General features: G+C 72.8%; 102 protein-coding genes. 47 read left to right on the top strand and 55 right to left on the bottom strand.

What is annotated here, in order from left to right; translation table 11 throughout:
* Positions 1–497 precede the first annotated feature (497 nt).
* Positions 498–2,093: a methyl-accepting chemotaxis protein gene (locus UXQ13_RS07850; RefSeq protein ID WP_336392124.1), complete on the top strand. Its 1,596-nt coding sequence runs from the start codon at positions 498–500 to the stop codon at positions 2,091–2,093.
* 268 nt (positions 2,094–2,361) lie between these two features.
* On the opposite strand, the gene UXQ13_RS07845 is transcribed toward UXQ13_RS07850, so the two are convergent.
* Positions 2,362–2,526 carry a hypothetical protein gene (locus UXQ13_RS07845; RefSeq protein WP_225234105.1) on the bottom strand — a complete coding sequence of 55 codons (165 nt, stop codon included), beginning with the start codon at positions 2,524–2,526 and terminating at the stop codon, positions 2,362–2,364.
* Between the two features lie 809 nt (positions 2,527–3,335).
* Here UXQ13_RS07845 and UXQ13_RS07840 point away from each other — a divergent pair.
* Positions 3,336–3,668, top strand: coding sequence for a DMT family transporter (locus tag UXQ13_RS07840; protein ID WP_225236058.1), 333 nt, complete (start codon positions 3,336–3,338; stop codon positions 3,666–3,668).
* 628 nt (positions 3,669–4,296) lie between these two features.
* Here UXQ13_RS07840 and UXQ13_RS07835 read toward each other — a convergent pair.
* From UXQ13_RS07835 to UXQ13_RS07825, 3 genes are all read right to left on the bottom strand, one after another.
* A protein-coding gene (locus UXQ13_RS07835) for an IS3 family transposase (protein WP_225236059.1) occupies positions 4,297–5,486 on the bottom strand; the annotation gives its coding sequence in 2 pieces (ribosomal slippage) (positions 4,297–5,199 and positions 5,202–5,486; 1,188 coding nt in all).
* 555 nt (positions 5,487–6,041) lie between these two features.
* Positions 6,042–6,773, bottom strand: a complete 732-nt coding sequence (locus UXQ13_RS07830) for a hypothetical protein (protein ID WP_225234106.1) — start codon at positions 6,771–6,773, stop codon at positions 6,042–6,044.
* A gap of 147 nt (positions 6,774–6,920) precedes the next feature.
* On the bottom strand, positions 6,921–7,493 hold the full coding sequence (locus UXQ13_RS07825; protein ID WP_225234107.1) for a TetR/AcrR family transcriptional regulator: 573 nt from the start codon (positions 7,491–7,493) through the stop codon (positions 6,921–6,923).
* 238 nt (positions 7,494–7,731) lie between these two features.
* Between UXQ13_RS07825 and UXQ13_RS07820 the strand changes: the two genes are divergently transcribed.
* Positions 7,732–8,781 carry a hypothetical protein gene (locus UXQ13_RS07820; protein WP_225234108.1) on the top strand — a complete coding sequence of 350 codons (1,050 nt, stop codon included), beginning with the start codon at positions 7,732–7,734 and terminating at the stop codon, positions 8,779–8,781.
* 31 nt (positions 8,782–8,812) lie between these two features.
* Here UXQ13_RS07820 and UXQ13_RS07815 read toward each other — a convergent pair whose 3' ends face one another.
* The 5 genes from UXQ13_RS07815 to UXQ13_RS07795 form a co-directional block, all read right to left on the bottom strand.
* Positions 8,813–9,418, bottom strand: a complete 606-nt coding sequence (locus UXQ13_RS07815; RefSeq protein WP_225234109.1) for a TetR/AcrR family transcriptional regulator — start codon at positions 9,416–9,418, stop codon at positions 8,813–8,815.
* Between the two features lie 98 nt (positions 9,419–9,516).
* The gene (gene fahA, locus UXQ13_RS07810) at positions 9,517–10,743 is read right to left on the bottom strand and encodes a fumarylacetoacetase (protein ID WP_225234110.1); all 1,227 of its coding nucleotides are present in this window, start codon (positions 10,741–10,743) and stop codon (positions 9,517–9,519) included.
* A complete protein-coding gene (locus UXQ13_RS07805) occupies positions 10,740–11,930 on the bottom strand; it encodes a homogentisate 1,2-dioxygenase (RefSeq protein WP_225234111.1) in 1,191 nt (396 codons plus the stop codon). Before UXQ13_RS07805 ends, fahA begins: the two co-directional genes overlap by 4 nt.
* Complete coding sequence (locus UXQ13_RS07800; RefSeq protein ID WP_336392123.1) at positions 11,930–13,507, bottom strand: FAD-dependent monooxygenase; 1,578 nt, start codon at positions 13,505–13,507, stop codon at positions 11,930–11,932. Before UXQ13_RS07800 ends, UXQ13_RS07805 begins: the two co-directional genes overlap by 1 nt.
* Positions 13,504–14,466 carry an MBL fold metallo-hydrolase gene (locus tag UXQ13_RS07795; RefSeq protein ID WP_225234113.1) on the bottom strand — a complete coding sequence of 321 codons (963 nt, stop codon included), beginning with the start codon at positions 14,464–14,466 and terminating at the stop codon, positions 13,504–13,506. The genes UXQ13_RS07800 and UXQ13_RS07795 overlap by 4 nt, the downstream gene beginning before the upstream one ends.
* 170 nt (positions 14,467–14,636) lie before the next feature.
* On the opposite strand from UXQ13_RS07795, the gene UXQ13_RS07790 reads away from it, so the two are divergent.
* Positions 14,637–16,067 carry an alkaline phosphatase PhoX gene (locus UXQ13_RS07790; RefSeq protein WP_225234114.1) on the top strand — a complete coding sequence of 477 codons (1,431 nt, stop codon included), beginning with the start codon at positions 14,637–14,639 and terminating at the stop codon, positions 16,065–16,067.
* A gap of 43 nt (positions 16,068–16,110) precedes the next feature.
* On the opposite strand, the gene UXQ13_RS07785 is transcribed toward UXQ13_RS07790, so the two are convergent.
* Positions 16,111–18,039 (bottom strand): helicase-related protein, encoded by a 1,929-nt coding sequence (locus tag UXQ13_RS07785; protein ID WP_336392122.1) that lies wholly within the window; start codon positions 18,037–18,039, stop codon positions 16,111–16,113.
* A gap of 316 nt (positions 18,040–18,355) precedes the next feature.
* On the opposite strand from UXQ13_RS07785, the gene UXQ13_RS07780 reads away from it, so the two are divergent.
* Positions 18,356–19,360, top strand: coding sequence for a GGDEF domain-containing protein (locus UXQ13_RS07780; RefSeq protein ID WP_225234116.1), 1,005 nt, complete (start codon positions 18,356–18,358; stop codon positions 19,358–19,360).
* Between the two features lie 41 nt (positions 19,361–19,401).
* Positions 19,402–20,442 (top strand): GGDEF domain-containing protein, encoded by a 1,041-nt coding sequence (locus UXQ13_RS07775; protein ID WP_225234117.1) that lies wholly within the window; start codon positions 19,402–19,404, stop codon positions 20,440–20,442.
* Here the strand turns inward: UXQ13_RS07775 and UXQ13_RS07770 are convergent.
* On the bottom strand, positions 20,411–21,538 hold the full coding sequence (locus UXQ13_RS07770; RefSeq protein WP_225234118.1) for an NAD(P)/FAD-dependent oxidoreductase: 1,128 nt from the start codon (positions 21,536–21,538) through the stop codon (positions 20,411–20,413). The genes UXQ13_RS07775 and UXQ13_RS07770 overlap by 32 nt on opposite strands.
* 59 nt (positions 21,539–21,597) lie before the next feature.
* Between UXQ13_RS07770 and UXQ13_RS07765 the strand changes: the two genes are divergently transcribed.
* On the top strand, positions 21,598–22,098 hold the full coding sequence (locus UXQ13_RS07765; protein ID WP_336392121.1) for a DinB family protein: 501 nt from the start codon (positions 21,598–21,600) through the stop codon (positions 22,096–22,098).
* On the opposite strand, the gene UXQ13_RS07760 is transcribed toward UXQ13_RS07765, so the two are convergent.
* From UXQ13_RS07760 to UXQ13_RS07740, 5 genes are all read right to left on the bottom strand, one after another.
* The gene (locus tag UXQ13_RS07760) at positions 22,089–22,661 is read right to left on the bottom strand and encodes an LOG family protein (RefSeq protein ID WP_225234120.1); all 573 of its coding nucleotides are present in this window, start codon (positions 22,659–22,661) and stop codon (positions 22,089–22,091) included. The genes UXQ13_RS07765 and UXQ13_RS07760 overlap by 10 nt on opposite strands.
* A gap of 105 nt (positions 22,662–22,766) precedes the next feature.
* Positions 22,767–23,234, bottom strand: a complete 468-nt coding sequence (locus UXQ13_RS07755; protein ID WP_225234121.1) for a MaoC family dehydratase — start codon at positions 23,232–23,234, stop codon at positions 22,767–22,769.
* Positions 23,231–24,772: an acyl-CoA synthetase gene (locus UXQ13_RS07750; RefSeq protein WP_225234122.1), complete on the bottom strand. Its 1,542-nt coding sequence runs from the start codon at positions 24,770–24,772 to the stop codon at positions 23,231–23,233. The genes UXQ13_RS07755 and UXQ13_RS07750 overlap by 4 nt, the downstream gene beginning before the upstream one ends.
* The gene (locus UXQ13_RS07745; protein WP_318250073.1) at positions 24,769–25,632 is read right to left on the bottom strand and encodes an amidohydrolase family protein; all 864 of its coding nucleotides are present in this window, start codon (positions 25,630–25,632) and stop codon (positions 24,769–24,771) included. The genes UXQ13_RS07750 and UXQ13_RS07745 overlap by 4 nt, the downstream gene beginning before the upstream one ends.
* Positions 25,633–25,645: 13 nt before the next feature.
* Positions 25,646–26,551 carry an SDR family NAD(P)-dependent oxidoreductase gene (locus UXQ13_RS07740; protein ID WP_225234124.1) on the bottom strand — a complete coding sequence of 302 codons (906 nt, stop codon included), beginning with the start codon at positions 26,549–26,551 and terminating at the stop codon, positions 25,646–25,648.
* Positions 26,552–26,627: 76 nt separating this feature from the next.
* On the opposite strand from UXQ13_RS07740, the gene UXQ13_RS07735 reads away from it, so the two are divergent.
* Complete coding sequence (locus UXQ13_RS07735; protein ID WP_225234125.1) at positions 26,628–27,056, top strand: MarR family winged helix-turn-helix transcriptional regulator; 429 nt, start codon at positions 26,628–26,630, stop codon at positions 27,054–27,056.
* A gap of 16 nt (positions 27,057–27,072) precedes the next feature.
* On the opposite strand, the gene UXQ13_RS07730 is transcribed toward UXQ13_RS07735, so the two are convergent.
* Positions 27,073–27,900: a PaaX family transcriptional regulator gene (locus tag UXQ13_RS07730; RefSeq protein ID WP_225234126.1), complete on the bottom strand. Its 828-nt coding sequence runs from the start codon at positions 27,898–27,900 to the stop codon at positions 27,073–27,075.
* A 136-nt stretch (positions 27,901–28,036) separates the two neighbouring features.
* On the opposite strand from UXQ13_RS07730, the gene UXQ13_RS23740 reads away from it, so the two are divergent.
* The 9 genes from UXQ13_RS23740 (at position 28,037) to UXQ13_RS07680 (ending at position 37,542) form a co-directional block, all read left to right on the top strand.
* On the top strand, positions 28,037–29,599 hold the full coding sequence (locus UXQ13_RS23740) for an ATP-binding cassette domain-containing protein (RefSeq protein WP_225234127.1): 1,563 nt from the start codon (positions 28,037–28,039) through the stop codon (positions 29,597–29,599).
* On the top strand, positions 29,596–30,489 hold the full coding sequence (locus tag UXQ13_RS07715; RefSeq protein WP_225234128.1) for a branched-chain amino acid ABC transporter permease: 894 nt from the start codon (positions 29,596–29,598) through the stop codon (positions 30,487–30,489). Before UXQ13_RS23740 ends, UXQ13_RS07715 begins: the two co-directional genes overlap by 4 nt.
* Entirely contained in the window at positions 30,482–31,594 is a 1,113-nt protein-coding gene (locus UXQ13_RS07710; RefSeq protein WP_336392120.1) for a branched-chain amino acid ABC transporter permease, read from the top strand. Before UXQ13_RS07715 ends, UXQ13_RS07710 begins: the two co-directional genes overlap by 8 nt.
* Positions 31,591–32,850 carry an ABC transporter substrate-binding protein gene (locus tag UXQ13_RS07705; protein ID WP_225234130.1) on the top strand — a complete coding sequence of 420 codons (1,260 nt, stop codon included), beginning with the start codon at positions 31,591–31,593 and terminating at the stop codon, positions 32,848–32,850. Before UXQ13_RS07710 ends, UXQ13_RS07705 begins: the two co-directional genes overlap by 4 nt.
* A 3-nt stretch (positions 32,851–32,853) precedes the next feature.
* Complete coding sequence (locus UXQ13_RS07700; protein WP_336392119.1) at positions 32,854–34,359, top strand: class I adenylate-forming enzyme family protein; 1,506 nt, start codon at positions 32,854–32,856, stop codon at positions 34,357–34,359.
* 103 nt (positions 34,360–34,462) lie between these two features.
* The gene (locus tag UXQ13_RS07695) at positions 34,463–35,536 is read left to right on the top strand and encodes an aromatic ring-hydroxylating dioxygenase subunit alpha (protein ID WP_336392118.1); all 1,074 of its coding nucleotides are present in this window, start codon (positions 34,463–34,465) and stop codon (positions 35,534–35,536) included.
* An 8-nt stretch (positions 35,537–35,544) separates the two neighbouring features.
* Entirely contained in the window at positions 35,545–35,850 is a 306-nt protein-coding gene (locus tag UXQ13_RS07690) for a hypothetical protein (protein WP_336392117.1), read from the top strand.
* Positions 35,847–36,800 (top strand): PDR/VanB family oxidoreductase, encoded by a 954-nt coding sequence (locus tag UXQ13_RS07685; RefSeq protein WP_225234134.1) that lies wholly within the window; start codon positions 35,847–35,849, stop codon positions 36,798–36,800. The genes UXQ13_RS07690 and UXQ13_RS07685 overlap by 4 nt, the downstream gene beginning before the upstream one ends.
* A 10-nt stretch (positions 36,801–36,810) precedes the next feature.
* Positions 36,811–37,542: an IclR family transcriptional regulator gene (locus tag UXQ13_RS07680; protein ID WP_225234135.1), complete on the top strand. Its 732-nt coding sequence runs from the start codon at positions 36,811–36,813 to the stop codon at positions 37,540–37,542.
* On the opposite strand, the gene UXQ13_RS07675 is transcribed toward UXQ13_RS07680, so the two are convergent.
* Complete coding sequence (locus tag UXQ13_RS07675; protein ID WP_225234136.1) at positions 37,520–39,133, bottom strand: tetratricopeptide repeat-containing diguanylate cyclase; 1,614 nt, start codon at positions 39,131–39,133, stop codon at positions 37,520–37,522. The two genes, UXQ13_RS07680 and UXQ13_RS07675, sit on opposite strands and share 23 nt — an antisense overlap.
* A gap of 133 nt (positions 39,134–39,266) precedes the next feature.
* Here UXQ13_RS07675 and UXQ13_RS07670 point away from each other — a divergent pair, with 133 nt between their 5' ends.
* On the top strand, positions 39,267–40,424 hold the full coding sequence (locus UXQ13_RS07670) for a hypothetical protein (RefSeq protein WP_336392116.1): 1,158 nt from the start codon (positions 39,267–39,269) through the stop codon (positions 40,422–40,424).
* On the opposite strand, the gene UXQ13_RS07665 is transcribed toward UXQ13_RS07670, so the two are convergent.
* Entirely contained in the window at positions 40,384–40,683 is a 300-nt protein-coding gene (locus UXQ13_RS07665; protein WP_225234138.1) for a hypothetical protein, read from the bottom strand. The two genes, UXQ13_RS07670 and UXQ13_RS07665, sit on opposite strands and share 41 nt — an antisense overlap.
* 43 nt (positions 40,684–40,726) lie before the next feature.
* Complete coding sequence (locus tag UXQ13_RS07660; RefSeq protein WP_225234139.1) at positions 40,727–41,080, bottom strand: VOC family protein; 354 nt, start codon at positions 41,078–41,080, stop codon at positions 40,727–40,729.
* 80 nt (positions 41,081–41,160) lie between these two features.
* Here UXQ13_RS07660 and UXQ13_RS07655 point away from each other — a divergent pair, with 80 nt between their 5' ends.
* Together UXQ13_RS07655 and UXQ13_RS07650 are read left to right on the top strand one after the other, a co-directional pair.
* Entirely contained in the window at positions 41,161–42,450 is a 1,290-nt protein-coding gene (locus UXQ13_RS07655) for an O-acetylhomoserine aminocarboxypropyltransferase/cysteine synthase family protein (RefSeq protein WP_225234140.1), read from the top strand.
* The gene (locus UXQ13_RS07650; protein ID WP_225234141.1) at positions 42,447–42,920 is read left to right on the top strand and encodes a CoA-binding protein; all 474 of its coding nucleotides are present in this window, start codon (positions 42,447–42,449) and stop codon (positions 42,918–42,920) included. Before UXQ13_RS07655 ends, UXQ13_RS07650 begins: the two co-directional genes overlap by 4 nt.
* 93 nt (positions 42,921–43,013) lie before the next feature.
* On the opposite strand, the gene UXQ13_RS07645 is transcribed toward UXQ13_RS07650, so the two are convergent.
* Complete coding sequence (locus UXQ13_RS07645) at positions 43,014–43,889, bottom strand: hypothetical protein (protein WP_225234142.1); 876 nt, start codon at positions 43,887–43,889, stop codon at positions 43,014–43,016.
* Positions 43,890–44,355: 466 nt separating this feature from the next.
* On the opposite strand from UXQ13_RS07645, the gene UXQ13_RS07640 reads away from it, so the two are divergent.
* Positions 44,356–44,832, top strand: a complete 477-nt coding sequence (locus UXQ13_RS07640; protein WP_225234143.1) for an NUDIX domain-containing protein — start codon at positions 44,356–44,358, stop codon at positions 44,830–44,832.
* On the top strand, positions 44,829–45,485 hold the full coding sequence (locus UXQ13_RS07635; RefSeq protein WP_225234144.1) for a Pr6Pr family membrane protein: 657 nt from the start codon (positions 44,829–44,831) through the stop codon (positions 45,483–45,485). Before UXQ13_RS07640 ends, UXQ13_RS07635 begins: the two co-directional genes overlap by 4 nt.
* On the opposite strand, the gene UXQ13_RS07630 is transcribed toward UXQ13_RS07635, so the two are convergent.
* Positions 45,448–46,239, bottom strand: a complete 792-nt coding sequence (locus tag UXQ13_RS07630) for an endonuclease/exonuclease/phosphatase family protein (protein ID WP_336392115.1) — start codon at positions 46,237–46,239, stop codon at positions 45,448–45,450. The two genes, UXQ13_RS07635 and UXQ13_RS07630, sit on opposite strands and share 38 nt — an antisense overlap.
* A gap of 51 nt (positions 46,240–46,290) precedes the next feature.
* Between UXQ13_RS07630 and UXQ13_RS07625 the strand changes: the two genes are divergently transcribed.
* The 3 genes from UXQ13_RS07625 to UXQ13_RS07615 all read left to right on the top strand — a co-directional run bounded on the left by UXQ13_RS07625 (position 46,291) and on the right by UXQ13_RS07615 (position 49,733).
* On the top strand, positions 46,291–48,117 hold the full coding sequence (locus UXQ13_RS07625) for a thiamine pyrophosphate-requiring protein (RefSeq protein ID WP_225234146.1): 1,827 nt from the start codon (positions 46,291–46,293) through the stop codon (positions 48,115–48,117).
* 11 nt (positions 48,118–48,128) lie between these two features.
* Positions 48,129–49,019: a 1,4-dihydroxy-2-naphthoyl-CoA synthase gene (locus tag UXQ13_RS07620; protein ID WP_225234147.1), complete on the top strand. Its 891-nt coding sequence runs from the start codon at positions 48,129–48,131 to the stop codon at positions 49,017–49,019.
* Between the two features lie 141 nt (positions 49,020–49,160).
* Positions 49,161–49,733, top strand: a complete 573-nt coding sequence (locus UXQ13_RS07615) for a TetR-like C-terminal domain-containing protein (protein ID WP_225234148.1) — start codon at positions 49,161–49,163, stop codon at positions 49,731–49,733.
* On the opposite strand, the gene UXQ13_RS07610 is transcribed toward UXQ13_RS07615, so the two are convergent.
* Both UXQ13_RS07610 and UXQ13_RS07605 read right to left on the bottom strand, forming a co-directional pair.
* Positions 49,646–50,494, bottom strand: coding sequence for a TetR family transcriptional regulator (locus UXQ13_RS07610; protein ID WP_336392114.1), 849 nt, complete (start codon positions 50,492–50,494; stop codon positions 49,646–49,648). The two genes, UXQ13_RS07615 and UXQ13_RS07610, sit on opposite strands and share 88 nt — an antisense overlap.
* Positions 50,495–50,546: 52 nt before the next feature.
* Positions 50,547–50,996: a DUF5946 family protein gene (locus UXQ13_RS07605; protein ID WP_336392113.1), complete on the bottom strand. Its 450-nt coding sequence runs from the start codon at positions 50,994–50,996 to the stop codon at positions 50,547–50,549.
* 83 nt (positions 50,997–51,079) lie between these two features.
* Between UXQ13_RS07605 and UXQ13_RS07600 the strand changes: the two genes are divergently transcribed.
* On the top strand, positions 51,080–51,742 hold the full coding sequence (locus tag UXQ13_RS07600; RefSeq protein WP_225234151.1) for an HAD family hydrolase: 663 nt from the start codon (positions 51,080–51,082) through the stop codon (positions 51,740–51,742).
* Here UXQ13_RS07600 and UXQ13_RS07595 read toward each other — a convergent pair whose 3' ends face one another.
* The 7 genes from UXQ13_RS07595 to UXQ13_RS07565 form a co-directional block, all read right to left on the bottom strand.
* A complete protein-coding gene (locus UXQ13_RS07595) occupies positions 51,743–52,732 on the bottom strand; it encodes a glucosyl-3-phosphoglycerate synthase (protein ID WP_225234152.1) in 990 nt (329 codons plus the stop codon).
* Positions 52,733–52,834: 102 nt separating this feature from the next.
* A complete protein-coding gene (locus UXQ13_RS07590) occupies positions 52,835–53,206 on the bottom strand; it encodes a hypothetical protein (RefSeq protein WP_225234153.1) in 372 nt (123 codons plus the stop codon).
* On the bottom strand, positions 53,203–55,341 hold the full coding sequence (locus UXQ13_RS07585) for a phage holin family protein (protein WP_225234154.1): 2,139 nt from the start codon (positions 55,339–55,341) through the stop codon (positions 53,203–53,205). The genes UXQ13_RS07590 and UXQ13_RS07585 overlap by 4 nt, the downstream gene beginning before the upstream one ends.
* Positions 55,338–55,952, bottom strand: a complete 615-nt coding sequence (locus UXQ13_RS07580) for a DedA family protein (protein ID WP_225234155.1) — start codon at positions 55,950–55,952, stop codon at positions 55,338–55,340. Before UXQ13_RS07580 ends, UXQ13_RS07585 begins: the two co-directional genes overlap by 4 nt.
* Positions 55,949–56,731, bottom strand: coding sequence for an MBL fold metallo-hydrolase (locus UXQ13_RS07575; protein WP_336392112.1), 783 nt, complete (start codon positions 56,729–56,731; stop codon positions 55,949–55,951). The genes UXQ13_RS07580 and UXQ13_RS07575 overlap by 4 nt, the downstream gene beginning before the upstream one ends.
* Positions 56,728–59,289 carry a diguanylate cyclase domain-containing protein gene (locus tag UXQ13_RS07570; RefSeq protein ID WP_336392111.1) on the bottom strand — a complete coding sequence of 854 codons (2,562 nt, stop codon included), beginning with the start codon at positions 59,287–59,289 and terminating at the stop codon, positions 56,728–56,730. Before UXQ13_RS07570 ends, UXQ13_RS07575 begins: the two co-directional genes overlap by 4 nt.
* The gene (locus tag UXQ13_RS07565; RefSeq protein ID WP_225234158.1) at positions 59,286–61,937 is read right to left on the bottom strand and encodes a putative bifunctional diguanylate cyclase/phosphodiesterase; all 2,652 of its coding nucleotides are present in this window, start codon (positions 61,935–61,937) and stop codon (positions 59,286–59,288) included. The genes UXQ13_RS07570 and UXQ13_RS07565 overlap by 4 nt, the downstream gene beginning before the upstream one ends.
* 165 nt (positions 61,938–62,102) lie before the next feature.
* Here UXQ13_RS07565 and UXQ13_RS07560 point away from each other — a divergent pair, with 165 nt between their 5' ends.
* The gene (locus UXQ13_RS07560) at positions 62,103–62,249 is read left to right on the top strand and encodes a hypothetical protein (RefSeq protein ID WP_225234159.1); all 147 of its coding nucleotides are present in this window, start codon (positions 62,103–62,105) and stop codon (positions 62,247–62,249) included.
* A gap of 10 nt (positions 62,250–62,259) precedes the next feature.
* Here UXQ13_RS07560 and UXQ13_RS07555 read toward each other — a convergent pair whose 3' ends face one another.
* Together UXQ13_RS07555 and UXQ13_RS07550 are read right to left on the bottom strand one after the other, a co-directional pair.
* A complete protein-coding gene (locus UXQ13_RS07555; protein ID WP_225236125.1) occupies positions 62,260–62,691 on the bottom strand; it encodes a hypothetical protein in 432 nt (143 codons plus the stop codon).
* Positions 62,692–63,298: 607 nt separating this feature from the next.
* Positions 63,299–64,303, bottom strand: a complete 1,005-nt coding sequence (locus UXQ13_RS07550) for a hypothetical protein (protein ID WP_336392110.1) — start codon at positions 64,301–64,303, stop codon at positions 63,299–63,301.
* A gap of 284 nt (positions 64,304–64,587) precedes the next feature.
* On the opposite strand from UXQ13_RS07550, the gene UXQ13_RS07545 reads away from it, so the two are divergent.
* The 6 genes from UXQ13_RS07545 to UXQ13_RS07525 all read left to right on the top strand — a co-directional run bounded on the left by UXQ13_RS07545 (position 64,588) and on the right by UXQ13_RS07525 (position 70,944).
* Entirely contained in the window at positions 64,588–64,794 is a 207-nt protein-coding gene (locus UXQ13_RS07545) for a hypothetical protein (RefSeq protein ID WP_225234161.1), read from the top strand.
* Positions 64,795–64,846: 52 nt separating this feature from the next.
* Entirely contained in the window at positions 64,847–65,407 is a 561-nt protein-coding gene (locus tag UXQ13_RS23735; RefSeq protein WP_225234162.1) for a molybdopterin-binding domain-containing protein, read from the top strand.
* A 12-nt stretch (positions 65,408–65,419) separates the two neighbouring features.
* Positions 65,420–68,131 carry a formate dehydrogenase gene (fdh, locus tag UXQ13_RS07540; RefSeq protein ID WP_225234163.1) on the top strand — a complete coding sequence of 904 codons (2,712 nt, stop codon included), beginning with the start codon at positions 65,420–65,422 and terminating at the stop codon, positions 68,129–68,131.
* Positions 68,128–69,219: a 4Fe-4S dicluster domain-containing protein gene (locus UXQ13_RS07535; protein WP_225234164.1), complete on the top strand. Its 1,092-nt coding sequence runs from the start codon at positions 68,128–68,130 to the stop codon at positions 69,217–69,219. Before fdh ends, UXQ13_RS07535 begins: the two co-directional genes overlap by 4 nt.
* Positions 69,216–70,499, top strand: a complete 1,284-nt coding sequence (gene nrfD, locus UXQ13_RS07530; protein WP_225234165.1) for an NrfD/PsrC family molybdoenzyme membrane anchor subunit — start codon at positions 69,216–69,218, stop codon at positions 70,497–70,499. The genes UXQ13_RS07535 and nrfD overlap by 4 nt, the downstream gene beginning before the upstream one ends.
* A gap of 100 nt (positions 70,500–70,599) precedes the next feature.
* The gene (locus UXQ13_RS07525) at positions 70,600–70,944 is read left to right on the top strand and encodes a hypothetical protein (RefSeq protein ID WP_225234166.1); all 345 of its coding nucleotides are present in this window, start codon (positions 70,600–70,602) and stop codon (positions 70,942–70,944) included.
* A 27-nt stretch (positions 70,945–70,971) separates the two neighbouring features.
* Here UXQ13_RS07525 and UXQ13_RS07520 read toward each other — a convergent pair whose 3' ends face one another.
* Together UXQ13_RS07520 and UXQ13_RS07515 are read right to left on the bottom strand one after the other, a co-directional pair.
* The gene (locus UXQ13_RS07520; protein ID WP_336392109.1) at positions 70,972–72,786 is read right to left on the bottom strand and encodes a WXG100 family type VII secretion target; all 1,815 of its coding nucleotides are present in this window, start codon (positions 72,784–72,786) and stop codon (positions 70,972–70,974) included.
* Position 72,787: 1 nt separating this feature from the next.
* Positions 72,788–73,603 (bottom strand): hypothetical protein, encoded by an 816-nt coding sequence (locus UXQ13_RS07515; RefSeq protein ID WP_225234168.1) that lies wholly within the window; start codon positions 73,601–73,603, stop codon positions 72,788–72,790.
* Positions 73,604–73,809: 206 nt separating this feature from the next.
* Between UXQ13_RS07515 and UXQ13_RS07510 the strand changes: the two genes are divergently transcribed.
* Positions 73,810–74,214: a YbaB/EbfC family nucleoid-associated protein gene (locus tag UXQ13_RS07510; RefSeq protein ID WP_225234169.1), complete on the top strand. Its 405-nt coding sequence runs from the start codon at positions 73,810–73,812 to the stop codon at positions 74,212–74,214.
* A 96-nt stretch (positions 74,215–74,310) separates the two neighbouring features.
* Entirely contained in the window at positions 74,311–79,308 is a 4,998-nt protein-coding gene (locus UXQ13_RS07505) for a WXG100-like domain-containing protein (RefSeq protein ID WP_472975159.1), read from the top strand.
* Positions 79,309–80,149: 841 nt separating this feature from the next.
* Here UXQ13_RS07505 and UXQ13_RS07500 read toward each other — a convergent pair.
* A complete protein-coding gene (locus UXQ13_RS07500) occupies positions 80,150–80,440 on the bottom strand; it encodes a hypothetical protein (protein WP_225234174.1) in 291 nt (96 codons plus the stop codon).
* A gap of 91 nt (positions 80,441–80,531) precedes the next feature.
* Between UXQ13_RS07500 and UXQ13_RS07495 the strand changes: the two genes are divergently transcribed.
* The 3 genes from UXQ13_RS07495 (at position 80,532) to UXQ13_RS07485 (ending at position 83,685) form a co-directional block, all read left to right on the top strand.
* Positions 80,532–81,608: a glycosyl hydrolase family 28-related protein gene (locus tag UXQ13_RS07495; RefSeq protein ID WP_225234175.1), complete on the top strand. Its 1,077-nt coding sequence runs from the start codon at positions 80,532–80,534 to the stop codon at positions 81,606–81,608.
* Positions 81,609–81,630: 22 nt separating this feature from the next.
* Positions 81,631–82,761 (top strand): glycosyltransferase, encoded by a 1,131-nt coding sequence (locus UXQ13_RS07490; protein WP_225234176.1) that lies wholly within the window; start codon positions 81,631–81,633, stop codon positions 82,759–82,761.
* Between the two features lie 93 nt (positions 82,762–82,854).
* A complete protein-coding gene (locus tag UXQ13_RS07485) occupies positions 82,855–83,685 on the top strand; it encodes a class I SAM-dependent methyltransferase (protein ID WP_225234177.1) in 831 nt (276 codons plus the stop codon).
* Here the strand turns inward: UXQ13_RS07485 and UXQ13_RS07480 are convergent.
* Genes UXQ13_RS07480 through UXQ13_RS07465 form a run of 4 tightly spaced genes read right to left on the bottom strand, consistent with a single transcriptional unit; the run spans position 83,658 to position 88,669 of the window.
* Complete coding sequence (locus tag UXQ13_RS07480) at positions 83,658–84,776, bottom strand: glycosyltransferase family 4 protein (RefSeq protein ID WP_225234178.1); 1,119 nt, start codon at positions 84,774–84,776, stop codon at positions 83,658–83,660. The two genes, UXQ13_RS07485 and UXQ13_RS07480, sit on opposite strands and share 28 nt — an antisense overlap.
* Complete coding sequence (locus UXQ13_RS07475; protein ID WP_225234179.1) at positions 84,773–86,122, bottom strand: oligosaccharide repeat unit polymerase; 1,350 nt, start codon at positions 86,120–86,122, stop codon at positions 84,773–84,775. Before UXQ13_RS07475 ends, UXQ13_RS07480 begins: the two co-directional genes overlap by 4 nt.
* Positions 86,119–87,012 carry a glycosyltransferase family 2 protein gene (locus UXQ13_RS07470; RefSeq protein ID WP_225234180.1) on the bottom strand — a complete coding sequence of 298 codons (894 nt, stop codon included), beginning with the start codon at positions 87,010–87,012 and terminating at the stop codon, positions 86,119–86,121. Before UXQ13_RS07470 ends, UXQ13_RS07475 begins: the two co-directional genes overlap by 4 nt.
* A complete protein-coding gene (locus UXQ13_RS07465) occupies positions 87,005–88,669 on the bottom strand; it encodes a GumC domain-containing protein (protein ID WP_225234181.1) in 1,665 nt (554 codons plus the stop codon). The genes UXQ13_RS07470 and UXQ13_RS07465 overlap by 8 nt, the downstream gene beginning before the upstream one ends.
* A gap of 209 nt (positions 88,670–88,878) precedes the next feature.
* Between UXQ13_RS07465 and UXQ13_RS07460 the strand changes: the two genes are divergently transcribed.
* Together UXQ13_RS07460 and UXQ13_RS07455 are read left to right on the top strand one after the other, a co-directional pair.
* Positions 88,879–90,123: a glycosyl hydrolase family 28-related protein gene (locus tag UXQ13_RS07460; protein WP_225234182.1), complete on the top strand. Its 1,245-nt coding sequence runs from the start codon at positions 88,879–88,881 to the stop codon at positions 90,121–90,123.
* Positions 90,124–90,186: 63 nt separating this feature from the next.
* The gene (locus UXQ13_RS07455) at positions 90,187–92,232 is read left to right on the top strand and encodes a hypothetical protein (RefSeq protein ID WP_225234183.1); all 2,046 of its coding nucleotides are present in this window, start codon (positions 90,187–90,189) and stop codon (positions 92,230–92,232) included.
* 36 nt (positions 92,233–92,268) lie between these two features.
* Here UXQ13_RS07455 and UXQ13_RS07450 read toward each other — a convergent pair whose 3' ends face one another.
* Positions 92,269–93,387 (bottom strand): glycosyltransferase, encoded by a 1,119-nt coding sequence (locus UXQ13_RS07450; protein WP_225234184.1) that lies wholly within the window; start codon positions 93,385–93,387, stop codon positions 92,269–92,271.
* A 188-nt stretch (positions 93,388–93,575) separates the two neighbouring features.
* Between UXQ13_RS07450 and UXQ13_RS07445 the strand changes: the two genes are divergently transcribed.
* Positions 93,576–95,186, top strand: coding sequence for a GMC oxidoreductase (locus tag UXQ13_RS07445; protein ID WP_225234185.1), 1,611 nt, complete (start codon positions 93,576–93,578; stop codon positions 95,184–95,186).
* A gap of 72 nt (positions 95,187–95,258) precedes the next feature.
* Positions 95,259–96,017: a phytanoyl-CoA dioxygenase family protein gene (locus UXQ13_RS07440; RefSeq protein ID WP_225234186.1), complete on the top strand. Its 759-nt coding sequence runs from the start codon at positions 95,259–95,261 to the stop codon at positions 96,015–96,017.
* On the opposite strand, the gene UXQ13_RS07435 is transcribed toward UXQ13_RS07440, so the two are convergent.
* Both UXQ13_RS07435 and UXQ13_RS07430 read right to left on the bottom strand, forming a co-directional pair.
* Entirely contained in the window at positions 96,005–97,039 is a 1,035-nt protein-coding gene (locus UXQ13_RS07435) for a glycosyltransferase (protein WP_225234187.1), read from the bottom strand. The two genes, UXQ13_RS07440 and UXQ13_RS07435, sit on opposite strands and share 13 nt — an antisense overlap.
* On the bottom strand, positions 97,036–98,643 hold the full coding sequence (locus tag UXQ13_RS07430; RefSeq protein ID WP_225234188.1) for a lipopolysaccharide biosynthesis protein: 1,608 nt from the start codon (positions 98,641–98,643) through the stop codon (positions 97,036–97,038). Before UXQ13_RS07430 ends, UXQ13_RS07435 begins: the two co-directional genes overlap by 4 nt.
* Positions 98,644–99,143: 500 nt before the next feature.
* Between UXQ13_RS07430 and UXQ13_RS07425 the strand changes: the two genes are divergently transcribed.
* The gene (locus UXQ13_RS07425) at positions 99,144–100,598 is read left to right on the top strand and encodes a sugar transferase (protein ID WP_225234189.1); all 1,455 of its coding nucleotides are present in this window, start codon (positions 99,144–99,146) and stop codon (positions 100,596–100,598) included.
* A gap of 79 nt (positions 100,599–100,677) precedes the next feature.
* Positions 100,678–100,863: a hypothetical protein gene (locus UXQ13_RS07420; protein ID WP_225234190.1), complete on the top strand. Its 186-nt coding sequence runs from the start codon at positions 100,678–100,680 to the stop codon at positions 100,861–100,863.
* A gap of 5 nt (positions 100,864–100,868) precedes the next feature.
* Here the strand turns inward: UXQ13_RS07420 and UXQ13_RS07415 are convergent, their stop codons facing one another.
* The 4 genes from UXQ13_RS07415 to UXQ13_RS07400 all read right to left on the bottom strand — a co-directional run bounded on the left by UXQ13_RS07415 (position 100,869) and on the right by UXQ13_RS07400 (position 103,913).
* The gene (locus UXQ13_RS07415) at positions 100,869–101,828 is read right to left on the bottom strand and encodes an aldo/keto reductase (RefSeq protein WP_225234191.1); all 960 of its coding nucleotides are present in this window, start codon (positions 101,826–101,828) and stop codon (positions 100,869–100,871) included.
* A gap of 441 nt (positions 101,829–102,269) precedes the next feature.
* Positions 102,270–102,401 (bottom strand): hypothetical protein, encoded by a 132-nt coding sequence (locus UXQ13_RS07410; RefSeq protein WP_263639378.1) that lies wholly within the window; start codon positions 102,399–102,401, stop codon positions 102,270–102,272.
* 126 nt (positions 102,402–102,527) lie between these two features.
* Positions 102,528–102,674 carry a hypothetical protein gene (locus UXQ13_RS07405; protein ID WP_225234192.1) on the bottom strand — a complete coding sequence of 49 codons (147 nt, stop codon included), beginning with the start codon at positions 102,672–102,674 and terminating at the stop codon, positions 102,528–102,530.
* A 273-nt stretch (positions 102,675–102,947) separates the two neighbouring features.
* Positions 102,948–103,913 (bottom strand): hypothetical protein, encoded by a 966-nt coding sequence (locus UXQ13_RS07400; RefSeq protein ID WP_225234193.1) that lies wholly within the window; start codon positions 103,911–103,913, stop codon positions 102,948–102,950.
* Between the two features lie 225 nt (positions 103,914–104,138).
* Between UXQ13_RS07400 and UXQ13_RS07395 the strand changes: the two genes are divergently transcribed.
* The 3 genes from UXQ13_RS07395 to UXQ13_RS07385 all read left to right on the top strand — a co-directional run bounded on the left by UXQ13_RS07395 (position 104,139) and on the right by UXQ13_RS07385 (position 106,020).
* Positions 104,139–104,933, top strand: coding sequence for a GDSL-type esterase/lipase family protein (locus tag UXQ13_RS07395; protein WP_225236060.1), 795 nt, complete (start codon positions 104,139–104,141; stop codon positions 104,931–104,933).
* A gap of 142 nt (positions 104,934–105,075) precedes the next feature.
* Positions 105,076–105,312 (top strand): hypothetical protein, encoded by a 237-nt coding sequence (locus UXQ13_RS07390; RefSeq protein WP_225234194.1) that lies wholly within the window; start codon positions 105,076–105,078, stop codon positions 105,310–105,312.
* A gap of 78 nt (positions 105,313–105,390) precedes the next feature.
* Positions 105,391–106,020, top strand: a complete 630-nt coding sequence (locus UXQ13_RS07385) for an arsenate reductase/protein-tyrosine-phosphatase family protein (protein ID WP_225234195.1) — start codon at positions 105,391–105,393, stop codon at positions 106,018–106,020.
* A gap of 82 nt (positions 106,021–106,102) precedes the next feature.
* On the opposite strand, the gene UXQ13_RS07380 is transcribed toward UXQ13_RS07385, so the two are convergent.
* From UXQ13_RS07380 to UXQ13_RS07345, 8 genes are all read right to left on the bottom strand, one after another.
* Complete coding sequence (locus UXQ13_RS07380) at positions 106,103–107,137, bottom strand: glycosyltransferase (RefSeq protein WP_225234196.1); 1,035 nt, start codon at positions 107,135–107,137, stop codon at positions 106,103–106,105.
* Positions 107,134–108,198 (bottom strand): O-antigen ligase family protein, encoded by a 1,065-nt coding sequence (locus UXQ13_RS07375; RefSeq protein WP_336392107.1) that lies wholly within the window; start codon positions 108,196–108,198, stop codon positions 107,134–107,136. The genes UXQ13_RS07380 and UXQ13_RS07375 overlap by 4 nt, the downstream gene beginning before the upstream one ends.
* 940 nt (positions 108,199–109,138) lie before the next feature.
* Entirely contained in the window at positions 109,139–110,359 is a 1,221-nt protein-coding gene (locus UXQ13_RS07370; protein ID WP_225234198.1) for a lipopolysaccharide biosynthesis protein, read from the bottom strand.
* 4 nt (positions 110,360–110,363) lie between these two features.
* Positions 110,364–111,377: a glycosyltransferase family A protein gene (locus UXQ13_RS07365; protein WP_225234199.1), complete on the bottom strand. Its 1,014-nt coding sequence runs from the start codon at positions 111,375–111,377 to the stop codon at positions 110,364–110,366.
* Positions 111,378–111,443: 66 nt separating this feature from the next.
* Entirely contained in the window at positions 111,444–112,277 is an 834-nt protein-coding gene (locus UXQ13_RS07360; protein ID WP_225236061.1) for a glycosyltransferase family 2 protein, read from the bottom strand.
* Positions 112,278–112,306: 29 nt separating this feature from the next.
* Positions 112,307–113,371: a glycosyltransferase gene (locus UXQ13_RS07355; RefSeq protein ID WP_225234200.1), complete on the bottom strand. Its 1,065-nt coding sequence runs from the start codon at positions 113,369–113,371 to the stop codon at positions 112,307–112,309.
* 62 nt (positions 113,372–113,433) lie between these two features.
* Positions 113,434–113,817, bottom strand: coding sequence for a DapH/DapD/GlmU-related protein (locus tag UXQ13_RS07350; protein ID WP_336392140.1), 384 nt, complete (start codon positions 113,815–113,817; stop codon positions 113,434–113,436).
* A gap of 146 nt (positions 113,818–113,963) precedes the next feature.
* Positions 113,964–114,728, bottom strand: a complete 765-nt coding sequence (locus UXQ13_RS07345; protein ID WP_225234201.1) for a WecB/TagA/CpsF family glycosyltransferase — start codon at positions 114,726–114,728, stop codon at positions 113,964–113,966.
* Positions 114,729–114,792: the final 64 nt, after the last annotated feature.

Raw genomic sequence — 114,792 nt, 5'->3', positions numbered from 1 at the left:
TCCAGTGAACCCGAGAAACGGTCTGTTTCGGTGCATCTCGGCTCAACCATGACTCGCTGGTTGCCGTTAATGGTGGGGTAGGCCAAAAGCGCTGATCGCGAATGGAGTGGCAAGCGTGTCGCCAACCCGAGCGTCGTCGAAGACAACCCGCCGTTCAATCCCACGAAGGGTTCTCTACTGAGTGTGAGGTCCTGGCCAGCGGCACCCGGCCCGCCAGCAAGTATTGGCCGACAGTCGGAACAGTCATGCGACCCCACAGAGCGTCTCAAGGCGCTGTAAGGGATGCACCTTAACCGTCGCCTGCTTCCGGACGCGCTGCACGCCCCAGGTGGCATTCATCGCAGATGGATCTGTGCCGCCGGTGACCGAGCAGAACCTCACATCGCAGCCCTCGCACCGGGTGGCCACACGCGACCCGTCCCGCTCCCCTTCACCCCTACGCGCCCCAAAGGATCTCCGTCATGTCAGACCGCACTGTTTCCCGATCCCGGAGGGTCATGGGTGTGCGCACGCAGGTCCTCGCCGTTGGAGCTCTCGGCATGGCTGCGGCGCTGGCCGTCGGGGCCGCGGCCTTCCAGGGGCTGGCTGCCTCGGAACGCAGCCTGAACGTAGTCAGCGAGCTCCAGGAGGCCCGGCTGATCGCACAGCAGATCCGCACCGCCAACGGTGACATCGGCGCCTGGCAGACCGCCTATGTCTGGGACAGGCGTCGACTGGGCCTGGCCGCAGCCGTTGCGCCGGATAACGTCACACGGGCCGGGTTCTTGGTCGCCGGACAAGACCTCCAGCCGCTGCTGGACAGCATGCCGAGGGCTCTGCTCACCGCCTCCGAGAAGGACACGTTCGACCAGTTGAACCAGTCATGGATGGACTTCTTCGCCATCGATGACCAGATCGTGGACAACTACGCCCTCGACACCCCAGCTGGGCTAGCCGCCGGCGACGCCCTAGTACTGGGACCAACCCAGGACGTCTTCTACGCCGTGGCCGAACAGACCGCAGCACTTAACGACTCGTTGGCGACACGGGTCGAGCAGGCTCAAAATGTCGCCGACTCCCAGCGCTCGCGCAGCTTGGTCCTAGTCACAGGAGTCCTCCTGCTGGCCCTAGCGGCTGTCTTGACCCTGGCCTTGCGTACCGCACGGCGGCTGCTGCGTCAGCTGCAGACGGTCCGTGATGCTGCCGTTGCTCTGGCGGCCGGGGACCTCACGGTGTGCACCGAGGTGACCTCACGCGATGAGGTCGGACAGACTGCGGCCGCCCTCAATGGCGCACTTGGTTCTCTGCGGAAGGTGATGACCGCAGTCGCTGCCTCGGCTGAGGCAGTGGCTGCCTCCAGCGAGGAACTGTCGGCATCCTCGGCCCAGATCTCGGCCTCTGCGGAGGAAACGAGCGTGCAATCCACGGTGGTCACCGGCGCCGCCGACGAGGTGTCCCGCTCGGTGGCGACAGTCGCCGCGGGTGCGGAGCAGATGTCGGCCTCGATCCGGGAGATCGCGCAGAACGCCAACGAGGCCGCCCGCGTCGCCGCCGGCGCGGTGACCGAGGCCGAGGCAACCAACCAGACAATCCAGAAACTGGGGCTGTCCTCCAAGGAGATCGGCGACGTCGTGAAGGTCATCACGAGCATCGCCGAGCAGACCAACCTGTTGGCGCTCAACGCCACCATCGAGGCCGCTCGGGCCGGTGAGGCCGGCAAGGGCTTCGCAGTCGTGGCCAACGAGGTCAAGGAGCTGGCCCAGGAGACCGCCCGCGCCACCGAGGACATCGCCCGCCGGGTGGAGACGATCCAGGCAGACACCGGTGGGGCCGTGGCCGCGATCGGCCGCATCGGCACGGTGATCGGGCAGATCAACGACTACCAGTTGACCATCGCCTCGGCGGTGGAGGAGCAGACCGCCACCACTAACGAGATGTCGCGCAGCGTGGCGGAGGCCGCGGGCGGCACGACGGAGATCGCCGCCAACATCACCGGGGTTTCAACTGCTGCCGGCACCACTACGCAGATCCTCAGTCAAAGCCGAGTCGCCGTCGATGAACTTGCCCGCATGGCCGCCGACCTGCGCACAACTGTCAGCACCTTCACCTACTGACCAGGCAGGAGGCCAAATGCCTCCTGCCTGGTCAGCTGGACGGCTTGACGACCCGAGGCCTTTGGTCAAGCCGCCGACGATCTGCCAGTCCACAACTACACACCGCGCCTCGGTGTATGCAGCTGAGCAATCGGTGCAGATGAGGGGTCCTGCGGCGCTGGTGACTGGCTGTCGGGAAGATGCGGCGGTGTCCCCAGCGGCGTGAGGAGCACGACGCGCACGTCACCGGCGGCCGATGCACCTGGTGTCGAGCCGGAGAACCTGCCCGTCAGCTCGAGCTTTCAGGACGATCACGGGGCGTGTCGTCCTCGCCGTCCTCGCCAGCACCATCGCTCAGGACCTCCGCGGTATTTGCCCCATCATCAGCGGGCCCGCCGCTGCCATGAGAGCGACCATCATCGGCGTCGTCGATCGGAACCAGGCTGTGCGTCATGTCTTCATCTCCATGTCTGCTGTCGTGCGCGTCGAGAGCGCTGATTCGCGCCCCGGTTACTGCTATCTCAGTTCGGCGCTCCTAGCACTCCATGCGACCTCCATCGAGGTCCGCCCAGTGCGATTCACACTTGCTTCGAATGTGACCAGCTCCCCGCATGAATCGGCTCCGGGAAGACACCCTGGTCCACTGACAGTGTGACCGCGTAATTTCTGGCGTACCGGGTTGCGCAGGTGTTGCGACCTGGTCGAGGTACTTCAGCAAGGTGCCGCCATGGACGTCGCCGGCGAAATTTGACATGTCCGGGGTCATGAGAATGGTCATGGACGGTCGATGACGGTCGTCGCCCATCGCACGCTCCTCGCGTCCACGCGGCGGGTTCGGGAACCGACGACCTTCGTCGGCTGCGGAGCTGGCGACGGTGTGCCGCGCAGGGCCGCCTACCTGGCTTGTTAGGCCCTGCGTGGGCAGCGCAACCACAGTAAGGACGAGGCGGTCGGTGGCCTTTGCAGTGGAACGCTAGCGACAGAACGCCGGCCAGGCCTGTGCCGCATCCGACCAATTCAGGCGTGAATTGCCCGGAATCGGGCACGCCGTCGTGCACGGGGGCAGGCAGGCGCGGCTGCGGAGCAGTGCGTCGACGGCAGGACCGACACCCGGGCTGATCGTGACGCCCGAGCTTGCGCCGATGAGACAACCCGGTGCCGTTTTAGGCGGACAACGTCAAAGTCCGGCTTTGCATCACGTCCTACGTTCAACCTGGCCAAAGTGTTGGCTGTGAGGGCAACGGAGAGGGACTGAGGGCGTTGATGGTGACCTACGGTCTTCTCGCGCTGGCCATCACGGTCGAGATCGTGGCCACCTTGTTCCTGAGAGTGACCGAGGGCTTCACGCGCCTGCTGCCCAGCCTATTTGTGGTCGTGGGCTATGCGTTGTCCTTCTTTCTGCTCTCTCACGTGCTGAAACGGGGGCTGGATGTTGCCGTCGTCTACGCCCTGTGGTCGGCAGTGGCGATTGTTGCCATCTCAGTCATCGGAGCCGTCTTCCTGAACGAACGCCTGACGGCCATCCAGATCCTGGGAATGGCGCTCATCGTCATCGGAGTACTCGTGCTGAAGATGGGCGCCAGCACCGCGACCTGACCCGACCCAGCCGGTTTCCTCGGCCCACCAGCAGGCTGTCTCCTGCCCCGGGTGAGGGCAGCTACGGGGTCCGCTTCGTGCTGATGAGGCCCATGCAGAGCTCGCCCCCGACGAGGCAGTTAGCGGGGCCCGTGTCCACGGTGCACTGCACACCGCTACCAACAGCGGCTACAGGGCTCGGGTGGACCGCCCCGCCATGTGACGGCTGCTGAGGATCTTGACGGGCGCGCCTACCTAGACGAGGGGTCGAAGGCGGACACCTTGAACCCGGTGACCAGGTGACGGGTCTGCTGCACCGACTGAACCCCGGGCATGGTTGACCTGGGCGGTCTCGTCGAGGCGGGCAGGTGGAGCCGGCCGGGCGCCCGTCGCCGCTGATGTCGGGTCAGGACCGATCAGCGACGATGCTGTCACGGGTGTCCCGGGCGCTATCGGGCCAGTCGGAGGTTGCCCGAGAGTCCCGCGAGCTCGCTCAGGAACTTGTCACCAGACCTGACCGGACACCTTCGACCAAGCCTGTGAGTGCATAGCGCACCGATGCAAGGGCCAGACCGGAATCGTGGGCGCCGAGTTCGCAGCCGTGGCCTTGGCTATTAGGGACTGCTGCACGGATAGGTGACAGTTCGGGTTAAGCGGCCTGAGCCGCCGGTGTGTGGTCGATCATCTCGCATTCGATGGGTGTGAGGCGGCCGAGGGCGGCTTGCCGCCGTCGGCGGTGGTAGGTGCGCTCGATCCAGGTGACGATCGCGATCCGCAGCTGCTGGCGGGTGGCCCAGCGCTGGCGGTCCAGGACGTTCTTCTGCAGCAGCGCGAAGAAGGACTCCATCGCCGCGTTGTCCCCGGCAGCGCCCACCCGGCCCATCGATCCGACCAGCCCGTGCGCGCCCAGAGCGTGAACGTAGCGCCGAGATCGGAACTGCGACCCGCGGTCGGAGTGGACGATGCAGCCGGCGACGTCGGCACCTGCAGTCGCGCGCCGGGCGACCGCGGACTCCAGCGCCGTGACGGCCAGCCGGGACTGCATCCGGGCGTCCATGGCGTAGCCGACGATGCGGTTGGAGTGCACGTCCTTGATCGCGCAGAGGTAGAGCTTGCCCTCGGCGGTGGGGTGCTCGGTGATGTCGGTCAGCCACAGCCTGTTCGGCTGGTCGGCGGTGAACACGCGCTGGACGCGGTCGTCGTGCACCGGCGGTCCGGGACGGCCGGCCTTGCCGCGGCGGGGCTTGCCGAACGCTGACCACCAGCTCATCGACGAGCACAGCGCCCAGGCCGTGCGCTCGGCCATCGGCTGCCCGGCCGTGGCGGCCTCGGTGGCTAGGTACCGGTAGCCGAACTCGGGGTCATCGCGGTGGGCGTCGTACAGGGCGTTGGCCCGGTAGGCCGACTCGAGCTCAGCGGCGCTGATGGGGTCGGCCAACCACCGGTAGTAGGGCTGGCGGGCGATCTTCAGGACCCGGCACGTCACCGCGACCGGCACCCGCACACGGGCACCGACAGCGGCCAACTCACGGACGAGCGGGTACATCATTTTCCCGGCAAATTCGCCTGTGACAGGTAGGCCGCCGCCCGGCGCAGCACCTCGTTCTCCTGCTCCAGCAGCCGGATCCGCCGGCGCGCATCACGCAGCTCGGTGTTCTCCGCCGTGGTGCTGCCCGGCTTGACGCCGTCCTCGACATCGGCGGCCTTCAGCCAGTTCGTCAGGCAGGACTCGCTGATCCCGAAGTCGGCCGCGATCTGCTTGAGGTGGGTGCCGGGCTCACGGCTGCGGGCGACGTTCACCACGTCGTCCCGGAACTCCTTGGGGTAGGGCTTGGGCACGATCAACATCCTTCCAGCGGCACCTCTCGGCACCACAGATCAGATGTCACCTACTCGTGCAGCAGTCCCTCACCCCCCTGCGGACGCAACGAGCGGTGGTCCGCGTACTGGCCCGTCGTCCCTAGCGGGGAGTGCTATCGCTGTCGCCCCCATTGGGGTGACGTACGCGAGGAGGGTGCTGGGTGACGGCGGTTTGTGTTCCGCGCTGCAGCTTCTCGAGCACCGCGGGTCGCGAGCTTGGCGTGATTGCTCCGAGCTTGGCCAACGGCTCCGAGTCGTGCCCCCGCCGCGAGGATGCGTCACCCCATCCTCAAGGACGTATGTGCTGGTCAAGAGCTGTTCAACCGCACGTGCTTCGTGCCCGCTACGTGCCCGTAGCGACGGCGAATGTGGGTCATGAGCGGTGATGGGCGGTGACTCTCGTGACGCTCTGAGCTGCGGTTATGCGATTTCGTGCAGGTCGCGTCAGAGGCACCAGCATTCTTGAAAACCGCTAGGGGTTAGCGCTCCTCGAGGGTTCGAATCCCTCGCCCTCCGCTCGCCGGTGCCGCCCGTTCACGACGAGGGCGGCCCACCGAGGTCGGGGATGACCAGTTCCCCGCTCAGCACGCGGTTGGCGGTGGTCTCCAGGTCCAGCCCCAGGGTGAAGGCGGCGCCCCGGAGCAGGGACAGGGCGTCGCTGGTGGTCAGCGCGCGCTGCCCGCTGATGTGCCCGACGGCCAGCCACACCCGGTGGCGCTCGACGATCGGCAGGGCACGGAAGGACCGGGGTAGCCCCAGCACGATGTCCTCCTCGCCGGCCAGGTCGTCGGCCAGGACCTCCCCGACCAGCTCGGCGACGGCCGCCACGTCGGCCAGCGTCCCCGCCGTGGGGGTGCCCGGGTCCCGGAGGTACAGGTCGAGGGCGGCGACCCCGGCCAGCGCACCGCCCACGGGCAGGGCGACGACGCACCGGTAGGGGGTGTGGGCCACGAGCTGGACGGCGAACAGCGGCCACCCGCCCTTCAGCTCCTCCAGCGGTGCGACCACCACGCCGCGGATCTGCTGCGCGGTCAGGCACGGACCCTCGCCCGTGGCGTACTGCAGCCGCTCGGCGGCCGCCGCCTGCAGGTCGCTGGCCCCCAGGGGGAGTCGCCGGTCGGGCAGCAGCGTGTAGCTCAGGCTCGCGCCGTCCACCGGCAGCGCAGCCACGCAGGCCGCGGCGACCTGGTCGGGCAGCAGGTCGTCCCGGTCCGGTTCGCCGACCAGTCGGGCCAGGACCTCCGTGAACCTGCTCGCCGCGGTCATCGCGACCGACCGCGCTGCGGGCAGGCGGGTCGTCGGGGGAGCACTGGATCTCCGGGCGGCTAGCGGTGCTGGCCGCAGGGATCACGACGTCGGTGCGCGGGGCGCACGACCGGAACGTACCCGATCGCGCACCCGGTGACCGGTCGCTCAGCTCGTCGTGATGGGGAGCAGGACGAGGTCGACCATCTGCTCGACCTCGGCCGTCGTGGACGCGGGTCGGTTGCTGGTGTACCGCTGCCACCACATCGACTGCACGACGACGACCAGGAGTCGGACCTGCACCCCGGTGAGGACGTCGGCGCGGGCTGCGTGCCGGTCGGTGATCCGGGTGACGGCCGCGGCCAACGGCTGCACCACGCCGCGCTCCAGCACCTCGTCCAGGACGGTGCCCCGGCCCGCGTGGCCGAGCAGTGCCGAGGCCGCGCGCTCGCAGCGGTCCAGCGGGTGGGTCCACGGGTCGAGCAGGGCCACCAGGTCACCCCGGAGCGAGCCGGTGTCGGTCACGTCCGGGACCAGCGTGCAGGTCCGCAGGGCGTCCACCACGAGTTCCTGGGCCGACGGCCACCGGCGGTAGATGGCGGACTTGCCGGCCTGGGCCCGCGCCGCGACGACGTCGGTGGTGATCCTCCCCAGCCCGTCCTGCGCCAGGATCTCGAGCGTGCAGTCCAGCAGGGTGACGGTGAGCGCGCCGTCGAGCGGTCGGCCGGATCTGGCGGCCACGACGCCTCCCTGATCTCGTAGGTGCACCTGGGCGCACCGAGGTGATGGGCACCCGGATGTGCTGACTGAGCATTACCTAACTGGGGAAGGTCCAACCGGTGGGGCCCTGTCTGTGACGTGACTCACCCGGTGACGACGATCGCACCACCCGCTGCCGGGTTCGACTGCAACTGAGACGTGTCGGTGCCGATGAAGCCACCACTTGCGATACATGTCGTACCGGAACTGAGGAGTTGCTGTGACGTCGTCGGCCACCGACTTCCTGGACGAGCTGACCCACGGCATCCACACCGCACCCACCGTGCAGGTGCTGTCCGCCCGGGCGACCACCCCGCAGCCGAGGCCGGTCCCGCCGCCGTCGGCCGGCGCGATGCCCGGCGACCGGGCGGCCCTGACGCTGCTGGGCTCCGTGGTCGGCGTCGACGCCTGGGCGATCACCCGGACCACCGAGGACACCTGGACCTGCCTGGTCCTGCAGACCACCGCCCGCGCCGCCGAGCCCGGGTCGGCGTGGGCGGCCACCCCCGCCGCGCGCTACCCGGTCGGCACGCCCATCGCGCTGGACCGGTCGCTGTGCCACCACCTGCTGACCGGCCCGGCGGCCACGGTCGTCGGTGACCTCGGCCGCGGGAGGGAGCCCGCCCTGCGGCGGATCGCGGACAGCTGGGGGGTGCGCGGCTACCTAGGCATCGCGCTCACCGCCCCGGACGGCGCGCGGCTGGGCTCCCTCGTCGGGCTCAGCGCAGCGCCGCTGCAGGCGCAGGACCGGGACTGGTCCGCGATGCTCGAGGTCCAGGCCACCGCCCTGCAGGCGTCCCTGGCCGGCCAGGTCGCTGCTCTGGCCGGTGTCCGCCGGGAGGCCTACGAGCGCAGCGCGGCGAACCTCGACGCGGTCAGCCGGCTGCCCAACCGCCGCGGGTGGGCCGGGCTGCTCCTCGCCGAGGAGGAGGCGTCGGTGCCGGTCGGCGACCCGGTGGGCCTGGCGCTGGTCGACCTGGGGGTGGTCCGCACGGCACGCTCGCTGCGCCGCGCGGTGGCCGTGGTCCGCGAGGCGGCCGGCGACGTCCAGCTCGCCCGGGTCGGTCCCCGGCAGCTCGGCATCCTGGCCGGCGGTCTGCAGACCTCGCAGGTGACCCGGACGGCCGCCCTGGTCCAGGCCAAGCTCGAGGGCGCCGGGTTCACCACGGCCACCGCCCACAGCATGCGCGCGGGGCTCGAGCCGCTGGCCGCGACCTGGCTGCGGGTGGAGAACGCCCTGGTGGTGGCCCGTCGGGACGGCGCCCGCTGATCAGCACGGCGGGCCGTCGGCGGTCCGCCGGTCAGGTGCTGCGCACGACCGGGAGCAGCGCCCGGTCGACCATCTCCGCGACGACGGTGTCGGTGGTGGCCGCGGGTTCGGACACGTAGCGCTCCCACCACAGGGCGAGCAGGAGCCGGCCGAGCAGCACGCGCCCCGCCGCCGGCACCTCGTGGCCGCGGGCGACGTGCCGGTCGACCGCGGTCGCGACCGCGGCGTCCAGCGGGTGCACCACGGCGGCCTCCAGGCCGGCGCGCAGGGCAGGGCTGTGCCGGGCCCGCCCCAGCACCGTGGCCACGAGCCGCTCGTCGCGGTCCAGCGCGCGCGTCCAGGGCTCGAGCAGGCCGACCAGGTCACCGCGCAGGGACCCGGTGTCCGGGATGGCGGGCACGGGGCGGCAGCGGGTGACGATCTCCGCGAGCAGTGCTGCGGTGTCCGGCCAGCGCCGGTAGATCGCGGCCCGGCTGACCCCGGTGACGGCCGCCAGCGCATCGGCGCTCAGCCGGTCCGGACCCTGCTCGATCACGACGTCCTGGGCTCCGGACAGCACCCGGTCGGTCAGTGCCCCGTCCCGGGGGCGACCGAGCCGCGGGCCGTCGGACCCGGGCGACTCGGTGGAGGGGTTCACGGCACCGTTCCCCGGGCGCGTGCGCACCCCGTCAGGAGGGGGCTGTCCCCCTCTCGACGCCGGGTCCGGGGCGCCCCGGACGAGCCGGTGCCCGCACGCTACCCGGTCACCGGGGGTGCGACCTCGAGAGCGGGGACGACGGTGCCGGTGACCTCCCCGAAGGAGATCCGGGTGCCGCCGGGACCCGGCGCGGTGGCGGTGACGGCGACCTCGTCGCCGTCCTCCAGGAAGGTGCGCGGAGTGCCGTCGGCGAGGGCGAACGGTTCGGCCCCGCCCCAGGACAGCTCCAGGAACGACCCGCGCTGGTCCCGCCCCGGCCCGGAGACGGTGCCGGAGGCGAAGAGGTCGCCGGTCCGGACCGCAGCGCCGTTGACCGTGAGGTGCGCCAGCTGCTGGGCCGGCGTCCAGTACATCTGGTCGAAGGGCGGGGTGGCGACCAGTTCGCCGCCCAGGCGGACCTCCAGGGTGAGGTCCAGGCCCCACCGCAGCCCGGCGTCGTCCAGGTAGGGGAGGACGGCGGTCCCGCGGGCCGGCGGGTCGGTGCGCGCGGCCTCCAGCGCGGCCAGCGGCACCACCCACGGCGACACGGAGGTCAGGAAGGACTTGCCGAGGAAGGGGCCCAGCGGCACGTACTCCCAGGCCTGCAGGTCGCGGGCGGACCAGTCGTTGACCAGGCACACCCCGAAGACGTGGTCGGCGAACGCGCCCACAGGCACCGGGGTGCCCGGGGTGGACGGGACGCCGACGACGAACCCGACCTCGGCCTCGATGTCCAGCCGCGTGCTGGGCCCGAAGGTGGGCAGGTCATCGGCGGGGGCCTTGCGCTGACCCCGCGGGCGGACCACCGGGGTGCCCGACACGGCCAGCGAGCCGGCCCGGCCGTGGTAGCCGATCGGCAGGTGCTCCCAGTTCGGGGTCAGCGGGGCGGAGCCGGGTCGGAAGATGCGGCCGACGTTCTCGGCGTGGTGCCGGGAGCTGTAGAAGTCGACGTAGTCACCGACCTGGACCGGCAGGTGCATCGTGACGTCGGCGCGGGGGACGAGGTGCGGCTGCACGTGGTCCCGGTGGGCGGGGTCGGTGAGCCAGTCGGTGACCTGCGCCCGCAGGGCGGCCCACGCCGGCGGGCCGGCGGCCAGGAAGGCGTTCAGCGTGCCGGTGGTGTGCACCGGGTCCCCGGTCGCCCCGGCCAGGTCCAGTACCCAGCCGCCCACCGCGATGCCGGTCCGCGGGGCCCGGTCGGCGGTGGAGAAGATGCCGTGCGGCAGGTTCTCCAGGCCGAACCCGGTGTCGTCGGCCAGGTCCAGCCAGGAGCCGGAGTGGCTCACGCGCCGGGTCCGCGGCCGGACCACGTCCAGGCGTACTTCCCGTCGTCCGAGGCGCGGCCGCCCTCGCCCAGCCCGAGCGGCCGGAAGGTGTCGACCATGACGGCGAGCTCGTCGAAGTACTCGGCCCCCAGGGAGCCCTCGATGGCGGCGGGCTGCGGGCCGTGGCTGTGCCCGCCGGGGTGCAGGGTGATCGAGCCCTTGCCGATGCCGGACCCCTTGCGGGCCTCGTAGTCGCCGTCGACGTAGAACATGACCTCGTCGCTGTCGACGTTGGAGTGGTAGTAGGGCACCGGGATCGCCAGCGGATGGTAGTCGACCTTGCGCGGCACGAAGTTGCAGATGACGAAGTTGGCGCCCTCGAACACCTGGTGCACCGGCGGGGGCTGGTGCACCCGGCCGGTGATCGGCTCGAAGTCGCTGATGTTGAAGGCGTAGGGGTAGAGGCAGCCGTCCCAGCCGACCACGTCGAAGGGGTGCTCGGGGACGACGTGCACGGTGCCGGCCAGCCCGACCGGGCCGTCGCCGCGGTGCTTGACGTAGACCTCGACGTCGGTGCCCTCGACCAGCAGCGGCTCCGCCGGCCCCCGCAGGTCGCGCTCGCAGTAGGGCGCGTGCTCCAGCAGCTGGCCGTACTTCGAGAGGTACCGCTTGGGCGGTGCGATGTGGCTGTTGGCCTCCACGGCGTAGGTGCGCAGCTCGCCGTCGGGCACCCACCGGTGCGTGGTGGCCCGTGGGATGACGACGTAGTCGCCGGGGCCGACGCTCAGCGCCCCGAACACGGTCTCGACGACCGCGGTGCCGCGCTCGACGTAGACGCACTCGTCGCCGGTGGCGTTGCGGTAGTACGGCGACGTCTGGGAGGACACCGCGTAGGAGATCCGGACGTCGGCGTTGCCCAGCACCAGCCGCCGGCCGAGCACCGGGTCCCGGGCGGCGTCGGTGAACAGGTCGTGCAGCTTCAGGTGCCGGGGGACCAGCGGGGTGTTCGCCACCAGTGACTGGTCGGGCAGCTCCCAGGTCCGGGCGTCGACCAGCGAGCTGGGGACGCCGGAGTGGTAGAGCAGCGAGGAGTCCGAGGAGAAGCCTTCCTCGCCCATCAGCTCCTCGCGGTACAGGGCGCCCTCGGGGGAGCGGTGCTGGGTGTGCCGCTTGGGTGGGACGCTGCCCACCTGCCGGTAGAACGCCATCAGACGAGCTCCATGTTCTGGGTGACGATGCGGCCGAGGGCCGCGGCCAGGTCGGCGGGGTCGGTGAGGACGGCGGCCACGTGCGCGTCCGGGCGCAGCAACCAGATCTCGCCGGGGCGGGCGCCGAGGATCCCGGCCAGCACACCGCTGGGGTCCAGGTCGGCCAGCCGGTGGACCGCCACCGGCGCCCCGCCGTCGTCCGCCCGGCCCGTGGGTGCGGGGGCGTCGTCGGCGAGGAGGACGGTCAGGCCGTCCCGGGCGAGCTGGCGCAACCGAGTGAGGTCGGGGCGACCGGCGACCGTGACCGGGCAGTCGGGCACCAGCACCCCGGGTGCGGCCGGGGGCGCCTCCCCACGCGGCGGGCGACCGGCGAAGGGGCGGCCGGGGTCCGGGGTGGTGAGCGGGGACTCCACGTACCAGAACGGCTCGGCCAGCCGGCCGCTGTCGACCTGCGCCCGGGCGGCCGGGTCGGTCGTCGCCCGCTGGAGGACGTCGACCCGGTGCGCGGCCTCCTCCGCGGTGCCCGGCACCAGGAAGCGCATGGTGGCCGCGGTGACGTCCAGGTTCTCCACGGCCGCGGCGTGCCGCTCGGCGGAGTAGCTGTCCAGCAGGTCGTCCCCGGCCCAGCCCCGCCGGACGAAGGCGATCTTCCAGGCCGCGTTCTCCGCGTCGAGCACCCCGGAGTTCAGGCCGCGGGCGCCGAAGGGGGAGACGAGGTGGGCCGCGTCGCCGGCGACCAGCACCCGGCCGACGCGCATCCGGTCGACCACGCGGGAGTGGAAGCGGTAGACCGACTTCCAGACGACCTCGTAGGGCCGGTCGCCGATGACCTGGCGGATCTTGGCGTCCAGCCCGCCGGAGGCCTCCTCGGTCGCCAGGTCGAAGTCCGGCGGCACCTGCCAGTCGATCCGGAAGGTGGAGTCCGGGCACGGGTGGATGAGCACCTGGCGGCCCGGGTTCCAGACCGGGTCGAAGTAGAACCGGCGCTCGGTCTCCCAGCCGGGCAGCTCCGTGCGGATGTCGCAGATGAGGAACTGGTCGCCGAAGGTCTGGCCGTCGAAGGTCAGGTCCAGGGCCCGGCGCAGCACGTCGGCGCGCGGTCCGCCGCAGACCACGGCGTGGCTGCCGCGGTGCTCGCTGCCGTCCGCGCAGCGCACGGTGACGCCGTCGTCGTCCTGGGCGAGGTCGGTGACCTCGTGGTCCCAGCGGACGTCGACCAGCGGCTGGTCGGCGATCGCGGCGTCCAGCAGCTCCTCGGTCAGGCACTGGCTGACGTTGACGAACGGCGGGAAGGGGGAGCGACCCCGGTCGACGAAGTCGAAGCTGAACACCTCGTGGTCGCGGTGGAACGTGCGCGCGGTGGTCCAGGTGACCCCCTGCCGGGCGACCTCCGCGCCGACGCCGACGGCGTCCCAGACGTCGAGGACGTCGCGCTGCTGGCAGATGGCCTTGGACCCGACGAGGTCGCGCCGGGGCCGGCTGTCCAGCACGACCACCGGGATGCCCCAGCGGGCCAGCAGCAGGGCGGTGGTCTGGCCGACCGGTCCGCAGCCGACGACCAGTACGGGCTCGGTCATGACTGCAGCTGGTCCCACACCTGGCGGTCGCGCTCGGCGGTCCAGATGACCGGTCGCTCGACGCCGGAGAACTCGTCCCACAGCCGGGAGACGTCGAAGGGCAGGCAGTGCTCGAAGATCGGCCAGTGCCCGAAGGTGGGGGCCAGCGCGGCGTGGGTGGCGTCGAAGGCGTCCTTCAGGGTGCCGCCGGCGCGGTGCGCGGTGCCGACCGTGTCGTGCATGGTGGTGAGGAACGAGCGGGTCTGCTCGACGGCGGCGTCCACCTCGTCCCGGCCCCGGGCGATCTTCCCGCGACCGCCGACCAGCTGCTCGGCGCCGAAGGCCTTGACCCGGTCCAGGGTGCCGGCGGCCCAGTCGAAGTGGAAAGCGTCGCCGGTGTAGAGCGCGGCCTGGGACTCGACGAGGTCCCCGGCGAACATGATCTTGTGCTGGGGCAGCCAGGCGACGATGTCGCCCTCGGTGTGGCCGCGGCCGACGTGCTCGAGGACCAGGTCGCCGCGGTCCCCGCCCAGGTCGATGGTGAGCTTGTCCCGGAAGGTCATCGTGGGCCAGGTCAGCCCGGGGATGGACTCGGGCTCCTCGAACAGCCGGGGCATCCGGCCGTACTCGGACTCCCAGTCCTGCTGGCCGCGCTCGGCGATCAGCCCCTTGGTCTGCTCGCTGGAGACGATGACCTCGGCGTCGAACGCGGAGGCGCCCAGCACGCGGACGGCGTGGTAGTGGCTGAGCACCAGGTAGCGGACCGGCTTGTCGGTGTGCTCGCGCAGCTTGGCCAGCCAGCGGCGGGCGGCGACCGGGGTGGCCAGGGCCTCGAAGCAGACCAGGAAGTCCTCGCCCTCGATCGCGCCGAGGTTGGGGTCGCCCTCGGCCGTCAGGGCGTAGACGCCGTCGGCCAGGACCTCGAGGGTCTGCTCCTTGACGCCCAGGTCGGCGGACGAGGCGAACGACTTCGCGGCCACAGGTCACTCCTGATCCATATGCGAGCACGATGCTCGCCTTGGGAGTGACCGTAGAGCTGTGTGAGCCGGGGCACAAGACCCGTCGTCTTCGCCCGGGGTTCCCCTGCCGGTCACCTCCGCCGCGCAGGGTGACCCGGGTCGATGTCCCCCCAGCGTTCGGAGCCCGACCCATGACGACGTCCGACGAAGCCACCCGCTCGGTCTCCCGCCGCGGCTTCATCTCCCGCACCGCGGTGACCGGCCTGGGCATCGCCCTCGTGGGCAGCGTGGACACCCTGTTCGGCGCCGGCAGCGCGGCCGCGGCCCCCGGCGGCGTCCCCGGCCGGCCCGGCACCCCCGGCCCGGGGACCGGGTACGGCCCGCTCGTGGCCGACCCGCGCGGGATCCTCGCGCTGCCCCGCGGCTTCAGCTACACCGTCGTCGCCCAGGCCGGCGTGACGACGATGGAGGGCGGCGTGGTCACGCCCTCGGACCCCGACGGCACCGCGGCCTTCACCCGCCCCGGCGGCCGCGGCGCGGTGCTGGTCAACAACCACGAGATCGGCGGCGACGAGCCCTACCGGGTCCCCGCGGTGCCGGGCCTGACCTACGACCCCGGCGCCGGGGGCGGGACGACGACCATCGAGGTCGACCAGCAGGGCCGCCGGGTCGCCGAGCGGGTCAGCCTGGCCGGGACGCACAACAACTGCGCCGGCGGCCGCACCCCCTGGAACACCTGGGTCTCGTGCGAGGAGACCGAGGCCGTGCCGACCGCGACCAACGGCCTGACCCAGCGGCACGGCTACTGCTTCGAGGTCGACCCCTACGACCAGGCCGCCAACCGCGATCCGCGCCCGATCAAGGCCCTGGGCCGCTTCGCCCACGAGGCGGTGGTCGTCGACCCGGACACCTCCGAGCTCTACCTGACCGAGGACGCCGCCAACCCCAACGGTCTGCTCTACCGCTGGACGCCGCCGGCCGCCGCGCTCCCGCTCGGCAAGGGGTCGCTGCGGCGGCTGGGTCCCACCGACGGCACGCTGGCCGCGCTGCGGGCCACCCGGGACGGCGTGCTCGTGCCGGACCTGAACCAGGCCACCGAGATCGGCACCACCTACGCCACGGAGTGGGTCACGGTGCCCGACCGGGACGCCGCGACCATGTCGACCCGGCTGCAGGCCTACGCCCAGCCGATCACCCGGGCCCGCAAGCTCGAGGGCATGTGGTGGGGCGACGGCGGTGTGTACTTCGTGTCGTCGTTCGACCGCTCCCTGGACGCCCCGCACGACGGCCAGGTGTGGTTCCTCGACCCGCTGGCCGACACGATCCGGCTCACGCTGCGGTTCGCCTACACCCCGGCCGACCAGGACTCCGACGTCGACGGGCCGGACAACATCACCGTCTCGCCCTACGGCGGGCTGATCATCGCCGAGGACGGCGAGGGCAAGCAGCACCTGGTCGGGTCCAACTCCGCCGGGGAGACGTTCTTCTTCGCCCGCAACGACCTCAGCGGGTCCGAGCTGGCCGGGCCGACCTTCTCCCCGGACCGGAAGACGCTGTTCGTCGGGATCCAGGAGGAGGGCTACGTGCTCGCCATCCAGGGCCCGTTCGCCCGCCAGCACTGACCGCACCGACGCGCCCCGGGTGCAGCACCCGGGGCGCGTCGGGTCAGCGTGCCCCGGTGGGGCCGCCGGCCGAGCGGCCGCGACGGCGGTGCTTGGGGCGCGCCGAGTCGCTGCGCGGCGGACCGGCGTCCGAGCCACGGCCGCGGTCGGCCCGGTCGTGCGCCTGCGGGTCCTGCCGGCCGCCCGCGCCGACGTCGGACTTGCGCGGCTTGCGCCCGCCGGCCCCGCGCCCACCGGCGGACGACCCCGACGACGACGGGGCCTGGGACCGACCCGCGCCGGCCCGGGGCGGACGGCGGTCGGACGACGGGCGCCCGCTCGGCCGGGTGCCGCAGTCCCGGCAGGTGGTGAACCACGGCGCGATGCCGGTGCCGCAGCCGGTGCACCGGGCCGCGGTGGACAGGCTGATCGCCTCCGGCAGCAGCTCGGTGATCTTGTTGGCGCAGCGCTCCTCGACCTCGGCCGCGTCGGCCGAGGTGAGCCCGGCGACGCCGGGGAACGAGCGCAGCAGGGTCTGCGCCTCGCGGGCCTGCGCCGCGGCCTGCTCGTAGTCCTGCACCGTCGAGCTGCGCGGCACGGCCGGCAGCACCAGCTCCCGGGACACCGCCAGCCCGGCCTCGTGCTGCAGGGCGGCGCGGGCCAGCGCCAGCCAGCGCACCTTGCGCGGCGGGTCGTGGTCGATCGCCAGGTTGATCAGCCGCCACACCGTCCACAGGTCGGTGGCCAGCGGGCCGCGCAGCATCGGCAGCAGGGCGTGCACCCGCAGCACCAGGCCGCTGACGTCGTCGGGCACCATCGCCTCGGTCTTCGTGGCGGTGCGCGCCCACATCGACCACCGGGTCAGCGCCTCGGGCAGGTCGACGGCCTCGAAGGCGCCCAGGTCGTCGAGCTCGGGGCGCAGCCGCGGCTTGCGGTTGGGCAGGTCGCTCATCACGTCGCCGCGGGCGACGGCGGCACCGGCGGCGACCAGCGAGGCGAACGGCTTGAGCCCGGCGATCCCGCCCAGGACGCCGACCTGGCCGTGCCCGGTCAGCCCGTACCGCCCGGCCCGGCCGGCGATCTGCGCGGCCTCCCAGGTGCGCAGCGGGCGCATCTCGGTGCCGTCGAACTTCTGCGTCTCGGCGAACAGCACCGTCGTGGCCGGCACGTTGATGCCGTGCCCGATGACGTCGGTGGTCACGAGCACCTCGAGCTCGCCGCGGGTGAACCGGGCGATGACGTCGCGGCGGGTGGCCGGGGGGAGCGCGCCGTAGAGGACGCCGACCTTGCCGCGCCTGTGCGGGTCGAGCTGCGCGGCGACGGCGTAGACGGTCTTGCGGGAGAACGCGACGACCAGCGTCTGCTCGCGGACCTGCGAGGGCTTCACCGGCGCGGGCAGCACGTCCAGCCGGGACAGCCGCTTGTGGTTGACGACGACGACCTGCTCGGCGTCGGCGACCAGCGGCTTGAGCAGCAGCAGCGCCTCGGCCGCGGAGATCAGGTGCATCTCGCGGTACTCACCGGTCAGCAGCAGCCGGGCCCAGTGGTGGCCGCGATCGGGGTCGGCGACCCAGTGCGACTCGTCGAGCACCAGCATCTCCCCGCGCGGCGGGGCCTTCTCCACCGTGCAGCAGACGATCGGCGCGTGCGGGTCGATCTCCTCCTCGCCGGTGGACAGCCCGACGGTGCCCGGGGGCAGCTGGGCGGAGAGCTTGGCGTAGGCCTCGTGCGCGAGCTGGCGCAGCGGGGCGGCGTAGACCCCGGAGCCGGCGGCGGCCAGCGCCTGCAGCGACTCGTAGGTCTTGCCGGAGTTCGTCGGGCCGAGGTGGAAGACCACGTGCTCGGGGCGGGTGGTGCGCACCGGCAGGGCGGGCTCGGCGCCGTCGACCCAGGTCTGCTGGGCGCGGCGCTCGTCGCGGCTGCGGGTGGAGGCGTCGGTCGTCCGCTGCGCCGGGCTGCGGACCCGGCGGCGGGAGGTGGGGGAGTCGGTCACGGTGTCCTTCGGGAGCTGGGGATTCGGGGGTCGGCGCAGTGCTGCGCTCGGGACCTCACCAGGGGGAACAGCGGCCGGTGCCGATCTGTGCCCGGCTCCACGGTCCCACACCCCCACCCCAAGGGGTGGCCGCGCGGCACGACGCGCACAGCTGGTCACCGCGGCGGTCGATGTCCTGGTCGTGCCCCCCGCTGCGTCCCTGCGTGACCGCGGCCCGACCCCGGTCGGTGCCCGCGGGCCGTCGGCGACCCCGTCGGCAGCCCGCGGCCGGGGACCGCGGTGGTCGCAGCCCGTCCGGCCGGGGCTGACCCGGTTGGTGGCCGCACCGCTGCTGCTCAGCGGCGCCGGGCTGCTGGCGGTCGCGCTCGTCGTGCTGCCCCCGGCCGCGGGCTCGGCCATCGGCTGGGCCCTGGCCGGAGCACTCGTGGTGCACGCCGCGGTCGTCTGGCTGGTGCCGGTGCGCACCCGGGCCGGCGACCTCGCGGCGGCGACGGCGGCGCTCACCGCGGTCGCCGCGGTCACCGTGAGCACGGTGCTGGTCGCCGCCGGGCTGCACGCCTGGGCGATCCTGCTCGCGCTGCCGGTCCTCTACGCGACCAGCATGTTCACCCGGCCCGCCGCGGTGGCCGTCACCGCGCTGACCTGCCTGGGCGGCTCGCTGGTCCTGCTGCTCACCGGGACCCCGGGCGAGGGGGTGCAGGTCGCGGTGGACGTGCTGCTGGTCTGCGGCTGCCTGGTGATCCTGGCCGTCTTCGTGGTGCACGGCATGGAGCACATGGCCGCGCTGGTCGCCGAGCTCGAGCGGGTGGCCGCCGTCGACGGGCTCACCGGCCTGGTCACCCGGCGGGTGCTGGACGACGCGATGGCCGCCTCCCTCACCACCGCCCGCTCGGCCACCGGCACCGCGCTCGTGCTGGTCGACCTCGACCACTTCACGTCCGTCAACGACGTCCACGGCCACCCGGTCGGCGACGCCGTCCTGCAGCACGTCGGCGCCGTGCTCACCGCGGCCGTGCGCAGCACCGACGCCGTGGTCAGCCGGCTGGGCGGCGACGAGCTGGCGGTGCTGCTCCCCGGCTGCCCGGTCGAGGTCGCCGCCGGCCGTGCCGCGGACCTGGTGGACGCCGTCCGCAGCACCCCGCTGCTGCTGGCCGACGGCACCCCGCTCCGGCTGACCGTCAGCGTGGGGGTGGCGCACGCGCCGGACCACGCGGCCGACGTCCGGGCCCTGTACGCGGTTGCCGACGCGGCCCTGTACTCGGCGAAGCGGGCCGGGCGCGACGGGTTCGCCGTGGCGGGTGCGCCTGCCCACCTCGGGTGAGGGGGTCTGCGGCCGGGTCGCGCCCCGGCCGATGGTCAGGTGTGCGAGCACCCCAGGGACTCCGAGCCCGCGAGCCGGTCGCGGCGGCGCGGGCAGCGGCGACGTTGACCGGCTTCAGCGGGCTGCTCCTGCTGCCGTGGACGCTGTTCCTGCCGCCCCGGCTGGCGCCGCTGCAGATGGCCGGCTGCCTCCTGGTGGCCCTGCTGCTCATCGGGACCTCGGTGGCCCTGGTGCGGGGCGGGGCCGACCGGTTCGACCGCGCCGGCGTGCTCTTCGCCGTCCCCGCGCTGGGCTCGGTGACCGTCGGGGTGACCAACCTGGTCACCGCGGACACCTCCGCGGCGGCCCAGATCTTCCTGGTCGTGCCGGTCCTGCTCGCCGCCACCCAGCTGCGCCGCGCCGGCGCGCTGCTCGCCGCCGGCGTCGGCGTGGTGGGCAGCGGTCTGGCCACGGTGGTGGTCGACCCCACGGCGCAGGGCTTCACCGACGCCGTCGTCGTGGGGACGGCGATGCTGGCCGTCACCGTCGTGCTCGTCCGGTCGGCCGACCGCCGGGACCGGGCCTTCGAGGTCGTGCACCGGCAGGCCACCGCCGACGGCCTGACCGGCCTGCTCCGGCGCGGGGCGGTCGACGCCGCGCTGGCCGACGCGGTCGCCCGGGGCCAGGTCGCCGTGCTCATGGTCGACGTGGACGGCTTCAAGCGGATCAACGACGTGCACGGGCACCTGGTCGGGGACGAGGCGCTGGTCCACCTGGCCGACGTGGTGCGCGGCCAGGTCCGGCACACCGACTGCGTGGTCGGCCGGCTCGGCGGCGACGAGCTGGTCATGGTGCTGCCCGGGTGCACCCGCGAGGGCCTGGCCGGGCGTGCCGCCGACCTGGTCGCCGCCGTCCGGACGGCCCCGCTCCCGCTGGCCGACGGCCGGCTGCTGCCGCTGACCGTCAGCGTCGGCGGCGCGCACTCGCCGTCGGACGCGGACGACCCGAAGGGGCTCTACGGCGCCGCGGACGCGGCGCTCTACGCGGCCAAGCGGGCCGGCCGGGACCGGTTCAGCACCGCGGCCGGGGCGCGCGTCGGCTGAGCGAGGCGACCGCCGACCCCAGGGTGCGGGCGGTCAGCCGCCCGTCGGCCAGGCCCAGCGCGACCACGTCGTCGAAGACCCGCTGGTCGGCGGCCGCGGCCCCGAAGGCGGCGTCCATCAACCAGGGCCGGCTGCTGAGCCGGGAGGCCGCGGCGGTGTGCTGCAGGTGCCGGCCCAGCCGGCGCTGCAGCGCGGTGCGGAACACCCGCCCGGCGTCCGCGCCGTGCGCCGCCGCGGCACCGGCGAGCGCCCCGGACAGCACGGCGTAGAAGATGCCCTCGCCGGTCATCGGGTTGATCAGGGAGACCGCGTCCCCGGCCAGCAGCACCCGGCCGTCGGGCTGGCGGGGCCGGCCGGTGGACAGCGGCAGCCGGTGGGCCCGGAGCTGCTCCGGTGCGGTGCCGGGCAGCAGCCGGTGCAGGCCCTCGAGCAGCCCGGCGCGGGTCGCCCCGCCGCTGACCAGCTCGCCGTAGCCCACGTTGGCCCGGCCGTCGCCGATCGGGAAGGACCAGGCGTAGGCCGGCCAGCGCTGGTCGGTCGTGGTGATCACCTGCACGCCGGGGTCCCCGGCCGGCGCGTAGCCGCGGATCGCGATGGCCAGCCGGTCCGGGCGGTTGGGTCCGATCCCCAGCGCCCGCCGGACGACGGACTCCGCGCCGTCCGCCCCGATGAGCACCCCGGCGGTGAGCACGCCGTCCACGTCGACGCCGGCGGGACCGGTGGTGACCCGGCGGACGGTGTGCCGGCGGAACTGCGCACCGGCGTCCAGCGCCGCGGCGAGCACCCGGCCGTCCAGCACCGCCCGGGGGACGACGACGGCCGGCCGGTGCATGGCCCGCTCCACGGTGCGGCCCGACGGCGACGTCAGCCGCAGCCGCGGGACGGCGGGGTACCCCGCGGTGACCGCGTCGACGTCCACCCCGAGGGCGGCCAGCACGTCCAGCGCCTCGGGGGCGATGCCGTCGCCGCACACCTTGTCCCGCGGGAAGTCCGACCGGTCCAGGACCAGCACCGATGCCCCGTGCCGCCGGGCGGCCAGGGCCGCGGCCGCGCCGGCGGGACCGCCCCCGACCACGACGACGTCCCAGGACTCCACGCGCCCGACGGTAGGTGGTGGGGCTTCCGCCCGCGGCCCGACCGGGCCAGGGTGGGGTCGTGGACGAGCACGAGCTGTGGTTGCGGTCGATCGCCGACCAGCGGGCCGCCTTCCGGGCCGCGGTGTCGGGCCTCACCGAGGAGCAGGCGCGGGCGGTGCCCAGCGCCAGCGCGCTGTCGCTGGCGGTGCTGGTGAAGCACGCCGTCTGGGGGGAGGACACCTGGGTGGGCGCGCGGGTGGGCGGGGTCGTCCCCGACGAGGGCCCGGCCGGGTGGGTGGCGGGCTTCGAGCTGACCCCCGAGGACACGGTGGCCTCGCTGCTGGCCCGGTGGGACGTCGTCGCCGGGCGCACCGAGCAGGTGGTCCGGGCCGAGCCGGACCTGGGCCGGCCGGTGCCGTTGAGCGCGGAGACCCGGCAGTACGTCGCCGCCGACGTCGAGCCCACCGTCCGCTGGGTGCTGCTGCACCTGGTCGAGGAGCTGGCGCGGCACGCCGGGCACGCCGACGTCGTGCGCGAGACGGTCGACGGCAAGGGCGCCCAGGAGCTGGCTCAGCCCTGAGGCGGCTTCCGCCACTTCCGCTCGGGGTGCCGGTAGCCGGACACGAACTCCAGCAGGCCGTCGGCGGTGTGCACCACACCGAGGGCGTCCAGGCGGCGGCCGTCGAGGTACCCGTCGTCGACCATCCGGTGCAGCTGGGTGAGCAGCGGCTGCCAGAAGTCGTCGACGTCCAGCAGCAGCGTCGGCTTGGCGTGCAGGCCGAGCATGCCCCAGGTCCAGGCCTCGAAGAGCTCCTCCAGGGTGCCGGCGGCACCGGGCAGGGCGACGAAGGCGTCGGACAGGTCGGCCATCGCGGCCTTGCGCTCGTGCATGGTCTGCACGACCCGCAGGTCGGTCAGCCCGGGGTGGGCGAGCTCGTCGTCGACCAGGTGCTGCGGGATCACCCCGACCACCTCGCCGCCGGCGGCCAGCGCGGCGTCGGCCACCGTGCCCATCATCCCGACCCGGCCACCGCCGTAGACGATGCCGACGCCGGCCCGGGCGAGGGACTCGGCGAACCCGGCCGCGGCGTGCTGGTGGGACGGCGGGCCGGCCTGCGACCCGGTGAAGACGGCGATGCGCATGCCCGGCACCCTGTCACGCCCCGCCCGGGCAGGCATGGGAGCCCATGCACCCGGGGACGGGGCCCGTGACCGGGTGCATGGGCTCCCATGCCGTCGTGTGCGGGGTCAGGAGGCGGGTGCGCCGTACGCGCGGGTGACCCACTCGGCGATGCAGACCGGCTTGTCGGCGCCCTCGCGCTCGATGACGACGGCGATGGTGTTCTGCACCCCGCCGGCGACCTCCTCGACCGACTTCAGCGTGGTCGTCGCGCGCACCCGCGAGCCGACCGGGACCGGGGCGGGGAAGCGGACCTTGTTGAGGCCGTAGTTCACGCCCATCACCGCGTCGCTGATCGTGTACGTCGCGGTGGCGAGCGGGACGGCCAGCGAGAGGGTCATGAACCCGTGGGCGATCGGGCCGCCGAAGGGGCTCTCGGCCTTGGCCCGCTCGACGTCGACGTGGATCCACTGGTGGTCACCGGTGGCGTCGGCGAAGGTGTTGACCGCCTCCTGGGTGATCTCGTACCAGTCGCTGGTGCCCAGCTCGGTGCCCTGGAGGCCGGCGATCTCGGCGATCGTCGTGGTGGTGGTCATGCGTCACTCCTCGGTGAGTACGTGGATCTCAGGTCGGGCTTGCGGATCTTGCCGGTGGCGGTCTTGGGCAGCTCGGTCACGAACCGCACCTGCTTGGGCACCTTGAACCCGGCCAGCTTCTCCCGCAGCGCGGCGCGCAGCGCCTCGGCGTCCTGCACCGCCCCGGGGGTCGGGACGACGACGGCCAGGCCGACCTCGCCCCAGTGCGGGTCCGGGACACCGATGACGGCGACCTCGGACACCTCGGGCAGCTCCAGCATCGTGGACTCCACCTCGGCCGGGTACACGTTCTCCCCGCCGGAGATGATCATGTCCTTGTACCGGTCGCGGATGTAGAGGTAGCCGTCCTCGTCGGTGGAGCCGGCGTCCCCGGAGTGGTACCAGCCGTCGACGATCGCCGCGGCGGTGGCCTCCGGTGCGTTCCAGTAGCCGGCCATGATGTTCGGCCCGGACAGCACGATCTCGCCGACCTCGCCGGGCGGGCAGGTCGTCCCGTCCGGTCGCACGACCTTGACGTCGGTGAAGAACTGCGGCTTGCCGGCCGACCCGACGTGGTCCGCCGCGTCGGCGCTGTCCAGCGCGGTGCCGGCCGGCGCCGACTCGGTCATCCCGTACGCCTGCTGCACGGTGATCCCCCGGTCCAGCCAGGTGCGCAGCAGCGGCAGCGGCAGCGGCGCCCCGGCCGCGCCGATGGTGCGCAACGCCGACAGGTCGAGGGTGGCGAAGTCCGGCTGGCGGCTGAGCGCGTCGAGCATCGTGGGGACGGCGAAGAACGACGTCACCCGCTGCTCGGCGATGACCGCCAGGGTCGCCGGCGGGTCGAAACCACGCACCAGCACGCCGCAGCCGCCGCGCATGAGCGTGGGGTTGAGCGTCCCGTTCAGCCCGCCGATGTGGAACAGCGGCGCCAGCGCGAGGGTCCGCTCGTCCGGGGCGAAGTCGAAGCCGAGCACCTGGCTCATGCACGACCAGGTCATGTTCCCGTGGGTCAGGACCGCGCCCTTGGGCCGGCCGGTGGTCCCGGAGGTGTACATGATCAGGCAGACGTCGTCGAGGGTGACCGGCTCGTCCCGCTGCACCGGCTCGGCACCGGCGAGCAGCTGCTGCCAGTCCAGCGAGTCGGCGCCGCCGGCCAGCGGGGTCTCACCGGCCACCCAGGTGCGGACGGCGGGGAGCGCCTCGCGGAGGGCGTCGGCCGTCGTCCCGTGCTCCCGCCCGTGCACGACCAGCGTGGCGCCGGAGTGCTCGAGCACGTACTTCGCCTCGGGCGGGGTGAGCCGGGCGTTGACCGGCACCCAGATCGCCCCGAGCTGGCCGCAGGCGTAGAGGGTCTCCAGGCCGGCCGGGTGGTTGGCGCCGAGCCAGGCCACCCGGTCACCGCGCTGGACGCCGAGCCCGGCCAGCGCCGCCGCGGCGCGGCGCACCCGCAGCGCGAACTCGCCGTGCGTCGTCGTCGTGCCCTCGAACCACAGAGCCGGCTTGTGCGCGGAGCTGCGCAGGTGCCGCTCGGGCCACGAGCCCAGGCCGGCATTCCTCACCTCAGCCCCAGGGCGCGGATCGCGTTCTCCTTGAAGATCAGCGGCTTGACCTCGGGCTTGATGTCGAGGGTCTCGAAGTCGGCCATCCAGCGCTCGGGCTTGAGCAACGGGTAGTCCGACCCGAAGAGCACCTTGCGCTTGAGCAGGCCGTTGGCGGCCTTGACCAGCTGCGGCGGGAAGTACTTCGGCGACCAGCCGGACAGGTCGATGTAGACGTTGGCCTTGTGCGTGGCGATCGAGATCGCGGAGTCCTGCCAGGGCACCGAGGGGTGCGCCATGATGATCGTCAGCCCGGGGAAGTCGGCGGCGACGTCGTCCAGCAGCATCGGGTCGGAGTAGCGCAGCTTGATGCCGCGCCCGCCGGGCAGGCCGGCGCCGATCCCGGTCTGGCCGGTGTGGAACAGCGCCGGGACGCCGAGGTTCTGCAGCTCCTCGTAGAGGGGGTAGACCGCGCGGTCGTTGGGCTCGAAGGCCTGGATCGACGGGTGGAACTTGAACCCGCGGACGTCGTGCTCGGTCACCAGCTTCCGGGCCAGCGCGATGCCCTTGGCGCCGCGGGCGGGGTCGACCGACCCGAACGGGATCAGGACGTCGGGGTGCTGGGCGGCGAGGTCGGCGATCTCCTCGTTGCTCAGCGCCGGGTGGCCGGTGGCGTGCTCGATGTCCACGGTGAACACGACCGCGGCCATGTTCTTGGCCCGGTAGTCCGCGGCGATGTCCGGGACGGTGGGGTCGTAGGGGTCGCCCTTGAAGTACTTCGCGGCCGCGGCGTTGAGCTCGTCGTCCAGCGCCAGGTGGCCGTGGGTGTCGGCGTGCACGTGGGTGTGCACGTCGATGGCGACCAGGGCGTCCAGGTCCAGCTGCAGGGCCATCTCAGGACTCCGGCTCGAACTGCTGGCCGACGGTCTGCTTCGAGGCCTCGAACGTGGGGCCCCAGGCGTCGGCGATGGCCTCGGCCGACCAGCCGGTGCCGTCGGCGAACTCCACGACGGTCTCGACCGGGTGGGTCCACAGCGCCAGCCGGTCGCCGCCGATGCCGATGGCCTGGCCGGTGATGCCGGCGGCCTCGTCGGAGGCGAGGAAGGCGATCAGCCCGGCGACGTCCTGCGCCGACCCGAAGCCCAGCTGCTTGCGGGCGTAGGGCGGCAGTGGGTCGCCGTTCTTCAGCGCGGTGACGTAGGGCTCCAGGAAGGGCACCGTCTCGGTCATCGCGGTGGCGGCCACCGGGACGACGGCGTTCACGGTGATCTGCGCCCGGGCCAGCTCCATCGCCCAGGTGCGCACCATGCCGACGATGCCGGCCTTGGCCGCGGCGTAGTTGGTCTGGCCGAAGTTGCCGACCTGGCCGGTGGGGGAGCCGATGCAGATGATCCGGCCGCCCTCGCCCTGCTCGCGCAGCTTGACCGCGGCGGCGCGGGTGCAGGTGAAGGTGCCGCGCAGGTGGGTGGTGATGACCGCGTCGAACTGCTCGTCGGTCATCTTCCACAGCGTGGTGTCGCGCAGGATGCCGGCGTTGTTGACCAGCACGTCCAGCCGGCCGAACTCGGCGACGGCGCGGTCGACCAGGGCCTGGGCGGCCTCGCTGGACCCGACGGGCACGACCTCGGCGACGGCGCTGCCCCCGTCGGCGGTGATCGCGTCGACGGCGGCCTGCGCGACCTCGGCGTCCACGTCGTTGACCACGACGGCTGCGCCGCGGCGGGCCAGCTCCTGGGCGTAGGCGAGGCCGAGGCCCCGGCCGGATCCGGTGACGACGGCGACCTTGCCGGTCAGCTCCACGGGTTCTCCTCGGTGCAGGGGGTGGTGCCCGGACCGTAGGTCGGTATCATGGAGGTTGTCAACGATGGAGGTGTTCATGGGTCACCCGCTGACCGACGACCTGGGGTTCCTGCTCTCCCGCGCCAGCGGCGCCGTCGTCCGGGCGACCAACGCCGCGCTCACCTCGCACGGGCTGCGGGTGCGCCAGTACTCGGTGCTGGTGCTGGCTTGCGACGCCGCGGACGGGGTGACCCAGCGCGAGCTGGCCGACGTCCTGGGGCTGGACCCGTCCCAGGTGGTGCTGCTGGTCGACGAGCTGGCCGGTGCCGGGCTGGTCGAGCGCCGGCCGTCCGAGGCCGACCGGCGCACCCGGCTGGTGGTGGCCACCGACGCCGGCCGGCGGGTGCGGGCCGACGCCGAGCGCGCGGCGACCGAGGCGGTCGAGGTGCCGCTGGGCCTGCTCGCCGAGGCCGAGCGCGAGCGGCTGCGGGACATGCTCACCCGCATCTGGACCGCGGCCGGCTGACCCGGGGCCGGCGGGGTCAGGCGACGCGGCCGGTGGCGCGCAGGCTGCGCTCCAGCGCGGCCCGGGCGGCCGGCTCCAGCGCGGTGCGGGCGCGCCGGTAGGTGGCGGCGCTGGCCGCGGCGGGCCAGTCCGGGCCCAGGTTCTGCGCCGGCAACCCGGGGTCGGCCTGCAGCAGGTCCAGCCAGTCCGCGCCGAGCAGGGTCAGCTGGGCCATCGAGCCCGCGACCGGGGGCGGACCGCCCCAGGTCTCGGTGAAGCGCAGGTGCGCGGCGCGCACCGCGGGGACGTCCCAGGCCCGCCGCACCATCCCGTCGACGTCGGTGCCCGGCAGGGGACGGGCGCCGAACGCGTCGGCCAGCCCGGTCGCCTCGGCCAGCCCCCGGTCGCCGAGGACGGCGGCCACGTCGACGGTGCCCGGGGCGATCCACAGGCCGTCGCGCAGCCCGCCGAACCCGGCCCAGGCCAGCGCGCCGCGCACCCGGTGCCGCAGCACCCGCTGGGTCTCGGGCACCGAGTAGCTGAGCAGCGTCCACTCCCCGGGCGGGTGCTCGAACGGGGTCGGGGAGCTGACCCGGCGGTCGGCCCGGCGCAGCACCGCCTCGATCCGCGGGGTCAGCGAGTACTCCGCCGTCCGGCCGACCTGGCCGCGGGCGAGCAGGCCGCGCTGGACCATCCGCTGCAGCGTCGCCCGCCCGGCCGCCTCGGCCACGCCGAGGTCGGCGAGCACGTCCAGCAGCGTGGACGACGGCAGCGGCGGCAGGTCGGCGTCGAGCACCTGGGAGCCCAGGAAGTTCAGCAGGAGCGCCTGCGGGCGGTGCGCCGCCCCCGGCCCGGGCCCGTCCATGTGCCTCCTCGGTCCCGCAGATCCCAGCACAGCTGCACCAGGTCCGACGAAAGGTAGACAACTTCTTGACGGACGTAGAGGTTTTCTCTAGCTTTCTCGTGACCTGGAACACCCCAGTCGATCGTGAAGGACATCGATGTCCGCACCGCTGCTGTCCGTCGAGCACCTCGACGTCGTCTACGACGGGACGATCACCGCGCTGTCCGACGTCTCGCTGACCGTCGCGCCCGGGCAGGTCGTCGCCGTCCTGGGGTCCAACGGGGCCGGCAAGACCTCGCTGCTGCGGGCGGTCTCCCGGTCGCTGCAGCCCTACGGCGGCGCGGTCACCGGCGGCACGATCACCTTCGCCGGGCAGGACCTCGCCGGGGCCGACGCCGCGGACGTCGTCCGGCGCGGGCTGGTCCAGGTGCCCGAGGGACGGCGGATCTTCCGCGACCTGACCGTGGCCGAGAACCTCCGGGCCGGCGGGTACACCGTGCGGGACAAGGCGGCCCGCGCCGAGGCCTGCGACCGGGTGTTCGACCTGTTCCCGATCCTGGCCGAGCGCCGCGACCAGCCCGGTGGCCTGCTGTCCGGCGGCCAGCAGCAGATGCTGGCGATGGGCCGGGCGCTCATGGCCTCGCCGCAGCTGCTGCTGCTCGACGAGCCGAGCCTGGGCCTGGCCCCGCTGCTGGTCGACCAGATCGGCGAGATCGTCACCGAGATCAACCGGCAGGGCACCGCCGTCCTGCTGATCGAGCAGAACGCGGTGATGGGCCTGCGGGTCGCGCACGCCGCCTCGGTGCTGGAGATCGGCCGGGTCACCGCGTCGGGGACGGCGGACGAGCTGGCCGCCAGCGACGACGTGCAGGAGCGGTACCTGGGCGTCGCCGTCCCCGTGGTGGCCACCGAGGTGGTCGAGAGCGAGCCGGCGATCCCCACCGCCGAGCCGCCGCAGCGGCTGCGGGTCGAGGGCCTGACCGTGCGGTTCGGCGGCATCACCGCGCTCAGCGAGGTCTCCTTCACCGTCGAGCCCGGCACCGTGCACGCGCTGATCGGGCCCAACGGCGCGGGCAAGTCCACGCTGGTCAACGTGCTGGGCGGCACCTACCGGGCCACCGAGGGCGCCGTGCACTACGGGGACGCCGAGCTGACCGCGCTGCGGCCGGACCGGGTCGCCGGGCTGGGCGTGGCCCGGACCTTCCAGAACATCTCGCTGGCCCTCGAGGACACCGTCGAGGACAACCTGCTGGTCGGCCGGCACCGGCTGATGCGCCGTGGCCTGGTGCCCGGCATGCTCCGGCTCCCCGGTGCCCGGCGCGAGGAGCGCGAGCACCGCGAGACCGTCGGCGGGATCGCCGAGATGCTGGGGATCGCGCACCTGCTGCGCACCCCGGTGCACACGCTGGCCTACGGCGACCGCAAGCGGGTCGAGATGGGCCGGGCCCTGGCCGCGCGGCCCTCGCTGCTGCTGCTCGACGAGCCGGTCGCCGGCATGACCCACGGGGAGTCGCAGGAGATGGCCGAGACCATCCGCCAGGTCCGCCGGGACCTCGGGCTGTCGATCGTGCTGGTCGAGCACGACATGCCCTTCGTCATGGGGCTGGCCGAGCAGGTCACCGTCCTGGACTTCGGGAAGAAGATCGCCGAGGGGACGCCGGCCGCCGTGCAGCGCGACCCCGAGGTGCTCCGGGCCTACCTGGGAGCGGCCGCCGCATGAGCTACCTCCTCGAGCAGGTGCTGAACGGGCTGTCCTACGGCCTGGTGCTCAGCCTCATCGCCGCCGGGTTCGCGATCGTGTTCACCTCGACCGGGGTGCTCAACTTCGCGCACGGCTCGATCGTGCTGCTGGGCGCCTACCTGGTCGCCGTGCTGCACGACAGCATCGGGTTCTGGCCCGCGGTGCTGGTCGGGCTGGCCGGGGCCGCGCTCGTCGGGGTGGCCATCAACGCCGTCCTGGTGCGCAACCTGGCGGACAAGAAGCCCGACACCGCGGCGATCCTCATGCTCGGCGTGGACATCGTGCTGCTCACCGAGCTGACCCGGCGGATCGGCAACCAGGTGCTCACCCTGGGCGCGCCGTGGGGTGCCTCGGTGGTCCGGTTCGGCGACGTCTCCCTGCCCACCGGACGCGTGCTCGCCGCCGGCGTCACGGTGGTCGCCTTCGGTGCGCTCTGGTACCTGTTCTCCCGCACCGACCTGGGCGTGGGCATGCGGGCCGCGGCCGCCGACGGGCCGACCGCCTCCCTCATGGGCATCCGGCTGTCCCGCACCGCGGCCACCGGGTGGGCGCTGGCCGGGGTGCTGGCCGCCGTCGCCGGCATCTTCCTCACCTCCTTCCCGGCCCCCGGCGTGGCGCCGACCGTCGCGCTCAGCGCCTTCGCGGCCATCCCGGCCTGGGTGCTCGGCGGCTTCGACTCGGTGCCCGGCGCGGTCATCGGCGGGCTGCTCATCGGGCTCACCAGCGCGCTGGTCACCGGCTACGAGTCCGACCTGGAGCCCTTCCTGGGGTCCGGGTTCGGCGAGGTCGCCCCGTACGTCGTCATGATCGTCGTCCTGCTCGTGCGGCCCTCGGGCCTGCTGGGCAGCAAGGAGGCCGTCCGTGTCTGACCTCCCTCGCCGGATCAGCGGGCTGGTGCTCCTGCTCGTCGCCCTGGCCCTGCCGCTGGTCATGAGCGACTTCTGGCTGCAGACCGGCCTGTTCGTCATGGCCACCGCCATCGGTGCGGTCGGGCTGACCCTGCTGGTGGGCGTGGCCGGCCAGCTGTCCCTGGGCCACGCCGCCTTCGCCGCGATCGGGGCCTACGTGTTCGCCTGGTCCACCGGGGAGTCGACGACGTCGGTCTCCGGCCTCGGCCTGCCCCCGGTGCTGGGCCTGGTGCTCGCCGCCGTGGTCAGCGCCGGCGTCGGTGCGGCGTTCTCCCCGATCGCGGGGCGGCTGCGCGGCATCTACCTGGGCCTGGCCACCCTCGGGCTGGTCTTCGTCGTCCGGCACCTGCTGGTGAACCTGGACCAGTGGACCGGCGGGTTCGTCGGCCGCTCGGTGGAGCCCTTCGCGGTCCTGGGCTTCAGCTTCAGCAACCGGGACCCCGACTACCTGGCGATCGCCGGCGTGGAGTTCAGCGGCCTGCACCGGCTCTGGTACCTGTTCCTCCTGCTCGCGGTGGTGGCCATCTGGCTGGCGTCGAACCTGCGGGCCGGCCGGACCGGGCGGGCCTGGGCCAACGTCCGGGACTCCGAGACCGCGGCCGCCGCCATGGGCATCGGGGTCGCCGGGGCCAAGCGGTCGGCGTTCGTCGTCTCCTCGGCCTACGCCGGGGTGGCCGGCGCGATGCTGGCGCTGGCCTACGGCCGGGTCGCCCCCGACGTCTTCAGCCTGACCGCCTCGGTCGACTTCCTGGTGATGATCGTGCTGGGCGGGCTGGGCTCGGTGGCCGGCGCCGTCGTCGGGGCGGTCTTCGTGACCTCGCTCCCGCTGGTGCTGGCCCAGTACAGCTCGGCGCTGCCGTTCCTGGCCGCCCCCGGCTCGGGCGGGCTGGACCCCTCCACCGCCGCCCGGATCGTCTACGGGCTGGCGATCATCGCCGTCCTGGTGTTCCTCCGCGGCGGGCTGGCCGGTGCCGCCCGCCGGCTCCGTGCCCGCCTGCGCCCCACCCCCGCCGTCGGCCAGCCGGCCGTCGCCGAACCATCCCGGTCGAAGGAGACCACCCGATGAAGCACCGCCTCCGCGCCGCCGCCACGCTGTCCGCCGCCGCCCTGGCGCTGGCGGCGTGCAGCACCACCGCCCCGTCGTCGTCCTCCGGTGAGGGCGGTGGGGACGACGTCGCCACCGGCAACGGGGTGACCGACAGCGAGATGACCATCGGGATGCTCACCGACCTCTCCGGCCCGTTCGCCGCCGGTGCCGCCGTCCAGGTGACCGAGACCCAGGCCTACTGGGACCAGGTCAACGCCGACGGCGGGATCTGCGACCGCGACGTGACCGTGGACGTGCAGGACCACGGCTACGACCCGCAGCGCGCGGTCACCCTCTACCGCTCGATGGCCCCCGACGTCGTCGCGCTGCAGCAGGTGCTCGGCGGCCCGACCAGCTCCGCGGTGCTGCCGCTGGCCGAGCAGGACTCCCTCTACGTGGGCGGGGTCGGCTGGGCCGGCTCGGCGCTGGCCTTCGAGAACAACCAGCTGCCCGGTGCCTCCAACGCCATCCAGGCCGCCAACGCCGTGGACTACATGCTCGACGACCTGGACGTGCCCGAGGGCTCGACCATCGGCGTCGTCTACTTCACCGGCGACTACGGCGGGGACGCCCTGGCCGGCGCCGAGCACGCGGCGCAGGAGCGCGGGGTGGAGATCCTGGCCCAGGAGATCACCCCGGCCACCACCGACCTGTCCGCGCAGGCCTCCGCGCTGGCCCAGGCCGACGTGGCCGGTGTGGTGCTCGCCGCCGCCCCGACCCAGTTCGCCTCGCTGGCCGGCGTGCTGGCCTCGCAGGGCGCCGACGTGCCGATCATCGGCATGAACCCGACGTTCAACCCCTCGCTGCTGACCACCCCGGCCGCCGACGCGCTGCTGGCCAACGCGTACTCGATGACCAGCATCTCGCCCTACGCCAACCCCGACTCCGCCGGCGTGCAGGCGGCCAACGAACTCTACGCGTCGGCCGACCCGGACGGTGCGCTGGGCTGGGAGGTGCCGCTGGCCTACGTGCAGGCCGAGCTGCTCAAGCAGGCGCTCGAGGGTGCCTGCGAGGCCGGTGACCTGACCCCGGAGGGCGTTGTCGCCGCGTTCCGCGACAGCAGCTCGACCGACACCGAGGGCCTGCTGCCCGACGGCCTGGACTACTCCGAGGTCGGCCAGTCGCCGACCACCACGGTCTTCGTGTCGAAGGTCAGCGCGGACGCCGAGGCCGGCCTGGAGCTGCTCGACCAGGTCAGCGGTCCCAGCGCCGAGTCCTTCTCCTACGGGGGCTGACCGGTGCCCGCGCTCGTCACCAGCGAGCTGCGGGCGCCGGCGACCGGTCCGGCGGGGGGCGTCCTGGGCGACGTCCTCCGCCGGGCGGTCGAGCTGGGGCCGGACGACGTCCTCCTGACCACCCCGGCCACCGGGGAGAGCTGGAGCGCGGCGCGGCTGCTCGCCGACGCGACGTCGCTGGCCACCGGCCTGCTGCAGCTGGCCGGACCGGGTGCCCGGGTCGCCACCTGCCTGGCCAACGGCCCGGCGCCGGTGCTTGTCCAGCTCGGCGTGGCGCTGGCCGGGCAGACGCTGGTGCCGGTCAACCCGCGGTCCCGCCCGGCCGAGGTCGAGCACGCGCTGACCCTGGCCGGGGCGCGGGTCGCGGTCGCGGACGGCCCGGGTGCCGAGTTCTGCGCCGCCGTCCCCGGGGTGCAGGTGGTGGCCGACTGGCGGTCGCTGCTGGCGCCGCCGGGCGCGCTGCCCGAGGTGGCGCCGGACTCGCTGGCCCAGGTGCAGTTCACCTCCGGGACGACGGGGCGGGCCAAGGGCGTGCGGATCACCCACGCCGGGATGGTCGCCACCGGGGCGGCGTTCGCCGACCGGCTGGGTCCCACCGCCGGGCGGGTGTGGTGCAACCCGATGCCGCTGTTCCACACCGCGGGCAACGTGCTGGGCGTCGTCGGTGCGCTGTGGGCCCGGGCCGACCACGTGGTGCTGCCGTTCGCGCCGGGGCCGGTGCTCGAGGTGCTGGCGTCGTCGCGGGTCACGATGCTGTCGGCGGCCCCGACGTTGCTGGACCTGCTGGTGAGCGAGGGCGTGCCCGACCTGCCCGACCTGGCGGTGCTGTTCACCGGCGGGATGACGGTGACCCCGGCGTTCGTGGACCGGGTCGAGGCGGCCTTCGGCGCCCGGCTGGCGACGACGTTCGGGATGACCGAGACGTGCGGGTCGGCGCTGATGACCGGTCCGGGCGACCCCGACGAGGTGCGGCGGGGCACCGTCGGCGGGCCGCTGGCCGGCACCGAGGTGCGGATCTGCGGGCCGGACGGCGTCCCGGTGCCGGTGGGGGAGCCCGGCGAGCTGTGGGTGCGGGGCGCCCGGCTCACCGACGGCTACCTGGCCGACCCGCCGGTGCCCGCGCTGGACGACGAGGGCTGGCTGCACACCGGCGACCTGGCCGAGATGTCGGCGTCCGGGGCCTGCCGGGTGGTCGGCCGGCTCAAGGACATGATCAAGACCGGCGGCGAGAACGTGTCGCCGGTCGAGGTGGAGGAGGCGCTGGCCGCCCACCCGGGCGTCGCGCTGGCCGCCGTCGTCGGGGCGCCGGACGAGCGGTGGGGCGAGCTGGTGGTCGGGTTCGTGGTGCCGGCCGGTGCCGACGTCGACGTGGCCGAGCTCGAGGCCTGGTGCCGGGACCGGCTGTCGCCGTTCAAGGTGCCCCGCCGCTGGCACCTGGTCGACGAGCTGCCGATGACCGCGTCGGCCAAGGTCCAGCGCGCCGAGCTGCGCCGCCGCGCCGCCACCTGACCCCGGCCACGGGTGTGCTTCCACGAGGCGGAAGCGGCCTTCCGGGTCCCGGTGACAGCGGTCACGCTGGACCGGTCACCGTCGACGCCCGGGAGGGACCCGCATGACCTCGATCGTCCGCAACCAGTGGTACGTCGCCGCCTACGGCCGCGAGGTCGGCCGGGAGGTGTTCGGCCGCACCATCTGCGGGGAGTCCATCCTCTTCTGGCGCCGCGAGGACGGCTCGGCCACCGCGATGAGCGACCGCTGCGTGCACCGCCGCTTCCCGCTGAGCGAGAAGCCCTCCCACCTGGTCGGCGACACCGTCGTCTGCGGCTACCACGGCTTCACCTACGACGCCGACGGCACGTGCGTCGCCGTCCCCGGGCAGACCCGCGTGCCGCGCACCGCCCGGCTCAAGAGCTACCCCGTTGTGGAGCAGGACAGCTTCGTCTGGGTGTTCATCGGCGACGACGACCGCAGCGACACCGTGCCGATCCCGCGGGCACCCTGGCTCGACCAGGAGGGCTACACCACCGTCAGCGGCATGGAGCCCCTCGCCGCCCGGGCCAGCCTGCTGGTGGACAACCTCATGGACCTCTCCCACGAGACCTACCTGCACGGCGGCTACATCGGCACGCCCGAGGTGGCCAACACCCCCATCACCACCGAGGTCGACGAGGACGCCCAGGTCGTCTACGTCTCCCGGCACATGGACGACGCCGACTGCCCGCCGTTCTACGCGAAGTCCACGGGCATCGAGGGCCGGATCGTGCGCTGGCAGGACATCGAGTTCCACCCGCCGTGCCTCTACCTGCTGCACAGCCGGGTCGCCCCGGTCGGCACGCTGCCCAACGAGGACGGCACCGACCCCGGCGGCTTCCACGTCGAGGTCGTCTACGCGATCACGCCCGAGACCGAGCACTCGACGCACGACTTCTGGGCCGTGGCCCGGGACTTCGCGCTCGAGGACGAGGGCGTGAGCGACTTCCTGCGCGAGAGCAACCGCACCGTCGTGCTGCAGGACGTCGTCGCCCTGGACGCCCTGGAGCGGGTGCTCGCCGGCGAGCCCGACGGCTACCAGGAGCTGTCGATCAACATCGACACCGGTGGCCTCGCTGCACGCCGGATCATGGCCGCGCAGGCCGCCGCCGGTGCCGAGCAGGTGCCCGAGAGCCCCGCGGCCCTGGCTCGATGACCAGACCGATGACTGGCCCGTTGCGGACCGTCCCGGCCGGCCCGACGGCGACGCCGACCCGGGTCCTGGTCGGCGACCGGGTCACCCGGGTGGCCTGGCTGCCCGGCAGCGACCGGCTGCTGGGGGAGTGCTCCTGCGGGGCGCACGCCGAGGGCGGCGACCCGATCGGCATGTGGCAGTGGCTGTTGGCGCACCCCGACCACCCGGGCCAGGTCGCCGAGCCCGACGCCGGGACGGCCGCGGTGCACGTGCCGCCGCCGCACCGGGTCGCCCGGCCCGAGCAGGCCGCCGGCCCGCGGACGCCGCTCCGGTGACCGCCGTGCAGGAGGCGGCCGCCGGGACGACGGAGCAGCGGCTGCGGCTGGCCGTCGCCCGGCGCACCGAGGGGGCGGAGGGCGTCGTCGTCCTGGAGCTGACCGACCCCGCCGGGGCCGACCTGCCCGCCTGGACGCCGGGCGCGCACGTCGACCTGCTGCTCACCGACTCGCTCACCCGGCAGTACTCGCTGTGCGGCGACCCCGCCGACCGCAGCCGCTACCGGATCGGCGTGCTGCGCGAGCCCGCGGGCCGCGGCGGGTCGGCGCACGTGCACGACCACCTGCACGAGGGCGACGAGGTGCAGGTGCAGGGCCCGCGCAACAACTTCGAGCTGGTGCCGGCGCAGCGCTACGTGTTCGTCGCCGGCGGCATCGGGATCACCCCGATCCTGCCGATGGCCGACGCCGCACGGGCCGCCGGGGTGCCCTACGAGCTGCACTACGGCGGGCGCAGCCGGCGCTCGATGGCCTTCCTCGCCGAGCTGGAGGGCACGATCCACCCGCAGGACGAGGTGGGCCTGCTCGACCTGGACGCGATCCTGGGCGACCTGCCCGAGGGCACGGCGGTCTACTGCTGCGGTCCCGAGCCGCTGCTGGCCGCGGTCGAGGAGCGCTGCCCGGCCGAGGTGCTGCACGTGGAGCGCTTCGCGCCCAAGGACGTCGGCGCGCCCGTGCTCACCGGGTCCTTCGAGGTCGAGCTGTCGCTGAGCGGGAAGACCCTGACCGTGCCGCCGGAGCTCAGCATCATGGCGGTGCTCCGGGACAACGGCGTCGAGGTGCTCAGCTCCTGCGAGGAGGGCACCTGCGGCACCTGCGAGACCGGGGTGCTCGAGGGCGAGGTCGACCACCGCGACTCCCTGCTCACCCCCGACGAGCAGGCGGCCAACGACGTCATGTTCGTCTGCGTCTCGCGCGCTGCCTGCCCGAAGCTGGTGCTGGAGCTGTGACACTGCGCCGGTGAGGACGGCGAACGGCAAGCTGCTCGCCGTCCTCGACGCCTTCACCCGGGACCGGCCGCGCCTGACGCTGTCCGAGGTCGCCCGGGCGGTGGGCCTCCCGCTGCCCACCGCGCACCGGCTGCTGGCCGAGCTCACCGCCTGGGGCGGCCTGGAGCGCGACGAGGACGGCGGCTACCGGGTCGGCCTGCGGCTGTGGGAGCTGGGCGCCCTGGCCCCGCGGGCGCTCGGGCTCCGGGAGGTCGCGCTGCCGTTCATGGAGGACCTGTACGAGGTCACCCACGAGAACGTGCAGCTGGCCGTGCGGGACGGGCACGAGGTGCTCTTCGTCGAGCGGTTCGCCGCCCGGCGGGCGGTCACCGTGCTGACGCAGGTGGGCGGCCGGTTCGCGCTGCCGCCGACCGGGGTGGGGCTGGTGCTGCTGGCGCACGCCCCGACCACGGTGCAGGACGCCGTCCTCGCCGGTCCGCTGGAGCGCTACACGCGCCAGACGGTGGTCGACCCCGCGCAGCTGCGCCGGGTGCTGGCCGAGGTGCGCCGGGCCGGGCACGCGATCAGCGACCGGCAGGTCACCGACGACGCGGTGTCGGTGGCCGCCCCGGTCTGGCAGGCCGGCACCGTGGTGGCCGCGCTGTCGGTCGTGGTGCGCGGGGACTCCGCCGCCGCCGTCCGGCCGAACATCAGCGGCGTGATGGCCGCGGCCCGCGGGATCAGCCGTTCGTTGCCGCGGTGACCGTGCCCGAGGGGCCGACCACGCGGTCGCGGCCCGCGTGCTTGGCCTCGTAGAGCCGGGCGTCGGCGCGGGACAGCAGCTCGGCGGTCTGCAGCGGCAGCGGGTGCGGGCTGATCGCCGCGCCGACGCTGACCGTCACCGGCAGTCCGCAGGTCAGCTCCTCCCACGGCTGGCGGGCGATGGTCGCGCGGACCTCCTCGAACACGTCGAGCGCGGCGTCGGCCGGGCAGTCGACCAGGACCAGCAGGAACTCCTCGCCGCCCATCCGGGCCGCGAACGAGCCCGGCCGGTGGGTGGCGGCGGTCGCCTCCAGCACCCGGGCCACCCGGCGGAGCACCTCGTCGCCCACCTCGTGCGAGCACGTGTCGTTGACCAGCTTGAAGTGGTCCAGGTCGAGCAGGCCCACCGACAGCGGCCGGTCGGCACCGGCGGCGGCCAGCAGCACGGGCAGCTCGTCGTCCAGGTGGCGGCGGTTGTAGAGCCCGGTCAGGGCGTCGCGGAGCGAGAGCTCGCGGTAGCGCCGGCTCTGCTGGCGGGCCTCGGTGGTCTCGTACATCGCCTGCAGGGTCCGGGCGCGGGCGTCGCGCTGCTCGGACTGCAGGGCGAGGGCGTCCTCGGCGTAGCGCACGTGCTCGTCGTAGGCCTCGCGCCACTCGCCCGCGGCGGCCGACAGCGCCGCCGCCTCCCGGCGGGCGCGGATCCGGATCGCGGTCAACCCGTGGGCCTCGCAGCGCCGGATGCACTCCTGCAGGGAGGCCAGGGCCTCGGCGTGCTGCCCGCGGACGCGCTGCACCTCGGCGTGCGTGAGCAGGAAGTCCGCCCCGGCGTCGCCGTCGGGGGAGGCGTCGAGCACCGCCGGGTCCAGCCCGGGGCGCAACGCTGCCTCGGCCTCGTCGGGCCGGCCCACGTTGAGCAGCACCCGGCCGATGGTGTCCATCGTGGCCAGGTCGGACCGGACGCCGTGCGCGGCGGCCAGGTCCCGCAGCCGGACGACGGCGGCCTGGGCCACGTCGTGCAGCCCGCCCAGCGACGCGGTGTAGGCGGTGTTGTTGAGGATCTGCATCAGCCGGGTCACGTCGCCCAGCCGCTCGGCCAGGACGAGGACCTCGGCGTACCGGTCCTGGGCGGCCAGGTCGCCCTGCAGGCCCAGGCAGTCGGCCAGCCGCTTGCGGTGGTCGATCCGCACCGGGATCGGGGTGTCCTCGGCGAGGAGGTCGACGGAGTGCAGGGCGTGCTCGAGGGCCTGGGCCAGGTCGCCCAGCTCCTGGAACACGGCGGCCATGACGTAGTGCGCCCGGGCCTCGACGTAGGGGGCGCCGTGCTCGGCGGCCCAGCGGAGCACCGACTGCGCCGTCGAGCCGGCCTCGGCGAGGTGCCCCTGCCGACGGCGGACGTCGGCGGCGACGAGGTCCGCGCGCAGCGCGACGTCGACCAGCCCGAGCGCCCGGGCGGCGTCGGCGGCCCGGACGGCGTCCGTGCCGGTCCGGTCCAGGTCCTGCTCGAAGCGCGACAGGGCCTCGAGCTCGTCCACGGCGGCCCCCAGGACAGCCGCGGACGGCCCGTCCGGCGAGGTCGTCGGTAGGAGGTCCACGTCGTCCCTTCGTCGTCCCGGGGCCCGCGGTTGAGCCGGGGCCGGGCCGGGCCACCCCGGACGGGTGGGTCCGGCCCCGCGTCACCTTGCCTGCTGGGCGGTTGACCCGGAACCCGTGGGGGCAGGTCACCGTGTGCCCTCCGCCCTGCGCCGCCGCCTGGACCACCTCGTCCGGCGGCTGGACGCCGACCGCTACCTGTTCCTGGTCCTCCTCGGCTTCGGCGGGTCGATCGTGGTGACCCGGCTGTACCTGGAGCTCACCGGGTACCCGACCGTGGGCGGCGACACCCTGCACATCGCGCACGCCGTCTGGGGCGGGCTGCTGCTCTTCGTCGGCGGGATGCTGCCGCTGGTGCTGGCCAACCGGTCGGCGCTGCTCGCGGCGGGGCTGGCCACCGGCGTCGGCGCCGGGCTGTTCGTCGACGAGATCGGCAAGTTCATCACCGTCGACAACGACTACTTCTTCGCCGCGGCCGCGCCGGTGGCCTACGCGGTGTTCGTGCTCGCGCTGTGGACCTACCTGCGGGTGCGCGGGCAGCGCGACGGGTCGCCGCGGTCGGAGCTGCACGCCGCGCTCGAGCTGCTGGGCGACGTCGTCGACCGCGACCTGTCCCGGGACGACCGCCGGGAGCTCGAGCGCCGACTGGAGTCGGCCTCCCGGTCGGACGTGGAGCGGCTGTCCCGGCTGGCCGGGGACCTGCTGGAGCTCACCCGCAGCGGCGCCCTGGACGGCGGGGTCGAGGAGCCGGGCCGGCTGCGCCGGCTGGCCGACCGGGCGGACGCGTGGGCCGACCGGAACCTGTCCGGCACCCGCCTGCGCCGGCTCACCGCGGGCGCGCTGGCCGTGCTGGGCGTGGTCGCGGTGGGCGACCTCGCCGTGGTCGGCTTCATCGGCCTGGACCTGCTGGACGGGACGACGACCACCCTGGCGGACGCGGCCAACGACTACGCCCGGGTGGACATCCAGGACGGGCTGGGCACGACGCTGCTGCTGGCCCGCGTCGGCCTGGACGTCGTGGTCGGCGTGCTGCTGCTGGTGTCCGCCGTCCTGCTGCTGCGCGGCCGGGACCGGCGCGGCGTGGAGGTCGGCCAGGGCGGCCTGCTGCTGGCGCTGACGCTGGTCAACGTGCTGCTGTTCTACACCGACCAGTGGGTGGCCTCGGGTGCCGCCGGGGTGGAGCTCGCCGTCCTCGGGCTGATCTGGCGGTTCCGCCGCGCGGCGCTGCGGGAGACCCCCGACGGCGAGGCCGCTACCGAGCCGGCCGGACGAACGAGTTCAGCTGCGCTGTGATCACCTTGGGGAACGTCTCGAAGGCGGCGGCCCGCTCGGCGGAGGCGTTGTAGGTCGCCTCGACCTCGAGGAACCGGGCCTCGTCGCCGTCCAGCGCGACCGACCACACGAACGCGTCGTTGGCCTCGTCGACCCAGGCCTCGAGCACCCGGAAGCCGTACTGCTCGCGGACCGGCAGGATGCCCGGGAACCAGGCCACGAACTCGGCCATCCGGCCCGGCTCGACGGTGTAGCGGCGCAGCTGCACGGTGGTGGTCACGCAGGGGAGTCTGCCGGGGCCCGCGCGGACCCCGGCAGCCGCCTCACGCCGGGGGTGCGTAGAACTGCAGGTCGTTGCCCTCGGAGTCCGTGAACGGGGCGATCCGGCCCCACGGGTGCTCGCTGATCCCGCCGGCGAACTCGACCCCGGCGTCCTGCAGCCGCTGCACCTCGGCGTCGATCCCGCCGTCGGGCTGGAAGGTGATCACCGCGCCGCCCTCGGCGTGCCGCGCCGTCCCCTCGCGGGCGTTGAGCCCGATCATCAGGCCGTTCGCGTCGAACTCGCTCCAGTCCTCGGTGACCTTGCCCTCGGGCAGCCCGAGGGTGTCCCGGTAGAAGGCCCGGGCCCGGTCCATGTCGTCCACGGGCACCCACACGCTCGCCACTCCGCTGGCCATGCCGTCTCCTCTGCTCGTCGGTCGGTCGTGGTCCCGGTGCCCGGCGGGTGCCGGTGGCAACCGTCGGGTTCACTGGCGGCATGGCCGACCGCAGCTGGGGTTTCCGCACGCGTGCGCTGCACGCCGGCGGGCAGCCCGACCCCACCACCGGTGCCCGCGCGGTGCCGATCTACCAGACCACCAGCTACGTGTTCGAGAGCGCCGACGACGCGGCCAACCTCTTCGCGCTGCAGAAGTACGGCAACGTCTACACCCGGATCGGCAACCCCACGGTCGCCGCGTTCGAGGAGCGGATCGCCTCCCTGGAGGGCGGGCTCGGGGCGGTGGCGACGTCGTCCGGGCAGTCGGCGGAGTTCCTGACCTTCGCCGCCCTCGCCGGGGCCGGCGACGAGATCGTCGCGGCGGCGTCGCTGTACGGCGGCACGATCACCCAGCTCGACGTGACCCTGCGCCGGTTCGGGGTGACCACGACGTTCGTGCGCGGCACCGACCCGGCCGACTACGCCGCGGCGATCACCGACCGCACCAAGCTGCTGTTCGCCGAGGTGGTCGCCAACCCCGGCAGCGAGGTCAGCGACATCCGGGGCCTGGCCGACGTCGCGCACGCCGCGGGCATCCCGCTGGTGGTCGACGCGACGACCGCGACCCCGTGGCTGTGCCGGCCGATCGAGCACGGTGCGGACATCGTGATCCACTCGGCGACCAAGTTCATCGGCGGCCACGGGACGACGATCGGCGGCGTCGTGGTCGAGGCCGGCACGTTCCCCTGGGACAACGGCCGGTTCCCGCAGATGACCGAGCCCACCGAGTCCTACGGCGGGCTGTCCTGGTGGGGCAACTTCGCCGAGTACGGCTTCCTGACCAAGCTGCGCAGCGAGCAGCTGCGCGACATCGGCGCCTCGCTGTCCCCGCACAGCGCGTTCCTGCTGCTGCAGGGCGTGGAGACGCTGCCACAGCGCATGCGCGAGCACGTGGCGAACGCCCAGCGGGTCGCCGAGTGGCTCGAGGCCGACGACCGGGTGGCCTGGGTGCGGTACTCGGGGCTGCCCTCGCACCCGTCCCACGAACGGGCGCAGAGGTACCTGCCCGAGGGGCCGGGCGCGGTGTTCAGCTTCGGGGTGGTCGGCGGCCGGGACGCCGGACGGCGGTTCATCGAGTCGGTGCAGCTGTGCAGCCACCTGGCCAACATCGGCGACGCCCGGACCCTGGTGATCCACCCCGGGTCCACCACGCACGGCCAGCTGTCGGTGGAGCAGCTGGAGACCGGCGGGGTCTCGCCGGACCTGATCCGGATCTCCGTGGGGCTCGAGGACGTGGAGGACATCCTGTGGGACCTGGACCAGGCGCTGACCGCGGCGGTGCGGTCGTGAGCCCGACCGCCGGGGAGCGGCAGGACATCCTGGACCGCACCCGCACGGTCGCCGTCGTCGGCGCCTCGGACAACCCGTCCCGGGCCTCCTACTTCGTGGCCACCTACCTGCTGTCGACCACGCCGTACGAGGTCTGGTTCGTCAACCCGCGGGTCGACGAGATCCTGGGCCGGCCGGTCTACCCGTCGCTGGCCGAGCTGCCGGGTGTGCCGGACCTGGTGGACGTGTTCCGCAAGCCCGCCGACCTGCCCGGTGTGCTGGACGAGACGATCGCCGTGGGGGCGAAGACCTTCTGGCTGCAGCTGGGGCTCTCCGACGACGCGCTGGCCGCGCGGGCCTCGGACGCCGGCCTCGAGGTGGTCATGGACCGCTGCCTGAAGATCGAGCACGCCCGCTTCCACGGCGGCCTGCACCTGGCCGGCTTCGACACCGGCGTCATCACCTCCCGCCGCCGCCCCCTCCGCCGGTAGGCAGCTGCGGCTGCGGGCGGGGTAGCGGGTGATCGCTCACGGTCGGGGGCCAGCGCAACGGCCCCCGACCGTGCAGGACGACCCGCAACCCGGTCACGCCCCCAGGGCCGGGGTGCTCGTCCCGGTGGGACCTCCCGGGCCGCCGACCGCGTCCTGGGCACGCCACAGCCAGCCGTCGTCGGCCTGCACCCCGCCGCGCACCTTCCCCGTCGACCTCGGCCGCTCCTCGAACGCCCGCGCCGGGGGGCCGGCCACCGCCAGCTCCCGCAGCACGCGGTCCCGGAGCTGCGTCCACCCCTGGGTGAGCATCCGGTAGGTGACCCGCACGAACCGGATGCCGAACGAGCGCAGCAGGTCCTCCACCCGCTTCTCCTCCGCGATGGTGCGTCGCGCCTCCTCCGCCGTCCCCCGGTACTTGGTCAGCCCGTCGAACTCGACGGCCAACGCGATCTCGGGGTACCAGCCGTCGACCACCTTGAGCAGCTCCCCGTCCAGCCAGATCTCGACCTGCGGCACGAACGGGGGGAGACCGCCCGCGGCGAACGCCAGTCGGCCGCACGTCTCCAGCCAGCTCTCGGCACGTCCGTCGGCCAGGTCGAGCACCCGCCGCACCGCGGGTGTGCCGGCCACGGTGGCGTGCCGGTCCAGGGTCGCCAGCAGCTCGGCCTTCGTGGTCAACCCCCGCAGCAGGGCGGCGTCGGCGGCGGCGACCGCGTCCACCTCGCTCCAGGTCCGGGCCACGTCCACCACCGTGCGCGCCGCACCGGTCAGCAGGTAGGCGCCGCGGCGGGTGACCTCCTCGGGGAGCAGCCCGGTGCGGTGCAGGACCCAGTCGGAGCCCCGCCCGCCCACGCCCTGCGGATCGACCAGGTGCACCCGCTCGGGGGTGCCCCGCCGTCGGGCCGGGCGGGGGAGTGCCCAGATCCACGCTGCGGTGTCGAACCCGAACGGCGCCTCGGCGTCACCCACGGCATCGGCGACCGCCAGTGCCTGCAGACCCGGGACCCGGTGGGTCCGCTCGACCTCCGCGAGGTCGGGCGCGCTGATGAAGGCGCCCTTCCGGACCCGGCGCAGCTCGCCCCCGGCGGACGGATGCCGCGATCTCCCGGTCGGTCACCCCGGCGGCCAACAGGGCGCGTCGGGTCACCAGCCCCAGGCACGGACGGGCGGTCTCCCGGGTGACCAGCGGCAGCACGAGCGTCATGCCGTGACGCTGGCAGTCCGGCGGATCGGGCAGGGTGGTCGCCGGCGATCTGTGGAAGGCCCGCCCGCTTGTGGACGGCGACCGGCTGAATAGCCCTGGTTGCGCTACGGCGACCGGGGTCGCGGGCGATCTCCTGCGGTCGCGGGCCGTTGCACCGGCCCGCAACCGTGCAGAACCACCCCCGACCCCGGCAACCGGCCACGGAGGCGTGCGGCGGGGGAGGATGGGCGCGTGCCGCACACCTCGCCCACCGACGGGTGGACCACCTGCGACCTGGGCCACCGGCACTGGGGGCTCGCGGGGGCCGCCGGGCTGCTGGTCCACCGCCCCGGACCGGACGGCGTGGAGGTGCTGCTGCAGCACCGCGTGGAGTGGAGCCACCACGGCGGGACCTGGGGCACCCCCGGCGGCGCGCTGCACCCCGACGAGAGCCCGGCCGACGGCGCGCTGCGGGAGGCAGGGGAGGAGCTGGGCCTGGGCTCGAGCCAGCTCACCCTGGGCCAGCACTCCGTGGACGACCACGGCGGGTGGAGCTACACCACCGTGCTGGCCGTCCCGGCGGGCGCGCTGGAGCCGGCGGACCTGCGGCTCAACTCCGAGAGCACCGGGGTGGCCTGGGTGCCGCTGGCCGACCCGGGCGTCCCGCTGCACCCCGGCCTGGCCGCGTCGCTGGACACGCTGCGCCCGCTGCTCGGGGTCGGCCGGTGACCGAGCTGCGGAAGTCCGACCGGCGCGCCCGGGTGGTGCACACGGTGCTGGCCGTGGTGGTGGTGCTCTCGGTGCTCACCGAGCTCGGCCGGGCGATCAGCGGCGCGAACGTGCTGGTCCCGGCGGACGCCCCGGGGACCGGCACCCGGGTGCTGCGGTTCTTCTCCTACTTCACGATCCAGAGCAACCTGCTGGTGCTGGCCGCGGTGCTGCCGCTGACCCGCGACGCCCGGCACGACGGACGGGGCTGGCGGGTGCTGCGGCTGACCTCGCTGCTGGGCATCACGATCACCGGCCTGGTCTACGTCTTCGTGCTCGGCCCGGCGCTGAACCCGACCGGCCTGGGCTGGTGGACCAACGCGGGGCTGCACTACGTCGCCCCGGTGCTCGCCCTGGGCAGCTGGCTGCTGCTCGGGCCGCGGCCGCGGGTCACCGGCGCCACCGTCGGCTGGTCGATGGTCTGGCCGCTGGCCTGGATCGGCTACGCCCTGGCGCTCGGTGCGCTCACCGACTGGTACCCCTACCCGTTCCTGGACGTCGTCGAGATCGGCTACGCCGCCGCGCTGCGCAACCTGGCCTTCGTGGCCGTGCTGGCCGTCGTCCTCCTGCTCGGGTTCAGGCTGGCCGACCGGCGGTTGCCACCCGCACCGTGACCAGCCGGTGGTCCCCGAGCGGCAGCCGGCGGATCTCCGGGTCCGACCCGGTCGCCCCGCCCAGGGACAGCACGTGGTCGAACTGCACCTTGGGGTCCGGTGCCGGCCAGGTCCGCCCGGTGACCAACCGCCGGCCCCCGGTGACCAGCGCGGACAGCGAGCCGCCCAGGTTGAGGTCGCCGGCGACCACCACCGGGCCGGGGAGCCGGGCGGCCCAGCGGTGCAGCTGGCGCAGCTGCCGGGCCGCCGACGGCGCGGCGAAGGACAGGTGCGTGCCGACGACGGTCACCCCGTCCAGCTCCGCGGCGATCGCGGCCCGCGGCTCGTCGGGGAACCACCACAGCCGGCGGGCACCGGTGCGCGGGTCCGGGGCGACCAGCGGCAACTTGAGCGGCCCGGCGGTGAGGCCGAGGACGTGCCAGCGCCGCACCGGCAGCCGGGACAGCAGCGCCACGCCGTAGTGCGGACCGACCAGCGCCCCGTCGTCCAGCGCGGGGTCCAGCGCCGTCCAGGAGGCGAACGGGTCCGGCGTGCCGGCGAGGGTGGCGGCGAACCGCCAGTCGGTGGCGCCCAGCACCTCGGCCACGGCCGACGGCTGGTGCACCCGGTGCGAGCGCGGCTGGTCGACGTCGACCTCCTGCAGGGCGAGCACGTCGACGTCGAGCCCCGCGAGCGCGGCCACCAGGTCGTCCCGGGAGGCGGACACCCCGTCGTCGCCGCGGCCCGAGGCCAGGTTGAGGGTGCCCACGCGCATGGCCCCACTGTGCGGGTTCGCCCGCGGGCGTGCCCGGGGTAGGGGACTGCCATGACCACCGTCGGAGAACACGTCGTCGCCCGGCTCGCCGAGTGGGGGGTCCACCGGTACTACGGCTACCCCGGCGACGGCGTCGGCGGCGTGATGAGCGCGCTGCGCAAGGCGGTGGACGACGGCAGCGCCGAGTTCGTCCAGGTCCGGCACGAGGAGACGGCGGCCTTCGCGGCCGCGGCCGACGTCAAGTACGGCGGCAGCGAGCTGGGCTGCGTCGTCGTCACGTCCGGCCCGGGGGCCATCCACGCGCTCAACGGCCTCTACGACGCGAAGCTGGACCACCAGCCCGTCGTCGCGCTGCTCGGGCACACCGCCCTCACCGCGCAGGGCGCCGGCTACTACCAGGAGGTCGACCTCCTCAACCTGGTCAAGGACGTCGCCGGCGCCTACGTCGCGCAGGTCAGCGACCCGTCCCAGGTCCGGCACGTGGTCGACCGGGCCGCCCGGACGGCGTTGGCCCAGCGCACCGTCACCGCCGTGGTGCTGCCCAGCGACGTGCTGGTGGAGGACGCCGTCCTCGAGCCGCCGGACGGGCACGGCTACTTCCACACCAGCGCCGTCCCCAGCACCCGGCCGACCAGCCCGCCGGCCGCGGCGCTGCAGCAGGCGGCGGACCTGCTCAACAGCGGGCGACGAGTGGCGATCCTGGCCGGTGCCGGCGCGCTGGGCGCGACGGCGGAGCTCACCGCGGTGGCCGACGCGCTGGACGCCGGGGTGGCCAAGGCGCTGCTGGGCAAGACCGTGCTCGACGACCGGCTGCCCTGGGTCACCGGGGCGATCGGGCTGCTGGGCACCCGGGCCAGCTGGGACCTGATGCGCGGGTGCGACGTCCTGCTGGTCGTGGGGTCGAACATGCCCTACTCCGACTTCTACCCCGCCCCGGGCCAGGCCCGGGCCGTGCAGATCGACATCGACGGCGCGCAGTGCGGGCTGCGCTACGACACCGAGGTCAACCTGGTCGGTGACGCCGGCCCCACCCTGGCCGCGCTGCTGCCGCTGCTGCGCACCGACCGGGACGGCGCCTGGCGCGAGCAGGTCGGGGAGTGGACGCACGCCTGGCGGGAGACGTCGAAGGCCCGGGTCGCCGCCGACACCCACGAGCTGAACCCGGAGTACGTCGTCCGCGAGCTGTCCGACCGGCTGCCCGACGACGCCGTGCTCGCGGTGGACTGCGGGACGGCGACCAGCTTCTACGCCCGGGACATCGACGTCCGGCCCTCGATGCTGGGCAGCCTCAGCGGCACCCTGCTGTCCATGGGCGGGGGCATGCCGTACGCCCTGGCGGCCAAGTTCGCCCACCCGGACCGGCCGGTGTTCGCGGTGATCGGCGACGGCGCGATGCAGATGAACGGGGTCAACGAGCTGATCACGGTCAGCCGGTACTGGAAGACCTGGGCCGACCCGCGGTTCGTCGTCCTCGTGCTGAACAACCGGGACCTGTCCTTCGTGACCTGGGAGATGCGGGCGCTGGTCGGCGACGTCCCGTTCGCCGAGAGCCAGGACCTGCCCGACGTGCCCTACGCCGACTGGGCCGGGCTGCTCGGGCTGGGCGGCCGGCGGATCAGCGGCAAGGACGAGGTGCCCGGGCTGTGGGAGGAGGCGCTCGCCGCCGACCGCCCGTTCGTCGTCGACGCGGTGGTCGACGCGAACGTCCCGCTGATCCCGCCGCACCTGACCCTGCAGCAGGTGGTGAACACCGCGAAGTCCCAGCTCAAGGGCGACCCGGCGGCACCGCTGGTGATCGCCGACGGGCTGCGGGAGGCCGTCGGGGCGCCGGCACGGGGGCTCTGGCACCGGGCCAAGGACGCCTTGACCGGCGGGTAGCGTCCGCGGGCGTGAGTGCACTGGACGGCGTCTCCGAGACCTTCGACCCCGCGGCCTGGACGGCGGTGCCCGGCTTCGAGGGGCTCACCGACCTGACCTACCACCGGGCGGTCGACGCCGGCGTGGTCCGGGTGGCCTTCGACCGGCCCGACGTGCGCAACGCCTTCCGGCCGCAGACGGTGGACCAGCTCCTGCAGGTGATGGAGCACGCCCGGCTGGCCACCGACGTCGGGTGCGTGCTGCTCACCGGCAACGGGCCCAGCGCGAAGGACGGCGGCTGGGCGTTCTGCTCCGGCGGTGACCAGCGGGTGCGCGGGCGCTACGGCTACGAGGCCGGCGCCGGGGTCAGCGGCCGGCTGCACATCCTGGAGGTGCAGCGGCAGATCCGCTTCATGCCCAAGGTCGTCGTCTGCGTGGTGCCCGGCTGGGCGGCCGGCGGCGGGCACAGCTTGCACGTGGTCAGCGACCTGACGCTGGCCAGCGCCGAGCACGCCCGGTTCAAGCAGACCGACGCCGACGTCGGCAGCTTCGACGGCGGCTTCGGGTCGGCCTACCTCGCCCGCCAGGTGGGCCAGAAGTTCGCCCGGGAGATCTTCTTCCTCGGCGAGGAGTACTCGGCGGCCGACGCGCACCGGATGGGCATGGTCAACGCCGTCGTCCCGCACGCCGAGCTGGAGGCCACCGCGCTGGACTGGGGCCGGAAGATCGTGGCCAAGAGCCCGACCGCGCAGCGGATGCTGAAGTACTCGTTCAACCTGGTCGACGACGGGCTGGTCGGCCAGCAGCTGTTCGCCGGGGAGACCACCCGGCTGGCCTACATGGCCGAGGAGGCCGTCGAGGGCCGGGACAGCTTCCTGGAGAAGCGGCCGGCCGACTTCAGCCGTTTCCCGTGGCACGTGTGAGGTCGTCACCTCACGCCCGGTGAGCGACCGGCCGGGATGCTGTGACTGTGGGTCACGCCATCGCGTCGGTCGTTGTGGTGGATCCACTCCACCGTGCACTATGCAGGTGTGACGAGCTCCGACCTTGCTTCCCGTCCGGGTGTGAAGTCCCCCGGCCGCCCGCTCAGCGCCGAGTTGTCGGAGCAGCTCGTCGCCGTCGCCGTCGACATCCTGGCCGACGAGGGCTGGGGTCGGCTCAACAGCGACCGGGTCGCCGCCCGGGCCCGGGCGGGCAAGGCCGGCATCTACCGTCGCTGGCCCACGATGGCCGCCCTGGTGCGGCACGCGGTGGGTGGCTTCGACCTGGTGCCCCGCCCGGCCGACCAGGGTTCGCTGCGCGACGACCTGGTCGCCCTGCTGCAGCCGTGGACCCGTCCGCTGGACAAGCAGGAGCGCGCCGCGGCCAGCCTGGTGGGCGCGGCACGGCACGACGAGGACCTCCGGGCCGGCCTGCAGGACGCCGTCGTCGAGCCGCTGACCACGGTGCTCGCCGAGCTCGCGCACCGCTCGGCCGAGCGGGGGCAGCCGGTCGCCGGTCCGCGCCTGGAGCTGCTGGGCACCCTGGTGCAGGCCCTCTGGTGGGAGCGCTACACCGCGTTCGCGGTGCCGATGTCCGCCGACGAGGTCGCCGACCTCGTCGACACGGTGCTGCTGCCCGTGGTCGCCGTCGGCTGACCGCCGGCGGGCCGGATCGACCGGGCGACGCGGTCGTCGGCCGGCTTCCCGGCCTCCAGGCGGGCGACGGTCCGCAGCGCCGAGGGTGTGCCCTCCCGGTCGGCCAGCCGCGGGAAGTCCCCGCCGACGGCGGCCAGGGCCTGCCGCGACGTGCGCTGGACCTCGGCCACCCGGTCGGCCAGGGCGGGTGAGTCCAGGGGGACCTCGACCAGCTGGCGCCATTGGTCGGTGAGGACCACCCGGGCAGCGGTCACCAGCAGGGCGCTGGTCATGCTCGCCGCCAGCTCAAGCCCGGGCAGCTCGCCGACCTCGATGGACCAGGTGGTGTGCAGCGCCACGGCCAGCTGGTCCTCGGAGTCCCGGAAGAGCTCGCGCTGGCGCAGCCGCAGCGACGGGCTGGCCAGGATGTCCGCGCTCAACGTGCGGACGTCGGCCCGGGTGAGCAGCTCGGGCACCTCGGCCACCTGGTCGGCCAGCCAGGAGTGCGCGGTGGCCACCGCGGCGGTGCCCGGCCGCCGGTTCGTCACCGCCGCAGCGGGGCCGGCGACCCAGGCCGCGCGGTCGGCGAAGAAGAGGTCCTCCTTCGTCGGGAAGTGGTTGAACACCGTCTGGACGGCGACGTCGGCCGCGGCCGCGATGTCGGCGACGGTGACCTCGGCGAAGGAGCGCTCGGCGAACAGCCGCTGGGCGGCGCGGCGGACGGCGATGCGGGTGAGGGCCTTCTTCTGGGCGCGACGATCCCTGGCCGCCTGGTCGGGCATGGTGCAGAGGGTAAGGGGAAGAAGTCGTTCCGCTCGTTCCGGAACGCCTCGATCAGGAACTCTCGTCGGCCCAGTCCGCCGAGACCGCCTGCGCCCAGGAGCGCAGCAGCACCGCGAGGTCGACGACGTCGAGGTCGGCGGCGACGTCGGCGACCGTGGTGCGCCAGCGGCGCGGCGGGGTGTCCCGCACCGGACGACGGGCGCCCTCGCCCAGCGCGGCGCGCAGGCGGTGCAGCGACTCGGGGTCCGGGGAGTGCTGCGCGTCGTAGGTGGTGGTGGCCAGCTCGACCAGCTGGGCGGCCCGCAGGTCGCTGGGCGCCTCGTCCCGCAGGCCCCGCACGGTGACGTCGAACAACCGGGTGCAGCCGGGGGAGGCACCGGGGTGGCGGGCCTCGATGCCGGGGGTGGCGGCCAGCACGGCCCCGCAGCCCGGGCAGCGGGACACCAGGGTCGGCGGCTGCGGGAGGGCGGGGGCCCCGTCGGTACGGCTGGCGAGAGGCACCCACCGATCCTGCCGCACGGGGCCGTCGCCCGCTGGCAGCGGGAGGGGGTTGGGACCCCGTGGCGGCGGGGAACGGTACGACGATGCCTCCGCAGATCGCCGTCCTCGACGTCGACGGCACGCTCGTCGACTCCAACTACCACCACGCCCTGGCCTGGTACCGGGCCTTCCGCTCGCTGGGCGAGGTCGTGCCGGTGTGGCGGCTGCACCGGCTGATCGGCATGGGCGGGGACCAGCTGGTCGCCGCGGTCGGTGGCGACGAGCTGGAGGAGCGGCTCGGCGACGCGGCCCGGGACCGGTGGGAGGCCGAGGTGCAGCCGCTGCTGGGCGAGCTGTGCCCGCTGCCCGGCGCGCGCGACCTCCTGGTGGCCGTCCGCGAGCGCGGCCACCGGCTGGTGCTGGCCAGCTCGGGCAAGGCCGACCAGGTCGACCACTACCTCGACCTGCTCGACGCCCGGGACCTGGCCGAGGCGTGGACGACCAGCGACGACGTCCAGGCCTCCAAGCCCGCGCCCGACCTGCTGCAGACGGCGCTGCGCAAGCTCGGGGAGCCGATCGACGCGCCGGCGGTGGTGGTCGGCGACTCCGTGTACGACGTGCAGGCCGCCCGGCGGGCGGGCATGCCGGCCTACGTCGTGCGCTCGGGCGGGTTCGGCGACGACGAGCTGCGCGACGCCGGCGCGGTCGAGCTCTACGACACCCCGGCCGACCTCGTCGCTGCTCTGGACGACACCCCGCTGCGGTAGCTAGACCGCGGCGCGGAGGCGGTCGACGTACTCGGCGACGGCGACCATCGGCGGGCGCTGGTCGACCGCCACCGGGATGCTGGTGGGCACGAAGCCTTCGCCGTCGTGCGCAAACTGGGTGAGCAGGCCGCCGGGGGAGACCCGGTGCCGGTCGGTGCTGCCGCGGGCGGCGCGGGCCAGGACGGTGGACACGATCTGGCCGGCCATCACGCCGAGGGCCTCGTCGGTCTGGTGCGAGTGCACCCGGGTGCCCAGGTCCACCTGGGCCAGGCCGGGCAGGCCGCAGACCTGCAGCAGGTCGACCAGCAGCCCGACCTCCACGCCGTAGCCGGAGACGAAGGGCACCTGCTCGAGGGCGGACCGGCGGCCGGCGTACTCACCGCCCAGCGGCTGCACGAAGCCGGCCAGCTCGGGCCACAGGGCGTTGATCAGCGGCCGCGCGGTGAGCTCGGTGACGCGGCCACCGCCCGCGGCCCGTACCTGGCCGTCGACGCTCAGCGGCCGGGTGTAGCAGCCCTTGACGTAGGAGACCCGGGTGTCGGCCAGCAGCGGGGACAGCAGCCCGGGGACGTAGTGCGAGACGTCGTTGAGCAGGTCGGAGTCCATGAAGACCACCAGGTCGCCGGTGGTGGCGGCCAGCGACTTCCACAGCGCCTCGCCCTTGCCGGGCCGGGTGCCCTGGCCGGGCAGCACGTCGGCGGTGGCCACCACGACGGCGCCGGCGGCCCGGGCGATCGCCGCGGTGTCGTCGGTGGAGTCGGAGTCCATCACCACGACCTCGTCCACCAGCGGGACGTCGCGGACCCACCGCTGCACCAGGTCGGTGACCAGGCCGCCGACGGTGGCCGCCTCGTTGCGGGCGGGCAGCACGACGCTCACCGCGTGCCCGCCGCGGCGCTTGGCCGCGAGCAGGGCGGGGACGTCGATCTCCGCCAGGGAGGTGGCGGACGTGGTGCGGTTCTCGAACCAGGCGCGGGCGTCGGGTCGCATGCCCCCACTGTCGGGCAGCCGGGGCCGCGTGTCTCGTCGGCGGGACGCGGTTCACACGATCTTCACCGGCGGCCCGGCCGGGCCACACCGCCGTAACGCAGGTCAGGGGTGCCGGACGACGCGGCTGCCGCCGCAGGCCCACGCCACGGCCATCCCGGCGCGGGCCCGGCGCAGCACCTCGGGGTCGGTCAGCCCGGAGTCGGCCAGGCAGACCCCGGCGGCGGCCGGCCGGCCGGTGGCCCGCTCGACCACGGTGAGCAGGCGGTCGGCGAGGGCGTCGAGGTCGGCGGCCCGCACGGCGAGGGTCAGGACCAGGTCGTCGCCGTCCCGGTCCACGTGGTCGCCGAGACGGGTCTCCCGGCGCAGGGCCGGGGCGGCCGCGTCGGGGTCGGGGGTCGAGACCAGGAGCACCCAGGACAGCACGGTCCCGGGCGCGCGGGACGGCGCCAGGACGGGGTGCTCGAGCAGGGTCACCCCTCGGTGATCGACACCTGCGCGGCCGAGCTTGAGGGGTGTGGTCGACCGGCCCGGGGGTCGGGGTGGCCCAGGTCGGTCAGCCAGCCGCGGAGCACCCGGTGCAGGTGCTCGGCGCCGACCACCTCGCCGGGGTCGGCGAACCCGGCGGGGTAGGTGAGGAACCCGTGCTGCTGAGGCCCGCCGAGGCCGCCGTGCGACCCGACGTGCGGCTCGAACGCCGACGCCTCCTCGGTCGCCGGGTCGATCCGGCTGTTGATCATCACGTCGGCGCAGTGCGGGAAGGTGGAGGTGCGGGCGACCAGCCGGGCGGCGTGCTCGCCGTAGGGGGCCAGCGGGTCCTCGCCGATGACCACCCCGGAGTCCAGCCTGTGCAGCCCGTCGCGGCCGAGGACCACCGGCCCGAACTCCTCGGAGTGCACCAGCAGGAAGCCGACGCCCGGGTGGTCGACCAGGGCGGGCAGCAGGTGCGGCCAGCGGCGCTCGATCACCTCGATCGGCACCCGGCCGGGCAGCTCGGTGAACGAGACCATCGCGGTGTGGCCGCTGACCACGCACACCACACCGGGGGCGACCCGGGCGACCGCGCCGGGTGCACCGGCGGCGTCCCGCGGGGTGTGCTCGGCGGACCCGGCCCGCTCGACCCGGTCGCGCAGCCGGCGGGCGATGAGCCCCGGCCCGCTGGCGGCCTCGGCGAGGGCGGCCCCCACCTGCCAGCCCTCGGTGGCCCGCTGCCGGTCACCGGACCGGCCGCCGTCGGGGTCGCCGCCGCACAGCCGGCCGACCAGCTGCTCGACGGTCTCGCCGAAGCGGTTCGCGAAGGCCCAGCCCTGCGTCTGGCCGTGGTCGGACAGGCAGACCAGGTGGTAGGGCCGCGGGGCGAGCTGGGTGGCCCGCCACAGCCGGCCGATCTGCTGGTCGATCGAGCGCAGCACCTCCAGGGTGTCGAAGCGCTCGATCCCGGAGTGGTGGGCGACCTCGTCGTAGCCCAGGAAGTCGGCGTAGGCGACCGGCCGGCCGGCCAGCATGTCCTCGATGAGGGCGGCCACCACGACGTCGCGGGCGATCACCGTCGTCCCCGGGCGGGCCAGCGGGTACAGCCCGCCGCGGTCGATCCGCGGGCGCACGTCGGCGCGCCGCTGCTTGCCCGCCGCGGCGAGCTCCCGGCCGACGTCGACGAGGGAGGCCACCAGCGTGCGCAGCGCGTTCACCGGGTTGGCGAAGTAGGCGTAGTACCCGGCGCCCACGCGGTCCCGGCCGCGCCGGTCCCGCCGCGCCCCCTTGGGGACGACGAGGGCCAGCGAGCTCATGGTGAGCGACACGTGCCGGGCGTCGCCGGTGAACAGGTTGCCGCGGCCGGCGCCGTCCCCGGAGAGCAGGCCGGCGCCGTCGCTGTGCCGGGTCTCGACCAGGGCGGCGTCCTCGGGGTGCGAGACGGCGACCACCTTGTCGCGGTCCTTCTCGTACCAGCGGAACCCGATGATGTCGTGGTTGGAGCCGTGCATGATCCCGCAGACGCTGGCCCCGGTCTGCGAGCTCCAGTCGGTGTGCCAGGAGGTCAGCGCGTGGCTGCCCTCGCGCAGCCAGGCGGCCAGCGTGGGCATCGTGCCGTCCCGGACGGCGCGCTGCGCGGTGGCGAATCCCAGCCCGTCGACCTGCAGGAAGAGGACGCCGGGGACGTCGGTGGACGCGGCGGCGACGTCCTTGCGGCGGGCACGGCGGAAGAACAGCTCGTCCTCGTCGACGGCCAGCAGGCTGCTGATCACCGCGGCCACCCCGGCCATGGAGACGGCGACGACGACCGACGTCTTGAAGGAGGTGACGACGACGCCCGGGATGGCGATGAAGATGCCCAGGACGCCGGCCCCGAGCACCACGAAGCCGCCCAGCCCGAGGGTGAAGAAGGCCAGCGGCAGCGCGACCCGCATGAGCAGCGGCCAGACCACGCCGGCCAGCACGCCCAGCAGCAGCGCGGCCACCGGCGGCTGCCACCACGAGTTCATCGCGAAGCCGGTCAGCCAGCGGTCGAGCACCAGCAGGGCGGCGGTGGTCAGCGCCCAGACCAGCAGCACCCGGGCGACCAGGCGGCCGCCGGTCAGCACCCGGCCGGGCGGGGGGCGGTGCGGTGCGCTCACCGGGTCTCCTGCTCAGCCGCCTGCTGCTTGGCCTTGCGCCGGCGGCTGGCCACCAGGTTGGAGACCAGCCCGACGACCAGCACCAGGCCGGTGGCGACCAGCGTGGCGACCAGCGGGGAGTCGAAGATGCCGCCGCTGACCACCCCGAGCAGCGCGTAGGCGACCGCCCACAGCGCCGCGGCCCCGAACGAGGCCGGCAGCAGCCGGCGCCACGGGTAGGCCAGCGCGCCGGCGGCGACCAGCACCGGGATCCGGCCGGCGGGAAGCAACCGGCCGACGACGACGATCTGCCAGCCGTGCGCGCGGAACTGCTCCTGCACCTCGGCCAGCCGGCCGGCGTGCTGGCCGCGGGCGACCCAGCGCACGGCCGCGGGCCCGCCGAACCGGGCGACGGCGAAGGTGACGACGTCGCCGAGGAAGGCGGCGACGGTGGCCAGCAGCAGGACCAGTGCGATGTCCAGCCGGTCGGTGGTCATGGCGACCGCGGCGGCGACCGACAGCAGCGGTCCGGTGGGCACGACCGGGATGATCGAGCCGAGCAGCACCCCGCCGAACAGCACGGGGTAGCCCAGGGAGCTGCTGTCGGTCCAGCTCGCGGCCAGGACGCTCACGCGGCGGTCCAGGTGGTGGGCAGCGCGACGGGGGAGCCGGGGTCGGTGACCAGGACCGTGGTGGCCGGACAGGTAGCGGCGACGGCATCGGAGAACCGGCGCGGCGGGTCGACCAGCAGCGACCGCATGCGGCGGGTCCGCGCCACGCCGGGCAGCGCGAGGGTGCCCCAGTGCACCGGGACGGCGAACCGCGGGCGCAGCAGCGTGCAGGCCAGCGCGGCGCCGGCGGGGTCCATGTGGCCCGGCCCCAGCGTGGTGCCCCAGCCCCACACCGGCAGCAGCGCGACGTCGACCGGCCCGAGGTCGGCCATGGCGGGGAAGACGTCGGTGTCGCCGGCGGCGTAGACGGTGACGCCGTCCCCGCTGAGCAGGTGGCCCATGGCGGCGGCGTCCGGGCCGTGGGTGGACCGCGGTCCCCAGCGGTGCCCGCTGTGCACGGCTCGCGTGCCGGTGACGGTGAGCCGGCCGTCGGTGTGCACCTCGCCGGGGGCCAGCTCGACGACGGCGGTGAAGCCCTTGGACCGCAACCAGGCCCCGCCCCCGCGCGGGACGACGACGGTCGTGCCGCGGCCGAGCAGCCGCAGGGAGGGCAGGTGCAGGTGGTCGCCGTGCAGGTGGCTCAGCAGCACGAGGTCGACCCCGGCCCAGGACGACGGGGACAGCGGGGGTGCGACCCGGCGCAGCGGGCCGACCCGGCCGGTGAGCAGGGGATCGGTGAGCACCGTGCGCCCGGCGAGCTCGACCCGGGCGCTGGAGTGCCCGAGGACCGTGAGGGTCACCGGGCCAGTATCCGCACGGCCTCCGCGCCCGTGGCCAGCTCCTCGCGGACGCGCTCGGCCGTCACGTGCCGCAGGTCCTCCCGGGTGCGCACCATGTGCACCCCGCAGGCCAGGACGTCGTCCAGCAGCGGGCCGGGCGAGACGCCGTGGGCGACGACGGCCAGGCCGAAGGTCTGCGCGCTGAGGACGATCGACCGGACGACCTTCAGCGCGTGCGCGGTGTCGCCGCCGCCGCCGAGGGCCGCGACGTCGATCCGGACGCTGGTCAGCGGCAGGCGGGCCAGGTGGGCGTAGAGGGTCTGGCCCATGCCGAAGTCGTCCAGGCAGATCCGCACGCCCAGGGCGCGCAGCTCGTGCAGGACCGGCACCAGCTCGGCACCGGCGGTGAGGATGGCCTCCTCGGTGACCGCCAGGGACACCCGCTCGGCCGGGAACCCGGTGGCGGCCAGCGCCGACCGCACGTCGTCGAGCAGCTGGTCGGCGCGCACGTGCCCGGCCGGCAGGTCCAGGGCCAGCAGCGAGACCCCGGGCAGGTCGGCGGCCGTGCGGGTGGACTCGGCGAAGACCCAGGTCTGCAGCGCGCCGTCCTGGCCCTGCCGGCCGGCGGCGGCCCACAGCTCGGCGGCCGGCAGCAGGTCGCCCGAGGCGTGCCGCCAGAACGGCTCCCCGTGCAGCGCCCGCTGGGGCTGGCCCTCGCCGCCGGCGACGCTGTACCGCAGCTCGATGTGGCCGGCGGCGAGCGCGGCGGCCACGGAGTCGCCCGACGGCGACGAGCCGGTGCCGTCGGCCCAGACCCGGACGCAGCCCTTGCCGGCCTGCTTGGCCGCGCGCAGGGCGGTGTCGGCCTCGCGGAAGGCCAGCTGGCCGCCGCCGGCCTGCACCTCGGCGACGCCGACGCTCGCGCCGATGGCGAAGGTGAAGCCGGCGGTCCGGTGCGGCAGCGCCATGATGTCGACCACCCGCTGGGCCGCCTCGCGGGCCTCGGCGGGGGTGCCGTCGACGACGACGGCGAACTCGTCGCCGCCCAGCCGGCAGACGACGTCCTGGTCGCGGACGACGGTGCGCAGCCGGCGGGCCACCTCGACCAGCAGCTGGTCACCGGCCTCGTGGCCGGCGACGTCGTTGACCGCCTTGAACCCGTCGAGGTCGAGCACCAGCAGGCAGCGCTCGCCGGCGGGGCGGGCCAGCTCCTGGAACAGCAGGGCCCGGTTGGGCAGCCGGGTGAGGTGGTCGGTGTAGGCCATCCGCTCGAGCTCGCGCTCGCGGCGCAGCCGCACGGTGACGTCGCGCAGGTGCAGCACCCGGCGGCCCTCGCCGCGGTGCTCGTGGTGGGTGACCTCGAGCTCGGTGGGCCGGTCGGTGCCGGGGATCCGCAGGTGCAGCGTGCCGGCCGTGCCGTCGTCCAGCTGCTCGGCGATCCGGTCCCGGTCCTCGGCGAGGACCAGGTCGGGCAGCCGGCGGTCGGGGTCGCCGGTGCCCGCGGGCAGCCCCAGCAGGGTGCGCGCGGCGGGGGAGGCGAAGCGCAGGCGCAGGTCGTCGTCGACGACCACGACGCCGTCGGAGCTGCCCTCGACGAGGTCGCGCAGGTCCTCCTCGTTGCGCACGAGGTCGGCGACCAGCCGGGTGCTGGTCCGGATGCGCAGGGTGCTGCGGACCAGCAGCAGCAGCACGACGGCCGACACGGCCCCGATGGACCAGGGGGTCAGCGCCTGGCCGCGCGCCAGGGCGACCAGCAGGGCCGCCGGCAGCCCGAACGTCGCCAGGACGGTGATCGACATGCCGGCCGGGTTGACCCGCGGGCTGCGGGCGACGACGTCGTCGGGGGAGGACAGGTGCCGCGGCGAGGACAGGACGGCGAGCACCCCGGCCTCGAAGCAGAGCACGCAGGCGACGTCCCCCAGCGCCTGCCACAGCAGCCCGGGCCGGTCGATGCCGACGGCCAGCATGGCCACGGCGGCGGCGACGAGCAGGGCGGACGCGACGACGGCGGTCGAGGACCGCTGCAGCTCGCGGGTCGTGGCGGTGCACAGCGCGCCGGCCAGGCCCACGGCCAGGACGGCGTAGCCGGTGTAGCCGACGACCAGGGGATCGACCCGGCCGACCTGGTCGGGCGCCGAGAGCACGAACACGTCCGCGGCGACCGAGAGCGCCAGGACGACGGTGGCGCCGTCGACGAGCAGGGTGAGCCAGCCCGCCGTCCGCACCTGGTTGGCCAGCAGCGCGCAGACCACCGGCGGGATGCAGAGCACGACGAGCAGGAGGAGGTCGCCGACGCCGGCGACCCCGAACGCACCGGCCAGGCCGCTGCCGGTGATCAGGCTGGCCAGCGAGAACAGCGCCCCGGCGCCGGCCATCAGCCGCCAGGTCAGGGCCAGCAGCCCGGTCATCCCCCGGGTCGCGCGGAAGCCGCGGACGGCCCCGATGCCGGCGAGGATCCCGATCAGCAGGTTGTCGGGCTGGAGGCCGGTGCCCGCGGGCGGGGTGAGGGCCAGTGCCGGGACGAGGGCCAGCAGGCCGAGCAGCACGGCGACCGCACTGGTGCGCAGGCCGCGGCTCACAGCACGACCTCCCGGACGTCGTCGGCGGTGCCGGCGTGGAGGGCAGCCGGGATCTCGTCCAGGGTGTCCTCCAGGCGGCCCAGCTCGGTGGGCCGGGCGAGCAGGAAGCCTTGCACGAACCGGTGCCCCATGTCGCGCAGCAGCTGGAGCTCGCGGGGGGTCTCCACGCCCTCGACCACGACGTCCATGCCCAGGCTGGTGCCCAGGTGCAGGACGGAGCGGCACAGCGCCTGGTGGCGGGGGCCGGACTCGACCGACGCGAGGAACTGCCGGTCCATCTTCAGCACGTCGATCGGCAGCCCGACCAGGTAGGCCAGCGAGGACCAGCCGGTGCCGAAGTCGTCGACCGCGATTCGCACGCCCAGGCGGCGCAGGGCCTCCAGGTCGTCGGTCACGTGGGCCTCGTCGAGCAGCACCGACTCGGTCAGCTCGAGGACCAGGCGGTCGCCGGGCAGGCCGCTGGCGGCGAGCGCGTCCCGGACGTCGGCGAGCAGCTGGCCGCTGCGGACGTGCCGGGCGGCGACGTTGACCGCCACCGACAGGTCGGGACGGTGCAGGGCGGCGACCGCGGCGGTCGCGGTGTGCATGACCCAGCGGCCCAGCGTGGTGACCATGGCCGACTCCTCGGCCAGCGGGATGAACTCCGCCGGCGAGATGGCGCCCCAGACGGGGTGCTGCCAGCGCATGAGGGCCTCGACGGAGCCGGCCCGCTGCAGCGCGAGGTCGACGACGGGTTGGTAGACCAGCCGCAGCTCGTCGCGCTCGAGGGCGTGCGCCAGGTCGGTGCGCAGGGCCTCCTGCCGGTTGGCGGCGATCAGCGCGGCCACCGAGTGCCGGCGGACCCGGCCGGGGCCGGCCGTGCGGGCGCTGGCCATGGCCATCGCCGCGCGGCGCACGACCTGGACGGGCTCGAGGTCGTCGGCGGTCACCGCGGTGGTGCCGGCCGAGGCCGACAGTCGTAGACCGAGGACCGGGACGTCGGCACCGACGGTGGCGACCAGCCGGTGGGCCAGCGTCTCGGCGTCGCTGACCGCACCGGTCAGCAGCACCGCGAACTCCTGCGGGCCGACCCGGAACAGCCGGTCGCCGGTGCGCAGCACGCGGGAGAACCGGCCGGCCAGGTCGAGGGCGACCTCCGGCGGTGCGGCCGTGCCGCGGTGCGCGTCGGCCAGGCCGGTCACCCAGAGCTGCACCAGCGCGTGGCCCGGCCCGCCGCCGTCCAGGACCTCGGCCAGCCCGGCGACCAGTGCGCTGCGGTCGGGCAGCCCGGTCTCGGGGTCGCTGCCGCCGGCCGGCTGGTGGGTGGCCTGCGCGGGGGCCGGTGCCTCGACCCGGGTGATGTCGCGGCAGTAGAGGACCAGGGCCTCGATGTCGGGGTCCTGGCGCAGGTCGCGGACGAGGGCCTGGACCAGCCGCCAGCGGCCGTCGTCGTGCCGGACGCGGGCGGTGGTGGTGCGGTCCCCGGCGTCGGTCTGCGGGGTGAGGAGGGCGGCGGTGAGGGCGGCGCGGTCATCGGGGTGGACGGCGACGCGGACGTCCCGGCCGACCAGCCGCGCGGGGGTCCGGCCGATCAGGTCGGCCATGCCCGGGGAGGCCCAGGTGATGGCGAGCCGGCCGTCCAGGATGACCACCTGGTCGACGGCGGCCCGGACGACGGCGCGGAAGCGGGACTCGCTGCGCTGCAGGCGCCGGGTGAGGTCGCGGCCGTCCCGCCAGGAGACGGTCTGGTGGGCGAAGAGCAGCAGCAGGCCGAGCCCGCCGAGCACGGACTGCGGAGCGCCGAGGCTGCCGGAGGCGAGGACCCCGGCCAGGAGCAGCAGACCGGCGGTGAGCGCGGCCAGGTGCGGCAGGAGCGCGGCGACGACCGACGGCGCCTCGTCCGGCGACGCCGGCGTGCCGGGGGTGGTGTCGAGCAGGGCGGCGCACAGCAGCAGGCCGAGGGCGGCGACGGCGGCGACGGTGCTGGCCACCAGCGCGGGGCTGGTGCCGCGGGCCTCGTCGGCGAAGGCGATGAGCACGAGCGCGACGGCGACGGCCAGCTGCGCACCCAGCGCGAGGGCGGCGACCCGGCGGACCTTGCCGGCCGTGGTGGACAGGACCAGCAGGCCCAGGGACACCAGCGCCGACAGGGTGACGCCGAGGGCCACCAGGGTGCCGTCGAACAGGGTGCTCAGCCCCAGCCGTCGGCCGGCGACGAGCTCGAACGAGGCGAGCGCGCAGAGCATGCTGGCCACCAGCAGGAGCAGCAGCGAGGTGACCAGCTGGGCGCGCATGCGGCGCCAGGTGCCGGGCGGGAGCAGCCGCTGCAGCGGGACGAGGGTGAGCAGCATGCCGGGCAGGGCGCCGACGGTCATCGGCACCGTGGAGCCGGGCAGGTGCAGGGCCAGGGTGGCGCCGGTCCCGGCCACGGTCAGGCCGAGGGCGTACCAGCCCCAGACGGGCGGGTGGCTGCTGCGGCGGGCCGCGGTCCAGGTCGCCCAGGACCCGACGAGGAAGGCCACCGCGGCCAGGAGGCCGACGCCGAGGTCGTCGGCGGGGGACGGCAGCGCGGCGGAGACCAGCACGCCCAGGGACAGCAGGACGGCCCCGACGGCGACGCGGGAGGGCGTCGTCGGCAGCGGGGGCCCGTCGGGGACCTGGGGGTTCACAGGGACCACGTCGGTCGCCCGGGGGGCGGCATTGAGCACCTGTCGGGCAGTTCACCCCAAGGGGGATGCGCCGCACCGGCGTTTTGCGGCTCCAGGGCCGGGGAACCCGGTGTTCACCTGTACGTTCCGCGCACCGTCCCAGCAGTTCCCGGCGAGGTCCCGATGATGTGGCTCTGGCTCCCCTTCGTGTGGTTCGCGCTCGCCTGCCTCGCGGGCGTGTGGCTCGGCGGTGCCCTGCGCACCGCTGAGCGCAACGACCGGCTGCGGGTCGAGGTGGAGTCCGCGCTGCGGTACGAGCTCGCCGGCCTCTGACCCCTGCGGGTCAGGGGGCCGGTACGGCCTCGGCGCCGGGGTAGCCCTGCTGGGAGTCCTGCACAGGCGGCATCGGCTCCACGGGGGTCAGAGCCTCTTCGGTGGCCGGGGGCGAGCTGATTACGCCGGGGGTGGGTGAGGTCGCCGGAGATCCGCTCGGGACGACGGAGGCGGAGGACGAGACGGTCGCTGCCGGCACAGCCGACGAGGTCGCCACGACCTCTTCGGAGACCGCGCCCTGGCCCGGGGGGACGACCTCGGTGCCGGGTACCACGGCCTCACCCGCACCATCGGTGAGGTCGGCCGGATCTGGCGGGGTGGTGGCGGCGGGGGCGGTGGTCGTTGCCCCGGGGTCGCCGACGCCGGTGGAGGACCCGGCCGACGGCTCGGACTCGTCGATGACGTCTCCGGCCTCGACCACGGCGGCGTCGTCAGCGGACACCGCTTGCTGCACCAGGACGGCAGCCGGGACGGCCAGGAAGCTGGCGATCCAGATGGCCAGCGCGATGGGCAGCCACCGGGGTGTTGTCCTCCGCGGTGCACGTCGCGAGCCCGTCGTCGGACCACGGGAAGATCCGGTGGACGGGCCGCGGGTACGGCCCGTCGAGGGTCCCGCCGACGGGGCACGCCGGGATCCGGTGGACGCACCTGACGTCTGGTCGTCCAGGGAGGGCAGCCGTGGGGAGGGAGACGGTGCGGAGCGGCCCAGTGGTCGCCCGACCGTCCGGGACTCCGAGCGCCGCCGGCTTCCGGTGTCCTGCCGATGTCCGCCCATCGTGGTCCCCCGTTGAATTGCATGCGTGTCATTCGCTGCTGACGGAGACGGAAGGTATCGATCGCAGTGCGCACTGGACCAGCCCCGACCGGCGTGTTGGTGGCGACACGCCGGAGGCATTTACATCGCATCGCCTAGTGGGCGAACACGCAGCGTAGTTATCGGTCAGGTGTTCGAACGTTCCCCTGAGGACATGGCCGTCGGGGAAGTGTGCGGGAGCACGGTTCGGTCGGGTGGCGGATGCAGGACCATTCGCCAGCGCGAGAGTTCCGCCTCAGGTGGTCGGCACGCTGCTGTCCGCCTGCACGGACGCGGTGGACGCCGTCGGGTCGGTGAGCTCGGGGTCGAGGACCGGGGTGTTCCCGTCCAGGGTGGCTGCCGGGTCCTCCATGACGGCGCTGGGCGGCGTGCCGGGTTGGCTGCTGGGCCCCGGCGTGGTGGGGGCCGGGCTGGTGCTGCCCGCCGTCGGCGGTGTGGCGACCTGTGGCTGGACGACGGTCGGGGTGTACGCGGTGGGCGAGGGGACCTGGCTCGGCTCCTCCTCGACGACGACGACCGGGACGGTCAGGTCGATCGTGTTCGCCCCAGGCGGCGGACTCGTCGGCAGTGGGGCGGGCTCGGTGGTGCTCGTGCCCGTTCGCGCGGCCTCGTCGGTGCTGACGGGGCCCCCGTCGGAACCGAACCCGCTGGTGAGCACGACGGCACCGACGATGGCCACCACGCCGATGCCCACCCCCGCGGGGATCCAGCGTCGACCGGAGGGGCGGGTGACCACCGTGCGGTGGGTGCGCCGGGCGGCGTCCTCGTCGACGTCGAGGGCCAGGTGTCGGCCGGTGCCGGTGGCCGGTGGGGGAGGGGTCGGGGCAGACGTCGAGCCGTCGTCCATCGCTGCGTGCCGGGCGGTCTCGACCAGGTCGTCGTGCCGGGCGAACTCGGCAGAGATGTCGAGGGCGGGCTCGTCGGAGCGGTCGGTGACGGGGACGGGTGCGGCAGTCATCACGGGCGGTGCCGGCCGCGGCGCGATGACGGAGGGGGTCGTAGCGGTGGCCGGAAGGACGGCGAGGGTGACCGCGCGACGGGCCTCGGCGGCCTTCGCCGCGGCGTCCAGCGCCTCCAGCAGGGCCTGGTCGAGCACCGGCTGGCGGCCGGACTCGCGGATGAGGTCCCGGGCGGCCTTGGCCGCCGTGCCGTCGTCCAGCGGGTCGAGGCCGGTGAACGCGGCGTGCACGGCCGAGTCGTTCATCGGGTCCAGCGGGTCGAACCAGCTGGTCTGGTCCACCGCCGGTGCCAAGGTGGCCGTCCCGGACTGCCGGCCCGGAGGCGGCACCGGCGGCAACGCGCGGCGAGGCGTGATCAAGTGATCGTCCACCGTGGTCCCTTCCCCGTGCGGGTGCCTCCGTGGACACCCAGTCGGCGGGAATGGTGACACTCCGGAGGCATCTGACGACAGTGCGTCTGGGCGTGTCGCCCCGACACGCGGCAGGAGGGGTTCCTGGGACGGATGGGTCCGCCCTCCCGGGTGATGTCCCGGGCGGCCACCCGCCGGACGCCTACGGTTCACCCATGCGGACTGCGGCGGGGGCGCTGGTCGCGCTCGTGTTGAGCGGGTTCACCGCCCTGCTGCTGCACGGCACCTACGAGTTCGAGGGCCCGGTGGTCCTGACGCTGACCTACAACCACGGGCTGCACGCCGGCGACGTGCTGATCCTGCTGGGCTGGGTCGTGGCCATCGTCGCCGTGGTGCTCCTGGTCCGTCGTCCCTCCCGCTGAGCGTCGGGCCCGTGACGGGCGCCGCCGATGTGCCGGTGGCACAGTGGACCCGGTGAAGACCTGGCTCGACTCCTGGCCGGTGTTCCGGCAGCTGACCGGACCCGATCCATTGGGTCGCGGGCACGCTGCCCGGAGCAAGAAGACCGAGGGCATCACCAGCCGGACGGCCACCGCCGACCGCGTGGTGCAGTCGGTCTGCCCCTACTGCGCGGTGGGCTGCGGCCAGCGGGTGTTCGTCAAGGACGAGCAGATCGTGCAGATCGAGGGCGACCCGGACTCGCCGATCAGCCGCGGCCGGCTGTGCCCCAAGGGCAGCGCCAGCAAGCAGCTGGTCACCAGCCCGTCCCGGGTCACCACGGTCAAGTACCGCCGTCCGCACGGGAGCGAGTGGGAGGACCTGGCCCTCGACGAGGCGATGGAGATGATCGCCGACCGCGTGCTCGCCGCGCGGGAGAAGGGCTGGCAGGAGTTCGACGGTGACCAGCGGGTCAACCGCACCATGGGGCTGGCCAGCCTCGGTGGCGCGACGCTGGACAACGAAGAGAACTACCTGATGAAGAAGCTGTACAGCGCCATGGGCGCCATCCAGATCGAGAACCAGGCGCGCATATAGCACTCCGCCACGGTGCCCGGTCTGGGTGCCACGTACGGCCGCGGCGGGGCCACCGGGTTCCAGCAGGACCTGGTCAACGCCGACTGCATCGTCATCGAGGGCTCCAACATGGCCGAGTGCCATCCCGTGGGGTTCCAGTGGGTGATGGAGGCGAAGGCGCGCGGGGCGAAGGTCATCCACATCGACCCGCGCTTCACCCGCACCAGCGCGGTGGCCGACACCCACGTGCCGCTGCGGGCGGGCACCGACATCGCGTTCCTCGGCGGGCTGATCAGCTACGTGCTGGACAACGAGCTCGACTTCCGCGACTACGTGCTGGCCTACACCAACGCGTCGTCCCTGGTCGGTGAGGACTTCGTCGACACCGAGGACCTCGGCGGCCTGTTCTCCGGCTGGGACGACGAGTCGAAGTCCTACGACAAGACGTCGTGGCAGTTCGAGGGTGCGCACGAACCCAGCGCCACCGGCACCGACGAGATCGACCCGCCTGCCCCGGAGCCGGGCAAGGTCGACCCGCAGCCAGCCACCGACCCGACGCTGCAGCACCCGCGCAGCGTCTACCAGGTGATGAAGCGGCACTTCGCCCGCTACACCCCGCAGATGGTCGCCGACATCTGCGGCATCGAGCCCGAGGTCTTCCTCGACGTCGCCCGCGCGGTGACCGCGAACAGCAACCGCGAGCGGACGACGGCCTGGGTGTACTCGGTCGGCTGGACGCACCACACCGTCGGCGTGCAGTACATCCGCACCGCCGGCATCCTGCAGGCCCTGCTCGGCAACATGGGCCGACCCGGCGGCGGCATCCTCGCGCTGCGCGGGCATGCCTCCATCCAGGGCTCGACCGACATCCCGACGCTGTACAACCTGCTGCCGGGCTACCTGCCCATGCCGCACGCCGGCGAGCACGCCACGCTCGACGAGTACTGCAAGGTCGGCGACCAGATGGTCGGCTTCTGGGGCGGCACCCGCGCCTACATGGTCAGCCTGCTCAAGGCCTGGTTCGGCGACGCCGCGACGGCGGAGAACGACTACTGCTTCGACCTGGTGCCCAAGATCAACGGCGACCACGGCTCCTACCGCCAGGTCGCCGACATGATCCAGGGCAAGATCCCCGGCTACTTCCTGGTCGGGGAGAACCCGGCGGTCGGGCACGCCAACGGCAAGATGCAGCGCCTAGGCCTCGCCAACCTGGACTGGCTCGTCGTCCGCGACCTGCAGATGATCGAGTCGGCCACCTTCTGGAAGACCGCGCCGGAGATCGAGACCGGCGAGCTGGTCACCGAGGACATCGGCACCGAGGTCTTCTTCATGCCGGCGGCCACGCACACGGAGAAGGAAGGCACCTTCACCAACACCCAGCGCGTGCTGCAGTGGCACCGCCAGGCGATCGAGCCGCCGGGCGACGCCCGCAGCGACCTGTGGTTCTACTTCCACCTGGGCCGCATCCTGCGCGACCGGCTGCGCGACTCGACCGACCCCCGCGACGCCGGCCTGCAGGCCCTGACCTGGGACTACCCGACCCACGGACCCCTGGTCGAGCCGTCGGCCGAGGCCGTGCTGCGCGAGATCAACGGCACCGGACCGGACGGCAAGACCCTGGGCAGCTACACCGAGCTCAAGGACGACGGGACGACGACCGCCGGCTGCTGGATCTACACCGGTGTCTACGCCGACGAGGTCAACCAGTCCGACCGCCGCAAGCCCGGCCGGGAGCAGAACTGGGTGGCCGGCGAGTGGGGCTGGGCATGGCCGGCCAACCGCCGCACGCTCTACAACCGTGCCTCGGCCGACCCCGAGGGCAAGCCGTGGAGCGAGCGCAAGGCCTACGTCTGGTGGGACGAGGGCGCCCAGCGGTGGACGGGTCACGACGTCCCGGACTTCGAGGCCACCAAGCCGCCGTCCTACCGTCCCGAGCCCGGCGCGAAGGGTCCCGCCGGCATCAGCGGCGCGGACGCCTTCATCATGCAGAACGACGGGAAGGCCTGGCTGTACGCGCCGTCCGGCCTGGCCGACGGTCCGCTGCCGACGCACTACGAGCCCGACGAGTCCCCGGTACCCAACCTGCTCTACCGGCAGCAGGCCAACCCGGGTCGGGAGGTCATCGAGGCCGCCTGGAACCGGAGCAACCCGCCGACCAGCGACGTCTACCCCTACGCGTTCACCACCTACCGGCTGACCGAGCACCACACGGCCGGCGGGATGAGCCGCACGCTGCCCTACCTGAGCGAGCTGCAGCCGGAGTTCTTCGTCGAGGTCAGCCCGCAGCTGGCCGTCGAGCGCGGGCTGGAGAACGGCGGATGGGCGACGCTGGTCAGCGCCCGGACGGCGATCGAGGCCCGGGTGCTGGTCACCGAGCGGATGCGGCCGCTGAAGCTGGGCGGCGGCAAGGTCGTGCACCAGATCGGCATCCCGTACCACTGGGGCGAGCAGGGCATCTCCACCGGCGACAGCGGCAACGACCTGTTCGGCGTGGTGATGGACCCCAACGTGCACATCCAGGAGTCCAAGGTCGCCACCTGCGACATCCAGCCCGGCCGCCGTCCGCGGGGTCCGGCGCTGGTGGACTTCGTGGAGTCCTACCGGCAGCGCGCCGGCGTGAAGAGCGGCCGGGTGCCGGTCGGCGGACGGTCGCCGGTCGAGGAGACGAACATGACCGGTGAGGGCGGTCCGCAGGCCGACACCACCCAGAGCGCACCGGACCACATCGCGGAGGGCACCTCGTGAGCCAGATCAGCTCCGCCAGCCCGGCCTTCACCGGCAACGACCCGGAGAACCGGCTGTTCGGGCCGCTGCCCGACGTCACCGCCGAAGCCGGCTACGAGCCCGACCACCCGGCGCGGGTCGGGTTCTTCACCGACACCAGCGTGTGCATCGGCTGCAAGGCGTGCGAGGTGGCCTGCAAGGAGTGGAACACGCTCCCGATGGACGACGCCGACGGCACGATCGACGCCCTGGGCCTGTCGGGGATGAGCTACGACAACACCGGCATGCTGGGAGCGAACTCCTGGCGGCACGTGGCCTTCGTCGAGCAGTCCCGCGAGGTCGACCTGCCGATGCCGGGGATCGGGCTGCCGGCCGCGCCGGGCCAGGGCGCCGGGTCCGGCGGTGGCTGCGGGGGGTCGTGCGGGTCGGCGGAGACGCCGTCGCACGCGAACGCGGACGGCGCGACGATCGACCAGGCCGACGTGCTCAACGCGCAGGCGCTGTCGAGCTTCGACCCGCAGACCGCGCAGTCGGCCGACCGGGAGATCCGCTGGCTGATGTCCAGCGACGTCTGCAAGCACTGCACGCACGCCGGTTGCCTGGACGTGTGCCCGACCGGTGCGCTGTTCCGCACCGAGTTCGGCACCGTCGTGGTGCAGGACGACATCTGCAACGGCTGCGGCTACTGCGTGCCGGCCTGCCCGTACGGCGTGATCGACCAGCGGAAGGACGACGGCCGGGTCTTCAAGTGCACGATGTGCTACGACCGGCTGACCGACGGTCTGCAGCCGGCCTGCGCGACCGCGTGCCCGACCCAGTCGATCCAGTTCGGTGACCTCGACGAGCTGCAGGCCCGCGCCGACGCACGGCTGGCGACGCTCACCGAGCAGGGCGTGACCACCGCGCGGCTGTACGGCCGGGACACCGACGACGGCGTGGGCGGCGCGGGGGCGTTCTTCCTGCTGCTGGACGAGCCCGAGGTCTACGGCCTGCCGCCGGACCCGGTGGTGACCACCCGCGACCTGCCCTCGATGTGGCGGCACGCCGCGGGTGCTGCGGCGATGCTCGTCGGCGTCGCGCTGTCCGGGTTCCTGGGACGGCGACGGTGACCGGCCGGCACGCCTCCGGCCCCGGCGAGGGAGCCCCGGTCGAGGGCGCCGGCCCGGACCGCGCGGCCCAGGCCCCGGTGGAGCAGCCCGACCCGGAGGTCTCGCAGCCCGCGACGCCGGAGCTGCACCGCACCGGCCGGCCGAACGAGGACGTCGACGCCCCGCTGGACCACCGGCCCGGGGTCTCGGGCGTGGCCACCCCCGGTGGTGGCTGGCGCAAGGCCGACGGCCCGTCCGCGTCCGGTCGGGAGGCGCGCAAGCGCAAGCGCGGTGGACGCCGGGGCGGGGCCCGCGACGGTGATCCGACCGTCGGCGACGCGGACTTCCAGAGCTACTACGGCCGGCAGATCGTGAAGTCGGCCGTCTGGAAGACCCCGGACGTGCCGCTCTACCTGTTCCTGGGCGGCGCGGCCGGCGCGTCTGCGGTGCTCGGCGCCGGAGCCGAGTTCACCGACCGGCCGGCGCTGGCCCGGTCGGCGCACCTGATCGCCGGCGGCGGCGCGATCGCCAGCGTCGGGTTCCTGATCCACGACCTGGGCCGGCCCGAGCGGTTCCTGCACATGCTGCGGGTGTTCAAGCCGACGTCCCCGCTGAGCGTGGGCTCCTACATCCTGTCGCCGTTCAGCACCGCGGCCGGTGGGGCGGCGGCGCTGAGCCTGCTCGGCTCGGTGCCGGCGGTGCGTCGGTCGAGCGGGTGGCTGCCGAAGCTGATCCGCTCGACCGGGCTGCGCCGGACGGCGAGCGTCGGTGCGGCCGCGTTCGGCGGTCCGATGGCGGCCTACACCGCGGTGCTGCTGGCCAACACGGCAACGCCGTCCTGGCACGAGCCGGGGAACCAGCTGCCGTTCGTGTTCACCGGGTCGGCGCTGGCCGCCGGCGGTGGCCTGTCGATGGCGTTCACCCCGGTCGACCAGGCCGGACCGGCCCGAAAGGCCGCCGTCGTGGGCGCCGCGGTCGAGCTGGCCGCGATGCACAAGGTGGAGAACGACCACGGCATCGTCAGCGAGCCCTTCCACATCGGCCGGGCCGGCACGACGCTGCGGATCGCCAAGGCCTGCACCACGGCCGGCGCAATCGGGGCCGCCGTGCTCGGTGGCAAGCGCTGGGGCGCCGTGGCATCCGGCGCGTTGCTGGCGACGGGGTCTCTGCTGACCAGGTTCGGCGTGTTCGACGCGGGGATGGCGTCGTCCAAGGACCCGAAGTACGTCGTCATCCCGCAGCGGGCCCGGATGGCTGCCCGCGCCGAGGCCGCGGCGGCTGCTGCGTCGACCGGCGGCTGACCTCCGGGGGGTAGGTGGTTGTCCACAGGTCCGGTCCGCGGGCTGGTGTCACAGCCGGGCCGGTGGCACGGTGGCCGGGCCGCCACTCCCGGGAGGACCCATGGCCTACGACTCGGTGCACGTCGATCCCGATGCCGCCGGTGCGGCACTGCGCTCCTGGCAGGCGGCCGTGCAGCAGCTCGAGCGGGTGGTGCAGCTGCGGGCCGCCGCCATCGAGGATGCCGAGGCCGCCCGGCCCTGGGGCGGGGACAACGGTGGTCCGCTGTTCGCAGACGTCTACCGGCAGGGCGCAGCACCGTCCCGGGACGCGGTGCAGACGATGACCGGCCGGCTCGACGAGCTCGGCGTGCAGGTTGCGGCGGCAATCCAGGCGTCCCTCGCCAGCGACGAGGCCCAGGCCGCGGCGTTGGCCCCGGCACGGGCCAGGCTCGACGCCGGCCGCTGACCTGCGGCTGGCTCCCGCGGTCGACCGTCATGAGCTGGGCGGTCGACCCGAGGCGTGCTGCTGACGGTCCTCGTCCCACGCCGCCCGCCGCCGGGACCGGTCGACGGCGCGGGCCTCGGCGGGTGTGGGCGCCAGGTCCGGTGCGGCGTGCCGGCCGCGACGCACGGTCGCCGGTGCCGGTGCCGGTGCCGGTGCCGGTGCCGGTGCCGGTGCGGGATGCCGGTGGTTCGTCGGCGCGGCGGGTCGGATCGACGGTCCGGCGTCCAGGGGGCGGGCGGCGCTCAGGAGTCGGGGGGCGTCGAGCGCGGGAGGTCGGGCAGCCGGACTGGCCAGCGGCTGGGCCGTGCGACCGCGCAGGTGCACATCGGCCTTCGGCGCTACCCCTGTCCGTCGGGACGGCAGGCTGCCTCCACGGCCACCCAGCAGAGGCGGGACGGCGCCGTGCGACGGTGCCGGGGCGGGGGGCACGGCGGGGGAGCCGGGCTGACGGGACCGCACCGGCGCACCAGGAGCCGGCGGCAGCTTCGGTGCCCCCAGATGCTCAGGCAGCCCGTGGAGTCCGCGGCCACGCAGGTGGTCCTGCAGCGTCGGGGGCCCGATGGGCCGCATCGGAGTCAGACCCGGCGCCGGGCCGGGCACGGTCGGGATGTGGTCGATCGCGGGCGCTCGGCGTCCGGCCAACGACGGCACGGCACCTCGGCCGACCTGGCTGAGCCCGGCCGGGAGGGTCGGGACCACCGGCGCGCGTCCTGGCCCCTGGGTGGCATGGACCCAGTGGTGGCCCGCCAGCCTCGGCGAAGCGGGAACCCAGCGCGCGCCCGCCGGCCCCGGAGCGGACGACACCTGGGGAAACGGCCAGGACGGGGCTGAGATTGACACGGCTGCAACCACGTCGGCCGCCCCCCAAGCCGGGGCCACCGGCACCCGCCCGGTGAGGACCGGCGCACCAGGTGGGACCACGGGTGAAGGCAGGGCCGGGATGCCAGGCGCAGCCGTGATGCCCGGCGTGGACAGCATCGCGGGCGCGGGCAGCGGCGGCATCGATGGAGCAGTGGGGAGCGTGGGCAAGGCCGATGCGGCACGCGGCACCGGGACGGCAGGGGCCATCGGGATGCGGGGCGCCGCTGGCCCACCCGGGAAGCCGACCCCGTCGGGCAGCCAGGCGCCGGTGACCAGGGCAGCGAGGGTGGCGTTCCCGGGGACGACCGCGTCGGTGGGACCGGCGAACACGGGACCGGGCGCCGCGAAGGTCAACGCGCTCTGGGCGAACCGGGTGGCGAGCGGGCCCACCACCTCGTCGAGCGCCTGACGGGTGTACCGGCGGACGTTGTCCTCCAGGTCCCCGGCCACGAGTGCGCTGTCCACCAGGTCGGTCACCGCCGTGCCGGCCGGTCCCAGCAGGCTGCCTGAGGTGTCCGGCCGGTCGGCGATCGCACCGGCCGCCCGGGTGAAGTCGTCCCAGATCCACTGCATCCGCAGCTTCGCGCCGGCCACGACCACGGCGAGGTCGGCCAGCTCGGTGGCCCGCGCGGCGGCGATCTCGGACCAGGACTCCAGCGAGCCGACCGCGGCCGCGCCGCGCTCAGCGAACCTGGTCGACGCCTCGGACCGCCAGCCGTCGCCGAGCCCGGCCAGCGACCGCCGCAGGGAGCGCGCCTCGGCGTCCAGCAGACCGCCGAGGTCCTGCCAGGCCACTGCGGCGTCCCGCATCCCGGTCGGGTCCTCGAGCATGACGGCGGGGTAGATCCGGGTGATGGTGAGCAGCCGGAGGTCCAGCCCGCCGGCCTCCACCGGGTCCACCCGGTAGCCGCCGCCGGCGCCGTCCGTGCGCGGGGCCGGCACCTCAGCCCGCCCCACCGAGGGCCGCCGCGAGGTCCGTGGCCTGCTGGTCGTGTTCCTGCACGACGTCGGTGTCGGGCTCGGCGGCCGGGACGTCGTCGGGGTCGGCCTGCACCACCTCGCTGACACCGTGGTCGTCGACGACCGCGGTGTACGGGATGCCGTGCTGCGCGGTGAGCCGCTCGGCCGTGCGAAGAGCCTCGTCGTGGTCGCCGGCCGGGTCGTAGCGGGCCTCGGCCAGCACGCCGTCGTCCCCGATCTGGTCGTCGTGCGCGGCGACGGCGTCGGCGGGGCGGGAGTACCGGTCGTCGGCTGTGCCGGGGCGTCGTCCGGCGTCCAGCTGGTTGCCGAAGCGCTGCTGCTCCGGGTCCGGCGGCAGCGGCGGACGGGTGCCGTCGACCTGGTTCTGCGCACGCAGCGCCTCGTGCGCCACCCGCTCGGCCTGCGCGGCGGCGTCGGCCCGCCGCGACGTGATGCTGGTCTGGCCGGTTGCTGGCGCGAAGGCGGCGTCGACAGCGGCCATGCTGACCGCCTGCTCGGCGTCCCCGGCGCGGTAGTGCGCCGCCGCGGTCGCGGCCACGTAGCTCAGCGACAGCAGCCCGTCGTGCACGTCGCGCAGGAACCGGGCAGTTGCCTGGGTCGCGGCCGAGTAGGCGCCGGCGGCGACCACCGACTCCTGCATCCCGCTCCCGCCGAGACCGGCGCCGGCGATCGGCAGCTGGAGCGAGGAGGTCGCAGTGGCGACGTCGGCGGCGCGGGCGTGCAGGCGGCTCGCGAACTCCAGGACGACGTCCGCGTCCACATCGGTGCTCTCGCTCATCGGGCCTCCCTCGGCGTCCGCGGCTGGTGATGACGGGGAGCGTAGGTCGGGGTGGTGACGCCACCAACCCGTTGCCCGCAGCCTGTGGACAACTGCGAAAGTCCAGCTCAGAGCGCTCGTTTCGGTCGTCGAGCCCGCGGTGGCCCGGTCGGCGGCCCCTACCGTCCGCTGCACCACTTGTCCTCGACCGGCAGGAGTGCAGCCCCATGACCGAGCCCGACCGACGTCCCACCGTCGACTTCCGCGCCTACGCGCAGCAGCTGCAACTCGACCTCCGGCGGCTGGTCGAGCAGGGTCCCGAGCTGGCCCGTCAGGCGCGCGCGGTGCAGGCCACCGAGACCTCGCCGGACGGGCTCGTCTCGGTCACCGTCGGCCCGCAGGGTCGCGTCGTCCGGCTCGACCTGGACCCGCGGATCTACCGGACGCAGGACGCCGGGGCGCTGGCCGCGCTGATCACCGAGACCATCGAGCACGCCGTCTGGACCGCCGAGGACCAGGTGGTCGCGCTGATGTCCGGCGTCGCCGACGGCGAGCAGGTGCGCGCGATGCTCAACGGGGACGACGAGGTCGTCGCCGGGATCGTCGGCGAGCAGCTCCGCGGCCGGCGCTGACCGCAGGACACGGTGGTGCAGCGCCCGGACGACGTCGTCAGCCCGTTCACCTGGCTGGGGGCGGACGGCGACGGGTTCTGGGTCGACCTGCTGTCGATGGTGTTCGGCGGGTCCACCTGGCCCGAGGGCAGCGAGTCGGCGGTGGGGGAGCTGGCGCAGGAGTGGGCCGACCTGGCTCAGGGGCTCGCCGACGCGTCGGGTGACCTGCAGTCGGCGGCCGCCGAGCTGCTGACCGCGTGGGACGCACCGGCGGCCGAGGCCTTCGACGACCTGGCCCGGACGCTGCTCGGGTCGGCCGAGTCCGGGCTGCCCGGGCACGTGCAGAACGCCGCGGCGGTCGCGCGCCAGGTCGGCGGCTTCGGGGTGGACCTGCAGTACGCGAAGGTGTCGGTGAACGTGGCGGTCGCCGTCGCGGCCACGGCAGCGGTGCTCGCGATGGTGATGGCCTTCGCCGGCGGGCTGTCCCTGGCGACGCTGGGGCCGATCGCGTCGACCGCTCGGCAGGCGGTGCTCACCGCGCTGGAGGGCCTCGCGTCCGCGGCCGGACGGCGGGCGCTGGTCCAGGACGTCGGCCGGGCGGTCGTGGACGGGGCGGGACGCGTGGCCGCGGTCCACACGACCGGTCACCACCTGCGGCACGAGGTCGTGGAGGAGGTGCTCGAGGAGCTGGGGATCGACGTCGGTACGCAGGCCTGGCAGGCCGGCGACGGGACGCGCACCAGCTGGGACGGGCTCTCCACGGTGACAGCCGGGCTGGCCGGGGGTACCGGTGGTGCGGTGGGCGCAGGGCTGGTGGCGCCGGTGTTCTCGCGGATGCGGTCGACGCCGCGGATGGCCGCGCGGGCCGGGCTCGGCGCCGGTGGCGGGCTCGCCGCGCGGACCGGCAACGGCGTGCTGCGGCACTCCGGCGGGCTGGCCGCCACCGCCGGCACCAACGTCGTGGCCTCGCCGGCGGGCGGCATCGCGGCGGGTCTGCTGACGGGGCAGGGCATCCCGACGATGGACGGCTTGACCTTCCTCGCCGCCGCGCTCGGTGCAGCGGGCCGCTACGGCACGGTCAGCCCGACCCACCCGGCAGTGCTGGCCGCGGGCACGCGGCCGATGCAGACGCTGACCCGCTTGCACGTCGACGCGTTGGCCGGACGCACCGCGCAGGAGGAGTTCCGCGGGGCTGCTCTCGATGCGGCCGGCTCTCCGGGGAGTGGCGCGGTCGACCCGGACACAGATGGCCGGGTCGCAGTAATAGCGGACACCGCGGGGGCGGACCGGCTGACGACCTCTCGGACAGCTTCCGCGCTGGCCACCGCGGACCCGAGCCGGGCGGCGGCCACCTCGTTCGGGGACGGGCCTGCGTCGGCAGGTCCCGCGGCGCCCGTTATCTCGTCCGCCGCGCCGGCCGGGACCATTGCTGGACCGCCCGACGTCGGTCCGGGAGCCTCGGTGGCCGACGCGGTAGGGCCCTCGGCGGCGGGTGCGGACCGAGCGCCCGGCATGGGTGTGATCGCCGCCGGCTTGGCCGAAGGCGCACGTCCCTCGGCGGCCGCCGGTGGGCCTGTCGATACCTGGGCTGCAGCTGCCGAGGTCCCCACTCCGACGGCAGTGAGCGCGGCCGAGCAGTCAGGGGCGTTCGAGGTCCACCGGGCCGTGTCCTCATCAGTGCAACCGTCGACCGACCACGCCGCAGGGCTCGGAGACGTTCCCGCGGGAACGTCTCCGGCCGCGGACGTGCCGGGATCGACGCAGCCCCACGCCGGTGACGGCGGGATCGGCGGCGACAGCGACGGACCGAAGGCTGGCGGGACGTCGGACGCAGACGGCCAGACCCAGGATGGGCAGGGGCACGAGCCCGCCGCTCCCGCGGAAGCTTCGCCCCCACCGCCGGTGGATCCGCCGCCGTCGGCCGAGCGGGAGCACTACGAGGGCAGTCCGAGGGCGATCCAGCGGTACGCCATCGAGGCGGTCGCCGGGGCGCAGCCCTGGGCCGACCTGGTGGGGCAGCAGCTCGACGAGGTCTTCGATGTTCTAGAGGCGGGCGGGTTCCCGAGGCCTGAGGCGGTCGGCACCGAGAACGCGGTCAAGACCGTGTGGTCGGCGGTCCGAAAGATCCAGCCGCCGGTGCAGGGTGGGTCCACGGTCGCCTCGGCGTTCTGGGCCATGGACGACCTGGTCCGGTTCGCGGTGCAGACCGACCCGTCCCGCTACGGCGACTCTGTGCTCGCCACCCTCGAGCTGCTGGGCCAGCACGGATGGGCAGCGCCGGTCCCGCGACCCGGTCAGCCGGCGCATGAGGACTGGCGGAACACCTGGGCGCCGGGCAACCGGCACTTCGGCCTGCTCGTCGTGCTGACCCATGTGGTGACCGGCCAGCGCATCGAGGTGCAGTTCCCAACGGCGACGTCGTGGGCGGTGGGCAAACAGACCCACGAGATGTACGAGACGTTCCGCTTGAACCGAGACAACCCTCTAGAGCGGGTCGAAGCGCTGGCGCAGATCCGAGAGATCGTGCGTTCGCAAGGGCTGGAATCTGAGGTCGTGCGGGGACTCGACAAGCTAGGGCCCGGCAAGGCAAACAGTCCGGCGCGCATCTTTGAGAAGGATCCGGAACTAGCGGTCCAGTTCATCAAGGCTGCAGTGCACAAGGTTGGGTCGGCCGAGACCTTCCTGGTCCGGGCCGGTATTAGCCAGCCGGTCGTGGAAGAGATAGTCACGGCCGCCGAGAAGGTGGCTGCACAGCAGACCACGGAGGGAGGATCAACGGATGACGGATCCGAAGCACCCGGGCTGGGTGTTGTGGGAACGGGTGCGGCAGGAGGACGAGGCGCTGCTGGACAAGGTGCGAGCCAGGAACGAGAGGCTGGGTTTGGCTCCGCCGCCCCCCTATCAAGCTCTCCCGGACGACCCGGGCGAGGAACACCTCGACCTGCTCGTGCGGCACGAGGCCGAGGACCTGGAGCGGGCGGAGGTCTTCGAGTACGCAGTCGTGACTTGGACCAAGCTCGGCGTCACCCAGATCTTGGCGCGGCGGAACGTGCGGGGGAGCTGGGAGACGGTCCTGTTCGACGTGCCCAGCGGCCGGTGGATCTGGGACCCGGTGAGCGGCAGCGAGACGAACGCGCAAGCGGTGTTCGACGAGGACCCGTACGTCCAGATGGAACCGGCGACCCGCGAGGAGGCGGAAGCAGCAGCCCGCAGGAAGGGCACGACGCTGCCCACCCCCGAACGCCTGCTGGAGATCTGCCAGAACCAGGAGGGCCGGGAGCTGGGCATGTCGGCCACCCGCTCGGACCGGGACAACCGCGGGCGCACCTGAACGGCCCGCTCGCCGTCGGCGCGGACACCGCGTCGGCCCTCGACCACGTGCTGGCCGAGTCCGGAGCGCAGGTGCTCTGGCAGGGCGCCGACGGGTCGCTGTCCGGACGGGCGTTGCTGCTGGCCGACGGCTCGTCCATCCGGGTCAGCACCGGTGACAACCCCTGGGCGACACCTGAGCCCGACCGCCCGCTGCAGATGTGGACCGTGGGTGCCGTTCACCTCGACGACGGCCCGCTCACCCCGGCGGCGTCGGCGTTCCTGGTCGACCTGTCCGCAGCCCTCGACGACGAGGTGGGCCACCCCGGTCCGTCGTCCGAGTGGCTGTCCCAGCGGGCCACCCTCGACCCGCGCACCCACCGGATCACCGAACGCGGTGTCGCCCGTCCGCATGACGGCGGGGACGACGTCTGGGTGTGGGACGCCGCGCAGGGGTGGGTCGATGCGCGGCGGGCCGGTGGGCTGGCCCGGGTGCTCGACGAGGGGCTGGTGCCTGCCAGTGACTACGCCAGCTGGTCGGTGGAGCCGCTGGCCGGCGAGGTCCTGCATCGAGCCGCCCGGGTCACCACGGAACTGCACCGGAGCCGTTTGGCGGAGCTGCACCCCGGCGCACCCCACGACGCGACCTCCGTCGCTCGCGCCGAGCAGCGGAACACGCTGCGCCGGGCGGCGGCGGACTGGGCCGCGTCGACGGTCACCCCGGCACTCGCCCTGTTCCTGGACTCCCCGGTGCACGCCGTCGCCGTCGCCGGGGACCGCCTGCTCGTCGAGCTGGACGGCGGCGGGCTCGCGGTCGTCGCCGTCGCGGTGGCGGAGAACGATGCGTTGCCAGGCAGCCGCCCCGGGCTGCAGCAGGCCGGCACCACCACCCACATCGGCCGGCTGCGCAACGAGCTGGCCGACCTCACCACCACGGAGCAGCAGCGCGCCGTCGTCCACGCCCTGACCCATGACCTGCAGCACGGCACCGTCCGGCACTTCCGGGTGCAGGGCGTGGTCACCGACGGCGAGTTCGTCGGCACCCGGGTGACCGAGTTCGAGGTCCTCCGACCCGCTCCCGACGAGGTCGGGGCCCCGCGGGCCCGCGTCGAGCCCCACCGGCACATCGACCCCGGGCTGAGCACCCGGGAGGCCATGGGTCGAGCGGTCGCTGGCTGGACGCCGACCTCGGTCACCGATGCCGTCGCCAACGCCTCGCGCTGGCTTCCCTCCGTCAACCCGCTGTACTCGGCCTACCCGGTCACCAGCCGGATGCCGTACGGCAACAACTGCGGTGACTGCTCCCGGGCGGTCGCCGACCTGGTCCAGGGCAGGGACGTCCGGACGGCGTTCGGTGACAACGGGGCCCGGGTGCTCGACAGCTGGCAGCACTGGGGCACCTCGCCAGGAGAGCTGCCCGAGATGTGGCGTTGGGCGGGCACCGTGCCTGGCTGGCACGGCCGCCCGAGCTCCGTGTCCCCGGCCCGGTTCACCGCCGAAGCCGACACCCGCATCGGTCAGGCGCTGTCGACCGCACCCGAGGGCACCGTGGCGATAGTGCTGGTCAACTGGGCCAACGAGCACGGTCGGACCACGGGTGGGCACTGGTTCACCGCCGTGGTCACCGAGGACGGAGTCGAGTGGATCGATGGCCAGAGCGCCGAGCACCACGCCTGGCCGCCGCGGTACACCCAGCCGTACAACGGGTTCAGCGTCATCACCCGTGCCGAGGACTCGGACACCTGGGAGGACCTGTTCCGCGGGAACGGGCGTGCAGTGCCCGCCGACCCGCACCCGACCGCTTGACCGCACCCCGGACCCGGTGGTGTCGATCTCGCATCTCCGGCGGCGCCAGGATCACGGCGACCGACGAAGCGGGGACCTCGACCGCGAGCCCGACGTGGTGGCCCGTGACGTGGAGTTGCTGTGCGCAGAGTGACACCGGATGCGGCGGACGGCGTTCGACCAGCGGCCGGCCGACGGCACGTGGGCCACGCAGCAGCGTCAGACTTACGACCGCGGAGACGGCGCGGCGGTGCTGCCCGACGACGTCGAGCTGGTGATGTCGCCCTGGATGAGCCCTGGGTCGGTGGCCGAGCGGCTGTTCCTGTTCGCCGCGTCCTGCTCGGCGGCCGACCGGTCCGGGGCCGGCGGTGGGTTGGTGGAGGAGGGGAGGCCATCGAGGTCCGCGAGCTGCCGTACCCCGAGGCGCTGGCCCAGGTGCGCGAGGGCCGAATCGACGACGCCGAGACCGTGCTGCTCCTGCAGTGGCCGCCCTCGGGGTCCGTTCCGGAGCACTACCAACCGCCACGAGCCCGCCCACCCCGATCGTCCGGCGTGTCGTGACGAAGAGCACGGCTTGGACAAACTGCAGGTCAGCGCTGAATGACCAGCGCCCTCCGAACAACTGTGGACCGTTCCGTCACAGAGTTCCCACCCGTCCCCAGGCATCCTCGCTCTGCGTGGTCAGCACATGACACTCAAGCACTGACGCACCGAGGTCGATGGTCGGTGTGCAGGTACGTCGATGATGGGGGCACGCAGTGCAGTGGAACAGGATCGTCCGGGGACCGCGGATCGCCGTGGCAGGTGCGGCGTTCGCCGTCGTCACCGGCGTGGTCGTCCCGATCGCTGTCAGCGCAGCCCCTCAGGCTGGTGAGGTCGCCGCAGTCGCTGCGGACACCACCGGGTCGGCCCAGGCGACGACCGGGTCCGGCGGTGCACCCACGACCACTGCACCCGGTGCCTCCGCGTCGGGCACCACCCCGCGCGGCAGCGCTTCGCCGACGAGCAGCGCAGCTGGCAGCACCCCGTCCGGCACGTCCCCGGCGACGGGTAGCCGCACGACCACCGGCCCGGCGGTAGCCGGCGCGTCGACGGGGACGGCTGCGGGCTCCTCCACCTCCTCGGGCGTCGCCGCGGTGGGCGGCCCGTCCACGAGCGCGTCCGCCGCCCCCTCCGCACCGGCGCGGACCCCGGTGGCCCCGTCGGTTTCCGGGCCCGCGGCGCCTCCCCAGGCCGCTGTCCGGATGATCTCGGTGACGGACATGGGTGCGGTCGGCGACGGTGTCACCGATGACACCGCCGCCGTGCAGGCTGCCCTCGACTCGGCCGGCCGCGGTGACACCGTCCTCCTGCCCGCGGGTCGGACGTTCGTCCAGACCCGGGTGCTGACCGTCGCCAACGCCGGCGTGACCGTCACCGGTGGGGGGACCCTGCTGGCCACCCAGGAGTCGGACTCGTCGTTGACCGTGACCGCTGCGGACGTGACGATCTCCGGCATCACCTTGGACATCTCCTCGACTTCCCGCCGGTGGGATGCCTACGAGCAGCAGCGGCTGCGGCTGGACGGAGCGTCCCGGGTCGTCGTCCGCGACGTCGTCGTCGACGGTTCGGCCGCGGCCGGCGTCTACGTCGGCGGTGGCACGTCGGACTTCCTGCTCGACCGGGTCACCGTGCAGAACACCCGGGCTGACGGCATCCACATCACCCAGGGCTCGCACGACGGCCAGGTGCTCTCCCCCGTGGTCCGCAACGTGGGCGACGACGGTGTGGCCGTGGTCTCCTACCGGCAGGACGGCGACCCGTGCGCCCGCATCCGCGTCGTCTCCCCGTCGGTGAACGGCTCGACCGGCGGCCGGGGGGTCTCCGTGGTCGGCGGCACCGACGTCGACGTGACCGGGCTCGACGTCCGGAACACCTACGGTGCGGCCGTCTACCTCGCCGCCGAGGGGAACTGGGGCACCACCGGGGTCGCCCGGGTCCGGGTGAGCGGCGGGACGATCGTGAACGCGAACTCCGCGACCGGGATCGACCACGGCTCGGTGCTGGTCTACAACGGCACCACCGACCAGACGGTCCAGGACATCACCGTCACCGGGCTGACCGTGAGCGGCTACCGGGCCACCGTGAGCCGCGTGCTGGGCCTGATCGCCGACTCGGCTGCCTCGCCCGGCATCCGCAGCGTCACGCTGTCGGCGATCACGATCACCGGGGACTCTCGCCCGGCGGCGCTGGTCAGCAACCAGGGCGCGACGACGTTCACCGCCGCCGGCGTGCTCCGCAACGGCGGGGCGCTGGTGAGGACCGGCGGCTACTTCCGCTGAGCCACCGTGTCAGGCTGTAGGGATGACCACCCACAGTCCGGACCAGCACGGATCGGCCCCGCGGGTGACGCTCGTGCACGAACGCTTCACCGAGTTCGCGGGCTCCGAGGCCGTCGTCGAGCAACTGGCCCGGGAATGGCCGCAGGCCCCCGTCCTCGCCCCCATCGGTCGGCCGGGGGTGATGCCGGCCGACATCGAGCCCCGCGTACGGGCGACGGCGTTGAGCCGGCTGCTCCGCGGCACCACCTATGCCCACCTGCTGCCGCTCCTGCCGCTGGCGGTCCGTCGCCTGCACGTGCCGCCGACGGACGTGGTCATCGCCTCGCACCACGCCTTCGCCAACCAGGTGGTCTACGCCACCGACGCCCCGGTTGTGTCCTACGTCCACTCACCGGCGCGCTGGGTGTGGGACCCGAACCTGCGCGCAGGTGAGGTGGGGGGCCGGCTCGGGCAGCTGGGGCTGGGCGCGTTCGCGAAGGTCTACCGCCCCGTGGACGTCGCCGCGGCGGCCCGGGTGCACACGCTGCTGGGCAACTCCACCGCGGTCGTCCGCCGGATCGAGGACTGGTGGCAGCGCCCGGCCACCGTCGTGCACCCCCCGGTGGACACCGAGCGCTACGTGCCCGACCCCGAGGTGCCGCGCGAGGGGTTCTTCCTGCTGGCCGGCCGGCTGGTCGCCTACAAGCGGCCCGACCTCGCCGTCCGGGCCGCCGAACGGGCCGGCGTCCCGTTGGTGGTGGCGGGCGACGGACGGGCTCGGGCCGAGCTCGAGGCCCTGGCCGGTCCGAACACCCGTTTCCTCGGCCGGGTCGACGACGACGAGCTGCTGCGGCTGTTCCGCAGCTGTACCGCACTGCTGATGCCCGGGGTCGAGGACTTCGGCATCGTCCCGGTCGAGGCGCAGGCCTGCGGCACCCCGGTCATCGCGATCGACGCCGGCGGGACCCAGGACACGGTGGTGCCCGGCGTGACGGGAGAACTGGTGCCGCAGGTGGACGACGACGTCGACGAGGTGGAGCTGTGGGCCGCCGCCCTGCGCACCTTCGACCCTTCTCGCTACGACCCGGCCATCACCCGCAAGCACGCCGAGGGTTTCTCCCGGTCCACCTTCCGGGAGCGCATGCGCGGCGTCGTGGCCGGCGTGCTGGCCTGATCCACCCGACCGGGTGAGCGAGGGCTGGCCCGGCGGACCGCTCCCGTCTACGTTCTCAGCCACCCGCGTGCTGATGCGGGTCGAGGAGGACCCGTGGAGAGCGTCCCGACCGCCTGGGCGGTCCGCACCGAGACCGAGGCCGAGGTGCCCACAGGTCACGCGCAGCCCGTGCAGCGCGGAGCCGGTCTGCGGACGTACCTGGCCCCCAAGCTCCCTGCCGGCCCGATCGTGGCGTCCCGGACGCCGGCCGTCCGGTTGCGCAGCTTGGTGGGGCCGCGCCAACGGACCGCGGCCAAGACCATCGGCACCCGGCTGATGGCGCCCCGCTCGCGGCGGCGGTTCCAGGAGCTGCTCGGTGGGGGCCCGCTGCTGCTGAACCTGGGCAGCGGCACCTACAACGCGCCGGGGTGGGTCAACATCGACCTGTGGGGCCTGCACGCAGCGTGGGGGGTGCAGCCCGACGTGATCTGGGACCTGCGCCGTCCGCTGCCGCTGCCCGACGGCTCTGTCGACGCGGTCTTCCTCGAGCACGTCCTCGAACACCTGCCCGCACCGGTCGGCCTGGCCGCGGTCGACCAGGCCTTCCGCCTGCTGCGCCCCGGCGGCGTGCTGCGGATCTCGGTCCCGGACTTCGGGCGCTACGCCCGGGAGTACGCCGCGCGGAAGACCGCGCCCACGGCGCCCGGGGTCATCGACGCCGTTCGCCCGGGCCGCCCCACCGACCTGCTGGCGCTGGCGGAGGTGGTCTACGACCACGGGCACGTCTCGATCTGGGACGACGAGACCCTGGTGGTCCTGCTGGAGGCCGCAGGGTTCACCGACGTGGCGCCGTCGGGGTTCGGCGCCGGCCGGGTCGGGCCGTCACCGGATTCGCCGCAGCGGCAACCCGAGAGCGTCTACGTCGAGGGCGTCCGCCCGGCCTGATCCCGCCGCACGGCCGCAACCGTGCCGTCCGCGACGTCGTCCCAGGTCCGCCGGTCGGGCGGGTCGACGTGCGGTGCCCGTGGCCGGCCCAGGTGCGCCAGCGCGGCCGCGGCCCACCCGTGCACGTCCGCGGCGTCCAGGTGCTCCGCCCGGTCGCCGCTCACCTCCACCAGGGCAGCGTCGGTCGAGGTCACCAGCGGTGTGCCCAGGTCCAGGGCCTCGGCCGCCGGCAGGCCGAAGCCCTCGGCCAGGCTGGGCGCCAGCACCACGGCGGCGTTCTCGTAGGCCCAGCGCAGCGTGCCGTCGTCGATCCCCTGCAGCTGACGCAGGTGCCCCGCGGCCTGCAACGGTGCGAAGTCCGGGCCGTAGGACTCCTCCCCCCACGGCGGCGGGCCGACCTGCACGAGGACGGCGTCGGGCTGCCGGGCGACCACCTCGCGCCAGGCCGAGATCACCGTGGGCAGGTTCTTGCGGGGCTGGGTGTCCCCGACGACCAGCGCGAACGGCCGGTCCTTGAGCCCCTCGACGGCCTGGGGTGACGCCGTGAGCAAGGTGGGGCTGGTGGCCAGCGGGACAGCGGTGCTGCGTGCCGTCGTCCGGCCGTCGAAGGCTGTCAGCCGGTCTCGGGTAGCCCGGCTGACGCAGATCAGCGTGTCGGCGCCGCGGATGGAGCCCGCGTAGGGCAGTCGCAGCAGCGTGCGCTTGGCCGGGCCGAAGTCCTGCGGTCGGTCGACGAGCAGCATGTCGTGCACGGTCAGCACGCCGTGCGTGCGTCCCAGGCCACGGGGGAGCAGGTGCTTGGCTCCCTGGACGACGTCGAAGCGCCCGCGCAGCCGGGGCCCGAGGAGGGTGCGCTCGTAGGCCGGCACCGCCGGCCCGGGCAGGCCCGGGAGCAGGACCAGCCGGTCCCGGTCGCCGACCAGGTCCGCGAGCCCGTCGGCGGCGGCCGGCTCGACGAGCAGGTGCAGCTCGACGTCCGGGCGCCGGTGCAGAGCCCGGGCCAGCTCGACGGTGTAGCGCACGATGCCGCCGCCGCGGGTGGAGCTGGGGACGTGCCCGGCCATCAGCAACCAGCGCACCGGGCGGCTCACCGCCCGGCTCCGGCCGGGTGCCGGTGCGCCGGCAACGGGGGCCTCGGCCGGGACGACCGCAGGTGGGGTGCGCGCCGCCGGGTGTCCGGCCGACCGACGTACAGGGCGACCACCAGCAACGCGAGGACGGCGGGGACGACCCGGCCCTGGGTCCAGTAGAGGTACCGCGGCAGGTCGAACAGACCGGTGACCACCATCGGGTACAGCAACGCGCCCACCGGCGACCCCTCCAGGAACCCGCGGAACAGCGCGCCGATGACCAGCGCGACGACGACGAAGAAGACGAACCCGCCGACCAGGCCGAAGTCGACGAACGGGGTCGTGAACCCGCCCGGGTTGTTGAACTCGGGGTTGCCGAAGCGCTCGAGCACGTCCTGCGAGATGGCCGGTGCAGGTGCCGACAGCTTGTCGTACAGGTCGAGCTGGCCGATGCCCGGCGCCGTCCAGAACGCGGCGATCGAGTCCAGCGGCAGGCGCCCGGGGTAGCCGTCGTTGTCCAGGTGCAGCTCGCCGTTGTTGTAGGAGGTGGCGTAGTAGCCGGCCATGCGGATCAGGGCGAACACCGGGAACGACTCATCGGTCCGGGTCTTGAAGAACTGCCAGCTCCGCGAGTACTCGAAGGCGGCGAAGAGCAGGAAGACCAGCGGGGCCAGCACGACCGGCGCCCACGAGGCCACCCGTCGCTTCGCCCGGACGTGCGACCGGCCCGCGGCCAGCACGGCGATCACGACGGCCGGGACGGCCACCTCCACCAGCGCCAGCCGCTCACTGGCCACGAAGGAGCGGACCAGGCTCAGCAGCAGCACGATGCCCAGTTGGATGGCCAGGCGGCGCTCCCACCGGGTGACCAGCACGTAGGTGGCGACGACGGTGAAGGCGATGCCGACCTGGGTCAGCGTGGTGACCCCGGCGATCCCCTGCAGGGCCTCCTTCGAGTTCCCGCCGTAGTTCTCCTGGGTGATCAGTGCGGTGACGACGGCGGCGGGGTCCAGGCCGTTGGCGATCCCGGCTCCGGTGTACAGCACGTATCCACCGATGGTGACCCAGAACAAACCCTGCGCCGAGGCGGCCAGCCGCTCGGGCACGACGCCGGGCACGGGTATCAGCCGGCGCCGGCCCGACGGGGCCAGGACAGCGGTGGCGGTGGCGACCCCGGCGAGCACCAGGGCGGCAACCCCGACCAGCAGCAGCGTGCTTCCGGTGACGGACTTGGAGCTCCGGTAGAACAGCCGGAACGCCGAGTCGTCCATCCGCCAGGTGAGCAGCAGGGTGACCGGCACGAGCAGGGTGAGCGCGCCGGCCGGGGAGATCCACCAGGGCGCGGTCCGCTTGACGGGTGCAGTCACGAGCCGGTCCCGGCCGGCCAGTCCCGGGGCCGGCGATCGACCCACCCGGCCCATGTGCCGCGCAGGTAGGCGACGTCGGCGCGGGCGAGGTCGCGCTGGCCGCGTGCGGTGCGCACGACGGCGCCGACGGCCTTGCGGGCCGAGAACCAGACCAGCAACCAGCGGGGGAGCCGGTGCAGCCGCCACAGGTGCCCGTTGCCGCAGCCGTAGCGCAGCATCTTCAGCACGAAGCGGTCGTCGACCTCGTCACGGGGTTCGTCCTGCAGCACCACCAGGTCGGGGTCGTACTGCACGTCGCCGCCGTCGGCGAGCACCCGTAGCAGCAGGTCGGACTCCTCGCCGGCGCCGTACCACCCGGCCGAACCGACCCCCATGCCCTCGTCGAACCGGCCGACCCGGTCCAGCTGCGACCGGCGGAAGAACATCGTGCTCATGATCGAGGTCTTCATGAAGTTCGTACGGGTCACCGGGGTCCCGCGGTCGGGCCACCGCAACATGGAGGGTCGGCCGTCGATGGTCTGCTGCTGACCCGACATCCCGGCCAGGCCCGGCCGGGCGTCGAAGGTGTCCAGCACCCGGGCCAGCGCGCCCTCGGGGAACCAGCAGTTGTCGTCGGGGAACCCAAGCAGGCTGCCGCGGACCAGATCGAGGCCTGCGTTGCGGCCCACGGAGGCTCCGCGTTCGGACGTCGTGACCTGCCACGGCAGCGGCGGGTCCAGGTCCTCCAGCAGCCGGGCGCAGGACCGGTCGGCACTCTGGTCGCAGACCACGAGCTCGACCTGACCGGCCGGTGCGGTGCGCACCACGGACTCCACCAGGCGAGCGAACTCCTCCGGGCGCCCGACCGTGCTGACGACCAGCGACAGGACGGGCGCGGCCGCCTCAGCCACGGGTGGTGGTGGGCAGGTCGGTCCGCTCGGCGGTGATCGCCGGCATGCGGTCGGTGCCGTCGGTCGGCTCGGCCACCGCCTCCGGACCGGTGGTCGGCTCGGGCTCCTGCGCGGAGGCAGCGGGGGTCGCCGCGGTCGGCTTCCGGCGGCGACGGTGGCGGGGCGCCTTGTTCACCACGATGCCGGCCGGGGTGGCGCCGGCGCCGTGCAGGATCTGCACCGCGCGGTCCACGTCGGCGATGCGGCTGGGCCCGGTGGCGGCGACCAGGATCGTCTCGCGGCACTGCCGGGCGGCCAGCAACCCCTCGTCGGAGCGGTCCAGCGGCGGCGCGTCGACGACGACCGCCCAGCCGGCCCCGGCGGCCGCGTCGGCCAGACCGGAGGGGACGACGTCGGCCAGGCCGGTGCCGGTCTGCAGGGCGAGCACGGCGAGGCCGGGTGCGCCGACGGCGCGGCGCACCAGGACCTCCGAGCGCTGCGCGTCCGGGGCGCTGTGGCCGGACCCGCCGCCGGTGCCGAGCACGACCAGGGAGGGCTCGTGCAGGCCGCCGAGCAACGCGGCGATCTCGTCGAGGTCGTAGGAGACCAGCAGGGTGGGCCGGCGCAGCGCCGCGTGCCGGGCGTGCGCCAGTGCCACGAACGTCGTCCCGACGCCCGGGCCGGGGGCGACGACGGCCAGGCTGCCGCCGTTGACCGGGCCCTCGGGCAGCTGCAGCGCCTGCAGCTGGACCACCCGGCGCAGCACACCTGCGCGCCGGCGGCTGGCGGCGGCCGGGAGGTCGGGGCTGATCACCGGCACGCCCAGGCCGGACACGTCGTGGGAGTCGCGGACCCGGCCGCGCAGCGAGGAGACCACCGGTGCGAGCACCCCGCCGAGCAGCGCACCGACCAGGATCGCGGCCGCGACGGTGAGGACTCCGGAGGACAGCGAACCCGACGGCAGCACCGCCGCCTGCTGGATGACCCCGGCGACCTGGCCGGTGTCGGCGGCGGCCCGCTGCAGGGTGTCGCGGGCACTGAGCAGGTCGATGTTCTGCTGCGACAGCGCAGCCCGCTGCTGCTGGTTGACGTCGACCCCGTTGGTCGGCGGGGTGGGCAGCGCGTCGAGGGCCTGCTGGTTGGTGCTGATCTGGGTCTCGACCGTGGCCAGCAGGCCGGTGATCCGGTCGGCGAGGCGCTGCTGGCGGCCGGAGATGTAGGTCTCGGCCGCGGTCTGCGCCTGGGCAACCGCGTCCTGGGCATCGGTGGAGGTGCCGGTGATGGTGATGACGTTGGAGTCCCCCGACCGCACCGACTCCAGCCGCACGTCGTCCTGGGCGTCGCCGAGGGTGGTGGCCACCGCGGCGGCCAGGTCGGCGCTGTTCAGCGTGACCAGCTCGGTCTCCAGGTACGTGGCGTTCCGGGCTGCCTGGTCGCCGTCCAGGGTGCCGGTGGTGGGGTTCTCCACCCCCGCGGGATCCGGGTAGGTCTGCACCAGCGCCGCCGCGTTCACCTCCGGTTCGGCCGAGGCGGCGAGCAGTGCACCGCCGGCGCCCAGGACCACTGCACCCAGGAGGGCACCCACGAGCGCCCGTCGGCGACGGCCGGAGCCGCCGGTGCGACGGGTCGGGTCCTCGGTCGGCGTGCCCTCGGCGGGGGCTGCGGGCAGGCTGGTCACGATGGTCTTCACCCTCTCGGCCCGGCCGACGTCGCGCAGCGGCGGTACGGTGTACCAGCACGCCGAACCGCCCCGTGGCGGGGGCCGGGCGACTCGAGTATCCACGAAGGACCTGCGCGTGCCGGTCCATGAGCCGTTCCTGTCCTGCGTGGTCCGTGCAGTGCGGCCCGACCACGCCACCCGGGAACTCCGACGACGGGACTGTGCCCATGGCCGCCACCGACCACCCCACCAGCGAACTCCTCGACCCGACCGGCTCCGAGCAGACCGACGTCCCGCGTCGGCGTCGTCGCGGCCCCCTGCTCCTCGCCGCGGGTGTCGTGGTGCTCCTGGTGGCGGGTCTCACGTGGTTCCTGCTCACCCGGGACTCCGGGGACGACCTCCCGTACGACCCGGAGACCGCACTGGCGGTCGAGGACTTCGGTGCTGTCGGTGACGGGCGCACCGACGACACCGCGGCTGTCCAGGAGGCCCTCGATGCCGTCGAACCGGGTCAGGCGGTCCTGCTGGCGGAGGGCAAGACCTACGCGGTGTCCGACGTGCTCACGCTCTCCGTCCGGGGTTCCGTGCTCGCCGGCGACGGCACCCTATTGGCGACCGACGAGGAGCGCTCGTCGCTGACCGTCGCCGCGGACGACGTCGTCGTGCAGGACGTGACGCTGACCATCGAGGACACCTCGCGACGGTTCGACGCCTTCGAGCAGCAGCGGCTGTGGCTCGACGGGCACAGCGGCATCGTGGTCCGCGACGTGACCGTCCGGGGGTCGGCTGCGGCAGGCATCTACGTCTACGGCACCACCGACTTCGTGCTCGACGGTGTGCAGGTCAGCGAAACCGAGGCGGACGGGGTGCACATCACCGGCGGGGCCACGGACGGCCAGGTGATCAGGCCCGTCGTCCGGGACGTCGGGGACGACGGCGTCGCAGTGGTCTCCTACGCCCCCGACGGCGATCCGTGCGCCAGGATCCGGGTGCAGTCCCCGGTGGTCGACGGGACGGACGCCCGTGGCATCTCCGTCGTCGGCGGTACGGACATCACCTACACCGACATCTCCGTGAGCTCGACGGCGGCGGCCGGGGTGTACGTGGCGGCCGAGGGCAGCTACGACACGACGTCGGTGGACGGCGTGCGGGTCGAGGGCGGCACGGTGTCCGACGCGAACACCGACTCCGGCATCGACCACGGCGCAGTGCTTGTCTACAGCGGGGCCGAGGGGCGGACCGTGGAGGACGTGACCGTCTCGGGTCTGACCATCGACGACACCCGGACGGACGCGAGCCGGTGGCTGGGCGTCGTCCTCGACGGCGGCGGGACGGTCGCGGGGATCGCCCTCCAGGACCTCGCCCTGGAGGGGGACGGCCCGGAAGCGGAGTACGCCACGAACGACGAGGACGCCGACGTCTCCCTGACCGGGATCACCCGGGAGGGCGAGGAGCTGCCGGACCAGGACTGAGGCGCCGCTGTGCCGGGGCCCTAGGCTGCCGGGGCGACTGCCGTGGTCGCCGGAGGAGGGCCAGTGGCTGTCGCGACGTTCGACGTCTTCGAGACCGTGCTGGTCCGCACCGTGGGAGGGCCGGAGCACGTCGACGAGGCGACCGGTCGTCTGCTGCGGGAGCGCGGCGTGATCTCGGTGTCCCCGTCGACCTACGCCGCCGTCCGCCGGTCGGTCCAGCAGGACCGTACGCCCGACGTCGCGGTCCACGTGCGGTTGGCCGACCTGGCGGCCGGCACGGCGTCGCGGTTGGGCATCCCGCACGCAGCTGCCGAACTGGTCGACGCCGAGCTGACCGTCGAGAGGGCCAGCTGCCGCGCCGTCCCCGGGGCAGTGGCCCGGACGGAGGCAGCACGTGCACGGACCGGGCGGGGTGTGGTCTACGTGTCGGACTCGCCGCTGCCGGCTTGCTTCCTGCAGGAACTGCTGGAGCGCGAGGGGCTGTTCCGCCCCGGGGACGAGGTGCTGGCCTCGGCAGACGTCGGCAGCTCCAAGCAGCACGGGGGACTGTTCGACGTCGTGGCCGAACGGCTGGGTTGCCCGGCCGAGGACCTGTGGCACACCGGCGACGACCGGTGGGCCGACGGTGCGCACGCGCTGGAGCGGGGCTGGCAGGTCACGCTGGACCGCAGTGCCCACCTGACCGGTCGCGAGTCGTCGATGGCCCGCATGGCCGCCGCCACGGACGGCGTGTCGGCCAGGCTCGCCGGGGCTGCTCGGGTGGCGCGGCTGCAGGGCCGGGAAGAGGGGCTTGACCCCGGGGTGACCGCGGTCGCGGGGACCGTGGCGATGCCGTTGTTCGTGGGGTTCGCCCGCTGGCTGCTGCGCGAGGCCGAGCTGGCCGGGTTGGACCGCCTGTACTTCGTGGCGCGGGACGGCGAGGTGCTGCTCGACGTGACCCGGCGGCTCGCTGCCGCCCGGGGGGGTGCCGGGCCGGAGTTGCGCTACCTGTACGGATCGCGCCGGAGCTGGCGGCTGGCGGCCGCGGGTCGCCGCGGTCACGACGTCGTCGGTGATCTGTGGATCCCCGACGACTTCCGGGCCGAGGAGCTCACGCCCCGGGAACTGCTGCACCTGCTCGACCTGACCCCGGACGAGGCGTTGACCGCCGGGCCGGCGCCGCAGCTGATCGACCCGGCCGTCGACCGCCCGATGGGCGCCGATGGATGGGCTGAGCTGCGCGAGCGCCTGCGCGGTGGACCGGTCGGGGTCGAGGCGACCCGCCGTGCGGAGGAACGCGCCGAGCTGCTGCTCGCCTACCTGGACCAGGAGGGTGTGACCGGCCCCGGTCGGGTGGGCATCGTCGACGTGGGCTGGACGGGGCGGGCCACCCGGTCGTTGGAGGACCTCCTCGAGGCCTCCGGTCGAGCGCTCCCGGCTGCCTACCTGTTCATCGGCCTGCTGGGCCCGGCCGAACGGCGGTTGGGACCCGAGCTGTTCGGGCGCTGCTCGGCCTGGCTGGTCGACGCGGCCCGCGGGCTCCAGGACCGCAGCCTGCCGGGCGAGGACCCCGTCATGCTGGTGGAGAGCATGGCCATGGGCCGTCAGGGGACGACCACGGGGTTCGCGCGGGAGGGCGACCGGGTGGTGCCGGTCCTGGCTGCACCCGTCAACCCGGTGGCGTCCGGGTGGGGGTTCGAGGACTACCGGCGGGCCCTGGACCTCGCTGTCGACGCGTTCATCGACAGCGGACCCGGTGGGCACCAGGTCGATCTGCGGCCCACCGTCTGGGCGCAGCTGCTCGACCTGTGGCGCCGTCCCACCCCCCAGGAGGCGGCTTCGTGGGGGGCGCAGCCCTACGGCGAGGACTTCGCCAACCAGCGGTGGTTCCCGCTCGCCCGGCCGATCACCGCGCGGCGGCTGCTGCGCGCGGCCGGGTTGGGCCCGGCGGGCTGGCGGCAGCCGCTGTACTGGCGCAACGGCTCGGTCCGGTTGAGCTCTCCGCCCGTGCGCTGGGCAGTGCGGCTGCGCGGTGCGGTGGACCCGGCCCGGCTGGCCCGGGTACCCCGCCGGGTGCAGCGGGAGTGGCTGCTGCGCCGGCGCCCCCGACCTGCGCCTGACCACCGGTAGCCGCCCGAGCACGCCGGGGCCACAGCCCCGGTCGGGTCACCGACGGTCAGCCACCAGCCGGGCCAGCGCCGCGCGGTGGTCGGCCGCGGCCACCTCGGGGGCGAACAGCCGCGGCGCTTCGCTGCGGGCCCGGGCGGCGGCCGCCCGCAGCGGGCCCGGATCGGTCAGGTGGTCGACGAGCGCCCGGGCCAGGCCGGGGACGTCCTCGGGGGCGACCAGGGCACCGAAGGCGCCGTCGGCGAGGACCTCGCGCGGCCCGCTCGGGCAGTCGAAGGCGATGCACGGCGTGCCACCGGCCAGTGCTTCGGCCAGCACCAGCCCGAACCCTTCCCACCGGGAGGACACCACGAGCGCGTCGGCCGTGCCGATGATGCTCTGCGGATCGGCGACGTGGCCGGGGAAGCGGGCCACCCCCGCACCCAGCAGGCGCACGGCCATCTCCTCCAGTGCGGTCCGGTCGTCGCCCTCGCCGAGCACCACGACCTCCATGGGCGGGGCGCCCATCCCGCGAGCGAGGGCGACGGCCTCCAGCAGCAGGTCGAAGCCCTTGACCCGGGCCAGGTGGCCGCAGCCCACGATGAGCGCGGGCGCGCCGGGCGCACGGGCAGGGGCCCGTCGTGCGGCGGCCGCCAGCTCGTCCCCGCGTACGGCGTTCAGCACCGTCACGGTGTCCCTCCCGCGCCGGGAGGCAGCGAGGTCGGCGGCCAGGCCGGTGCTGACGCACACCACCTGGGTGGCGGTGGTCAGTGCCGCGCGGGTCAGCCCGCGGGCCCACCGCGGCACGTAGGCCTCCGCTGCGCGCGTCGGGTCGGCCTGCACCAGCACGCTGACGGGTCGGCGCGCTGCGCGGGCAGCCGCGGTGGCCACGAGCATGCCCAGGCCGATCTCCGTGGCCGAGACGACGACGTCCGCGCGAGCCGCCCACCGGCGGGCCCGGGCGAGGCCCGCGGGCAGCGCTGCGCGCAGCTGGCGGGGGACGTCGGTGGCGAAGACCGTCCGCAGCCCGGCCGGGACCGGGATGTCCCCCGGACGGGGGTGCACGAGGCTGAGGACGACCACCTCGTCGCCGGTGCGGTGCCAGGCCAGTGCCCGGTCGAGCGCGACGCGGTGAGCACCGCTGTCACCTAGGTCGGACATCAGCACCAGGATGCGCACGGACGGTCTCCTCGGGTAGTGCGGGCTGCGGCACACGGGGGCACTGGCCGGACGGGGACCGACGGTAGCGGTCCCGGGGTCACCGGGATCACGGCGCGGTGGTGCGCACCGCCGGTGTCCGGCGGTCATGCTGGAGTCGTGGCCGCACGGACGGCTGCACGCCCCCGATGGATGGAGTCCTGCCCCCGATGATCCTCGACCTGGCCGCCGTGGAGCCCGGCGCCGCCGAGCTGTCCCGGCCTGAGGCGATCGCCGTCGTCGGCAGCGGGGCCGCCGGCCTGGCCGTGGCCATGCGGCTGGAGGAGCTGGGGCGGCCGGTCGTGCTGGTCGAGTCCGGGGGGGATGCGCGGGACGGCGAGGCCATCGCCGCGGCGGCGCCGTTGAACGAGGGTGAGGTGGTCGGGCACAGCTACCGCGGTCTTGTCGACGGGCGGCAGCGGAGCCTGGGCGGGGCCACCCAGCTGTGGCACGGCCAGTGCACGCGCCTGCGGGACGGCGACCTGGCCCCGCGTCCCTGGCTGCCGCACAGCGGCTGGCCGCTGGACCTGGCCGAGCTGGAGCCCTGGTACGAGGCGGCCGAGCGCTGGTTCGAGCTCAGCGGCCGCGGCTACGACCGGGCCCGCTGGGACGAGCACCGCCGGCTGTCCCCGCTCCCGTGGTCGGGTGACCGGTTGCTGGACGACTTCGCCGAGTACGCGCCCCTGCCCCACCTGGGCGACCGGTTCCGGCAGCACCTGCGCACCTCACCGTCGCTGCTGACCCTGGTGCGGGCGACCGCGGTCGGGGTGCGGGTCGAGGACGACCGGGTGACCGGAGTGGAGCTGCGCGACGCGGCCGGCCGGGAGCTGTTCCTCACCGCAGGGACCGTGGTGATCGCCGCAGGGGCGGTCGAGAGCGCCCGGCTGCTCATGCTGTCCGATCGGGAGGGCGTCGGGCTGGGCACCGGGCGGGAGCTCACCGGTCGCTACCTGCAGGACCACCCGGTCGCGGCTCTGCTCGAGGTGGAGCCCACCCGACGTGCCTGGCTGCAGGACCGCACGTCGCACCTCTTCGCCCGCGACGCACGGATCTGGCCCAAGGTCCGGCTGGCCCCGGAGGCCCAGGAGCGCGAGCAGTTGGTCGCGGCCAACGCCGTGCTGGTGCACGAGGTCGACGACCCGGAGCTGGACGCGGTCCGCCGGGTCGTCGACGCCCTGCGCCGCCGCCGGTTGCCCGAGGACCTGGCGGGTGACGTGCGGTTGGCGGCGCGGGCCGTCGTCCCCACGGTGCGCACGGGCTGGCGGCGCTGGGTCCGCGGACTGGCCTCGGGACGTCCCGCCTCACGGGTGCGGCTGGACGTGTGGCTGGAGCAGGTCCCCGACCCGGAGAGCCGGGTCACGCTGGACCCCGACCATCGGGACGCCTTCGGGCTGCCTTCCCCGCGGGTCGACTGGCGCGTCTCGGACGTCGAGGTCCGCACGAGTCGCACCATGGCCCGCTGGGTGGCCGAGGACCTGCGCAGGAACGGTCTGGCCGAGGTCACGGAGCTGCCTGCCATGACCGACGACGCAGCGTGGCGGGAGAGCGTGGCCGATGCGTTCCACCCTGCTGGTACCACCCGGATGTCGACCGATCCGAGGGCCGGGGTGGTGGACCCGGACCTGCGGGTGCACGGGGTGCGGGGCCTGTACGTGGCCAGCAGCAGCGTGTTCCCCATCGCCGGGTACGCGAACCCGACCCTCACCATCGTCGCCCTCGCGCTGAGGTTGGCCGACCACCTGGCGGACCGGTCCCGGCAGGGGGTTGGCCACCCGGCCTGAGGCCGGGGCACGGGAGGGAGCTCTGCCGGGCGCGGGCTGCGGGGCGCCCGATGTCGATCTACGGTTCAGCCGGTGACCACGACGACCACGGCAGGCCGCTTCGCCCACCTCGCCGGACAGGTGCGGGCCGAGGGCTACGCGCACCTCCCCGAGCTGGGCGTGAGCCCGGCCGAGCTGGCCGAGGCCCGGCGGCTGCTCGACGGTCTGTTCGACCGGTTCGCCGAGCTCCCCGCCGACAAGGCGCACGACCTCGGGGCCGGTGGCGATCCGCAGCGGCCGACGGTGCCCGAGGTGCTCGACTGCGCGGCCCTGGAACCCCGCCTGACGAAGACCGCGGTCTGGTCAGCCGCCCACGAGGTGGCGCGGGCCGTGCTGGGTCCGGCCACCTACTCCACCTACGACCACGCCATCTACAAGCCGCCGGGCATCGGCGGGCAGACCTCCTGGCACCAGGACGCCGGGTTCGACCAGGTGCTCGACCACGGGCTGGCCATCTGGGTGCCGTTCCAGGACACCGAGGTCGCCGACGGGTGCATGCGGTACGTGCCACGCAGCCACCTCGCCGGCCGCCTGCCGCACCTGGTGCGAGCCGGGGCCGGCGGCAAGCAGGTGTTCCACCTGGAGGTCGCGGACGAGGCCGCGGTCGACGTGCCCTGCGCGGCGGGCGGGGTGACGATGCACGACTTCTACCTCGTGCACGGTGCCCGCGGCAACGTCGGCCAGCAGACCCGGCGCGCCTGGGTCATCGACTTCTCCACCGCACCGGTGCACCGCCGGGCGTTGCGGGGCGCCAAGCGGGCCATGCTGGGCCTGCGGGGTCAGCGCCGGTAGATCTGCTCCAGCCGGTCGACGTGCCCCGGCAGGTCGAACCGGGACCGCTGCAGGTCCTGCAGGGCAGCGCCGTAGGCCGCGCGCGCCGCAGGGTCCCCGGCCAGACGGGCCAGGGCGCGCCCGGCCGCCTCCACGTCGCCCGGGGGGAACAGTGCTGCACCGGGTGCCCGGCCCACGGTCTCCAGCGGTCCGCCCGCAGCGGCAGCCACGACGGGGGTGGCCACGGCCATCGCCTCCAGGATCGACAGCCCGCACGGCTCGGCGGGCGCGGTGGACAGCAGCATCGCCGAGCCGGCCAGCAGATCGGCGGGGTCGTCGACCCACCCGGTGAACAGCACGGCGTCGGCGATGCCGAGCTCCTGCGCCCGGCGCTCCAGGAAGGCGCGTTCGGGGCCGTCCCCGGCGACGGTGAGGGTCCAGCCGCCGGCCGCCAGGCCCGAGGCGGCGAACGCAGCCAGTGCCGTGGACGTGTCCTTCTCCGGCGCCAGCCGCTGGGCGACCAGGACGGTGTCCCGTCGTCGGTCCGGACCGGGCTGCTGCGGGCGGACCCCGTTCAGCAGCACGGCGTCGGGGCGGCTCTCGAGCTCCCCCGCGACGAACTCGCTCACCGCGATCTCGGCGCGCAGGGCCCGCCGGACCAGCGGCGCCAGCAACCGGGCCAGCCGGCCGTAGCCGCGGGGCGCAGTGATGTGCCGGGTGGCGAAACGTCGTCCCCGGGTGGCCGGGGCAGCCATGAGGGCGACGAAGTCCGCCTTGGTCATGTGCGAGTGCACGACCTCCTGCCGGCCGGCGCCGCGCAGCGAGGTCAGAGCTGCCCGCGCGGTGTCTCCGGGCAGCCAGTCGACCTCGGGGGGGAGGAGCTGCCTCATGCGGTCGGGCTCGCCGCCCACGACCACCACCTGGTGGCCCCTGGCGGCCTGGGTGGCGGCCACCTCGACCACGTAGCGCTCGGTGCCGGCGAAGGCGGGGGTGACGACGACGTGGGCGATGCGCAGGACGGCTCCTCGGATCGGGCGGGTCATGGCGCGAGAAGGCGGACGGCGCGGCCGGCGGGCCCGGGCAGGGCGTCGGCGAGCCAGTGGAGGTCGTCGGCGGCGAACACGCGCGCCAGCCGTACGCCCACCGTGGCGACGACGACGAACGCGGTGCCGGCGCACAGGTCACCGAGCAACCCGTCGACCTGCTCGCGCACCAGCACCGCGGTGGCTGCGGCCGCGACGCTGACCGCCACGGAGGCCAGCAGGCGCCAGGCGGACAGCCGCAGCGCGACGCCCTGGCGGAGCGTGTAGGCCAGGATGAGCACTGCCCCGACGGTCTGCGCGGCGAAGGTCGCCGCAGCCGCCCCGGTGAGCGAGAAGGGCGGGATGAGGGCCAGGGAGAGCCCGATGTCGGTGAGCGCAGCGATGCCCCCGCACCACAGCACCGGTGCCAGCCGCCCGATGCCGGTCCACAGGGTGGTGCAGACCTGGCCGACGGGGACGACCAGCAACATCAGAGCCAGGTACCGGACGACTTCGGCGGCCTCGGTGAACTCGGGGCCGTAGGCGGTGCGCACCAGTCCGGGGCCGACGGCGAAGGTCGCCGCGCTGAGGAGGACGCCGAGGGTGCACACCACCCGGGCGGTGCGGCCCATGACGGCTGCGACCGCGCCGGGGTCCTGCACGTAGCGGGCGGCGATGGCCGGGAGCGAGGCGCCGATCAGCGTGCTGGTCAGGACGACCGGGATGGTGATGACGTTGGCCGCGACCGAGAACATGGCGACGGTCGGTCCGTCGTGGTATCGGTCGAGGAAGACCAGCTCGATGCGGCGCTGGATGATCTGGCCGATCAACAGTGATCCCGAGAACATCAACCAGGTGCGCGCCACCGGTCGCCAGGCCGGCCGGCCGCTGGGCCGGCGCGGCGGCCGCGGGAGCGAGCGGTCCAGCAGCGCCAACGCGACCAGCAGGGCTACCGCCACCGACAGCTGGGCGGCGAAGACGCCCTCGATGCCCCAGCCGGCGTAGATGGCGGCGATGGACATGAGCGGCGCGGCCGCCTGGGCGATGAGCCTGCGGCGCGAGGTCCGGGTCCAGCCACGGTGGGCGATGTCGCGCACCGTCCGTGACCAGCCGAGGGCGTCGGCGAGGGCGGTTGCCGCGGCCAGGAACCAGAGCAGCTTGTAGTCGTCGCGCACGATGCCGATGCCGGTCATCACGGCCGCAGCGAGGATGCCGCCGGACAGGTGCGCCGAGGCCGACCAGCGGGCCAGCCAGGCCAGGCGGTCGTCGTCGCGACTGCCCACGGCGGTGGCCAGCAGCTGGATGCTCGCGTTGGTGAAGGAGAAGATCAGCACGGACACCAGCAGCGACGCGACGTAGGCGATGACGCTCTGCTCGCCGAGCACGGCGGCGCCCAGCTCCCGGCTGATCACGATCGAGAGGGCCAGGGTGCTGCCCATGGGCAGCACGGTGGCGGCCGCGTTCCACAGGCCGCCCCGGAGGGTGCCCTTGCTGCTGGTGACCTCGTCCCCGAGACCGGTCATCGCCCCCTCGCCGTAGGCGATGTCGGGCACGGCGTCGACCGGCTGTGCGGTGACGGGCTCCTCGGGAGCAGCGTGCCGTGGTGCGCGGTCGCGGGCGGGCACGGCGACCTCCTCTACCGACAGACTCGCTCGACGCGGTGCCGGCGACAGGGGGCTGTCAGCGACCGAGGGTAGAGCTCTGCCCGGCCAGCGGGGCCACGCCTGCCCGATCGGGTGGCCGGATGCGCGGTGTGGGGCACCTCACTCCGGCGTGCTGGTCGCCGGGGAGCCATCAGGCATCCACCCCGGCTTGCGGGCGTCGTCACCGTCCGTGTTCAGGTTGGAGCGCTCTGAGCACATCGTCGGCACCCGGCTGGGCGTATTCCGAGACCGCGACGTCGGCTGGTCTTACCGAGAGTCACCGGAGTGGGTAGCTTCACCTGGTCAGGACGTCCAACGGGGGGCGGCAACGAAGGACGAGGCGGGGCACATCGTGCTCCGGCACGGAGGTTCTACATCCGGTGATCGACCACCAGCAGCATGTGCTCCACCACGCGACGCCGGTGTCCGGCGGCGCGGCGAGGCGACGGGCCGTTGCCCGGGCCCGCTGGTGGACGCGTCCGATGGAGGCCTTCGTCCGGGGGCAGGGTGCCGAGGCCCGCCGTGAGTGGCGGAGCACCTACCGGCGCCGGCTCGTGTTGACCGACGTCCTCGCGGCGGCCCTGGCCACGGCCGTCAGCTATTGGTTCCACTTCAGCGCGAACGCACCCCTCGACGGGGTGCCGCAGTCCGCCGCCCGTTTCCTCGCGTTCACCATGCCGCTGGGCTGGCTGGCGCTCATGTTCGTCTCGCGCAGCTACGAGGAGCGCTACCTCTGGCTGGGGCCCGAGGAATACCGTCGGGTGGCCCGGGCCGCGCTGGCCCTGCTGGGCTCTGCGGCATTCGTGTCCTGGGCGTTGAAGATCGACCTGGCTCGTGGCTTCACGATGACGGTCATCCCCCTCGCGCTGTTCCTGACGTTGCTGTCGCGGTGGGTCCAGCGCAAGGTGCTGCACCACCAGCGCATCGCCGGCAAGCACGGCCAGACCACGGTGATCGTCGGGCACCGCGCGGCGGTGGCGGCCCTGCACGCCCAGATCGATCGCGAGGCCCACCACGGCTACAAGGTCGTGGGCTGCATCGTGCCGCCGGCCGCGGACGGTGAGCCCCCGACGGCGTTCGACGGATTGCCGGTGCTGGGTGACATGACCCAGGTCGCGGAGGTGGTCCGCCGGTTCGACGTGGACACCGTGGCCGTGCTGCCCTCGCCCGAGCTGGACGGCTCGGCCCTGCGTCGGCTGGGCTGGGAGTTGGAGTCGACCAAGACCGAGCTGCTGCTGGCCCCCGCGGTCACCGAGATCGTCGGCACCCGGGTGGCCATCCGGCCGGTCGCCGGACTGCCGCTGCTGCACATGGAGCGACCGGAGTTCACCGGCCCGCGGCGCTGGGCCAAGACGGCCTTCGACAAGGTCGTCGCCGCTGCGCTGATCCTGATGACCGCGCCGGTCCTCGTGGCCATCGCGCTGGCCGTCAAGGTGACCAGCCCGGGTCCGGTCTTCTTCCGGCACCAGCGCATCGGCATGGACGGCGAGCCCTTCCAGGTGCTCAAGTTCCGCAGCATGCGTCCGGGTGCCGAGCACCAGGTGCAGGATCTCTTCGAGGCCTCCAACGAGGGCAACGAAGTCCAGTTCAAGATGCGCACGGACCCGCGGGTGACCCGGGTCGGCGCGGTGCTCCGGCGCTACTCGCTGGACGAGCTCCCGCAGCTGTTCAACGTGCTCGGCGGCAGCATGTCGCTGGTGGGTCCGCGCCCGCACGTCACCCGCGAGGTCGAGCAGTACGGGGTGGACATGCGCCGTCGACTGCTGGTCAAGCCGGGCATCACCGGCCTGTGGCAGGTCAGCGGTCGGTCGGACCTGTCCTGGGACGAGTCGGTGCGCATCGACGTCCGGTACGTCGAGAACTGGTCGCTGTCCTTCGACTTCATGATCCTGGCCAAGACCGTCGGCGCCGTGGCCAAGGGGTCCGGCGCGTACTGAGCCGGGACGGCGGGGCAACTGGGATCGCCCACCGCTCGAAGATGACACACCGTGGCTGGTGCTTTACACAGTGACACCGGTGCCGTATCCATACGGCGTGACCTGGTGGGTGGTGGGCGGTGTCGTCGGGTGGTTGGCCTCGGCTCCGGTGGTGGCGGTGGCGACCGGGATGTGGTTCGGTCGGCGCGCCGAGGACTCCGTAGCACTGGAGGACGCGTTGACCGTGCCGACTGACTGGTCGGCCGCCCTGCCCAGCGAGGCCTGACCGGCTCAGTCGGTCGACGGCAACGCACGCACGACCTGCACGAGGTCGGCCAGCGCCGCTGACACCGGCTCCGGCAGGACGTCGTCCCTGTGGGCGAAGGCGAACGCCGGGGCCACGTTGCGCTCGGTGGTGCTGCCCACGATCACCTCGGTGACGTCGAGTTCGGCGCCGCGGGCGAGCAGGGCGTGGCCGAGCCCCCGGGGCCCGGCGAATTCGGTGTCCCGGGTGACCTCCTGCCAGCGCTGCGCGCGGGTCGGGTCGTCGGCCAGGACCGCCTGCAGGCGGCGCAGGTGCTCGCCACCGCCGCCGAGGAGTCCGTGCCCGGTCCGGGCCACGACGTGGTCGGGCAGGGCGACGGGGGTGTGCAACGGCCCGACGGCGGTGTTGGCGGCGGTGAACAGCTCGCCCCCGGCCGCCAGGGCGCCGAGGGTGTCGTGGTTCTGGGTGGCGACACCGACGCTGCCGACGTCCCCGCGCTCGACGACGCCTGCGAGCAGGTCCAGCAGTTCGGTGGTGACGTCGTGCGGGCGCACCTCGTGCAGCAGCAGCCGGTCGACCCGGCCGCCCAGTCGGCGCAGCGAGGTCTCCACCGACGAACGGACCTCGGTGACCCCGAACCGCCCGCTGGCCATCTCCCGCGGAGCGGATTGGCCAGGCGCCGGCCGCAGCACGCCCTTCGCACGGGCCAGCAGCGGTGCGGGCAGGGCGGCCTTGGCCACCCCGACGACCCGGCGGCGGAGCGGGCGGTCGGGCTGCGGCGCCAGGCCCACCTTGGTGGTCACGCCCTGCACGTCGTCCCGGCCGGCGAGGAACCGGCCGAGGACCTCCTCGGCCTGCCCGAAGGCGTACAGGGGGGCGGTGTCGAAGCGGCGGAAGCCGGCGTCCCACGCGACCTGGAGCAGGTGCTGCGGGGCATCGCGGGGCACGTCGGCGAACTGGGCGGTGCCGAAGACTGCTACGGGCACGAGGTCCTCCAGGTGGGTCTGCGGACGGCTGCCAGGACTCCGGGCGATGGCCCCGACGAGCCACGCGGACGGTGTACACGAACCCGTCGAGCCTAGGTTCCCCGAATCAGCGCAGCCCGGAGCCGCCCTTGGCTGCCGGCCGTGACTCCCCAGGACCAGTCCGGCGCCGATGTCTCCGATGCCCGTGGGCGCTCCGGGCTGCACCCGACTGGGCGTGATCTCGACCTCAAACCCTACGTCGTGGTCCGCAACGTGGAGCTGCTGTGCGCGGGCTGCCACGTGCTGCGGAGGACGGGGTTCGACCAGCGGCGGGCCGACGGCAGCTGCAGCACCCCGGTTACGGGACACCTACGACCGCGGGGACGGCGGAGGCGGTGCTGCCCTACGACGTCGAGCGCGGGACGGTGCTCCTGACGCGCCAGTTCCGCTGGTCGGTGTACGTCAACGGGCAGCGGCCAACCCGCTGCTGGTGGCCTTCGGGATCCACACCAGCGCCGGCGGCACGTCCGCCGGCTTCCCGGCCGGCATGACCACCCGCCGCAACGCCAACGCCGCCGTCGCCGGCTCCGTCATCGCCGACGAGGTCCGCGCCACCCCGGCCTCACCGGCACCCAGGCCTACACGATCGCGCCCGGCCCCGGCACCCTGCTGGCCGCCAGCCTGGTGCTGGAGCCTGCGTGACCCGCTAGTCGCTGCCAGCTACAGCACCGCCGCCGCGGGTGGCTCACGGTCGTGGTCAGGCTTCGGCTGCTCGACGTGCCGGCGACGTTCAGCGAGGTGGATGGCGGCGCTGACGATGACGGCCAGGCTCACCGCCAAGGCCATCCACGCGAACACCCAGACCACCACGGCACTTACCCACGGTAACTATCAACTGACGCTGAGACCATGTGCCACGCGGGGACAGGTAGTGCCCACTTCTGGTCGCCGCAGGCTTGCTCGGGGTGACGGAGGACAGTCGCGGATCCGTCAGGCCAGATTAGCAAGGGACGAGCCGCTACCTGAGCCGAGGGGGGCTGCAGAGCAAAACCGCCTATGGCCAGCGCTGACCAGCTCGGGGCGCATCCGCAACGACTGAGCTGTGGTTACGCCCGCGCGTGAGTCGCCGGGGTAGAGCGGCTACTCGCAGCTCCCGTAGGTCTCGAACTCCTCCCGGCCACCGCAGGTGCTGCCCAGCCACTCGTACAGGCTGCCGACCTCGGTCTCGCTGTACAGGTCGTCGCAGGCGCCGAGGTCGCCGCCGAAGCAGTCCTGGGCGTCGTCGTCGTAGCGCGCCTCGAACTCGGGGTCGTCGCTGGTGGGCGGTGCGACCGGGTCGCCGCCGTCGTAGAGGTAGGACCACTCCGAGTCGGTGCCGTACACCCCGGCCGCGCCGTCGGCGATGCCGTAGTCGACGGAGTCCTCAGCGGTCGACAGCACGACGATGGTGGCGACCAGCAGCAGCGCAACTGGCGCCAGCAACGCAAGCACGACGCCGCTGCCGGAACGGGGCGCGGTCCACTGCTGGGTCTCGGCCGACCAGACCGGCGCGGCCGGCGGACGGGTCCGCAGCCAGCTGCCGACGGCGGGCTGCGCAACGAGCGCGAGGCGGACAACGGGCAGCGCGAGCGCCACCATGAGGACGGTCAGCAGCGCCACGACGACGGCAGCTCCCGGGCCGGAGGACGTCGAGCTGTACCCGTAGTCGTCGTAGGGATAGTCGGCGTAGGAGACGGCCATGGTCGAGCTGTCGGCCAGCGCCCAGATGCCGAGGCCAAGCACCAGGACCCCCTCGGCGATGGTGGCGCCGACGAGCAGCCTGCGGCCGCTCCGGCGCACCAGGAACAGGCTGCCCAGCAGCAGGAGGCCGCTGAGCACGATGCTGCCGACCAGGACGACGACGGCGCCGGCGATGTCCGAGCCGACACCGCCGAACGAGGCCAGCATGACCAGCACGTAGGCGACGACGCCCAGTGCCAGGCCGGCCTCGACGAACCCGAGGACGGCGGCCGCAGCCCCGATGCCCGGCATCCGCGTCTCGGGGGCGCCTGCGGCCGGGGCTGTGGCGACGTAGCCCGGCGGTGGGGTGTGGTCGGCGTAGGTCATGGTGGCTCCCCGAGTGGTGGGACCGCCCGGCCGAGGTGCCCAGCGACCCGGCGATTGTCGGGACGGTGCGGCCCCGGGTCAACGTGCCTCGCCGCCGCTGGGACTCCCGGGAGGTCGGCGGGGTACCCGGGTGAGGGCAGGACCGGTGGCCCTGCGGTTGCTGCCGGTGACGAACCGCCGACGGCGGTAGGTGGGGCCCGTTGCGCTCTCTAGCCTGGTCGCGTGATGGCCTTCGAGCGCCCTCCGCGGTGGGGTCTGATCGCGATCGTGGTCCTGCTGCTGGCCAACGTCGGGCTCGTCCTGCTGCTGGTGCAGCGGCAGAACTCCGAGCCGGGGCCGACGAGGTCGGTCGCCGCCGCGACCACCGGGACGACGAGCCCGCGGACGACGGCCCCGGCCACCGGTACGAGGTCGTCCGCTCCGGGCTCGTCGGCGCCGGAGACGACCGGTGACCCCGGTGTGCTGGCCGTGTACGGGGACGGGTACTCGTCGGGCAACTCCGAGGGCGGCACCGGTGCGGCCGGCTGGCCCGCTCTCGTGGCCCAGCAGCTGGACATGCAGCTGCAGCTGAGCGCCGCGACGTTGGCCGGGTACGTGCGTCCGGGATCGACCGGTCAGACCTACCCGCAGCTGGTACAGGCACAGCCGCCGGCGGATGCATCGGTCACGGTGGTGTTCGGCAGCCGGAACGACGTGGCCGCAGACCCCGCCGAGGTGCAGGCGGCGGCCAGCGCGACCTTCGCGGCCATCCTGGCCGCCGACCCCAGCACCCGGTTGCTGGTGATCGGCCCCTGCTGGAGCAGCGCGGCCGCCCCGGCAGAGCTGACCGCGGTCTCGACCGCGGTGCAGGCGGCGGCGCAGGCCGCGGGCGCCACGTACGTCGACCCGCTGACGCGAGGCTGGTTCGCCGCCCCCGCCGGCCTGGTGTCTCCCGCCGACGGCATCTCGCTGCTGGACGCCGGCCACTCCTACCTGGGCGACCTCATCGCCCCGCTGGTGGACACTGCGCGCTCCAGCTGACAGCCCCCTGGGGCCCGTGGGGCGGCCGGGGCTGAGGGTGGGCGACACCTGCACCAATCGCCGCTCGTAGCGGGCTGATCACGCTACGGTCCTGCTCGCCGGTCGACTTCCCACCGGCACGGTGTGGTGAGGGGTGCCAACGATGGGCGCAGAAGCGCAGCAGATCTTGCGGCGCGGCTGGTGGCTGCTGGCGATCGGCCTGCTGACCGGGCTCGCCGTCGCCCTGAGCGTCGGTCTGGTGCTGGGCTCGACCGGGGCCGACCTCGTGGTCACGGCCGTGGCCGGCCTGCTGGCAGGCAACGCCGGGGGAGTGGTCGCGGCCGTCGTCGGCCTGCGCGGCACGCCGGTGCGCCGCCCCGAACTGTCGACTGCTGCCTAGTCAGCACTGCCAGGTCTGTCCACCGTGAGTGAGCGCGTCGCTCATCTCCGTGACTGAACGGTCCCTAACGTCATGGCCATGCGCATCGTCTTCGTCTGCACGACCAACGTGTGGGGCTCCGCGATGGCAGAGCTCATATCGCGGAGACTGCTGAGCGAGTGGGACCCCGACCGGGAGAGAGTCCAAGTCTTCAGCGTCGGTGTCCGTGCCGAGGTTGGCGCACCAATGCCCGCGGTCGCCCAACAGGTGTTGGCCGAGCGTGGCATCGACGCAAGCGAGCACCGAGCGCGGTGGATGAGCCCGGCAGTCCTGGGTGGCGCAGACCTGACCCTGACGATGGGGGGGATACAGCGGGACGCGGTGTTGGCGCTGAATCCTCGTGGCCTGCGGAGCACGTTTACGTTGCAGGAGGCGGCGGTGTTGCTCCGCGGGTTGCCTCAGGTGGTGGGGCCAATGTCGGCCGATGCCGACGGGCACTTCCGCGCCGTGGTCGCCGCACTGGCCGGCGCTCGGCGATTCCGATCGGTGGCAGCAGGAGCGGACGACCTACCGGATCTGCTGGCGGATCTCCGGGTGGTCGGGCCACTGTCGGAAGCGCTGTTCCGTGACGTCTCCGGCCTCCTCCGCGCGTTGATTCTCCCCGCATTCCGAGCAGGTGATGAGGACGTGTGGACCGGGGTGCCCTTCGCCGCCTCCGCCGTCGCCTGAGTCCTACCGTTGCAGCGCCGCTTCATGAATCAGGACTCCTGTCACACGTCATCTCGGGCCTTCGTGGGCGGCCTGAGTTGCCCTAAAAGGGCGGACAGTGCTCCCTGTACCAACTTATAAGCGCACCAACGTTACTTGCGGCGGAGTAGTCCAGCTCTTGCGATTCGGCCTTGCCCGCACCAAGCACGGACAGGACCGAAGCCCGCCATTGTTTGTCGCACAATGCCGATTGCTGAACGCGATTATCGACTACTGACCAGGCGAAACCAGGCCGATTGGCCACAACACACCGGAGCCCCACCTGGAGGGCCTCGGCCAGAGCGACGGGCATTCCCTCTCTTTGGCTGGGCATCGCGAAGTAGTCAGCCATACCCAGCCATAGGCGAGGATCTCCGACGCCTCGAAAATCCACCCTGCCAGCCTTCGCTAGTTCATCTAGAAGTTGCGTCTCTTCCTCGTCAATGCCGCTCTCGTCGCCGAGGTGAATAATTCTGTGACCAAGTTCACCGGCCACGCGGATGGCCAAAGCATGATTCTTGATCGATGAGCAATTCCCCACGATAGCCATCGTGGGTGGACGGCCCGGCGTTACGAGACCCCTCGCTGAATGCCGGACAAAATCGTCAGCCACCCAATTCGATATGACACGACAATGTCTTCCCTGGTCGGCTTCGTTCTCTTGAACATCGATTGAGGGTGCGGAGACGGCATCGACCAGACGGCTGGTGGCAGCAATTTGTACACGGCGTTGCAGCCGACCAATGCCCATCGGAGTGAAGATGTTATGAACGGTGCGCAGCACTGTGCGCCTTCTACCCGCCGCCATTCGCACTGCAATGACCGTCGGTAGATAAAAACCCTCGGTATGGATGTGGACGATGTCGGGATCTATTTCGCGAATTGCAGTACGGATGTCTTTAAGGTCCCCCCACCTGCCCGTGCGTAAGTAACTCACGTTGTATCCTACATCGGCTAAGGTCAACCCAAATTCGCTCGGGTCGTGCCGTCCCAACACGAAAGAATCAACTTTCGCCGATTCAAAGTGCTTGGCCGCAGATACGAGCATTCGTTCCATCCCGCTGGGCCTCAATGCTCCAAGCAGGTGCAAGACCTTCACATCTTCTCCATCTTGCGAGGCTCCATCTCCGCCGCACCTCGATCCGCCGGCTCAAATCCCGTCACGCTCCGGGCCAGGAAGATCGCTAAGACCCATGACAATCCATACGTCCAGCAGAACACCAGTACCGCAGCAGCAACTGGGGCACCGATCCGACGATCAGGCCGCCGCAACACGGATCTCATCGATGAGAATATCAAGTAGATGAACGCAGCGAGCCCGATCAAACCCAGGCGGAGCAGGATTAACAGGTACCAATTGTGAGGCGAGAATGATACGAGAAGACCATTAGTGTCAAGACGGTCGAACCCGGCACCGAACGGGAGACCGAATAGCCTGCTGGTCCACCCCGAATCCCAGAAGAGCTGAAGAAGCTGACCCCAGCCGTAAGAGCGTGAGTCGTATGTCGCAGTGTCCTCCCCTGAACCAAGGATCCCAGCGAATGCAGCCGGGACGGCCGCGAGACCAACGAGTCCCGCAACAGCGGCTAGGGCAAAGGCCAAGTTGAAACGACCCCTGCGGCTTCTGTCTGAACATGCGTAGGCAACAACCAGGGCGGCAACAGATGCAAGCCAGACGGATCTCTGTTGGGAGATTACTATCGATAGCAAAAATAGCGCTGCAACCCAGAACCAGATTCTCCCTCGTCCAGAGATCCAGCGCTCGACAGCAACAAGTGCCCCTAGCAATAACATGAGAGCCTGGATCTGGGTTAACACCCTGGAGGACTGCTCGACTCCATCGATCGTGATGAACCGGCTAGAGGATGTGCCTACGCCAAATCTAACCGAGTGGTAAAGGGCAACGACGACTAACCCAAATCCCAGGTAGACAAGCGAACTCCGAAAGACCGCGTTCTCAATCTCCCAGCTGCGCCCGACCGACGAAGCCCAGGCGACGGCAGTGAGTGGCAACAATATCAGCCGAGCCTCGACGATGGTCGGACCAATGCCGTATTCTTCGACGCCTCGCAATATGCCAATCAGTGTGAGAGTTGAAATGGCTAGGAGTGCCGTGCCCAGATGCTCTCGCCCGGGTTGGCGCTTGCTCCGGTTGAACACCGCTGCGGACAAGAGAAGCGCCCCAATAATATCGGGAACCTCTACTGAGAATCCACTAACTGAAACCACAGGCAACCGAGGAACATCAAATAAAGATAAGACAACGGCCGAAGTCAGTGCGACGCCAGCTCTAGGATGCGCCGAAACGAGCCCGCCGAAGATGTAGCAAAAGACTCCGCCAGCGAGAACTGCTGCACTGAGACCTAGCATAACCGTCTCCCAATCCCGGTGCGGACTAGCGCACGGTACGCAATCTCAGCGGGCTGCCGCAACCAGCGGTCGCGTCGACTTGCAGCGTAGAGGGTTCCAGTGGTTCCAGACTGGCCGCTGAATCGTGGCTTGCAGCGCAGATTCGCCGTCCCTCCAGGGCCAGCGATGCCCGCCCATTTCGCAAGCACGGACTCAAGGTCTGTGCCCTGCTCCTCATTTACAGACACGACCGCCAAGTCCGCGAAGTGTGTCATCACGTCTACGGGCGCCCCGAAGAGGCGACTGTCAGCCCAGTTCGACTGGTCGCGGGGGATGTCATACGTCATCACCCGTCCTTGCGACAGTCGGCATGTGGTCGTTGCGAAGTTGGTCACCCGCAATCGACCGGTGCATTTCCAGACGAAACCTTGCAACTCGATGAGTTCCGGTGACCTCATTGCCTTTGCGATAAGGTCGGCCTCGCACGCGCCTTTACCGCGCGACACTGCGTCCGCACTTGGGGGCCCCACCGAGACCAATAAGATTCGAGCGTCATTGAAGTCGGAGAACAACGAAGATAATTCTTCATAGGACAGGCTGTTCTCGGCTAGAATGATCCGGTCGAATTTGCTACTGCGCAGACCGGCCCAGAATCGCAAAGAATCACGGTACTGCTGCAGCCGTAACTCGGCATCCAGAAGGGTGAGACCTGGAACGCCTTGCGGACGGACAGTAGCCGTGAGAAGCAAAATCACGCCTCTCCGCCCCGGCGGATAGCACTGCGAAGAATGAATCCTATGGCGACGCACAGAACTACCTGCTGGAGGATAACGGATATCGCTCCGCCGTTAGCTCCAAGAAATGCCCCTAGGGTTCCGGCACCAGCAAGCCGAATAAGGGTCGCTATGGTGCTCCAAACCGCTATAGATGCGTCGCGATTCTGCACTTGCAACAACATATTCACCGGTTGCGCAAATATTGTCGGAATCACGCCGACCGCTAGCAGGGCAAGCACTGAAGCGGATTGTGCAAACGCTGGACCGAGGAGGAGTTCGGTGAACCGATCGGAGAAGGCAGCAAGCACTAGACATGGTGCGGCGCTCGCGACGATCAAAATCCAGAACGGGCGGAGTTGCGCCAAACCACTTTTAACATTGACCGCCGCTGCGCAGGTCGGTGTTGCCACCTGAGTAATAGCAGAGGACGGAAGAATAAGCGGGCTCGTCCAGCGGGCTACAGCGGCGTAGACGCCAGCCGCCCCAGTGCCACCAAAGGCCGCGAGAACGACAACGTCGAGTTGTTGTGCAGCGCTCGCAAGACCTGACACACCATAAGCAGTGGACCCACCCCAGGCATCTCGCATAGGCAATGCCCGAATCCTCGCCGTTACACCTGTGTAGGGGCCCGGCCTCCTTGCGATGAACAGTGAGAAAGCCTCAACGGCTCCGGAGGTCAGCAGCCCAGCCAGCAGTGCCTTGTGACCTTGAGCCCCTAGAAGGACCCCTAGGGTAACCACGCTCACAAGGCTCATGCGACCTAGAACCGAACACACGGACACCGAAAAGAACCGCCCACGGGCTCGGAGCTCAACCTGCAGAGCTTGCACTGTCAGGGCGCCCATCAGCGTGATAGTTCCAGCCAGAACGATAGTAAGTACGTTGTGACCGCCGTTCGTAAAGACTAGCGCGGCCGCCACGGCAGCGCACGACCCGAGGAGGCCGGCGGCCAATTTCACGATGAGGCGGTCGGTGGCCTCGCGTCGAAGAAGCCCCCCCTTCGCAACTTCGCGAATGAGATAGTTGCTTTGTCCGAAATCGAGGAGACCAGCTAAGACCGCCCCGATGGCGATCCCGGACGCCAGTACTCCGAAAGTAGTAGGCGATGTGTGTCTGGCAGCCAGAGCAAACGCGGCAGCTGTCGCTAGTTGACCGAATGCCAGCGTGCCAGCATAGAGAAGCGAATTTCTGCGCATCCCACTAGCCGTTCCCGAAGGTTGAGCGAGTTTCCAGTCTTGGGGGTTTTTTCCGCCACTCTATGTCGAGATCCAAGAGATCAACCGATTTCTGCGCCTCACTATACGCCCGGTCGAGTTCTACGTGACGCATCTGGCGGCGCGGGTCGCGCTTCTTGCGAGTGCTCCCGGCGTCTAGAGGTGAGATGAAACGAACTGGCATGTAGGCGGCCCTCCATCGGCGCTCGACCCATGCGCGGCGGCAGAGGTTGTGGTCGTCATCGCCGAGGAAGAAGCGGCTCGTGTCTAACCCGCCTAGGTCGCCCAACTTCGGAGCGGAAAGAGCTAATGGTCCCCGCATGACGGTATGACCAACCCAGACAGTGTGAGGCTCCGTTCTGTCAACAAGCTCGATGGCTGGGCCTAGTCGTCCGACTCCCTTGAACAGGAAGAACTCGAGCCGTGTCGCTCGGTAAGCGATACCTCGCCGAAAAGCCGCTCGTCTAATCACATGGGCCAGTTTCTGCCGCAACCTATCGATGGGCGTACAAGCAGCAAACGTGTCAACCCCACGGCCGCTGACGGCAACGAGGTCCGGCATGGTGTCGAGCGCTTCGCGCAGTCGCGCATCAAAACCTGGGTCGTTCAGTATCATATCCGCTTGCACTTCGAGATAGATGGAAGAAGATGCGTAGTGAAATCCGATTGAATCAGAGATTGTCTCGTAGACGGCCACGTCGGTGGTCACGACAACAATCTCGTGGAGAATTGCTTGGCTCAATGCCTTGTCGAGCCAGCCGTCTACTTCCTGCCGCGTTCGATCAGTGCAGTCGTCGAGAATGAGTATCAGTTCGTAATCTAGAGTCATGGACAGCTGTAAATGTTCGAGCACCTTGCCGATGATTGGCCCCTGATTGTGGACCGGCATGACCACAGAGACTCGAATATCGGAGTCCGGCGAGCCAAATCTTTCGGTTCGAATCGAAGTATCGGGATTCATAAAGCCAAGGTGAAAGGGAAACTCGGAGAGCTTTTGCACCGACACGGACGATGGCTTGGAAGGCATTTGGTCCACTATTCTGGATTCAAGTTCGGACGGTCTCGATCAACGCCGGGTGAATGCTGGAGCAAGACGCTTTGCGAGCCAACTAGCGGGGAGAGCGAATTTCCAGTAACGCTGGGTGTAACGCTCGGCATGTCGAGCAAGGAAGCGATCGAGATTTGCGGGATTTAGGCCGCCCTTTGGTCCTCGAGCGTCCCGCCATGCACAGCGAATGGGTTGGTGCGTGACGGTATTGCGGCTGCATTCGCCTATCGGCGTGCCGAAAAGAACGATCCGCACGCCTTCGCGCGTGGCGCGCAGGCCATAGTCAATATCGGCTAGGCCGTGAGAGAATCCTCCGTCAATTCCGCCAAGCTTTTTCGCGTCGTGGACCGGAACTAGAACAAAGTTTCCGTTAAACGTTGCAACCCGCTGTTCCGCCCCACTAGGGGTAACTCTGGAAAACGTCAGTGGGCGTCGCGGTCGGGGAATCAAACCGGAATAGGTCACGCTTCCATCGGCTCCGACCGTGGCCCCCACCAGGATGCCATCGTTTTTTTGTGCGCAAAGTATGGCTAATCGAGCTTCAACCGGATCTAGCTCGACGTCGTCATTCAGCCAAAGAATAAAGTCGCGTTGACCGGTGGTTGAGCTCTCCAGTACGAGTTGCTCCGCCTTGGCCATTGAAGCGGCCCAATAATTGTCTCCGTCGCCGGTAACTATACGGACCGAAGGCAGGGCTGTTCGGACTGCCGCAGACGTACCATCGGTGGATCCGTCATCAAAAACCGTGATGGATCCGTGCGTGCATAGTCGATCCAAGATCTCCGCGATGGCGACCACCGTCCGCACCGTTAGTTCCTTGCGGTTTCGGCAGGCAATTATCGCGTGGACCATGGGGTATGCCGGCTTCTCGTCATCTTGGCTCATTTCTGCGTGATGTCTTCCGAATAAGCCCAGCCTATAAGGCCTTTGATAAATCGGTCTGACATACCCGCCACCGTCAACAATGGGAGCACGGGCGATTCTGGCTCCGCTTGATCCCGCCGTTCTCGCTGAGCGATCTGAGTTAGCACCTGCGCGTAGTCCGACCCGGTTGCTGAACCGATGAAGACGTCGACGTCCGGTCGTAAGTACTCGAATTCCGGGGCGTGATAGGCGCTTTGGACGGTGGCCAACGGTATGCCTGCGACGAGCGCGTCGACTGCGACAAGACCTACGCGGCCCGGCACCGCAAGCGCCGATGATGTTGCTAGCGCAATGGCCTTGTCCTTCCCCGAGAGGCTCCCGGCGTAATGTACTCCAGTAGCCTGCGAGCTCTGGTCCAGGACGTAAGACAATAGCGGCCCTTCGCCAGCCACGACCAAAGACAGGGCTGGGTTGGTCTTCGCGGCGGTCTTGAATGACTCGATCAGCAGCGGAACCTTTTTGCTCTCGTCCAGTGCTCCGAGGAAGAGAATGGGCTGCGTCCCGTATCGCCGACGGTAATTGGTCTTGTCGTCCGTAGTAACTTGGCGGAGATCTATTCGAAGCCGGTCTGTGTCTATCGTGTTGAAAAGCGTGGTCGTACGGTCGGGATCGAACCCTGCCTCAACGACCGATGTGACGCCGTTCGGCGTATAACCGAAGAACCATCCGCAAGCATTGGTGATTCGCGTCTTGAGGCGTTCCTGCAGCTGTGGGATATCCGCCGTGTAAGTGCGACCGTGTCCCCATAAGCCGAGCCGCGTCCGGTGGGGCCGCAGGAGGAGGCGGTAAAGTTCAAGATGTCTGATTGCCTGCTCGGCCACTATGAGATCGTAAGGACCTCTTCTAGTGAGCGGCCCAAGAGCCTTACTTGTTATGCTCGTCCTGCCAACACGAAATGAGAGTGTGGGAAGTTGGCTGGCGTCATCGTTGACGATTGAGTCGTTCCGGTCTTGCCACTCTTTGGGTGGCGGGCCATGGAAGATATCGAGTTCGATGCCCTTTGCTTTGGCGTCGAGCTTCATCCTGTGGAACAAGCCCGCTCGATACTGAGGAAACCAGGGATGGATGATGGCAACCCGAAGTGTCATCGGCGTTCGTTCTCCAGTAGGTTCAGCGTCTCTTTGTGCAGAACTAGTTTATCTGGAGCGAATCTGAAACCAACGACTCGAGCGGGGTTCCCCGCGGCTATCGAGTTCTCTGCTAAGTCCCGGGTGACGACGGAGCCAGCAGCGACGATGCAATGGTCCCCGATGGTGACTCCGGAGAGAATAATTGATCCAAAGCCGACCCAAACGTCGCGTCCAATCGAAACTGGCGTGCTGAGGGTAGCTGGCTTGTCGCCGACCCAGTCTGAGTGTCGTATGTGTGTGCCGACCTGGTTGTGGTCGTGGTCGGTGCGCCCAACTATGCCAACGTTATTCGCAATCAGGCATCCTGGACCAATATGTCCGTCTACTTCTACAGTCACGTTCTTTCCGACGTAGGTATCGCGGCCGATAACCAAAGACCTAGGCGCCCATATCCTGGAATTTCTCCCGACATGAAAGTTGGCACCTACGTGAACGTTGTCGCGTACGGACAGCCTTCTCGAAATAGAGCGAACTAGACGGTCGATCACCGAATGTTCCTGATTGCAAGTCGAATGAAGCGAATGTTGCCAGTCGTGTAACGCCTGGTAAGTCGTCTCGGCTCTTGAGCCCAGCGGAATAGCCACTCAAGGCCGAGCTGGGTCATGCGCGTCGGGGCTTCTCGCTTATGCTCTGCATAAAAGTCGAATGCCGCGCCCACGCAAGCGACGAGGGTGTCGCATCGCTTGGCAAGAATCGGGGCTAAGTGGTCCTGCTTCGGTGTACCTAGCCCGAGCCATATGATGTCGGGATTGGCTGATTCAATCTGTGCGGCGATGGACTCGATGTCCCAGGCGGATATCGGTAGAAACGGCGGGCTGCTGATGCCCACAATCTCGTTAGTCGCCGATCCGTCCTGCTTGAAGCGACGTTCGATGGCGTCCAGCACCGCGGGAGATGATCCGAGAAGGAAGTGGCGCAAAGTTCGACCGCTGGTCTGGGCGATGACCTGTTTGAAGACTGAGGGGCCGCGTGTCTGTAATTGTCGATGGCCGCTCAGTGTTTCTAGAAGCTTAGATAGGGGCTTGCCGTCAGGCAGGCAGATAGCGTTCGAGTCCGAGAGTGCTGCTCGCATTCGTGGATCGGTCTCAGCGAGCGCTAGCGTGTATGCGTTGACGAAATGTACGTGCGCCGGTTCGGATGTGCTTGCTCTCGTGACGAGTTGGCTGACAGCCCGTTCCTCGCCCCATAGGGCGAGGCTAATTGCGCTACCGTCGCCGAGATGCAGTTTTTGCTGGTCACTGGCGCTCATGAGTCGAGGCGGACTGATCTGCCGGAGAGCTGGTCGTCGAGGGCCTGGATGTCGGCGTCGACCA

Source organism: Klenkia terrae, from assembly GCF_037083865.1.
In the GTDB taxonomy this organism is placed as follows: domain Bacteria; phylum Actinomycetota; class Actinomycetes; order Mycobacteriales; family Geodermatophilaceae; genus Klenkia; species Klenkia terrae.
The sequence above is the reverse complement of the archived record's forward strand: the minus strand, read 5'-3'. Positions and strand labels throughout refer to the sequence as shown.

Excerpts from the sequence above, each read along its gene's own strand:
- UXQ13_RS07600 (WP_225234151.1), top strand. The coding sequence starts at position 51,080 with ATGCCTCCGCAGATCGCCGTCCTCGACGTCGACGGCACGCTCGTCGAC.
- UXQ13_RS07790 (WP_225234114.1), top strand. The coding sequence starts at position 14,637 with ATGACGACGTCCGACGAAGCCACCCGCTCGGTCTCCCGCCGCGGCTTC.
- UXQ13_RS07830 (WP_225234106.1), bottom strand. The coding sequence starts at position 6,773 with ATGACCGCGGCGAGCAGGTTCACGGAGGTCCTGGCCCGACTGGTCGGC.
- UXQ13_RS07695 (WP_336392118.1), top strand. The coding sequence starts at position 34,463 with ATGACCTCGATCGTCCGCAACCAGTGGTACGTCGCCGCCTACGGCCGC.
- UXQ13_RS07625 (WP_225234146.1), top strand. The coding sequence starts at position 46,291 with ATGACCACCGTCGGAGAACACGTCGTCGCCCGGCTCGCCGAGTGGGGG.
- UXQ13_RS07755 (WP_225234121.1), bottom strand. The coding sequence starts at position 23,234 with ATGACCACCACCACGACGATCGCCGAGATCGCCGGCCTCCAGGGCACC.
- UXQ13_RS07495 (WP_225234175.1), top strand. The coding sequence starts at position 80,532 with ATGATCTCGGTGACGGACATGGGTGCGGTCGGCGACGGTGTCACCGAT.
- UXQ13_RS07505 (WP_472975159.1), top strand. The coding sequence starts at position 74,311 with ATGGTGTTCGGCGGGTCCACCTGGCCCGAGGGCAGCGAGTCGGCGGTG.
- UXQ13_RS07850 (WP_336392124.1), top strand. The coding sequence starts at position 498 with ATGGGTGTGCGCACGCAGGTCCTCGCCGTTGGAGCTCTCGGCATGGCT.
- UXQ13_RS07610 (WP_336392114.1), bottom strand. The coding sequence starts at position 50,494 with ATGCCCGACCAGGCGGCCAGGGATCGTCGCGCCCAGAAGAAGGCCCTC.
- UXQ13_RS07705 (WP_225234130.1), top strand. The coding sequence starts at position 31,591 with ATGAAGCACCGCCTCCGCGCCGCCGCCACGCTGTCCGCCGCCGCCCTG.
- UXQ13_RS07735 (WP_225234125.1), top strand. The coding sequence starts at position 26,628 with ATGGGTCACCCGCTGACCGACGACCTGGGGTTCCTGCTCTCCCGCGCC.
- UXQ13_RS07460 (WP_225234182.1), top strand. The coding sequence starts at position 88,879 with ATGGCCGCCACCGACCACCCCACCAGCGAACTCCTCGACCCGACCGGC.
- UXQ13_RS07545 (WP_225234161.1), top strand. The coding sequence starts at position 64,588 with ATGCGGACTGCGGCGGGGGCGCTGGTCGCGCTCGTGTTGAGCGGGTTC.
- UXQ13_RS07840 (WP_225236058.1), top strand. The coding sequence starts at position 3,336 with ATGGTGACCTACGGTCTTCTCGCGCTGGCCATCACGGTCGAGATCGTG.
- UXQ13_RS07425 (WP_225234189.1), top strand. The coding sequence starts at position 99,144 with ATGGAGGCCTTCGTCCGGGGGCAGGGTGCCGAGGCCCGCCGTGAGTGG.
- UXQ13_RS07660 (WP_225234139.1), bottom strand. The coding sequence starts at position 41,080 with ATGGCCAGCGGAGTGGCGAGCGTGTGGGTGCCCGTGGACGACATGGAC.
- UXQ13_RS07390 (WP_225234194.1), top strand. The coding sequence starts at position 105,076 with ATGGGCGCAGAAGCGCAGCAGATCTTGCGGCGCGGCTGGTGGCTGCTG.
- UXQ13_RS07690 (WP_336392117.1), top strand. The coding sequence starts at position 35,545 with ATGACTGGCCCGTTGCGGACCGTCCCGGCCGGCCCGACGGCGACGCCG.
- UXQ13_RS07385 (WP_225234195.1), top strand. The coding sequence starts at position 105,391 with ATGCGCATCGTCTTCGTCTGCACGACCAACGTGTGGGGCTCCGCGATG.
- UXQ13_RS07845 (WP_225234105.1), bottom strand. The coding sequence starts at position 2,526 with ATGACGCACAGCCTGGTTCCGATCGACGACGCCGATGATGGTCGCTCT.
- UXQ13_RS07800 (WP_336392123.1), bottom strand. The coding sequence starts at position 13,507 with ATGACCGAGCCCGTACTGGTCGTCGGCTGCGGACCGGTCGGCCAGACC.
- UXQ13_RS07355 (WP_225234200.1), bottom strand. The coding sequence starts at position 113,371 with ATGAAGCTCGACGCCAAAGCAAAGGGCATCGAACTCGATATCTTCCAT.
- UXQ13_RS07345 (WP_225234201.1), bottom strand. The coding sequence starts at position 114,728 with ATGAGCGCCAGTGACCAGCAAAAACTGCATCTCGGCGACGGTAGCGCA.
- UXQ13_RS07595 (WP_225234152.1), bottom strand. The coding sequence starts at position 52,732 with ATGCGACCCGACGCCCGCGCCTGGTTCGAGAACCGCACCACGTCCGCC.
- UXQ13_RS07370 (WP_225234198.1), bottom strand. The coding sequence starts at position 110,359 with ATGCGCAGAAATTCGCTTCTCTATGCTGGCACGCTGGCATTCGGTCAA.
- UXQ13_RS07760 (WP_225234120.1), bottom strand. The coding sequence starts at position 22,661 with ATGCGCATCGCCGTCTTCACCGGGTCGCAGGCCGGCCCGCCGTCCCAC.
- UXQ13_RS07400 (WP_225234193.1), bottom strand. The coding sequence starts at position 103,913 with ATGACCTACGCCGACCACACCCCACCGCCGGGCTACGTCGCCACAGCC.
- UXQ13_RS07805 (WP_225234111.1), bottom strand. The coding sequence starts at position 11,930 with ATGGCGTTCTACCGGCAGGTGGGCAGCGTCCCACCCAAGCGGCACACC.
- UXQ13_RS07560 (WP_225234159.1), top strand. The coding sequence starts at position 62,103 with ATGTGGCTCTGGCTCCCCTTCGTGTGGTTCGCGCTCGCCTGCCTCGCG.
- UXQ13_RS07525 (WP_225234166.1), top strand. The coding sequence starts at position 70,600 with ATGGCCTACGACTCGGTGCACGTCGATCCCGATGCCGCCGGTGCGGCA.
- UXQ13_RS07435 (WP_225234187.1), bottom strand. The coding sequence starts at position 97,039 with ATGACCCGCCCGATCCGAGGAGCCGTCCTGCGCATCGCCCACGTCGTC.
- UXQ13_RS07730 (WP_225234126.1), bottom strand. The coding sequence starts at position 27,900 with ATGGACGGGCCCGGGCCGGGGGCGGCGCACCGCCCGCAGGCGCTCCTG.
- UXQ13_RS23740 (WP_225234127.1), top strand. The coding sequence starts at position 28,037 with ATGTCCGCACCGCTGCTGTCCGTCGAGCACCTCGACGTCGTCTACGAC.
- UXQ13_RS07655 (WP_225234140.1), top strand. The coding sequence starts at position 41,161 with ATGGCCGACCGCAGCTGGGGTTTCCGCACGCGTGCGCTGCACGCCGGC.
- UXQ13_RS07360 (WP_225236061.1), bottom strand. The coding sequence starts at position 112,277 with ATGGTCCACGCGATAATTGCCTGCCGAAACCGCAAGGAACTAACGGTG.
- UXQ13_RS07445 (WP_225234185.1), top strand. The coding sequence starts at position 93,576 with ATGATCCTCGACCTGGCCGCCGTGGAGCCCGGCGCCGCCGAGCTGTCC.
- UXQ13_RS07410 (WP_263639378.1), bottom strand. The coding sequence starts at position 102,401 with ATGACGGAGCCGGCGACGGCGGCGTTGGCGTTGCGGCGGGTGGTCATG.
- UXQ13_RS07715 (WP_225234128.1), top strand. The coding sequence starts at position 29,596 with ATGAGCTACCTCCTCGAGCAGGTGCTGAACGGGCTGTCCTACGGCCTG.
- UXQ13_RS07490 (WP_225234176.1), top strand. The coding sequence starts at position 81,631 with ATGACCACCCACAGTCCGGACCAGCACGGATCGGCCCCGCGGGTGACG.
- UXQ13_RS07515 (WP_225234168.1), bottom strand. The coding sequence starts at position 73,603 with ATGAGCGAGAGCACCGATGTGGACGCGGACGTCGTCCTGGAGTTCGCG.
- UXQ13_RS07630 (WP_336392115.1), bottom strand. The coding sequence starts at position 46,239 with ATGCGCGTGGGCACCCTCAACCTGGCCTCGGGCCGCGGCGACGACGGG.
- UXQ13_RS07395 (WP_225236060.1), top strand. The coding sequence starts at position 104,139 with ATGGCCTTCGAGCGCCCTCCGCGGTGGGGTCTGATCGCGATCGTGGTC.
- UXQ13_RS07510 (WP_225234169.1), top strand. The coding sequence starts at position 73,810 with ATGACCGAGCCCGACCGACGTCCCACCGTCGACTTCCGCGCCTACGCG.